112 protein-coding genes, 1 tRNA gene, 1 other RNA gene and 1 riboswitch (2 of these 115 running past the window's edge) are annotated in these 115,343 nt (G+C 31.3%); of the genes, 25 read left to right on the top strand and 89 right to left on the bottom strand.

The features are described 5' to 3' along the window. Positions 1-281: the 5' portion of an MFS transporter gene (locus JK634_RS18675; RefSeq protein WP_202769257.1), read on the bottom strand. Its footprint begins 889 nt before the window's first position; only the first 281 of its 1,170 coding nucleotides appear in the window; the start codon lies at positions 279-281; its stop codon lies off the left edge, out of view. Between the two features lie 429 nt (positions 282-710). Here JK634_RS18675 and JK634_RS18670 point away from each other — a divergent pair, with 429 nt between their 5' ends. Next, entirely contained in the window at positions 711-1,913 is a 1,203-nt protein-coding gene (locus JK634_RS18670) for a class I SAM-dependent methyltransferase (RefSeq protein ID WP_202769256.1), read from the top strand. Positions 1,914-1,949: 36 nt separating this feature from the next. Then, positions 1,950-2,609 (top strand): DUF4230 domain-containing protein, encoded by a 660-nt coding sequence (locus JK634_RS18665; RefSeq protein WP_202769255.1) that lies wholly within the window; start codon positions 1,950-1,952, stop codon positions 2,607-2,609. A gap of 37 nt (positions 2,610-2,646) precedes the next feature. On the opposite strand, the gene JK634_RS18660 is transcribed toward JK634_RS18665, so the two are convergent. After that, positions 2,647-3,402, bottom strand: a complete 756-nt coding sequence (locus JK634_RS18660) for a tRNA threonylcarbamoyladenosine dehydratase (RefSeq protein WP_202769254.1) — start codon at positions 3,400-3,402, stop codon at positions 2,647-2,649. 339 nt (positions 3,403-3,741) lie between these two features. On the opposite strand from JK634_RS18660, the gene JK634_RS18655 reads away from it, so the two are divergent. Continuing rightward, positions 3,742-4,434: a 5'-methylthioadenosine/adenosylhomocysteine nucleosidase gene (locus JK634_RS18655; RefSeq protein WP_202769253.1), complete on the top strand. Its 693-nt coding sequence runs from the start codon at positions 3,742-3,744 to the stop codon at positions 4,432-4,434. Positions 4,435-4,488: 54 nt separating this feature from the next. Here the strand turns inward: JK634_RS18655 and JK634_RS18650 are convergent, their stop codons facing one another. The 3 genes from JK634_RS18650 to JK634_RS18640 form a co-directional block, all read right to left on the bottom strand. After that, the gene (locus tag JK634_RS18650; protein WP_202769252.1) at positions 4,489-5,133 is read right to left on the bottom strand and encodes a pentapeptide repeat-containing protein; all 645 of its coding nucleotides are present in this window, start codon (positions 5,131-5,133) and stop codon (positions 4,489-4,491) included. A gap of 230 nt (positions 5,134-5,363) precedes the next feature. Next, positions 5,364-6,005 carry a glycosyltransferase gene (locus JK634_RS18645; RefSeq protein WP_202769251.1) on the bottom strand — a complete coding sequence of 214 codons (642 nt, stop codon included), beginning with the start codon at positions 6,003-6,005 and terminating at the stop codon, positions 5,364-5,366. A 36-nt stretch (positions 6,006-6,041) separates the two neighbouring features. Then, positions 6,042-6,875 (bottom strand): DUF421 domain-containing protein, encoded by an 834-nt coding sequence (locus JK634_RS18640; protein WP_243425650.1) that lies wholly within the window; start codon positions 6,873-6,875, stop codon positions 6,042-6,044. A 31-nt stretch (positions 6,876-6,906) separates the two neighbouring features. Between JK634_RS18640 and JK634_RS18635 the strand changes: the two genes are divergently transcribed. Then, positions 6,907-7,419: a L,D-transpeptidase gene (locus JK634_RS18635; protein ID WP_202769250.1), complete on the top strand. Its 513-nt coding sequence runs from the start codon at positions 6,907-6,909 to the stop codon at positions 7,417-7,419. 62 nt (positions 7,420-7,481) lie between these two features. Here JK634_RS18635 and rnfB read toward each other — a convergent pair whose 3' ends face one another. The 14 genes from rnfB to JK634_RS18565 all read right to left on the bottom strand — a co-directional run bounded on the left by rnfB (position 7,482) and on the right by JK634_RS18565 (position 21,449). Beyond that, a complete protein-coding gene (rnfB, locus tag JK634_RS18630) occupies positions 7,482-8,345 on the bottom strand; it encodes an RnfABCDGE type electron transport complex subunit B (RefSeq protein ID WP_202769268.1) in 864 nt (287 codons plus the stop codon). 15 nt (positions 8,346-8,360) lie between these two features. Then, entirely contained in the window at positions 8,361-8,942 is a 582-nt protein-coding gene (locus JK634_RS18625) for an RnfABCDGE type electron transport complex subunit A (protein WP_202769249.1), read from the bottom strand. Next, on the bottom strand, positions 8,939-9,565 hold the full coding sequence (gene rsxE, locus JK634_RS18620; protein ID WP_202769248.1) for an electron transport complex subunit RsxE: 627 nt from the start codon (positions 9,563-9,565) through the stop codon (positions 8,939-8,941). The genes JK634_RS18625 and rsxE overlap by 4 nt, the downstream gene beginning before the upstream one ends. 1 nt (position 9,566) lies before the next feature. Further along, positions 9,567-10,130, bottom strand: coding sequence for an RnfABCDGE type electron transport complex subunit G (locus JK634_RS18615; RefSeq protein ID WP_202769247.1), 564 nt, complete (start codon positions 10,128-10,130; stop codon positions 9,567-9,569). A gap of 5 nt (positions 10,131-10,135) precedes the next feature. Beyond that, complete coding sequence (locus JK634_RS18610; RefSeq protein WP_202769246.1) at positions 10,136-11,128, bottom strand: RnfABCDGE type electron transport complex subunit D; 993 nt, start codon at positions 11,126-11,128, stop codon at positions 10,136-10,138. 14 nt (positions 11,129-11,142) lie between these two features. Continuing rightward, positions 11,143-12,459: an electron transport complex subunit RsxC gene (gene rsxC, locus JK634_RS18605; protein WP_202769245.1), complete on the bottom strand. Its 1,317-nt coding sequence runs from the start codon at positions 12,457-12,459 to the stop codon at positions 11,143-11,145. A 57-nt stretch (positions 12,460-12,516) separates the two neighbouring features. After that, positions 12,517-12,936: a SoxR reducing system RseC family protein gene (locus tag JK634_RS18600; RefSeq protein ID WP_202769244.1), complete on the bottom strand. Its 420-nt coding sequence runs from the start codon at positions 12,934-12,936 to the stop codon at positions 12,517-12,519. A 554-nt stretch (positions 12,937-13,490) separates the two neighbouring features. After that, a complete protein-coding gene (gene thiE / locus JK634_RS18595) occupies positions 13,491-14,111 on the bottom strand; it encodes a thiamine phosphate synthase (RefSeq protein ID WP_202769243.1) in 621 nt (206 codons plus the stop codon). Then, positions 14,104-14,937 carry a hydroxyethylthiazole kinase gene (thiM, locus tag JK634_RS18590; protein ID WP_202769242.1) on the bottom strand — a complete coding sequence of 278 codons (834 nt, stop codon included), beginning with the start codon at positions 14,935-14,937 and terminating at the stop codon, positions 14,104-14,106. The genes thiE and thiM overlap by 8 nt, the downstream gene beginning before the upstream one ends. Next, on the bottom strand, positions 14,927-15,754 hold the full coding sequence (thiD, locus tag JK634_RS18585) for a bifunctional hydroxymethylpyrimidine kinase/phosphomethylpyrimidine kinase (RefSeq protein WP_202769241.1): 828 nt from the start codon (positions 15,752-15,754) through the stop codon (positions 14,927-14,929). The genes thiM and thiD overlap by 11 nt, the downstream gene beginning before the upstream one ends. 58 nt (positions 15,755-15,812) lie before the next feature. Then, complete coding sequence (gene thiW / locus JK634_RS18580) at positions 15,813-16,310, bottom strand: energy coupling factor transporter S component ThiW (RefSeq protein ID WP_202769240.1); 498 nt, start codon at positions 16,308-16,310, stop codon at positions 15,813-15,815. Between the two features lie 75 nt (positions 16,311-16,385). Continuing rightward, positions 16,386-16,498: riboswitch (TPP riboswitch) on the bottom strand. A 57-nt stretch (positions 16,499-16,555) separates the two neighbouring features. Beyond that, positions 16,556-18,556 carry a methyl-accepting chemotaxis protein gene (locus JK634_RS18575; protein WP_202769239.1) on the bottom strand — a complete coding sequence of 667 codons (2,001 nt, stop codon included), beginning with the start codon at positions 18,554-18,556 and terminating at the stop codon, positions 16,556-16,558. A gap of 256 nt (positions 18,557-18,812) precedes the next feature. Then, positions 18,813-20,813 carry a methyl-accepting chemotaxis protein gene (locus tag JK634_RS18570; RefSeq protein WP_202769238.1) on the bottom strand — a complete coding sequence of 667 codons (2,001 nt, stop codon included), beginning with the start codon at positions 20,811-20,813 and terminating at the stop codon, positions 18,813-18,815. Between the two features lie 159 nt (positions 20,814-20,972). Beyond that, positions 20,973-21,449, bottom strand: a complete 477-nt coding sequence (locus tag JK634_RS18565; RefSeq protein ID WP_420839051.1) for a MarR family winged helix-turn-helix transcriptional regulator — start codon at positions 21,447-21,449, stop codon at positions 20,973-20,975. Positions 21,450-21,566: 117 nt separating this feature from the next. Here JK634_RS18565 and JK634_RS18560 point away from each other — a divergent pair, with 117 nt between their 5' ends. From JK634_RS18560 to JK634_RS18550, 3 genes are all read left to right on the top strand, one after another. Next, positions 21,567-22,046 (top strand): glutathione peroxidase, encoded by a 480-nt coding sequence (locus JK634_RS18560; RefSeq protein WP_202769237.1) that lies wholly within the window; start codon positions 21,567-21,569, stop codon positions 22,044-22,046. 4 nt (positions 22,047-22,050) lie between these two features. After that, positions 22,051-22,596 carry a glutathione peroxidase gene (locus tag JK634_RS18555; protein ID WP_202769236.1) on the top strand — a complete coding sequence of 182 codons (546 nt, stop codon included), beginning with the start codon at positions 22,051-22,053 and terminating at the stop codon, positions 22,594-22,596. 199 nt (positions 22,597-22,795) lie between these two features. Then, the gene (locus JK634_RS18550) at positions 22,796-23,278 is read left to right on the top strand and encodes a CarD family transcriptional regulator (protein ID WP_202769235.1); all 483 of its coding nucleotides are present in this window, start codon (positions 22,796-22,798) and stop codon (positions 23,276-23,278) included. Between the two features lie 104 nt (positions 23,279-23,382). On the opposite strand, the gene JK634_RS18545 is transcribed toward JK634_RS18550, so the two are convergent. Together JK634_RS18545 and JK634_RS18540 are read right to left on the bottom strand one after the other, a co-directional pair. Continuing rightward, positions 23,383-24,420, bottom strand: coding sequence for a M42 family metallopeptidase (locus JK634_RS18545; RefSeq protein ID WP_202769234.1), 1,038 nt, complete (start codon positions 24,418-24,420; stop codon positions 23,383-23,385). 69 nt (positions 24,421-24,489) lie between these two features. Beyond that, a complete protein-coding gene (locus tag JK634_RS18540) occupies positions 24,490-26,391 on the bottom strand; it encodes an endonuclease MutS2 (RefSeq protein ID WP_202769233.1) in 1,902 nt (633 codons plus the stop codon). 472 nt (positions 26,392-26,863) lie between these two features. Between JK634_RS18540 and JK634_RS18535 the strand changes: the two genes are divergently transcribed. Together JK634_RS18535 and JK634_RS18530 are read left to right on the top strand one after the other, a co-directional pair. Continuing rightward, positions 26,864-27,700, top strand: a complete 837-nt coding sequence (locus JK634_RS18535) for a TPM domain-containing protein (protein WP_202769232.1) — start codon at positions 26,864-26,866, stop codon at positions 27,698-27,700. Between the two features lie 25 nt (positions 27,701-27,725). Further along, the gene (locus tag JK634_RS18530) at positions 27,726-28,295 is read left to right on the top strand and encodes a LemA family protein (RefSeq protein ID WP_202769231.1); all 570 of its coding nucleotides are present in this window, start codon (positions 27,726-27,728) and stop codon (positions 28,293-28,295) included. Positions 28,296-28,347: 52 nt separating this feature from the next. On the opposite strand, the gene asrC is transcribed toward JK634_RS18530, so the two are convergent. From asrC to JK634_RS18495, 7 genes are all read right to left on the bottom strand, one after another. Continuing rightward, positions 28,348-29,310 carry a sulfite reductase subunit C gene (asrC, locus tag JK634_RS18525; protein WP_202769230.1) on the bottom strand — a complete coding sequence of 321 codons (963 nt, stop codon included), beginning with the start codon at positions 29,308-29,310 and terminating at the stop codon, positions 28,348-28,350. An 11-nt stretch (positions 29,311-29,321) separates the two neighbouring features. Next, positions 29,322-30,113 (bottom strand): anaerobic sulfite reductase subunit AsrB, encoded by a 792-nt coding sequence (asrB, locus tag JK634_RS18520; protein WP_202769226.1) that lies wholly within the window; start codon positions 30,111-30,113, stop codon positions 29,322-29,324. Beyond that, a complete protein-coding gene (gene asrA / locus JK634_RS18515) occupies positions 30,106-31,122 on the bottom strand; it encodes an anaerobic sulfite reductase subunit AsrA (protein ID WP_202769220.1) in 1,017 nt (338 codons plus the stop codon). The genes asrB and asrA overlap by 8 nt, the downstream gene beginning before the upstream one ends. A 37-nt stretch (positions 31,123-31,159) precedes the next feature. Next, the gene (locus JK634_RS18510) at positions 31,160-31,927 is read right to left on the bottom strand and encodes a formate/nitrite transporter family protein (protein ID WP_202769214.1); all 768 of its coding nucleotides are present in this window, start codon (positions 31,925-31,927) and stop codon (positions 31,160-31,162) included. A 70-nt stretch (positions 31,928-31,997) separates the two neighbouring features. Continuing rightward, positions 31,998-32,687: a Crp/Fnr family transcriptional regulator gene (locus JK634_RS18505; protein ID WP_202769212.1), complete on the bottom strand. Its 690-nt coding sequence runs from the start codon at positions 32,685-32,687 to the stop codon at positions 31,998-32,000. 62 nt (positions 32,688-32,749) lie between these two features. Next, the gene (locus tag JK634_RS18500; RefSeq protein ID WP_202769211.1) at positions 32,750-34,192 is read right to left on the bottom strand and encodes a HAMP domain-containing sensor histidine kinase; all 1,443 of its coding nucleotides are present in this window, start codon (positions 34,190-34,192) and stop codon (positions 32,750-32,752) included. Positions 34,193-34,207: 15 nt separating this feature from the next. Continuing rightward, positions 34,208-34,900 carry a response regulator transcription factor gene (locus tag JK634_RS18495; RefSeq protein ID WP_202769210.1) on the bottom strand — a complete coding sequence of 231 codons (693 nt, stop codon included), beginning with the start codon at positions 34,898-34,900 and terminating at the stop codon, positions 34,208-34,210. Between the two features lie 192 nt (positions 34,901-35,092). Between JK634_RS18495 and JK634_RS18490 the strand changes: the two genes are divergently transcribed. Together JK634_RS18490 and JK634_RS18485 are read left to right on the top strand one after the other, a co-directional pair. Beyond that, positions 35,093-35,380, top strand: a complete 288-nt coding sequence (locus tag JK634_RS18490) for a hypothetical protein (protein WP_202769208.1) — start codon at positions 35,093-35,095, stop codon at positions 35,378-35,380. Between the two features lie 11 nt (positions 35,381-35,391). Beyond that, a complete protein-coding gene (locus tag JK634_RS18485; RefSeq protein ID WP_202769206.1) occupies positions 35,392-35,973 on the top strand; it encodes a hypothetical protein in 582 nt (193 codons plus the stop codon). A gap of 47 nt (positions 35,974-36,020) precedes the next feature. Here JK634_RS18485 and JK634_RS18480 read toward each other — a convergent pair whose 3' ends face one another. From JK634_RS18480 to JK634_RS18445, 8 genes are all read right to left on the bottom strand, one after another. Then, complete coding sequence (locus JK634_RS18480) at positions 36,021-37,202, bottom strand: DegT/DnrJ/EryC1/StrS family aminotransferase (RefSeq protein WP_202769204.1); 1,182 nt, start codon at positions 37,200-37,202, stop codon at positions 36,021-36,023. A 21-nt stretch (positions 37,203-37,223) separates the two neighbouring features. After that, positions 37,224-38,348: a DegT/DnrJ/EryC1/StrS family aminotransferase gene (locus JK634_RS18475; RefSeq protein WP_202769198.1), complete on the bottom strand. Its 1,125-nt coding sequence runs from the start codon at positions 38,346-38,348 to the stop codon at positions 37,224-37,226. Positions 38,349-38,374: 26 nt separating this feature from the next. Further along, positions 38,375-39,145, bottom strand: coding sequence for a DeoR/GlpR family DNA-binding transcription regulator (locus JK634_RS18470; protein ID WP_202769197.1), 771 nt, complete (start codon positions 39,143-39,145; stop codon positions 38,375-38,377). 157 nt (positions 39,146-39,302) lie between these two features. Continuing rightward, positions 39,303-40,475, bottom strand: coding sequence for an ABC transporter permease (locus JK634_RS18465; protein ID WP_202769196.1), 1,173 nt, complete (start codon positions 40,473-40,475; stop codon positions 39,303-39,305). Further along, positions 40,475-41,188, bottom strand: coding sequence for an ABC transporter ATP-binding protein (locus JK634_RS18460; protein ID WP_202769195.1), 714 nt, complete (start codon positions 41,186-41,188; stop codon positions 40,475-40,477). Before JK634_RS18460 ends, JK634_RS18465 begins: the two co-directional genes overlap by 1 nt. Before the next feature lie 78 nt (positions 41,189-41,266). Further along, positions 41,267-42,919 (bottom strand): efflux RND transporter periplasmic adaptor subunit, encoded by a 1,653-nt coding sequence (locus JK634_RS18455; RefSeq protein WP_202769194.1) that lies wholly within the window; start codon positions 42,917-42,919, stop codon positions 41,267-41,269. Between the two features lie 254 nt (positions 42,920-43,173). Next, positions 43,174-44,205, bottom strand: coding sequence for a low-specificity L-threonine aldolase (ltaE, locus tag JK634_RS18450; RefSeq protein WP_202769193.1), 1,032 nt, complete (start codon positions 44,203-44,205; stop codon positions 43,174-43,176). Between the two features lie 38 nt (positions 44,206-44,243). Continuing rightward, positions 44,244-45,584, bottom strand: coding sequence for an SH3 domain-containing protein (locus JK634_RS18445; RefSeq protein WP_202769192.1), 1,341 nt, complete (start codon positions 45,582-45,584; stop codon positions 44,244-44,246). Positions 45,585-45,999: 415 nt separating this feature from the next. Here JK634_RS18445 and JK634_RS20585 point away from each other — a divergent pair, with 415 nt between their 5' ends. Beyond that, entirely contained in the window at positions 46,000-46,134 is a 135-nt protein-coding gene (locus JK634_RS20585; protein ID WP_274229164.1) for a hypothetical protein, read from the top strand. Positions 46,135-46,169: 35 nt separating this feature from the next. On the opposite strand, the gene JK634_RS18440 is transcribed toward JK634_RS20585, so the two are convergent. Continuing rightward, positions 46,170-47,570, bottom strand: a complete 1,401-nt coding sequence (locus tag JK634_RS18440) for an MATE family efflux transporter (RefSeq protein ID WP_202769191.1) — start codon at positions 47,568-47,570, stop codon at positions 46,170-46,172. Positions 47,571-47,718: 148 nt separating this feature from the next. Between JK634_RS18440 and JK634_RS18435 the strand changes: the two genes are divergently transcribed. After that, complete coding sequence (locus JK634_RS18435; protein WP_202769190.1) at positions 47,719-48,150, top strand: MarR family winged helix-turn-helix transcriptional regulator; 432 nt, start codon at positions 47,719-47,721, stop codon at positions 48,148-48,150. Between the two features lie 36 nt (positions 48,151-48,186). Here JK634_RS18435 and JK634_RS18430 read toward each other — a convergent pair whose 3' ends face one another. The 10 genes from JK634_RS18430 to JK634_RS18385 all read right to left on the bottom strand — a co-directional run bounded on the left by JK634_RS18430 (position 48,187) and on the right by JK634_RS18385 (position 61,079). Next, positions 48,187-48,999 carry a MurR/RpiR family transcriptional regulator gene (locus JK634_RS18430; protein ID WP_202769189.1) on the bottom strand — a complete coding sequence of 271 codons (813 nt, stop codon included), beginning with the start codon at positions 48,997-48,999 and terminating at the stop codon, positions 48,187-48,189. A 152-nt stretch (positions 49,000-49,151) separates the two neighbouring features. Next, a complete protein-coding gene (locus JK634_RS18425) occupies positions 49,152-50,585 on the bottom strand; it encodes a 6-phospho-beta-glucosidase (RefSeq protein WP_202769188.1) in 1,434 nt (477 codons plus the stop codon). Positions 50,586-50,711: 126 nt separating this feature from the next. Then, on the bottom strand, positions 50,712-52,448 hold the full coding sequence (locus JK634_RS18420) for a methyl-accepting chemotaxis protein (RefSeq protein WP_202769187.1): 1,737 nt from the start codon (positions 52,446-52,448) through the stop codon (positions 50,712-50,714). A 62-nt stretch (positions 52,449-52,510) separates the two neighbouring features. Beyond that, complete coding sequence (locus JK634_RS18415) at positions 52,511-54,733, bottom strand: glycosyltransferase family 39 protein (protein WP_202769186.1); 2,223 nt, start codon at positions 54,731-54,733, stop codon at positions 52,511-52,513. Between the two features lie 26 nt (positions 54,734-54,759). Next, positions 54,760-55,740 carry a glycosyltransferase family 2 protein gene (locus JK634_RS18410; protein ID WP_202769185.1) on the bottom strand — a complete coding sequence of 327 codons (981 nt, stop codon included), beginning with the start codon at positions 55,738-55,740 and terminating at the stop codon, positions 54,760-54,762. A 139-nt stretch (positions 55,741-55,879) separates the two neighbouring features. Then, a complete protein-coding gene (locus tag JK634_RS18405; RefSeq protein ID WP_202769184.1) occupies positions 55,880-56,893 on the bottom strand; it encodes an NAD-dependent epimerase/dehydratase family protein in 1,014 nt (337 codons plus the stop codon). A gap of 31 nt (positions 56,894-56,924) precedes the next feature. Beyond that, complete coding sequence (locus tag JK634_RS18400; protein ID WP_202769183.1) at positions 56,925-57,353, bottom strand: N-acetyltransferase; 429 nt, start codon at positions 57,351-57,353, stop codon at positions 56,925-56,927. A 109-nt stretch (positions 57,354-57,462) separates the two neighbouring features. Beyond that, on the bottom strand, positions 57,463-58,860 hold the full coding sequence (locus JK634_RS18395) for a sensor histidine kinase (protein WP_202769182.1): 1,398 nt from the start codon (positions 58,858-58,860) through the stop codon (positions 57,463-57,465). Then, positions 58,857-59,537 carry a response regulator transcription factor gene (locus JK634_RS18390; protein WP_202769181.1) on the bottom strand — a complete coding sequence of 227 codons (681 nt, stop codon included), beginning with the start codon at positions 59,535-59,537 and terminating at the stop codon, positions 58,857-58,859. Before JK634_RS18390 ends, JK634_RS18395 begins: the two co-directional genes overlap by 4 nt. 159 nt (positions 59,538-59,696) lie before the next feature. Next, positions 59,697-61,079 (bottom strand): amino acid permease, encoded by a 1,383-nt coding sequence (locus JK634_RS18385; protein WP_202769180.1) that lies wholly within the window; start codon positions 61,077-61,079, stop codon positions 59,697-59,699. A 403-nt stretch (positions 61,080-61,482) separates the two neighbouring features. Between JK634_RS18385 and JK634_RS18380 the strand changes: the two genes are divergently transcribed. Continuing rightward, positions 61,483-61,863, top strand: a complete 381-nt coding sequence (locus JK634_RS18380) for a hypothetical protein (protein WP_202769179.1) — start codon at positions 61,483-61,485, stop codon at positions 61,861-61,863. Between the two features lie 53 nt (positions 61,864-61,916). On the opposite strand, the gene JK634_RS18375 is transcribed toward JK634_RS18380, so the two are convergent. The 10 genes from JK634_RS18375 to JK634_RS18330 form a co-directional block, all read right to left on the bottom strand. Continuing rightward, positions 61,917-63,269: a 6-phospho-beta-glucosidase gene (locus JK634_RS18375; RefSeq protein WP_202769178.1), complete on the bottom strand. Its 1,353-nt coding sequence runs from the start codon at positions 63,267-63,269 to the stop codon at positions 61,917-61,919. A gap of 126 nt (positions 63,270-63,395) precedes the next feature. Beyond that, positions 63,396-63,707 carry a PTS sugar transporter subunit IIB gene (locus JK634_RS18370; protein WP_202769177.1) on the bottom strand — a complete coding sequence of 104 codons (312 nt, stop codon included), beginning with the start codon at positions 63,705-63,707 and terminating at the stop codon, positions 63,396-63,398. Between the two features lie 18 nt (positions 63,708-63,725). After that, positions 63,726-65,168, bottom strand: a complete 1,443-nt coding sequence (locus JK634_RS18365) for a glycoside hydrolase family 1 protein (protein ID WP_202769176.1) — start codon at positions 65,166-65,168, stop codon at positions 63,726-63,728. A gap of 21 nt (positions 65,169-65,189) precedes the next feature. Continuing rightward, on the bottom strand, positions 65,190-66,233 hold the full coding sequence (gene uxuA, locus JK634_RS18360) for a mannonate dehydratase (protein WP_202769175.1): 1,044 nt from the start codon (positions 66,231-66,233) through the stop codon (positions 65,190-65,192). Positions 66,234-66,282: 49 nt separating this feature from the next. Beyond that, the gene (gene celB / locus JK634_RS18355) at positions 66,283-67,620 is read right to left on the bottom strand and encodes a PTS cellobiose transporter subunit IIC (protein ID WP_202769174.1); all 1,338 of its coding nucleotides are present in this window, start codon (positions 67,618-67,620) and stop codon (positions 66,283-66,285) included. A 28-nt stretch (positions 67,621-67,648) separates the two neighbouring features. Further along, positions 67,649-69,361 (bottom strand): dihydroxy-acid dehydratase, encoded by a 1,713-nt coding sequence (gene ilvD, locus JK634_RS18350; RefSeq protein WP_202769173.1) that lies wholly within the window; start codon positions 69,359-69,361, stop codon positions 67,649-67,651. A 13-nt stretch (positions 69,362-69,374) separates the two neighbouring features. Beyond that, a complete protein-coding gene (locus JK634_RS18345) occupies positions 69,375-70,376 on the bottom strand; it encodes a sugar kinase (RefSeq protein WP_202769172.1) in 1,002 nt (333 codons plus the stop codon). A gap of 31 nt (positions 70,377-70,407) precedes the next feature. Then, positions 70,408-71,028, bottom strand: a complete 621-nt coding sequence (gene eda / locus JK634_RS18340; protein WP_202769171.1) for a bifunctional 4-hydroxy-2-oxoglutarate aldolase/2-dehydro-3-deoxy-phosphogluconate aldolase — start codon at positions 71,026-71,028, stop codon at positions 70,408-70,410. A 54-nt stretch (positions 71,029-71,082) separates the two neighbouring features. Further along, positions 71,083-71,415, bottom strand: coding sequence for a PTS sugar transporter subunit IIA (locus tag JK634_RS18335; RefSeq protein WP_202769170.1), 333 nt, complete (start codon positions 71,413-71,415; stop codon positions 71,083-71,085). 136 nt (positions 71,416-71,551) lie between these two features. Next, entirely contained in the window at positions 71,552-74,215 is a 2,664-nt protein-coding gene (locus JK634_RS18330; protein ID WP_202769169.1) for a sigma-54-dependent transcriptional regulator, read from the bottom strand. 239 nt (positions 74,216-74,454) lie between these two features. Between JK634_RS18330 and JK634_RS18325 the strand changes: the two genes are divergently transcribed. After that, positions 74,455-76,965, top strand: a complete 2,511-nt coding sequence (locus JK634_RS18325) for a vitamin B12-dependent ribonucleotide reductase (RefSeq protein WP_202769168.1) — start codon at positions 74,455-74,457, stop codon at positions 76,963-76,965. Positions 76,966-77,024: 59 nt separating this feature from the next. Here JK634_RS18325 and JK634_RS18320 read toward each other — a convergent pair whose 3' ends face one another. After that, positions 77,025-77,630 (bottom strand): HAD family hydrolase, encoded by a 606-nt coding sequence (locus JK634_RS18320; protein ID WP_202769167.1) that lies wholly within the window; start codon positions 77,628-77,630, stop codon positions 77,025-77,027. 81 nt (positions 77,631-77,711) lie between these two features. Between JK634_RS18320 and JK634_RS18315 the strand changes: the two genes are divergently transcribed. Beyond that, the gene (locus tag JK634_RS18315; RefSeq protein ID WP_202769166.1) at positions 77,712-78,398 is read left to right on the top strand and encodes an HD domain-containing protein; all 687 of its coding nucleotides are present in this window, start codon (positions 77,712-77,714) and stop codon (positions 78,396-78,398) included. A gap of 50 nt (positions 78,399-78,448) precedes the next feature. Here JK634_RS18315 and JK634_RS18310 read toward each other — a convergent pair whose 3' ends face one another. Then, a complete protein-coding gene (locus JK634_RS18310; protein WP_202769165.1) occupies positions 78,449-78,886 on the bottom strand; it encodes a hypothetical protein in 438 nt (145 codons plus the stop codon). Between the two features lie 184 nt (positions 78,887-79,070). Between JK634_RS18310 and JK634_RS18305 the strand changes: the two genes are divergently transcribed. Genes JK634_RS18305 through JK634_RS18290 form a run of 4 tightly spaced genes read left to right on the top strand, consistent with a single transcriptional unit; the run spans position 79,071 to position 82,490 of the window. Next, on the top strand, positions 79,071-80,039 hold the full coding sequence (locus JK634_RS18305; protein WP_202769164.1) for a CobW family GTP-binding protein: 969 nt from the start codon (positions 79,071-79,073) through the stop codon (positions 80,037-80,039). A 2-nt stretch (positions 80,040-80,041) separates the two neighbouring features. Beyond that, positions 80,042-80,686, top strand: a complete 645-nt coding sequence (locus JK634_RS18300) for a GTP-binding protein (protein ID WP_202769163.1) — start codon at positions 80,042-80,044, stop codon at positions 80,684-80,686. Positions 80,687-80,711: 25 nt separating this feature from the next. Further along, entirely contained in the window at positions 80,712-81,749 is a 1,038-nt protein-coding gene (locus JK634_RS18295) for a permease (protein ID WP_243425649.1), read from the top strand. Continuing rightward, positions 81,750-82,490 (top strand): TIGR03943 family putative permease subunit, encoded by a 741-nt coding sequence (locus JK634_RS18290; protein ID WP_202769162.1) that lies wholly within the window; start codon positions 81,750-81,752, stop codon positions 82,488-82,490. Positions 82,491-82,606: 116 nt separating this feature from the next. Here JK634_RS18290 and JK634_RS18285 read toward each other — a convergent pair whose 3' ends face one another. Beyond that, positions 82,607-83,161, bottom strand: a complete 555-nt coding sequence (locus tag JK634_RS18285) for a rubrerythrin family protein (RefSeq protein ID WP_202769161.1) — start codon at positions 83,159-83,161, stop codon at positions 82,607-82,609. Between the two features lie 303 nt (positions 83,162-83,464). Here JK634_RS18285 and JK634_RS18280 point away from each other — a divergent pair, with 303 nt between their 5' ends. Continuing rightward, positions 83,465-84,580: a DUF4932 domain-containing protein gene (locus JK634_RS18280; protein ID WP_202769160.1), complete on the top strand. Its 1,116-nt coding sequence runs from the start codon at positions 83,465-83,467 to the stop codon at positions 84,578-84,580. Between the two features lie 9 nt (positions 84,581-84,589). On the opposite strand, the gene JK634_RS18275 is transcribed toward JK634_RS18280, so the two are convergent. From JK634_RS18275 to dnaX, 14 genes are all read right to left on the bottom strand, one after another. Further along, positions 84,590-85,657: a DMT family transporter gene (locus tag JK634_RS18275; RefSeq protein WP_202769159.1), complete on the bottom strand. Its 1,068-nt coding sequence runs from the start codon at positions 85,655-85,657 to the stop codon at positions 84,590-84,592. A gap of 73 nt (positions 85,658-85,730) precedes the next feature. Then, a complete protein-coding gene (locus tag JK634_RS18270) occupies positions 85,731-86,339 on the bottom strand; it encodes a methyltransferase family protein (RefSeq protein WP_202769158.1) in 609 nt (202 codons plus the stop codon). 166 nt (positions 86,340-86,505) lie between these two features. Then, the gene (locus JK634_RS18265; protein WP_202769157.1) at positions 86,506-87,744 is read right to left on the bottom strand and encodes a DUF1015 domain-containing protein; all 1,239 of its coding nucleotides are present in this window, start codon (positions 87,742-87,744) and stop codon (positions 86,506-86,508) included. Positions 87,745-87,802: 58 nt separating this feature from the next. Next, positions 87,803-88,966, bottom strand: coding sequence for a phosphoglycerate dehydrogenase (locus tag JK634_RS18260; RefSeq protein WP_202769156.1), 1,164 nt, complete (start codon positions 88,964-88,966; stop codon positions 87,803-87,805). A 20-nt stretch (positions 88,967-88,986) separates the two neighbouring features. After that, positions 88,987-90,069 (bottom strand): 3-phosphoserine/phosphohydroxythreonine transaminase, encoded by a 1,083-nt coding sequence (gene serC, locus JK634_RS18255; RefSeq protein WP_202769155.1) that lies wholly within the window; start codon positions 90,067-90,069, stop codon positions 88,987-88,989. Between the two features lie 372 nt (positions 90,070-90,441). Beyond that, a complete protein-coding gene (locus JK634_RS18250; protein ID WP_202769154.1) occupies positions 90,442-90,627 on the bottom strand; it encodes a hypothetical protein in 186 nt (61 codons plus the stop codon). A 255-nt stretch (positions 90,628-90,882) separates the two neighbouring features. Then, positions 90,883-92,394, bottom strand: coding sequence for a carboxypeptidase M32 (locus JK634_RS18245; protein WP_202769153.1), 1,512 nt, complete (start codon positions 92,392-92,394; stop codon positions 90,883-90,885). 3 nt (positions 92,395-92,397) lie between these two features. Next, on the bottom strand, positions 92,398-92,565 hold the full coding sequence (locus JK634_RS18240; protein WP_202769152.1) for a hypothetical protein: 168 nt from the start codon (positions 92,563-92,565) through the stop codon (positions 92,398-92,400). 592 nt (positions 92,566-93,157) lie between these two features. Beyond that, the gene (locus JK634_RS18235; RefSeq protein WP_202769151.1) at positions 93,158-94,171 is read right to left on the bottom strand and encodes a hypothetical protein; all 1,014 of its coding nucleotides are present in this window, start codon (positions 94,169-94,171) and stop codon (positions 93,158-93,160) included. A 299-nt stretch (positions 94,172-94,470) separates the two neighbouring features. Then, positions 94,471-94,731: a pro-sigmaK processing inhibitor BofA family protein gene (locus JK634_RS18230; protein ID WP_202769150.1), complete on the bottom strand. Its 261-nt coding sequence runs from the start codon at positions 94,729-94,731 to the stop codon at positions 94,471-94,473. Between the two features lie 19 nt (positions 94,732-94,750). Beyond that, complete coding sequence (locus tag JK634_RS18225; RefSeq protein WP_202769149.1) at positions 94,751-95,023, bottom strand: DUF2508 family protein; 273 nt, start codon at positions 95,021-95,023, stop codon at positions 94,751-94,753. 71 nt (positions 95,024-95,094) lie between these two features. Then, positions 95,095-95,691: a recombination mediator RecR gene (gene recR / locus JK634_RS18220; RefSeq protein WP_202769148.1), complete on the bottom strand. Its 597-nt coding sequence runs from the start codon at positions 95,689-95,691 to the stop codon at positions 95,095-95,097. 256 nt (positions 95,692-95,947) lie between these two features. Then, positions 95,948-96,289, bottom strand: a complete 342-nt coding sequence (locus tag JK634_RS18215; RefSeq protein ID WP_202769147.1) for a YbaB/EbfC family nucleoid-associated protein — start codon at positions 96,287-96,289, stop codon at positions 95,948-95,950. Positions 96,290-96,593: 304 nt separating this feature from the next. Next, a complete protein-coding gene (gene dnaX / locus JK634_RS18210) occupies positions 96,594-98,216 on the bottom strand; it encodes a DNA polymerase III subunit gamma/tau (RefSeq protein ID WP_202769146.1) in 1,623 nt (540 codons plus the stop codon). A 129-nt stretch (positions 98,217-98,345) separates the two neighbouring features. Here dnaX and JK634_RS18205 point away from each other — a divergent pair, with 129 nt between their 5' ends. Together JK634_RS18205 and JK634_RS18200 are read left to right on the top strand one after the other, a co-directional pair. After that, positions 98,346-99,188: a thymidylate synthase gene (locus tag JK634_RS18205; protein ID WP_202769145.1), complete on the top strand. Its 843-nt coding sequence runs from the start codon at positions 98,346-98,348 to the stop codon at positions 99,186-99,188. A 140-nt stretch (positions 99,189-99,328) separates the two neighbouring features. Next, positions 99,329-99,814: a dihydrofolate reductase gene (locus JK634_RS18200; RefSeq protein ID WP_202769144.1), complete on the top strand. Its 486-nt coding sequence runs from the start codon at positions 99,329-99,331 to the stop codon at positions 99,812-99,814. A 79-nt stretch (positions 99,815-99,893) separates the two neighbouring features. Here JK634_RS18200 and JK634_RS18195 read toward each other — a convergent pair whose 3' ends face one another. Further along, positions 99,894-100,493, bottom strand: a complete 600-nt coding sequence (locus JK634_RS18195) for a TetR/AcrR family transcriptional regulator (RefSeq protein WP_202769143.1) — start codon at positions 100,491-100,493, stop codon at positions 99,894-99,896. A gap of 192 nt (positions 100,494-100,685) precedes the next feature. On the opposite strand from JK634_RS18195, the gene JK634_RS18190 reads away from it, so the two are divergent. Both JK634_RS18190 and JK634_RS18185 read left to right on the top strand, forming a co-directional pair. Further along, positions 100,686-101,384 carry an ABC transporter ATP-binding protein gene (locus JK634_RS18190; protein ID WP_207753671.1) on the top strand — a complete coding sequence of 233 codons (699 nt, stop codon included), beginning with the start codon at positions 100,686-100,688 and terminating at the stop codon, positions 101,382-101,384. Between the two features lie 15 nt (positions 101,385-101,399). Beyond that, positions 101,400-102,479 carry an ABC transporter permease gene (locus tag JK634_RS18185; protein WP_202769142.1) on the top strand — a complete coding sequence of 360 codons (1,080 nt, stop codon included), beginning with the start codon at positions 101,400-101,402 and terminating at the stop codon, positions 102,477-102,479. 75 nt (positions 102,480-102,554) lie between these two features. On the opposite strand, the gene JK634_RS18180 is transcribed toward JK634_RS18185, so the two are convergent. The 14 genes from JK634_RS18180 to lgt form a co-directional block, all read right to left on the bottom strand. Then, positions 102,555-103,631 (bottom strand): DUF4179 domain-containing protein, encoded by a 1,077-nt coding sequence (locus JK634_RS18180; RefSeq protein WP_202769141.1) that lies wholly within the window; start codon positions 103,629-103,631, stop codon positions 102,555-102,557. Further along, a complete protein-coding gene (locus JK634_RS18175) occupies positions 103,621-104,157 on the bottom strand; it encodes a sigma-70 family RNA polymerase sigma factor (RefSeq protein ID WP_202769140.1) in 537 nt (178 codons plus the stop codon). The genes JK634_RS18180 and JK634_RS18175 overlap by 11 nt, the downstream gene beginning before the upstream one ends. A 282-nt stretch (positions 104,158-104,439) precedes the next feature. After that, the gene (locus JK634_RS18170) at positions 104,440-105,006 is read right to left on the bottom strand and encodes a glycerol-3-phosphate responsive antiterminator (protein WP_202769139.1); all 567 of its coding nucleotides are present in this window, start codon (positions 105,004-105,006) and stop codon (positions 104,440-104,442) included. A gap of 118 nt (positions 105,007-105,124) precedes the next feature. Continuing rightward, on the bottom strand, positions 105,125-106,621 hold the full coding sequence (gene glpK, locus JK634_RS18165; RefSeq protein WP_202769138.1) for a glycerol kinase GlpK: 1,497 nt from the start codon (positions 106,619-106,621) through the stop codon (positions 105,125-105,127). 63 nt (positions 106,622-106,684) lie between these two features. Beyond that, positions 106,685-107,389, bottom strand: a complete 705-nt coding sequence (locus tag JK634_RS18160; RefSeq protein WP_202769137.1) for an MIP/aquaporin family protein — start codon at positions 107,387-107,389, stop codon at positions 106,685-106,687. Between the two features lie 264 nt (positions 107,390-107,653). Continuing rightward, positions 107,654-108,025, bottom strand: coding sequence for a DUF1667 domain-containing protein (locus tag JK634_RS18155; RefSeq protein ID WP_202769136.1), 372 nt, complete (start codon positions 108,023-108,025; stop codon positions 107,654-107,656). Between the two features lie 5 nt (positions 108,026-108,030). Further along, on the bottom strand, positions 108,031-109,290 hold the full coding sequence (locus JK634_RS18150; protein ID WP_202769135.1) for an NAD(P)/FAD-dependent oxidoreductase: 1,260 nt from the start codon (positions 109,288-109,290) through the stop codon (positions 108,031-108,033). A 44-nt stretch (positions 109,291-109,334) separates the two neighbouring features. Further along, positions 109,335-110,768, bottom strand: coding sequence for an NAD(P)/FAD-dependent oxidoreductase (locus JK634_RS18145; protein ID WP_202769134.1), 1,434 nt, complete (start codon positions 110,766-110,768; stop codon positions 109,335-109,337). A 225-nt stretch (positions 110,769-110,993) separates the two neighbouring features. After that, positions 110,994-111,800, bottom strand: coding sequence for a YitT family protein (locus JK634_RS18140; RefSeq protein ID WP_202769264.1), 807 nt, complete (start codon positions 111,798-111,800; stop codon positions 110,994-110,996). A 187-nt stretch (positions 111,801-111,987) separates the two neighbouring features. Continuing rightward, complete coding sequence (locus JK634_RS18135) at positions 111,988-112,722, bottom strand: superoxide dismutase (protein WP_476727386.1); 735 nt, start codon at positions 112,720-112,722, stop codon at positions 111,988-111,990. 259 nt (positions 112,723-112,981) lie between these two features. After that, positions 112,982-113,246: signal recognition particle sRNA large type (gene ffs, locus JK634_RS18130), an RNA gene on the bottom strand. 3 nt (positions 113,247-113,249) lie between these two features. Beyond that, positions 113,250-113,339: transfer RNA gene (locus JK634_RS18125), tRNA-Ser, on the bottom strand. Positions 113,340-113,536: 197 nt separating this feature from the next. Then, the gene (locus JK634_RS18120; protein ID WP_202769133.1) at positions 113,537-114,574 is read right to left on the bottom strand and encodes a PocR ligand-binding domain-containing protein; all 1,038 of its coding nucleotides are present in this window, start codon (positions 114,572-114,574) and stop codon (positions 113,537-113,539) included. A 208-nt stretch (positions 114,575-114,782) separates the two neighbouring features. Next, positions 114,783-115,343, bottom strand: partial view of a prolipoprotein diacylglyceryl transferase gene (gene lgt / locus JK634_RS18115; RefSeq protein WP_202769132.1) — the 3' portion only. Its footprint extends 216 nt past the window's final position; 561 of the gene's 777 nt are visible here — the last part of the coding sequence; the start codon falls outside the window, past its right edge; it ends in the stop codon at positions 114,783-114,785.

Below are 115,343 nucleotides of genomic sequence, written 5' to 3'. Positions count from 1 at the left end.
GCTTTAGATAATGTAATTAAAGAAATAATTAATAAGATAATTCCTATAATAAAAACATTTTTTTGTCCAAATTTTTGACAGAGTGCGCCACCTAAAAAAGTTAAAACCATATATGCTCCTGATGTTATTATAAGCATATTTCCTATTTGAGTATCTCCAACAGAAAATTGTTCTTTAAATGTTGGTATAAAGATTCCTTTTGTATTTTCAACAAACGCAGCTAAAATCATTAGAATAAACATAAAAACCAAAGCTGTCCAATTATTTTTCCCCTTATCCAATGTCTCATCTCCTAAAACGAATTTATTAATTCAGAAACTAATTATATCATAAATTATATTATGAAATGTCTTTTATAAAAAAATCGTCAAGGCGATTATGAGCCGTCGATTTTTTTCTCGCATCTGCCTTTCCAAACGCATGTGAGGAAAATTTGGCAGGCGACTAATTCTATTTTTTATTCTTTAGGGTAGTCCATAGGGGTTTTCTTATAGGAAACTTAATTTAGTTGAACTTAAAACCCTATAGTAAATTCTTATATTATAATTCAAACTTATAATGTTATCCAAAACCTTAAAATATTATAAAATCTTAAAGAATAAAAATATATATTGATATTATGTAAGGTTAATTCTAATATTATTGGTAGATGTTTTAGAGTTTTAAGATAAAATTCATAATTAAAACTCTTTAGAAAGGTTAGTGATTTTATGAATAAGCAAAACATAGGCAAAATAAAACTATTTTTAATAGGACTAGAAAGTAGATTTAGTGATAATGCCTCTATATTTAAAGGAATTTATGTTTCTAACAAAGCAGGCCTTAAAACCTTTAAAGGAGTAGGTGATTACTTAGATGGCAATATATCATATAACTTTAATGGAGAAACAAAAGTTTATCCTATAAATTCTCTATTCGAAAGAATTTGTTCTGATAGTGAAAGCTACGATGAAGTTTCAATATTATATAGAGAAAGAGGGACAGATATATTAATAACAGCTGATAATAAGAATGTTAAAATGCAGAACAAAGAGGTTAAGGAAGAGGATGAATTAGTTACTGCTAAAAATAACACTTCTGCACCTCACCTAAATGAAACTTCAACTCTTCTAAACAGAGATTATTATATAAAAGTTGGAAAAGCAGATGCTCTTTTAAAAGAAATTGGAATAATGAGCAAAGAAGGAAAAGTCATAAATAATAAAATTAGAAAATATAATCAAATAGACCGTTATGTAGAATTACTAGAGGGAGCCCTTGATTCCCTTCCAAGAAATGAAGTCATAACTATATTAGATTGTGGTTGTGGAAAATCTTATCTTACTTTTGTACTAAACTATTACCTAACAGAAGTTAAGAAAAGAAAATGTCACTTTATTGGCTTAGATATATCTGAAGGTGTAATTAATTCCTCTAAAAAAATGGCATCTAACTTAGGATATAGAAATATGGAATTCCATGCAATAGATATAAAAAATTATATTCCAAAAAGAAAAATACATGTAGTTATTTCTCTTCACGCATGTGATACAGCAACGGATATGGCCTTAGCTTTAGGTATTAAAGTTGATGCTGATTGTATTATTGCAGTTCCTTGTTGTCATAGAGAAATGCTATCACAATACAGTTACGAGCCTTTTAATGGAATCATCAAACACGGCATATTAAAAGCTAGAATGGCTGATGTGCTTACAGATGGTATGAGAAGTATGCTTCTTGAAGCTAAAGGATACAATGTTTCAGTCGTTGAATATATTTCACCATTAGAAACTCCAAAAAACCTAATGATTAGAGCAATAAAAACCTCCGATGAAAGATATGAGCTTATGGATGAATACATGAGCTTAATGGGTGCATTAAATGTTTATCCAGCTCTATATCAATTTATAAATGAGGGCTGGTTATCTAACTAATAAACTTCATTTAATATTGGGGGTATTTGAAGAATTATGAGGAAGTTAAAAAGAAAAGTGTTTTCTATGTCTATACTTGCTATTTTGTTTGTTTCTTTAGGGTTTTACGCCTCTTATAGAATATTTATAAAACCGCAAAAACAGCAGTCAAAACAATTAAAGCCCTTAGATTCATCAAATACTACCAAGTTTATTTCTCAAGAGAGTATTGTTGACAAAATACATGAAACTCAAAAAATTATTCCATTAGAAACAGATTTAGAGGAACGTATTTTAATAGATGATAGCTGGGGAGACTGGGAAGTTTTTAAAAAGGTAAAAGAGATAGTTTTTTATGGCAAAGGAAGTTATTCTATAGATTTTGCTTCTATAGACAAAAATAATATTATAATAAATAATTCATCAAATCTCATTAATATTACATTACCCAAACCTCAAATCGAAGACATTGCGCTGTACGAAGATAAAACACTTTATGAGACCACAACAAATGGTTTACTTAGATTTGGCGAGATTAAACTCTCCCCTGAAGAAAATTCAACCATTTGTAAAGAGGTTAAAGATAAGATGAAAGAAAAAATGCTTCAGGATGATTTATATGCTATGGCAGAAAGCAAATCTCAAGAAGCGGTAAAAAATATTTTATCTCCATTACTTCCTAATAGTAAAACAGAAATTGTTATAAATTATCAATAAAAAAAGAGCCTTAGGCTCTTTTTTTAATTCACTTATTTTAAAGTCCAGTTAAATCTCTAACCACTTGAGATGCTATAATCATACCTGCAACTGGTGGAACAAAGCTTATACTTCCAGGTATTTGACGTCTAATAGTACACTTTTTAGTTCCTCCTGTACATACGCAACCTGTTTTGCAAGTTACAACATCCTCATCTTTAGGTTTCATAGGTATTTCTTCAGAATATACAACCTTAAGAGATTTTACCCCTCTTTTTCTTAACTCATATCTCATAACCTTAGCTAAAGGACATATTTTTGTTTTGTATATATCTGTTACCTTGAATTGCGTTGGGTCAAGCTTGTTTCCTGTCCCCATTGAACTCATTATTCTTATATTATTATTTTCGCAATAAACTGCTAAAGCAATTTTAGCTGATACAGTATCTATAGCGTCAACTACATAATCCGTATCTTCTGAAATAAAATCAGAAAGATTTTCTGGAGTTACAAAGGTTTCATGGGTAATAACATTACATTGTCTATTTATTGATAATACCCTTTCCTTCATAACTTCAACCTTTGACTTACTTATTGTGCTATAAGTTGCATGTACCTGTCTATTTAAATTAGTTAAACAAATTGTATCATCATCGATTAGAACTAAAGTCCCTACTCCAGATCTTGCAAGTGCCTCTACAGTAAAGCTTCCTACTCCACCTATACCAAAAACCACAACTTTTGAATTTTTTAATTTATCTAAACCATCTTTTCCTATTAAAAGCTCTGTTCTAGATAATGAATGCTGTAACATATTACATTCTCTCCTTTGTATAAAGCATTTTAAAATTATTAATCATTTCGTGTTATTTAATATGTAATAATTTTTATCTCTTCGTTAAATATAAATATTCTTATATCATTTTAGATTATATCCTTGAATAAAACAATAGGGTTTTATTTTCAATTTTAGAATATAGTTTTTTGTAGGAAACTTAATTTATTCTTACATAAATAAATTATTGGTTGAACTTAAAATCCTATAAGTTTCTATGGGAGAAAGTTAATTAACATAATAAAACATTTTTGATGCATTCTAGTTATGTGTTAATGTATAATGTTTTAAGGAATTAATATTTTAGGAGGATTCAATATGATAATTGGAATAATAGCTGCAATGTCAGAAGAATTAGCACTGCTTTTAGAAGATATGGATGTTACTTCAAAAGAGGATAAAGCTAAGATGACATTCCACAAAGGAAATCTATGGGGAAAAGAAGTAATAGCTGTAGTTTGTGGAGTTGGTAAAGTTAATGCTGCTGTATGTGCTCAGATATTAGCAAGTGAATATAAAGTTGATAAAGTTATTAATGTAGGTGTAGCAGGAGGAATTGGAAAAGATATTTATCCTGGAGATGTAGTTATCGCCAACAACCTTGTAGAACATGATATGGATACTACTGCATTTGGAGATCCTCATGGCCAAATACCAAGATTAGATACTTTTGATTTTAAATGTGATGAAGAACTTGTTACTTTAGCAGAAGAAGCATGCAATGAGACATCTGACATAAAAAGTTTTAAAGGTAGAATCGTAACAGGTGATCAATTCGTAGCTAGCATTGATAAAATTCAATGGTTATCAAGTGAGTTTGAAGCTTTTGCTTGCGAAATGGAAGGTGGAAGTATTGCTCATACATGTTACTTAAATAACATACCATTTGTAGTAATTCGTTCAATCTCTGATAATGCTAATAATGGTGCCCATATGGATTTTGAAAAGTTCACACCAATAGGAGTAAGAAATTCTACAACTATTTTAGAAAAAATGCTAAAGAAGATGTAATTAATAATTAAAAGCCAAAGGATAAGTTATTTCCTTTGGCTTTTATACTATATCTTATTTAATTATAACTCCTAGAAGTCTTGCTAATTCGACTGCTTGAATTGGTGATACTATAGCATCCTTTAGTTCTCTTCCAGTTAAAGCAATTTCCGAAATATCACTATCTCTAAAATCAACTTTTTTAAGGAGAGTATTGGTAAACTCAGAACTTGCTAAATTACACTCTTTAAATGCAACGCTATTAAAATTACATTCTAAAAATATTGCTCCTTGCATATTACACTCTTTAAAATTTATATCCTTCATTTTAGAATATCCAAAATTTGAATACCGTCCTAAAGACTCTTGAAATAATATATTTTGAAGATTTCCGCCACTAAAATTAGTGCCTATAAGCTTACAATCCTTAAATTCTACCCTGTGAATGCTTCCATCCGAAAAATCTACATTAGATAAATCACAATTTTCAAATACTACATCTAGTAGATCTACATTCCTTAAAGAACACTCGTTAAATATTACATTTACAAACTTACAACCATTTATCTCAACTTTTTCTTCATTTATATAATCCAAATTAATATTTTCAATTATAGTGTCTGAAATATAATTTTCATTTATTATTAAACTTTCAATATCATCATTTCTATTTAGTTCAGCTTCTAATTTAGGCTTTAATATTTTCTTAAGCTCACCCATATAATCTCCATTCCCCTCTTAATTTATTTAACTTAATAATACACTATATAAAGTAAACTTTCTAACATAAAATATATTAGTTTTTGCATAAAAAATGGCCTATTAAATCTTTAATAAGCCCTATATAGGGTTTTATAGGAAACTTAATTTATTCTTGTTTGAAAATATCGGTCTCTGGACATTTTCAGACACTAATAAATTATTAGTTGAACTTAAAACCCTATAATAATTTATTTGAATTTGTCAGGAAATTGCTTTATTATGCCTTTCGAAATAATATCTGCAAACATCAACATATGATTCTGCCCTTTATCATAAGAAATTATATCTAAGTTCCAGTCCTTATTTAATCTAGCTAAAACCTGATCAGTGACAAACCCCAAATGTTTATATAACATGTCTTTTATAAAATTTTCATCCCAGGTTGGATTAGCTTTGCTCATAAAACTTGAAATTTTATCTGCATTTTCGTACCATAGTTTATTATATTTTTCTAAATCATCTTTTTTTCCGTTCTTAGCAGCTTCTAATACCTGCCCTGCTAAACTAATATGTTCTTTTAAAAGTACCGCTAAAGAATTTCCTGCCTTCTCCCCATAATACGGTTTTATAGAATTCCCTATATCATCTTGATTTTTAAGTAACCTTTGTAACACTATTTCCTTATCATCTAAATTTGCCAATGCACTAACTATATAGCTTCTAGTCCACTGAACATGTTCTTCCCATAGCTTTCTTTGAACTTCTTGAGTTATGCACCCCTTTTCACTATAAGAATTTTCTATTTTCTTATCTACTCCATATACTTTTAACGGAGCTATTACCTGAATCAAAAATAGTACCAATAGAATCTTTGATAAGATTTTTTTCATTACGTTTATCCTCCTTATTTTTAAGCAAAATATGTATTACTCTATAACATCCAAAACTTTAGGATCTTTATTCTTTAGATCTATATATACTTCACCCTTCGAATCCATAGTTGCTAAAAATACTTCTTCAGGTGATTTAATAGACTTTTTTTCTAATTCTTTTAATAGCCAGTCTTTATCTTTATTCATAAGTTTTAAATGATCCTCAATTATTTTACCGTCAATAATTATATCCGCTATTATCCCTTCATAGGATGCCTGAATATTTAAATCTTTTCGTGTTACCATCTGCTCATGTGGCTTAAGTAGAACACTAACTTGCCCACTTGTTTCAAGTATTGCATACTCAACTGCAGAGATATTAAATGCCCCTTTTAATCTACACTCCTCTAATACATCATTTATTGTAAATTTGCTCTTTTTAAGATTTTTCTCAATAAATTTCCCATCTTGTATAAGAATTGTTGGCGAATCACCTAGTATTTTTCTGAGCTTTATTCCTTTTAATGATATGTATCCTATTGCTATGGGTATAACTGAATATACAACAATTCCTATGAGTCCATGAATATAACTAATATCTTCATTAATTGTAAATTCTCCAGCAATAGATCCTATAGATATTCCTGCAATATAATCAAAAAATGATAGTTGTGAAATTTGTTTTTTACCCATAAGTCTAGTAAAAATAAATAACATTACTATAGATACAATACTTCGTATAATAATGTCCGCATCAGATAATAATTCTTTAACATCCATAAGAATCACACTCTCACTAATCATAATCACTACCCATATAAATTCCCCATAATAGGAAATATTATTACTGCTTATTGTTGGAACATGATTTTTATCTAAAACTATCATAATAGTATATAGATTTTAATAAAGGTGACCTATGAAAATATCGTTTAATTATCCCATAAAAATACTTATAGCTTTTCTTAATCCTACATTAGATAAAACTGTTAATCTATTTAGAAAAGATCCTACCTACTCAAATAATGCTGAGAATATAGTAAATAACCTCTCAAGCACAACCTCCTTTCTTATTTGGGTAGATACTAAAAATTTTAAAACAAATATTTTTCAAGGTGCTAAAGACAATTGGAAACTCTTAAATAGTTACAGTTGTTCTATTGGTAAACCTTCAACCCCTACTCCTAAAGGCACTTTTAAAGTTGGTATTAAAGGTTTATCTTTCGGGGAAGAGAAAGGATATAAATGTAGATATTACACTCAAATAGTTGGAAATTACTTATTTCACTCAATAATCTATAATCTTAATGGAACCATACGTGACGGAAGATTGGGCAAACGTATTTCCGATGGTTGTGTAAGACTTGCTCTCTTAAATGCTAAATGGATTTATGATAATGTTCCAAAAGGCACAACTATATATATTTCCTAAATAAAAATAGTACTAGTAGTTATATAAACTAATAGTACTATTTTTAAGTTCAAATTCATTAACTAAATTGCTGGCTTATGCTCAACAGATTCCTCTTTTTTGATATCTTCTCTCAATCTAGGTAATATAATTTCTATTGCTTTTGTTGGGCATTTTTCTGTGCAAACTGCATTCGTACATTCATTTATACATATTTCCGAATTAACAATCGCTAGATTATTTTCAACTTTTATAGCCCCATGAGTACAACTTCTACTACAAATACCACAACCTAAACAAGAAACAGTACAAAGCTTTCGTGCTACTGCTCCCTTTTCTAAAGAATTGCAGTTTACCATAACAATAGAGTCTTTAGGAATCATTTCAATTACTTTTTTAGGACAGGATTCTTGGCACTTCTTACAACCTGTACATATTTCTCTATCCACAACAGGTATCCCATTATCCCCCATAGTCATAGCTCCAAAGGGGCAATTTTTTACGCAAGTACCAAACCCTAGACATCCATATTGACATCCTTTTGGGCCTCCAAGTAACAAACTTGCTGCCATGCAATCGTCAATTCCTTCATAGTTATAATTTAACACAGTCTTATCCTTTGAACCTAAACACCTTACATGGGCTACCATTGGTTCAATCTCTTCTGCAACTTTTCCAGTAAGTTCTCCTACCTTTTTAGCTATTTCTATCTTTCCAGGCACACATAAATTTGCTGGAACATTAGGATCTAAAACTACAGCTTCAGCATAAGCTTTACACCCTGCATATCCACAGCTTCCGCATTGTCCTTTTGGTAATATTTCATCAACCATTTCAATTAGTGGATTAACTTCCACTGCAAATTTTTTATTGGCTATAGCTAGTACTAATCCAAAAATAATCCCTACCACAGCCATAACAACTATAACGGCAATTGCTGTACTCAACATAATACTCCCTCCTTAAATTGATATCATGCCTGAGAAACCTAGAAAAGCTAATGCTAACATACCTGCTACAATAAATGCCACACCAGTTCCTTGCAACGATTCTGGAACATCTGCATACCTCAGTTTTTCTCTTAGACTAGCCATTAATGTAATTGCCAGCGCAAAACCCATTCCCGAACCCACTGCAAAAACTATACTCTTTAAGAATGTATAATTTGATTCAACATTTAATAAAGGTACTCCTAGCACAACGCAGTTAGTTGCTATTAATAGTAGGTATATTCCCCACATTCCATATAATGTGGGCAGATACTTTTTAATAATCATTTCTAGTAATTGTACAAAGCTGGCAATCAATAAAACAAATATCAGTGTAGTTAAAAATGTTACGTGAAAAGGAGCTAATACAAAATGATATACAACCCAAGATAATATAGAACTCAAGGTTATTACTGATGTTACTGCCATACCCATGCCAATTGATGCATCTAAATTCTTTGATACTCCAAAAAATATACATAATCCTAAAAATCTAGTTAATACAAAGTTATTAACTAATACAGCACTCATAAATAATATAAAGTAATCCTTCACCTTGCTTCACTTCCTTTTCTTGCTATTGCTGCTTTTCTTTTATCTAGTAGCTTCATTCCACCTATTAAATACCCAATAACCATAAATGCTCCTGGTGGTAGAATAAATATTAGTGCAGGATTATACCAACTTCCTAATATTGTTACTCCAAATATTGTTCCCATTCCAAAGAATTCTCTAATTACTCCAATTAACAACATAGCTAGTGTAAATCCACAACCCATTCCTAATCCATCTAGGAATGATGGGAAAATAGGATTCTTAGATGCAAATACTTCTGCTCGTGCTAGTATTATTGCAAAAACTACTACTAGAGCTAGATATATTCCAAGGTTTTTATATAAAACCGGAAAATATGCCTGTAAAATTAACTGAACCAACGTAACTATTGTAGCAATTGAGGTAATATATATTGGTACTCTAACCTTTGGATTAACTAACTTTCTAGTTAATGAAACTACTGTATTATTCGCTGTTATTACAAACATTACGCAAAGTCCCATAGTAAGTGCATTTGATGCAGTAGTTGTAACTGCTAAGGCTGGGCATAAGCTTAATGCCAATCTAAAAATCGGATTTTCATCAAAGAGCCCTTTATAAAAAATCTTCCAAAGTTCTCTCATGTTACTTTCCCTCCTTATATTCAATTACTAGTTCTACCGCCTCTTTTTCACCTTTAGTAACAGCTTTTGATGATATTGTCGCACCTGTCATAGCTTGGATATGTTCCTTGTCTGATGGATCCTTTACAACAGATAAACCATTTATATCTTTTCCGTTAAATTGCTTCCTGAATTTATCCTTGGAAGCATTATCCCCTAACCCTGGAGTTTCGTTATGGGATATTATGTTATAATCTATTATTTTTCCTTCTGGAGTTATGGCTGTAAGTAATTTTATAGTTCCCCCGTATCCTTTTGTTTCTGTTGGAACTACATAAGCTATAACCTTTCCTCCTTTTTCTGCGCTATACCAACCTGTCTTTCCATCTATAGCCTTAAAACTTTCAGCATCAGTAACCAAAGATTTCATGGATTGATTAAGAAGTTCTTCGCTCTTCTGCACTGCTGTTGCTGCAGTTTTATAATAGGTTAACGCAATTATTGCTCCTGAAATAAGACATGCTATGGCAAGATTAAAAGCAATTTGAAAAATACTATACTCTTTCTCTTTATGTTCTTCATTCATGTCCATTACCCCCTTACTCCAAACTTTTTAGGTTGAGTAAATCTGTCTATTAGTGGAGTAATACTATTCATTAGCAAAATTGCATAGCAAACCCCTTCAGGATACCCTCCCTTTAATCTTATGAGGGCGGTTAAGAAACCTGCTCCAATGGCAAAAATCACCTGACCTTTTATCGTAATGGGTATTGTAACCATGTCTGTAGCCATAAAGAAAGCCCCTATTATTAATCCCCCTGCTAGTATGTGGAATAATGGATCTCCTGTAAACATGCCATTTGGCCCAAATATCCATGTTATTGCTGCCACTGTACCTATCATTAGTACAGGTACAAACCAATTGATATATCCTTTATATATTAAATAAATTCCACCTAAAATTAATAAAACAGCACAGGTTTCACCTATACTACCATTCCTATTACCTAAAAACATTTCCTTGTACATTTCAGTTTTACTACCAAAGGTGGCTACAAGTTTATCGTAACCTTGTTGTTTTAAAATGTTTAAAGGGGTTGCTGTAGTAACTCCATCCACAGCCGAGTTCATACTTCTCCAAGTAGTCATAAACACTGGCCATGAAACCATAAGTGCCGCTCTCCCAATATGTGCTGGATTAAAGATGTTATATCCTAATCCTCCCATGGAATGTTTAGCAATTGCTATTGCTATAAAAGACCCTACTGCAGTCATATATATTGGCATATCTGGTGGTATACACATCGCCAATAACAACCCTGTTAAAAATGCACTTCCATCACTAATTGTGATTGGTTTTTTCATAAATTTCTCTACTAAATATTCTACTAATACTGCAGAAATACTTCCTGTTAATAAAGTTATTAAAGCTTTAATTCCAAAGTGATATACACTAAAAATACCCGCAGGAAGCAGAGCTAAATTAACTCTCCACATTATTTTACTTATAGACTGCTCAGAACGTATATGTGGAGATGCAGAAACCCTTAACAAATTTTTGTTAGATTCTATACTACTTTCCATAAAACTTCCTCCATCTATTTTGCTGCTTTTAATGCATTTTGTGACTTACTAAATTTAATGTATTGAACTATGTTTCGTTTTGCTGGACAAACGTAAGTACAGCATCCACACTCTATACAATCCAATAGGTTATAATCACTTTTTGCTTCTTCATAAAACTTTCGTTCTCCCAAAATACTTAACATACTTGGATTTAACCCCATAGGGCATGCTTCAATGCAACTACCACATCTTATGCAATTAGATTCCCTATTCATATTTATTTCAGATTTTGTAAGTGCAAGTATTCCTGAGGTCCCCTTTATTATTGGTATATTTGTTGAGTATTGTGCCATCCCCATCATTGGTCCACCCATAATTATTTTCTCTGGAACCTCTCTTAACCCTCCACAGATATCAATAGCTTCCTGGAAGGTTGTTCCTATTCTTAATAATAAATTTTTAGGTTCTTCTATAGCTCCTCCAGTGATAGTAGTTACTCTTTCAATTAAAGGTATACCTTGTACAACTGCATCACTTATCGCTTTTATCGTACCAGTATTTTGCACTACTACTCCAACATCTGCTGGCAATCCTCCTGATGGCACTTCAAGGCCTGTTACAGCCTTAATTAGCATCTTTTCTCCTCCTTGAGGATACCTTGTTGGCAATGCTATTACTTTAACTTCAGTTCCTTTGAAAATATCCTTCATAACTCTTATTGCTTCTGGTTTATTATCCTCTATAGCAACAAAAGCCTTTGAGACATTTAAAACCTTCATCGTTATCCTAGTACCTATTAATATATCTTCTGGATACTCAATCATCATTCTATAATCTGCTGTAAGATAAGGTTCACATTCTGCTCCATTTAAGATTAGTGTATCAACAACTTTATCCTTAGGAGGTGATAACTTAACATGTGTTGGGAAGGTAGCTCCCCCCATTCCAACTATTCCTGCTCCTCTTATAATACTTTTTATTTCTTCTACATCTAAACTTTCCCAATCTCTATTAATAGGAATACCCTCAGCCCATTCATCCTTTCCGTCGCTTTCAATTACTATTGATAAACACTTTCCAAAAACTCCATGAGGATAATCTGCAACTTCAATAACTCTTCCTGAGACAGTGGAATGAATAGGACTCGAAACAAATGCTTCACTATAAGCTATAACTTGCCCCTTTTTAACTTCCTCTCCACGTTCCACCATAACTGAACAAGGTGCACCAATATGCTGCCTCACAGGTATTACTACTCTATTAGGTATTGGCGCTTTTTCTATTGGCTTATCCTGTGAATAAATCTTATTATCCTTAGGATGAATTCCTCCTTTAAATAGTTTTAACATCTAAACACCTCAATTCTAGTCAGTAGTTTAAAAAGATTTGCATTCATAAGTCAACTACTATTTCTCTAATATTTTTGTAATTCTAGAAACCTTCTTTAAATCTTTCTTGGAATCCTTTTCAGCTCGTATGATAAGACCTATTGATATAACAAACCCTAGAATCCCCCCAATTACTTGTAAATAGCTATTGTCTAAATTTATTCCTTTTGATATTAACCACCCAATTACTGCTCCTAATGTCCCCAATATTAAAGGTAATGCGTATACAATAAATGTTGCCTTTACCATCCCCTCTTCCCTTAACTCGAATATAACCTTGTCTCCTTTTTTAGCTCCAAGAGTATTAATCACTTCAAGCACCAATGCTAAGTCTCCTGGGCATGCTCCACAGTTTTCACAGTCCCCATGTCTTGCTACTTTAACCTTTGCAGTATTTTCTTTAGTGTCAATTACTATACCTTGTTGCTCCTTACTCATCTCTCATCCCTCTCATGAAAGCAATTAATATATTTAATATAAAATTTATATTAAACTCGTTAAGTTGGATAAATAATTATCAATATTTTTAGTTTATTAATCGTATTTATGTCCGTATTATTTCTATTTTTTACTAACTATTCTTCATATATTTTATACCTCTATTTTTAAAATTCAATAGGTACTTTTACTCATATTTAACTTTAAAAATATATTTTCTTAATTTTCAAATAATTACAATTATATATAAATATTAGAGAACTCAATAAAATCGCCACTTGCTAGAATTAATATTTTCTTATTATTAAAAAGTTAATTTTTTGTAAACTTTTGTTTTTTTATATTTTTATTTGTATTGTAAACTTTTTTCATTTTTTACATTTGTTATATTATTCACAAACTTTCTCTCAAAAGTAAGTTTGTTTCTTATTTCAACATACTTTACTGATATTTTCTAATATAATTACTCACTAATTTTCTAAACTCATAATAATAAACAGAATAAAAAAGAAGAGGCAATTTATCCTCTTCTTCAACAAAATGTTCATAATTCCTTAAAATTTCTCTTTAATATCCCTAGCTGCTTGCTTTATATCCTCTTTTGCTAAAATGTCAGAAATAACTGCAACCCCGTCAACGTTACTTTCTTTTAGCTTATCAACATTCTTTGAATTAATTCCCCCTATAGCTACTATAGGAATATTAACAGTTTCCTTAATCTCCTTAAGCAATTCTAAAGACACATTTCTAGCATCATCCTTTGTAGTTGTAGAAAAAACTGCACCAACTCCTAGGTAATCAGCACCTTCTTTTTCAGCTTTTATCGCTTCATCAATTGTAGCAGTTGAAACTCCAAGTATCTTATCTGGGCCTATTAATTTTCTTGCTATACTGGCTGGCATATCACTTTGCCCTACATGCACTCCATCTGCATCTATTGCAAGTGCAATATCTATTCTATCATTTATTATAATTGGCACATTATTTTTACTCGTTATTTCTTTGATCTCACTAGCTACTTTATAAAATTCAGAAGTACTTATGTCTTTTTCTCTTACTTGCACCAGTGTAACCCCACCTAAAATAGCTTCCTCTACTGCTTCTACAATATTTCGATTCTTTAACATATCTCTATCTGTAACAAGATAAAGAGTATAATCCACTTCTTTACTCATATATTTTACCTCTACTTAATAAAGTTTCTTCATTTAGTTTATATATCTCATCAAGTATATAAACCTTTAAACTACCTGTTCCTAAATCTTCTGCTTCAACCTTCTCATTTGCTTTCTCTCCTGCTATCCCCATGGATACTACCCCTGATAAAGCAGCTAATAAATAATCTTCTCCAGCGCCTAGATATGAACCAATAAGTGAAGTACACATACAACCAGTACCTGTAACCTTCGACATTATCTTATGTCCATTTTCAATGGTATATAGCTTTTCTCCATCCGTTATTATATCTACGGCTCCAGTTATAGCTATAACTGTGTTTAGTTTTTTAGCAACAGCTTTAGCAAATTCTTTTTCTTCAGCAAGTTTATCACTATCTGCAGCAATGATTTCTGCCGCATCTACACCCTTTGTTATTGTATCTATACCATATAAAACTTTAATCTCAGAGATATTTCCTCTTACTACAGACAACTTTATATTTTCTAGAATTCTTTTTGCTACCTCCGTTCTATAAGGTGTAGCACCCGCTCCTACAGGATCTAATACTACAGGAATTCCTAGTTCATTTGCTTTTTTGCCTGCTTCAAGCATTGCCTCTACCGTTCTACTATTAAGTGTTCCAATATTTATAACTAATGCAGATGCCAATGACACCATATCCTTAACTTCATTTATGTCATCAGCCATAACAGGAGATGCTCCTATTGCTAAAGTTATATTTGCACAGTCATTTACTGTTACATAATTTGTTAAGTGATGCACTAGTGGTCCCTTTTCTCTTACTTTCTCTAATAATCCAGCTACTTCTTCATTAATCTTCATTTAGTAATCCTCCTTTTTTATAAAGTTCATAGAAATGATGTGTAGGTCCAACACCTTTTCCTATATCTAGTGAATGTTCTATTGCTAAGGTTATATATTTTTTAGCTTTATTAACAGCTTCTTTAATATCAAATCCAAGAGCTAAATTAGATGCAATTGCTGAAGACAAGGTGCATCCTGTTCCATGAGTGTTTTTTGTATTAATCCTCTCAGATTGGAAATGTATAATTTCCTTTCCGTCATATAATACATCAATAGCTTCTCCTTCAATATGGCCACCTTTTAACAATACATTTTTACATCCAAGTTTATATATCTCTTTTGCAGCTGCTTCCATATCATCAACAGTTTCTATTGTAACTACTGTTGAATTCACTGTTTTTAGAATTTCCTCTGCCTCAGGAACATTAGGCGTAATTATATAAGCTAGTGGTATCAATTCATCTATTAATACTCTCTCTGATTCAGGCTTCAATAAAGAATATCCACTTTTAGATATCATCACTGGATCTAGTACTAAGTTCTTAGGCTCATATAATTTCAGTTTTTCTGCTATCGCTTTTATAGTTGAGATTTGTGAAACCATTCCTATTTTAACAGCGTCTACTTCTATATCCGTAAATATTGCATCTATTTGCCCTTTGATTATTTTTGCATCCAAATCTTGCACATCAAAAACTCCTTGAGTGTTTTGCGCAGTTACTGCCGTTATAACACTCATACCATACACTCCATTAGCACTAAAAGTTTTAAGATCTGCTTGTATTCCTGCTCCTCCGCAGCTATCTGATCCTGCTATAGTTAATACCTTTTTCATAAAAACCTCCTTATATTTAGTTAAAATTTAATATACACTTGTTTCCACTTATATTTATTTATAAATCTTTATTATTTAATGATATTAGCTTTGTAGAGTTTAAAACTCTAACTAATAAGTATGCTATTAGACTACCCCCTACAGTACTTATTAAAAATGGAACTATATAAAACAGTGCACCTACTTCTTTTCCCATTATTAGCTTAGCTATAGGAAAAGATAGTAATGCTCCTAAGATTCCTGTACCAAATACTTCCCCTAAAACTGCAAGAAAACTTTTTTTAGTTTTAAGATATAGGTAACCTGCCAAGAAAGCCCCTATCATACTTCCAGGAAAAGCCAAAAGAGTTCCTGTTCCAAGAATATTTCTTAATAATGAAATGCAAAAAGCTACTGCAACTCCATATCCAGGACCTAACAATATTCCTGATAAGACATTAATCGTGCCTTGCATAGGAAAGCATTTTGATGCTCCTATTGGTATATAAATCAAATTCCCTGTTACTACTCCAATTGCTATAAATAAAGACGCTATAGTTAATTTTTTAGTTTTCATCATATTCCTCCTTTGTGTGTCACTTTAATAAAAAAAGCACAAATCCATAGGATTTGTGCTTAAAATTACCTTCTATAAAATAAAGAAAACAACTTCCTACGCTGGAATAACCCAGTTCAGGTTCATAGGGTTAAAAGAATAAGTTCTTTTTCTCAGTCGGTCAAATCCCAACACCCCTGTGTTTTTTATTATTAAATTGTCTCCTTCATAATAGCATAGTATTATATTTTCTTCAACTAAAGATATTAACCAATTTTAAACTTGCTAACACCTTCATTAAGAAGTTTAGCTAAGTCTTGAAGTTCCTCTGTAAATCTTGCAACTTCTTCCATTGTGGCATTTATCTCCTCGGCTGAAGCTGAAACTTCTTCTGATCCAGAAGCTGTCTCTTGAGATACAGCTGAAATATTATCAATCTGCATGATTACATTATTTTTCTTAGCTGCAATTACTGAAGTAGAACTAATAATTGTCTTTATTCCATCAGTTAATCCATTAATAGATTTTAATATTTCATTAAAGATCTTCTCTGTTTCAACCACTGCAACTTCTTGCTCAATTACAATAGCATTAGAGCTTTCAATTGCTTTAACTGCTGATTTTGACATATTCTTAACTGACTCGATAATTTTTTTAATTTCTTCAGTAGAATTCCTTGATTGCTCAGCTAACTGTCTTATTTCTTCTGCTACAACAGCAAATCCTTTACCAGCTTCCCCTGCTCTTGCTGCTTCTATACTAGCATTAAGTGCTAATAAATTAGTTTGATCCGTTATATCTACGATAGCATCTGAAATCATATTTATCTCTTCAGTATTTTTACTCATTTCCATAACAATTTCACTTACTTCTATAGAAGAACTCTTAGTTTTACTTGATTTAACTGCTAAATCAATAACCATGTCTATTCCTTTATTACCTAGTTCTAATGCATTACGAGATAGATTTTCTACATCTTTGGTTGTAGCTGATATTTCATCAATTCCTGTAGCTAATTCACTAATATCACTAGCTGCATCTTGCGAACTTTGTGCTTGTTGAGTTGCTCCTAAAGCAATCTCTTCAATAGCTTTTGATACTTGAGTTATAGATACAGTAGTCTCTCCAGCCATTGTAGAAAGTGTTTGTGAGTTTTCTGCTACAGTTTCTGATGATATTTTAACATCACTCATTAAACTCGCAATATTACTAATCATACTGTTAAAATCTTTACCTAAGTCTCCAAATTCATCTTTAGACTTAATGTCTACTTTTGCAGATAAATCTCCATTCGCCGCATCATTAAATGCTTTACTTAACTGTTTTGCATTCTTAGCAATTCCACCACTTAAATAAAGTGATACAAATATAGATATCACTATAACCGCTGCAATTACTATAAGCATAATATTTCTTATTGCATTTACATCATTATCTACTTCTGTAATACCCATGGCAGCCACTATCTTCCACCCACTAGTGTCATTGGTTATGTAACTTGAAAACTTGTCTGCACCATTATAATTATATTTTATAAAACCATTCTTACCATTCTTTATATCATTCCATATACTAAGCTTTGAAGCTTCTGGTGTTCCAATAAGTTCAGTTTTAGGGTGAGATATAATTACCCCATCGCTATCTGCTATATAGGCATATCCACTATCTCCAATTTTTGAATCTTTAAAAGTGTTAGCTAAGGCACTTAAATCTACATCAACTGATACTACACCTATTACTTTTCCATTACTAATTACTGCCTTCGCAACACTTACTAAAAATTGACCTGTTGCTGCACTTTTATATGCTTTTGTAATAACTGCTTTTCCTTCATTATCTAATGCAAGCTTATACCAATCCCTTACTCTTGGGTCATATCCCTCAGCCATTTTAGCTTCTGGATATCTGTAAAATCCCCCTTGTTCAGTTCCCATATATGCTGCAATTATATCTTTACTACTTCCTTGCATTCCTTGCAAGTGCTCATATAATATAGCACTTTTTTCTTGCGTTCCATCAAAACTTTCAAGACTATCCTCACTAGAAGCCATATTTACTAAGACTACTTTTGCATTTAAATAGTTATCTACAGCCTTATTAATTTCTGATATAGTTTGACTGCTAGTTGCTTCAAACTTTTTTGTTAAAGTTGTCTTTGATTGAAAATACGCAAAAGTTCCCAATACTATTAAAGGAATGATGCATATAGATAAAAAACCTGTAACTAATTTTGCACGTATTCCTCTTAGTCTAATATTTTGTTTCATTAGTTAATCCTCCTCTTATCCTTAGTTTAAGTTCAATTAATTATCGTCTCACATAGGCCTGAACATTATATGTTTTTTTAACATTCTGCTGTTCTCCTTAAATTACACTTCTATCCTTAATTACCCAACATAGAATTGCTTCTTATTCTTATTAAAATGTTTATTTGAAATGTAATTTTATAAAAAACAAAGCATAAATCCATAGGACTTATGCTTTGCATTTTATTCTCAAGTTGTTAACTTAATAATAGTATATCTATTCAATTTTAAACTTACTAACTCCAGCTTTAAGAAGAGTTGATAAATCTTGAAGCTCCTCTGTAAATCTTGCTACTTCTTCCATTGTGGCATTTATCTCCTCGGCTGAAGCTGAAACCTCTTCTGATCCAGAAGCTGTCTCTTGTGATACTGCTGAAATATTATCAATCTGCATAATTACATTATTTTTCTTAGCTGCAATCACTGATGTAGAGCTAATGATTGTCTTTATTCCATCAGTTAATCCATTAATAGATTTTAATATATCATTAAATATCTTCTCTGTTTCAACCACTGCAACTTCTTGCTCATTCACAATAGCATTAGAACTTTCAATTGCTTTGACTGCTGATTTTGACATACTCTTAACTGACTCAATAATCTTTCTAATCTCTTCAGTAGAATTCCTTGATTGTTCTGCTAATTGTCTTATTTCTTCTGCTACAACAGCAAATCCTTTACCAGCTTCCCCTGCTCTTGCTGCTTCTATGCTAGCATTAAGTGCTAATAAATTAGTTTGATCCGTTATATCTACGATAGCATCTGAAATCATATTTATCTCTTCAGTATTTTTACTCATTTCCATAACAATTTCACTTACTTCTATTGAAGAACTCTTAGTCTTACTTGATTTAGTAGCTAAATCATTAACCATATCTAATCCTTTGTTACCTAGTTCTAATGCATTACGAGATAGATTTTCTACATCTTTTGTTGTAGCTGATATTTCATCAATTCCTATGGCTAAATTACTAATATCCATCGCTGCATCTTGTGAACTTTGTGCTTGTTGAGTTGCTCCTAAAGCAATTTCTTCGATAGCTTTAGATACTTGAGTTATAGATACCGTAGTCTCTCCAGCCATTGTAGAAAGTATTTGTGAGTTTTCTGCCACGGTTTCTGATGACATCTTAACATCCTTCATTAATTTTGCTATGTTTGCCAACATACTATTAAAGTCTTTTCCCAAATCTCCAAATTCATCCTTAGACTTAATGTCTACTTTTGCAGATAAATCTCCATTTGCTGCATCATTAAATGCCTTACTTAACTGTTTTGCATTCTTAGCCATTCCACTACTTAAATAAAGTGATACAAATATAGCTATTACTATAACTGCTGCTATTACTATAAGCATTATATTTCTTATTGCATTAACATCATTATCTACTTCTGTAATACCCATGGCAGCAACTATCTTCCATCCACTAGTTTCATTAGTAATATAGCTTGAGTATTTATCAGCACCATTATATGTATATCTTATAAGTCCACTTTTACCATTCTTTATATCATTCCAGATACTAAGTTTTGTAGCTTCTGGTGTTCCAATTATTTTGCTATTTGGATGGGATAAAATTACACCTTCTGAATCAGAAATATATACATATCCACTGTCTCCAATCTTTGAGTCCTTAAACTTATCTGCCATAGCATTTAAATCTATATTTACTACAACAACGCCTATAACTTTTCCATTGTTAATTACAGCTTTTGCAACACTGGTCATAATTTGACCTGTTGCAGCATTTTTAGTTGCTTTCGTAATTACTGCTTTTCCTTCATTATCTAACGCAAGTTTATACCAATCTCTAGTTCTTGGATCATACCCAGCTTCCATTTGTGCTTCTGGATATCTGAAATACTTACCATCTTCTGTTCCCATACTTGCTGAAATTATATCTTTACTGCTTACCTGAATATCTTGCAAGTACCTATATACCAGTGTAGTTTTCTCTTGACTTCCATCAAATGATACAAAGCTGTCATTTCCTGAAGCCATATTTACCATAGTAACTTTTGAATTTAAATATGTATCTACAGCCTTATTAATTTCTGATACAGTTTGTCCGCTTGTCACTTCAAACTTTTTAGTTAATGTTGATTTTGATTGTAAATATGAGGAAATACCTAATACCAATAATGGTATAATGCAAATAGATAAAAAACCTGTAACTAATTTTGCACGTATTCCTCTTAGACTAACTTTTTTTCTCATTAGTTTATCCCCCTATATCTTTCAGTAAAATCCAATTAACATTATACTTGATTGTTATATATTTAACTATATATTTTTAATCTTTCATTAATATTTTGTTAAATCATATTAAATTATAGATTTAACATAATGAATTTAAGGAGGATTGTATTTCTATTATTATAAATTTTTAATACTATCTAGAAGTATATCTGTATCCTTTTTAAACTTAATCAACTGTTCTATATTCATATTAATTGATTTTAAAATACATTCTGGTATAGTTAGTGCCTGTTCTTTAAGCTCTTTTCCCTTTTCAGTAATATTCACGCAAAGTATTCTTTCATCTTCACTTGAACGCTGCCTTTTTAACAGCTCCATCGCCTCTAATCTTTTAAGTAATGGTGTCAGAGTTCCTGAATCTAGATATAATCTGTTGCTCAACTCCTTAAGAGTTATATTTTCCTTCTCCCATAGTACTAGCATTACTAAATATTGAGGATAAGTTATTCCTAACTTATCTAAAAAAGGTCTATATATCTTTGTTATCGCTCTTGATGTTGCATATATTGAAAAACATAGTTGATTTTCTAGCTTTAATCCATCTTCAAAATTCATCTTATACATCTCCTGTATTTCTAATTTATAATACTTCATATCTTATTATAAATTAAAAATATAATTTCACAAAGTATTATTTTATAAAATTTAATTGCACACAATTTAATTTGTGCTATAATATATTCAATAACACAATTAATAGGAGGATTTAATATGTCAATTTATGATTTTTCAGCCAAATCAATAACTGGTAAGGAGATTTCCTTAAGTGAATACAAAGGAAAGGTTCTTCTTATAGTAAACACTGCAAGCAAATGTGGTTTTACTCCTCAGTATAAGGACCTAGAAGCCATATATAAAAAATTAGGTAATGACAAATTTGAAATTCTTGGATTCCCTTGTAATCAATTTGCAAAACAAGAACCAGGAACTAGTGATGATATTAAAAATTTTTGTGAAATTAATTATGGAGTAACTTTTCCATTATTTGAAAAAGTAGATGTAAAAGGTCCAACAGCTCATGAAGTATTTAGATATTTAACTACTGAAAAGCCTGGTATACTAGGGGGCGAAATCAAATGGAATTTCACAAAATTTCTTATAGATAAAAATGGTAACGTAGTAGATAGATTTGCACCAACTACTTCACCATCAAAAATAGAAAAAGATATTATAAAATTAATGGAGGCTTAATATTATGTCAATTTATGATTTTTCAGCAAAGAATATAAATGGAGAAGATGTTTCTCTAAGAAAATATGAAGGCAAGGTTTTACTTATTGTAAATACTGCAAGCAAATGTGGTTTTACTCCTCAATATAAGGACTTAGAAGTTTTATATAAAAAACTAGGAAATGAGAGATTTGAGATTCTTGGATTCCCTTGCGATCAGTTTGCTAACCAAGAGCCTGGAACTAGTGAAGATATCAAAAACTTCTGTGAAATCAACTATGGTGTTACCTTCCCAATATTCGAAAAAATAGATGTGAACGGTGAGAATGCTCATGATTTATTTAAGTTCCTTAAGTCAGAAGCTCCCTTTAAAGGGATTGATGATAGTACTACTACAGGAAAATTTCTAAGAGCATTTCTTTCAGAAAAATATCCTGAAACACTTTTGGGAGACTCAATAAAGTGGAATTTCACAAAATTTTTAGTTAATAAGGCCGGTGAAGTTGTTAACCGCTTTGAATCTACTATCGAACCTTCTGATATTGAGCCATATATAACTTCTCTTTTATAATTTAACTTATACTAAATAAATTACTTAAGATGCTTATTCAAAGGCTAAAAGCATTTTAAGTAATTTTTATTATCTAATTAATTTTTTATAATAATACGTTGACAAGCATTACCATGCCATGATATTATTATATATTTGCTTGAAACATATTAAAGTGATATAATTAATATATTAATTGGTTATATTGGAGGTGAATTATATGTTTCAAATCGGTGATAGAGTTATCTACCCAATGCAGGGGGCTGGTATAATTCAAGGCATAGAAGATAAAGAAGTTTCTGGTACCCCAGAGAAGTATTTCATAATAAACATACTTAGTAATAAAATGCAGGTAATGGTGCCATTAAGCAAAGCGCCAAATACCGGTATACGACTTGTTAGTGATGAAAATATGCTAAAAGATGTCTTGATTAACTTTAAAACAAAAAAGTTATTTACTAGTCAAGAGCTTAGCTATAGAGAAAGATATCACATTAATATGGCCAAGGTTAAAACAGGGAAAATAATGGAGGGATCTGAAGTTGTCCATGACTTAATGCTGCTAGGAGAAAATAAACCATTAAACAGTAGCGAAAAACAACTTCTCCTCACTGCAAAGAAAATATTGATAAGTGAAATCTCCATAATCAAAGGCATATCCGAATCAAACGCAGAAGATTTGTTATCATCTAACTTTTCTTAGTTAATTAATTTAAGGTAACCAAAAAGATTAATTTCTTATATACATATTTATATAAGTGTTAATCGCTTAGTTACCTTTTTTTATATCTTTAAATCTATTTTCTCTTATTTTGTTAAGTACAAGTATAACAATTTTATTGTATTTTCAAAAGCATCGTAGTGTGTTCTCTCCATTCCGTGAGATGCGTGTACTCCCGGTCCTATAAGTGCTCCTCTTATGTCGTTCCCACCTTTAAGCGCAGCTCCAACGTCTGATCCATACATAGGATAAATGTCTACCGCATACTCTACTTTATTAGTTTTTGCTAAATTTATTAAGTCTGTTACCATATTATAATCATATGGTCCACCTGAGTCCTTAGCGCATATTGATACCTGATATTCAGTACAACTTAAATCTTCTCCTATACACCCCATATCAACAGCTATCATTTCAGTTATATCACTAGGTATATAGGATGATCCATGCCCTACCTCTTCATATGTTGAAATAAATATTTTTGTTGTATATGTTGGAATAATCTTTTCTCTACTAAAAAACTCCAACAATCCTATTAAACAGGAAACGCTACCTTTATCATCAATAAATCTTGATTTTACAAATCCACTATTAGTTATTGTTGTTTTAGGATCTATAAAAACGAAGTCCCCAGCACATATGCCCAATTTCTGAACATCCTCTTTATTGGTTACCCTTTCATCTAATCTTATTTCCATGTTTTCATCATCACGTTTCTTAGTTGAACTATCCTTATAAACATGTGCTGCTGGACTAGTACTTAAAAATGTCCCCGTATAGATCTTTCCTTCTCTAGTCCTAACTTTACAATACTCACTATCAAGTGTTGGAACTATAGGTCCACCAACCAAAGTAAATTTAAGTGTCCCATTCGATGTAATAGACCTAACCATCGCACCTAATGTATCTACATGTGCTGATAATCCCACTACTTTATCACTAGATTTACCTGGAATAGTGATTATTCCACATCCTTTATTTGTAGTCTCAAAAGAATAATTGAATTCTTTCGCATATTCTTCTATTTTCTTCATAATTTCAAAGCAAAAACCACTAGGACTATCAAATTCTAATATTTCTTTTGCAGTTTTTAATAGAAACTCTTTATTTATTTTTATATCCATCTTTACCTCCTGAAACTTTCTCAATATAATAGCCATTACATATAATTATACTGCAATGGCTATTAATTTTTATTTATTTTTTCTAATTTCTTTTTGTATTTTCTTTAATGCTTTCTTGGAACCTCTTTCTATATCCCGTTCTAACTTTCTCTCTTTATAGCACCTAAATAAACTATCCATATCGTAATCTTCAGGGTACAGCTCCTTAGCTTTAAGTTCTAGTTTTATTCTCTTATCATTTACCTCAATAAAGCTGCCTTTGTATAGAACCACTAAGTTATTTAGTTTATCTGCCGTCTTATATACTATTCCATAATCATTTTTTTCAAGCAGTAAAACCTTATCCCCTACTTCATAAGTTTCCTGCTTAATCTCTGATGGTTCTTCAACCATAGTGTACTTCTTAACTTTGCTATCTCTCACTAAGCTATAGTTATAATTCTTATTTTCTATATAGCTTTGTGCTCTTTCAATTACAGAATCACTTATTCCCATCTTTCTAGATATCCAGAATGCATTGCTATCACCTGATTTACCTATAACTAGCTTATATAAAGGTTCTAATGTTTCATTTTCAAATTGCATAGCTGCATTTTCAAAATCTTGATGGCCCTCTGAGAAGTTTTTTATTTCTCCATAGTGAGTAGTTGCTAGTGTTATACATCCGCTATGGTAAAACTCTTCTAAAACAGCAATGGCTATTGCTGCTCCTTCATTCGGCTCTGTTCCACTCCCTATCTCATCGCAAATTATTAACGTAGATCTATTACAACCATTTATCATTGACGCTAGATTCTTAATATGAGAAGAGAAGGTACTTAGTGAGTTCTCTATACTTTGATTATCACCAATATCAACAAAGATTTTTTCAAACACTGCTATTTCTGTTCCTTCTTCAGCCGGAATATGAAATCCAGCTTGAGTTGCAAGAGTTAATAACCCTAAGTTTTTTAGAACTACTGTCTTGCCTCCAGCATTTGGACCTGTAATAATAAGTGTTCTATAATCTTTACCAACACTTATATCAAGTGGTACTACCCTTCCCTCAAGTAATGGATGTTTACCTTTAATAATATTTATATATCCATAATCATTTAGTTTTGGTTTTATGCCACATATTGCTCTACTATACTTAGCTTTCGCAAATATCATGTCATATTCAGAAATAACCTCAATATTTATTTTAATTTGTTTTAAACTTTCAAATATCATTCCAGTTATAGTTGCCAAAACCTTATATTCTTCTATGGATTCTTGAGCCTTTAATTCCATTAATTCAGATGTATTTTTAGAAACAGAACTAGGCTCTATAAATACTGTTGATCCTTTTGATGAAACTTCTATTATAGTCCCATCTACATGGTTTTTATATGCTGCCTTTATAGGTATGGTAAACCTATCATTCCTTTTGCTTATAAAAAAGTCTTGTATATAATTCTTATAAGCACTATTTTTTAAAAACTTATTTAGAGTTTCTTGTATTCTTCCTTCAACAATATCAATAGACTTCCTTATTTTTTTCAGCTCTTTAGTTGCATTTGAATCCACTCTATTTCCTTTAATTGAATATTCTATTTCTTCTTCTATATATCTTAATTCAGTGATATTATCTCCATAAGAACTTAATGTAGGGGCATAAAATTCTTTACCCTTCATATATTCTTTTATTTTTCTACATCCTCTTAAAAAATTGCAAAAAACCCCTAAGTCTTCTGGCTCTAATACAGCTCCTTTTTCAATGGCTGTTATTAAATTATCTATATTGAATATACCATCTAAAGGTACATAATTACTTGAACCTAATAATTCTCTGCCTTCACTTGTTTCACTTAACCTTTTTTCAACTACCTTTATATTCGTGCTAGGCATAAGCTTATCAATTAGTTTTTTCCCAAGTCCACTAACGCAGTAGGATTTTACAATCTCCTTTAATTCCTCAAATTGAAGTTTTTCCAATGTATTATTATTCATTCATCTCTCTCCTTACATAGAATATATCATTCTATGAAGACACAACGAAAAAAAGATTTCATTAGTAAATTCCGAAAGTTATCATAACCCTCTATTATTAAATAAAAAAAGCTATGGATACACCATAGCTAAAAATATGCAAACTTATTAAATGATAGACTTTTCCTATCATATTAAATGAGTACTTATGGCTCTGTATCTTCATAGATTCTCTAAATAAACCCATAGCAAATAAAGGTATACTATACCATCATTTAAAAATTTATTTAGAAATATAAAATTAATCTATTTAGATACTACCCCGCTCACAAAAGCACCTCTTTCCTTGGTTCTAATGAAATCTACAATGTTAATATATAATACTCGTTCTTTATTGTCAATTATCAAAATCTTTAATTAACTTATAAACTTAGTATATTTTACACAAACTATCATTGATACGGTTTATAAGTCTTTATTTTGGGAGGTAATCATGAATAGAAAGAATCTACAACTTTTCTTTGGATTTTTTGTTATTATATCAATGTTATTTATAAGCTGCACTAATAAAAAATCAGAAATTCCTACCAAACCTACTTCTAATATTTATTTTCAAGATTATGCAAAAATGTTTTCTTCAGATACTAAGGATTATATATTAAGGACTTCTGAAGAAATTAAAAATAAAACTACAGCTGAAATTGCAGTGGTAACAATTAATTCATTAGCCAATACCACAATAGAGGACTACGCTAATTCTCTTTTTAGACAATGGGGAATAGGAAATAAAGAAAAAAATAATGGTGTCTTAATATTAATCTCAAAAAATGATCGGAAGTTTAGGGTTGAAGTGGGTTATGGATTGGAAGGAATCTTACCAGATGCAAAAACAGGTACATATTTGAGAGAATTATCAAGCTTTTTTAAAGCTGGAGAATACGATAAAGGCATAATAACTCTATATAACAGAATACTTACGAACATTGGACAGGAGTACAACATAGATGTAAGTAACTATACCAATAATAATCCACTACCAAGCTCTAACGCTGATGTAGATACTTCCACAAATATTCAAAATACATCCTCTTTATTTAGAGGAATCCTTCCCTTATTCTCAATTATATTATTTATAATTGTTATTCGTTTGTTTGGCGGTGGAGGTCCTAGAGGAAGAAATGGTGGAAGATATTATGGTGGTTTTTGGGGTGGCTATTATGGAGGTGGTGGTCCATTCGGAGGTTCTGGAGGTTCTGGAGGTTCTGGAGGTTCTTCCGGAGGCTTCGGCGGCGGTTCCTCTGGTGGAGGAGGTTCCTCTGGTGGCTGGTAAGAATATAAACTTAAGGAGGTAAAAAATGAAAAAGATCTCTTCATTATTAATACCCATAATAATTATTATAGCTGTAATCGCCATATTAGGTGGAACATATATAACTAGCTATAATAAGTTAATATCAAAGGATCAAAAAGTGGCTTCAAACTTTAGCCAAGTAGATAATCAGCTTCAAAGAAGAAATGATTTAATTCCAAATCTTGTAGAAACAGTGAAGGGTTATACAAGTCATGAAGAAAAGGTATTTACTGATATTGCTAATGCCAGAATGAAAATTGCTGGAACTTCCTCTCCTGCAATGAAGGCTCAAGGAGATGCTGAGTTAACTACTGCTCTAAGAAGTCTTAATGTTATAGTAGAAAATTATCCTGTTTTAAAAGCAAATGAAAACTTTATGAGACTTCAAGATGAGTTAGCTGGCACTGAAAATAGAATAGCTGTTGCAAGAAAAGATTATAACGATTCTGTCCAGGATTTTAACAGCTATAAAAAAAGATTTTTTGTTAATATGTTTTTCGGATCAAAATATCCAGACAAAGAATATTTCAAGGCTACCCAAGGGGCAACTGAAGTTCCTAAGGTTACATTTTAAAAAAAGTCCCCAAAATGTATAAGACATTTTGGGGACTTTTTTATATATCTTGTTAATATCTAATTCCACTCCAGTATATATTATCTTTAACAATAGCCTTTTCTCCAAGTTCAACATCTTTAAATGCCCACTTTTTGTATTCTTCAAAGCCAGTTCTATCAATAATATATCCTATATGCTCTTTTCCACCAGGAGCTTCCTTATCAATATACTCAGTAACATAGTCATAAGTATTTAAAATAATTTTTCTTATGCTAGATTCATCTGCCCAGATAATAAAATCTTCTGCTAATCTAGGATTTTTCTTACCTGATCTTCCCATGATAGCTAATCTATAATACTTTTCTTCACTTCTAGTCCAAGCACCTGTTGGGCATTTTCCTACGCATTCCCCACAGCCTATACATTTATCGTGATCTCTAACAACTTTAAAGTTTTCAAATTTTAATGCACCAGTTGCTCTTTTTTTGCAGTTATTTACACAAGCTTGACAACCTATGCATCTATAAGCATCATACTGTGGCTCTGTCATGCCTATAATACCAAAATCATGCATCCTTACCTTCATGCAATCATTAGGACAACCTGTTAAAGCTATCTTAAAGTGTAAGTCATTAGGGAAAATATCTTTTTCTATTCTTTGAGCAAATCCAGATGTATCATAATTAGCAAAAGGGCACACTCTATTACCTATGCATGCAGATACATTTCTAGTTCCCGCTGCAGTATATCCTTCTCCTGGTACTTCTTGATTAATTTCTAGTCCTTCTATAATAGGTTGAAGCAATCTATTAACTTCAGGTATATCCTTCATATCTATGTCTGGTACTTCAAAACCTTGTCTAGTAGTTAAATGTACTGTCCCATTACCATACTTATCAGCAATTTCTTGAATTAGACTTAAATATTCTGCTTTTAAATGTCCTCCAGGAACTCTTATTCTTGAGGCTGTCATTCCTCTTTTCTTTGTAACTCTAAAAGCATTTTTTTTGAGAGCCTTAGTATTTATATCCACTTCTATTCCCCCTAATCCCTTAATAGCTTTCCTTTTGTATAATTGAACACAGGCCCATCTATACATACATAAGTATCATCTATTTTGCAGTGTCCGCATTTTCCAACGCCACAACACATCTTTCTTTCTTGTGAAATCCATATATTTTCTTCTTTTAACCCTAATTTCAAAAATTCTGCTACTGCAAATTTCATCATAATAGGAGGACCAACAACGATAACTTGAAGTGAATTCATATCTTCAACTTTAACTTCTGGTATATACTTTGTAACAAGTCCTACATTCCCTTTATAATCTTCATCCGCTCCATCTACAGTTAATACTATATCTATTGTTTTTTCCCACACACTTAAATCTTCTTTAAATAGAATATCTTTTGGAGATTTAAATCCAGTAATTAAAGTTACCTTTTTTATTTCTTCTCTATTCTTTGCAAAATGATCTATAACCCCTCTAACTGGAGATAAACCTGTTCCACCTGCTACTACGATAAGTTCTTTTCCCTTATAAATTTCTGTATCAAAACCGTTCCCATAAGGTCCTCTCATAAATAAGTTTTGACCTACATGGTAGTTGAATATCTCATTAGTTACAACTCCAACCCTTCTTATAGTTAGTTCTACATAACCCTCCCCAATTCCTGAAACAGAGATAGGCGCTTCCCCGTATTTAGGAAGAGATAATTCAAAAAACTGCCCTGGTTTAACTTCACCTTGGAAAGATAATCTAAAAGTATATTCAATATCAGTATGTTGCTTTATATCTAATATTTCAGTTCTAAATGGCATATATACATTACTCATTTTTATTCACCTCGTCCATTGCAGTTTCTAATTTATTTACACAGTTTGAGAAGGAAATATATTCTGGACAGATATCATCACATCTACCACAACCTACACACATATGATATCCCCATCTCTTTTTATAATCATATACTTTGTGTAGAACTTTAAATCTCATTCTTTGTCCTTTGTCTAATCTAAAGCTATGTCCTCCAGCCATATTTGTATATCCATCTACATGACAAGAAGCCCAAACTCTTCTTCTTTCTCCTGCTTTTGCATTATCCTTATAGAAAATATCCTGTGTGGTAAAGCATGTACAAGTAGGACAAACAAAATTACATCTTCCACAAGCTATGCATCTAGCTGAATACTCTTTCCATACTTCTGAATCCATAACCTTAATATCTAAGTTATCAGGAATATTCACAGATACTTCGTTTTTGTCCACAAAATCAGGTGATATATCCACAGTTTCTCTCTCTAAATCACCTATATACGCTTCTAATTGTGAATCCTTTACATCAAAGTAAACCATATTTCCATCTAGTTTTACATAAGCATCTTGTTCGTCTGTTTTATTTGTTCCCATGCTTACACAAAAACAATTATCAAAGCTACTTTCACATCCAATAAGTATAAACTTTGCTTTTTCTCTTAACTTCTTATAGTATGGATCTTCTACTCCATTTTTCAAATATATATCATCTATCCTCTTAACAGAGTGAATATCACAACTTCTTAAGAAAATTAGTGCTCCTTTTTCCTCTTCCTTTGGCTCAATCCACTGATCCTCAGTAAAATAGAACAAAGTTTGAGTTATAGGTAGTAGTGTTTCCTTATAAGAAAATGCTGACTTTTGATTGAATTCTACTTCCTCAATATCTGATATTTCTCCATATCTAACTATGTCTGTATCCGAAAAGGTTCCTTTTCCTGTTAGAATTTTTGGAGCAAATATCTTATAATCCTTAGAATATCTCTCTAATAACAAATTAAAGTTTTCAACAGTTAATTTAAACCCCATGACTTACACCTCTTAATATTTTTTTATGCAGAATATCTTATTTATCTTTTGAAATAAGGTAATATGGTATTGCTAAAAATAAAGCGCCTCCAATAAAATTACCTAATGTTACAAATCCTATATTATATATAAAACCACCTATACTAACTGCAGCAGTATGAGGTATAAATAAACTAATAGATAGTAATGTCATATTTGCGATACTGTGCTCAAATCCAGAAGTTATAAATGCAAAAAGACACCAAAAAATCATAATAAGCTTACCAGTTTCTTCTTTCATTCTGTAAGTACACCAAACTGCAAGGCAAACTAATATGTTACAAAATATCCCTCTAGTTATTAGTTCATGAATAGGTAGTCCCATCTTTGTCGCTGCAGTCTTAACAATAAATTCTCCTACTGCTGCTTTACCTAACCCTGTAGCATAATAAAGATATCCTCCTAATACTGAACCAATTAGATTTCCAACAAAACTAAAAATCCAAATTTTAATTGCATCTAAAACTGAAGTTTTTCCTTTTAATATTCCAACAGTCATTACAAAATTGTTTCCTGTAAACAGTTCTGAGCCAGCAAAAATTACTAAGCTAAGTGCTACACCAAAACCTAATCCCATAACAATCTTAGTTGCTGGAGAATTTCCAGATGATAATAATCCTCCGATTGTAAATATAAGCATTATTCCTAATCCTACATACAACCCAGCAAACATTGCCGACAGCAAGTATCCAAACTTATTCTTGTTTAGTAAGCCTATCTTTGCTTTTGCAGCTTCACTTACTTTGTTAATTTCTTCACTAAACATGACAACAACTCCTCCTCTTTTCTATAAATTTATTATAAAATAACCCTAAAACAAAGGACTGTGATAATAATCACAGTCCTTTAAAATATTTCAAAAGCTTTTCTTTATTAATAATGAATATCTTCTTATCTCTCATTTCTATTAAACTCAATTCTTCTAGTTGTTTTAAAGCTCTCGATATAGTTTCTCTCTGACTTCCGAACATATCTGCTAGATATGTTACAGTTATCCTCATATCTATAAGAGACCCTTCATCATAATCTACTCCGTAGTCCTTACATAGTTTCCATAGCTTTGCAGCCACTCTTTTTTCAATTTTTAGAGGTGTTGTATTCTTTAATTGCCTATATAATCTTCTGACTTTTATTGTCAAAGAATTAACTATTATTTTAGTTAATTCAAAATCTCTACTCATAATATCAAGTAGTTCTGATTTTTTTATAGCTATAAGCTCTCCTGCTTCAAAAGCCTCACAATTAATAGATGCTGCAAGATTATCTAGAATAACATCATTTAATATTTTCCCAGTACCTAATATATATATTATTTTCTTATTAGAGTTTTCTCCAAGCTTATATAAAGAAAACTTTCCACTTAAAACTATGTATACTGTATCAACTTTTTCTTTATCTCTAAAAACATGGGAATTCTTTTCAACGCTTGTTACAACTATATTCTTTACTAAAGCATCTAATGTTTCTTTTTTTAGAGTTTTAAAAACTTCTTGTGCTTTTAACTCATCTATAGTAATTTTCCTCATATTGTATCTCCAATTATTTTATTTTACATAATAATTTTACCACAAAATAAAGTTATTGAAATTTATAAGTTATCTTTTAAATTAATAATGTAGCAAGCTCCTTCATTAACATTATTCTTAGCAACTATAGTTCCCCCATGTCTTAAAATGATACTTTTAGTTATTGCTAACCCTAATCCATAGTTTCCACCTTTACCTTTATAGAATCTGTCAAATATATTATCTATGTCCTTACTGTCAAATCCAGGACCATCATCTTTAACTAAAATCTCAATATTCGACTCATTCTTGTTCAATTGAACATATATATTCTTCTTAGCATACCTAAGACAATTGCCAAATATGTTTAACATTGCTCGTGTAAGTTTATCCTCATCTGCCATAATCATTACATTGCCCAAATTTGAAGAAAGACTAATTGTTTTACCCTCTTTAACTGCAATCCCATTTATTCTATCTATACAAGTTCTAATTATTTCTTCAATATTTACTGCTTCAAACTTGAATTCCTCCTGCATAGCATCAATTTTTGATAGGTATAGTAAATTTTCAACTAATTCTGATAATCTTTTGCTTTCATCTATAATTATTTCAATCGCCTTATCTTGCTCATCTACTACACCATATTTTATTCCCTCAGCGTACCCTTGTATTGACATAAGCGGAGTTCTAAGCTCATGTGATGCGTTTTGCATAAAAGTTTTCATGGTGTCATCGTAAGCTGCTAATTTTTTTGTCATAAGCTCCATACTATCTACTAGCTTACCAATCTCATCATCATTTTGCTTTTTAAATTTAACATTATATTCTCTATCTCCAATTTTTTTTGCATAATTCACTAATTCATATATTGGTTTTGATATCTTTTCTGAAACATTACTAGAAATAACTGATGCAATTACTGCCGCAGCAAGTAATATTAAAAACAACATAATATTAACAACCATAGTAAGACTTCTACTTTTAGCTAAATCTGAATATACAATAAGATATCCACCTTTATTTCCCTTCAAGTTTAAGTTAAATGCTCCTAAAATATATCTATTTCCTGATATTTTGAAATTAATTGTAGTGTTATTATTAAGACCGGATAATGTAATTCTTCTATTTACAACTTTCATTAAATTTTTTTCTATAAAATTATATTCTTGTTTATTTTCATTTGGCGGATATATAATATCTTCATTTTTTCCTAATAACACATAGTTTATATCTAAAAGTGCTTGGGATTGTTTTATTGTTTTATTCATTTGAATTAAACTCTTATTAAATTCATTAGAATTTTTATATTTTTCAGTTACATCTATTCCGCTTTTATTTTCTTCTTCTATCGTCTTAGCAAGCATTTGTCCTGATGTAATAATTTGTGATTTAATTTCTCTCCTTACGTATAAACTAAGGCAGACATCAAAAATTATCATTGTGAGTAAAAGTGCAACCCCTACAATAATAATATGGGATAAAAATATTCTTTTCTGTATTGATGTTTTATATTTTCTCTTCATATCATTTCCTTCTTGTTACTTATTAGCTATTATAAAACCAAATCCCCAAAGTGTATCTATCTTTAAGTCTGATCCTACATTTAATAGTTTTTTTCTTATTCTTTTTATCATATCATCTGTCGCCCTTGTATCTACTTCACTATCAAAGCCCCATATCTTATTTAGTAATTCTTCTCTGCTTACGCCCTTATTTATATTTTTAGATAAATATAATAGTAAATTAAATTCCATTGAGGTTAGTTTTAAATCTTGACCCTTACAAAGAGCATATCTACCCTCTGTAAATATCTCAACATCAGAAATATTTATTATTGACTTGCTTTCTTTATTAGTTCTCTCCAGTTCCATTCTCCTAAAAATACTCTTAACTCTTAATACTAATTCTACTGGACTAAATGGTTTAGTCATATAATCATCACTTCCAAGCATTAGTCCTGCTATTTTATCTGATTCACTATCCTTTGCAGAAATAATAATTATAGGGACTGTACTCTCTTTTCTTATTTCAGAGCATAGAGCAAGGCCATCAATACCAGGCATCATTACATCAATTATAAGCATATCTGCTTGATTTTGTTTAAATTGATCTAAAAGACTTTTTCCATCAGAGAAGGTCTCAACATCATAACCTTCTTTTTTTAAAAACATTCTTATTATCTCTTGTATCTTAACTTCATCATCAGCGATATATATTAGTCTATTATCCATAAATTTACCACCTTATATTTTAGTTTGATTATAGCATACCAACTTTTTTATTCACATATCCACGCTAATTCTGCCTTAATTTTGCCACAATTTTTCGGAGATTCAGCCTAAGGTTACTTGGTAAACTATATTTGTAAGCAATAAATTAAATAACTTTTAATCAATATTTATGTTTAAATAGGAGGTTACACCTTGAAAAAATTTATTACTATAGTTGTTTCTATATTTTTTACTTTTACTATCCTTGCTGGCTGCGGAAGGAGACAAGATGCTTCTAATAAACAAGTAAATAATAGTTCTGAAGCATCATCCAAATCTGTTCCTAGTACTAAAAATTCTAATACCGATAACTCAAAAGCAGCAAATACATCAATTAATAATGTAGATAGCAGCTTAGATAACTTAAATAATGCCTTAGACAGTCTAGATGATAGCACTGATGTAAATGAAACTGATACATTAATAAATAATTTAAAATAGGAGATGTTATTATGAAAAATTTAAAGTTAAAAGTTCTTGCTTCAATGGTGGCTATTACTTGCTTAGTTCCAGCAATTTCTGCAAGTGCTGCTGAAACTAGTACTAGTGCAACAAAACAATTTGGCTCAGGGTTAATTAAACAACAACAAAATATTGAGACTAAAAGTGAATGGCAACAATACAAACCTGCTGCTACACAAAAGAAAGATACTATTAAACAAAATCACGCGACTAATCAAGCTCTTAGAAACGATATTAAAGGGAAAAGAACAACTGCAAAAAATCTCATAAAGGATATAAAACAGAGTGGCAAAAAACTAACTTCTGATGACTTATCTAAAATTGATGCTCAATTGCAAACAATAAATAGTGACGTTTCTTCTTTAGCTGCAACTAAAGACTCTACTAAAACAGCCTTTACTACTGTAAAAACTGATGTTAAGAATAAGAATTTTCAAGACGCTTTAACTCAACTAGATAATGTTATAAATATTCAAAACACTAGAACAGATGGACTAAAAAAATTAAGTGCTGATATGGATACACTTATAAACATTCTTCAATCAGCTACAGCTAATTCAACAACTATGTAATAAAATAAGCTGTTTCAAATTTTGAAACAGCTTATTTAAACTTATATCTATTTAAATTCTTTTTCTATTGATTCTATTAATTCCTTTACTACATATTCAGCATCTTCTAATGATAAAGTTGAATACAAAGGCAAAGTTATCTCATTTTCATATTGAGCATATGCGTTAGGGTAATCCTTAATATCATATCCTAAGTTTTTATATAAAGTAAGCATAGGAAGTGGTATAAAATGAACATTTGTAGCTATATCTTTCTCTCCCATATCCTGAATTACTCTATCTCTTTGTTCTTCTTTAAATCCCTTTATTCTTAATGTATATATATGATAGCAGCTTTCCGAAATATCATCATTTGCTACCGGTATAATAGCCCATTCCTTTTCACTCAATATATTATTATACACATTAAATAAAGCTTTTCTCTTTTCTGTCATTTCATCATATCTCTTTAGCTGAGCCAAACCTATTGCAGCCATAATATCAGTCATATTGCATTTTAACCCATCTGTTAATATATCATATTTCCATGCTCCAGCCTGCATTTTTGATAAAGCATCCTTTGTTTGACCTTGAAGTGCGGTATACTTAAACTCTCTAAACAAATCTGGTTTTCCATGAAAATTGTTGTCATTATAGGTTATTGATCCACCCTCAGCTGTAGTAAGATTTTTTACAGCATGATAGGAGAAAACATGAAAATCCATTTGCCCTCCAACTCTTTTTCCTTTGTACTTTGCCCCAAAAGAATGAGCTGAATCTGAAATAAGTACTATGTCTTCACGATTTTTAGCCTTTATTACTTCTCTAACTGAATCATAGTCTACTGGCATTCCTCCAATATCAACAGTCATTATTGCTTTTGTATTTGGAGTTATTGCATCATATATTTTGTCTATATCTATTAAGAAACTATCCTTTTTAACATCTACAAATACAGGTTTTATTCCTCTATGAATTAAAACATTGGAAGTTGCTGCATAAGTATATGGAGTTGTTATTACTTCATCTCCTGCACCTAGATTTAAAACCTTTAGAATTAATTCTAAACCTGCTGTTGCACTATTTAATGCAACAGAATAATTTGCATCAGAATAATTTGCTACTTCCTGCTCAAATTTCTGCACCTTAGGTCCTGATGTAATCCATCCACTCTTTAATACTTCTACAACAGCTTGAATTTCTAAATCTGTTATATCTGGAGGGGAAAAAGGTATTTTCTTATTTATCATATTCTTATCCTTCTTTCACAATTATTTATTCTTGTAGAAATTTATAATAGTATCACAAACATATTCAATTTCTTCATTTGTTATTTCAGGATATATTGGTAACGCTAATATTTCACCACAAATTCTTTCTGCCACAGGGAAATCTCCTTTTTTGTATCCTAAATATTTAAAGGATTCTTGAAGATGTAGTGGTATTGGGTAGTAGATACTATATCCAATTTCATTTTTCTTTAAATATTCTGCAAGGCCATCTCTATCTTCAGCTAATATATTAAATACATAATATACTTGCTTTTGATCTCCCTTTGCAATTGGAAGTCTAACATTCTTACAATCTTTTAGTTTTTCCATATAAAGCTCTGCAATTTCTTTTCTTCTTTTTATTGCATCATCTATATATTTTAATTTAACTGATAGTATAGAGGCCTGAAGGGTGTCTAATCTTGAATTATAACCTATAAAATCATAATGATATTTTTTTGAAGCTCCATGTACCCTATAACACTTAGCAAGGTTAGCAAGCTCATCATTATTTGTTATAATCATTCCTCCATCTCCATAACCGCCAAGGGTTTTTGTTGGGAAGAAGGAAAATACTCCAAAGTCTCCTATAGCTCCTGAGTGCTTATATTCTTCTCCATTTCCTTTCCATCTCATACCAAATGCTTCCGCAGCATCTTCTAGAACTTTAAGATTATGCTTCTCTGCTACATCCATTATTTTATCCATGTCAGGCATTTGATCAAAAAGATGTATTGGTAATATACCTACTGTATTTTCATTAATCTTTTCTTCAATTTTATTTACATCTATACCAAAGGTCTCTTCATCTATATCAACAAAAACTGGCTTTCCTCCGTGCTTTGTTATACATGACGCAGATGCTAAAAACGTAAATGGTGATGTAATGATTTCTTTTCCATCTTTAAATCCTAAAATGTCAGCTGCAATAACCAATGCATCTGTACCTGATGCAACTCCGATAGCATGCTTAGCTCCTGTATACTCCTCGATTGCCTTTTCAAATTCTCTTACTTCTTCTCCAAGTATAAAGTTTCCCTTTTCAATAATCTTTTGTATTGCCTTATCAAACTCCTCTTTTTTTTGGTCATACTCTCTTTTAGATGTATAAAAATCTACTTTCATCTTTTTCTCCTTTCATTTTTCAATAATTATATTTCTTTAGCTATTATAACCTTAACTTCTTGTTGCTTTAATTTCTCTATTTCTTCATCTGGCGCTTCCCAGTCAGTAATTATTATGTCTAAGTCATTTATATCAAGAGTTTTTGAAAAGAATTCAGTACCTACTTTATCAAAATTAGCTAGACATATCTTCCTTCTAGACACTCCCGCTACAGCTTTATGAAAGATTGCACCTTCTGGAGTCGAGCTGCTTAATCCATGTTTTGCAGAAATACCTCCTCCAGTTAAAAAAGCTTTATCTATCCTTAAGTTTCTTACAAATTCAGTGGCTAATGCATCTACTATTCCTTCTTCACTTTTTATCTTTCCACATACTATATATGATTCTATATTATTAAAATCCTTAAGACGTTCTGCCACTCTAAGTGAATTAGTGATTACAGTAAATGTCTTATCTCTAGGAAGATATTTAAGCATAATAAAATGAATACTTGCATTTCCAATAAAGACTGTATCCTCTTCCTCAATATAACTGGCTGCTATTTTTGCTACAGCATTTTGATGCTCTGTTCCATCACTATATCTAATCTTATCATCCATTGGTAGCCTTCTAACCTTTGATAAAGTTACAGCACCCCCATGAGTCCTCTTAAGAAGTCCTTTTTCCTCCATATAGGTAAGATCTCTTCTTATTGTATCAATAGATACTTCAAGTTCCTCTGATAAATCTTTTGCAAGAACCCTTCCTGTTTTTTTAATTTTCAAGAGTATTTGTTCTCTACGTTCCTCTGCAAACATAATTCTTAATCCCTTTCCAAAATCATTTTACAACAGTTCCATTATGATATTAGCATTTTTGTGCAGTTTTGTAAATGGTTTTGTGCAGTTTTTTGCAGTTTTGCATATAAAAAAGGAATAGCAATCGCTATTCCTTTTTAAACAAATATCTATATTTTTATTCAAACCTTAAGGCATCAATTGGATTTAACTTAGACGCTTTATTAGCTGGATACATTCCAAATACTATTCCAACTAAAACAGAGAATACGAATGCTCCAATTACTACATTTCCTGAAATATAAACATTCATTTTAAATAAATTTTGTGCTCCATATCCGCCTAAGTAGCCAAGTAATACACCAATTATTCCTCCAAGACTACTAATACTTGCAGATTCAATTAAAAATTGCAGTAAAATACTACTTCTTTTAGCTCCTATGGCTTTCCTTATTCCTATTTCTCTAGTTCTTTCTATAACCGAAACAAGCATTATGTTCATAATTCCTATACCTCCTACTAAAAGGGATATAGCTGCAATTCCTCCTAGCATAGCAGTTAAGCTTGCAGTTGTAGTACTAGCTGTTTGAAGTAATGATGTCTGGTCGAATACTCTATAACTCTTAGTGTCATTATTATACTTCTTATTTAAAAATAATTGTAAATAAGACATAGCTTCACTAACACTATCTTTATCTTTGGCCTCTACATAAAAACTTCTTATTTTAGTAGTTTGAAGTAATCTTTCTGCAGTAGATAATGGAAGTATTATTCTGTCGTCACTAGAGCCTGCTGAAGTACTTCCCTGTGGTGTAAGTACCCCTACAATATTAAACTCTATTCCATTTACATACATTGTCTTCCCCACTACGTCTGTTGTACCAAATATATTATCTGCTGTTTCACTACCAATAACTAACACCTTATATCTTTGTTCTAAATCAATATCATTTATAAATCTACCCGCACTTACGCTTATTTTTCTAATTTCCTCATAGGAAGGAGTAGATGCTTCTAAGCTAGTAGTTGCTGATTTTGTTCCTGCCTTTACATTAACACTTCCTGATGTTAATGCAGGAGCTATTTCTTTTATTCCAGGCTTTGTTTTTAAATCTGCTAACTCTTGGTCTGTTATGGTTGCAGTTCTATTTCCAGTAATACTTACAGTAATTAAGTTTGTACCCAAACTTTCTATTTGTTCTGTAACCTGCTTATTAGTTCCCTGTCCAATTCCTACTAATACAATTACAGAAGATATACCTATAATTATCCCTAACATTGTTAAGAATGACCTCATCTTATTGCTCCAAACAGAAGATAAAGCCATTTTAAATAACTTAGTTACTTTCATTAGCTAACTTCACCTTCTTTCATGCTATCTGAGGTAATTCTACCATCTTTAACAGTAATAATTCTATGAGCTTCTTGGGCAATTTCCATATCATGCGTAATCATAACTATCGTATTTCCTTCTGCGTTAAGTTCCTTTATCATCTGAAGAACTTCTTTACCTGTTTTACTGTCTAGAGCTCCAGTAGGCTCGTCAGCTAAGATTATTTGAGGTTCTGTAACTAAAGCCCTTGCGATTGCAACTCTTTGTTTCTGTCCTCCTGATAATTCTGTTGGTTTATGCTTAAGATGAGATTCTAATCCAACCTTTTTCAGCGCCACTAAAGATTTTTCTTTTATTTTACTATTTGAGAGTCCTAAGTATACAAGTGGTAATTCAACATTCTCTAAAACACTTAACTTTGGTAACAAATTATAGTTTTGAAATATAAACCCGATTTTTTTATTTCTTATCTCTGCAAGCTTAGAATCACTACATCTAGTATCTAGCCCATCAAGAAAATAATCCCCTTTTGTAGCAGTATCTAGGCAACCTATTATATTCATCAAGGTTGATTTACCCGCACCAGATGGTCCTACTATTGCCACATATTCACCTTTATTTATTGTTAGGTTAACATCATCTAATGCTATAAATTCACTACTTCCCATTGGATAGGTTTTATTTATATTTGTCATTTTAATTACTTCAGTTTGGTTTATTTCATTTGCCATATAATATCTTCCTCCAGTAAGGCATTTTTAAAAGATAGACATCCTCAAAAATGACACATTATAATTTATATTATCTGGTTAGTTTCCTTTGCTTGTGCCATTAGTACTTCCACTCTTACTACCATTGCCATTACTACTATTGCCTGCATTTCCACCACCTGTTTGTCTATTGGCTCCGCCTCCTATACTGCCGCCAAAGCCTCCCATGCCACCAAAACCACTTCTATTTCCTGTTGTATTAGTAGTTGTAGTTTTCGGCAAAGTAACTAAAACTTTTTCTCCTTCAGTTAGTCCATCTAAAATCTCTACATAGTTTTCATTTTGTATTCCTGTCTTAACCTGAACAAGTTTTCCTGCACCTGAATATGTGCCTCCCATTCTTCCACCTGCTCGTCCATTTCCACTTCCTGAATATGAACCTTTTTGATTATTACTTGAACTATTATTTGAATTGGCATTTGAACTATTACTTGATGCCGGTGCACCTTCTACCATTACATATTTAGTTCCGTTCCTATCTACTAAAGCTTCTGTAGGTATTGCTAAAACATCATCCTTACTTTCAACTGATATATTTACATTTGCATTCATTCCTATTTTAATATCTGTTGGGTTTGCTACTGAAACTACAACATCATATGTAGTTACATTATTACTTGAAGTTCCTGTTAGTGCTATTGATTCTACTGAGCCATCAAAAGTTTTATCACTAATTGCATCGAACTTAATCTGAGCTTTTTGTCCAACCTTAACCTTGTTTATATCCATTTCATCTATAGCAACCTTAACCTTTATTGATGATGGATCTACCACAGTTAATACTGATTTACCAGACTGTATATCATCACCATTGGCATTATTTTCTTGTGTAACTATTCCATCAATTGGTGATGTTACTGTCATTTTAGTCACTTGCTCTGAAGCAGAATTATATTGACTTTGAGCATCACTAACACCTGACGTATCTGAACTTGAGCTTGATTGTCTTTGAGCTGATGATAAAGATGCTTTTGCTTTACTTAAATCATCTTGTGCTTTTGAAACCGCATCTCTCAAATCCTGATTGTCTGTAGTAAATAATCTTTGACCCGAAGCAACTTTACTTCCAACTCCTACACTTAATCCTTGTATTGTTCCACTATTATTTGAAGTAACTTGTACTACTTTGCCATTATCATCAGTGATTGATAAAATTGGTTTTCTAGAATCAACATAATCTCCGTTACTATTATTTACTGCAGTTACAGTTCCACTTACTGGTGCACTTGATGTCATTGAATTTACTTTATTTGTTGCTTGGCTAAGTTCATTTTCTGCTTGAGTTACTGCAGCTTGAGCATCTGCAACTTGGCTATTTGTATTACTAGCTGATGCCTGAGAATTTGCCTTATCTAAGTTACTTTTTGCTTTATCTAAGTTTTGCTTTACATCTTGGCTGTCAGAAACAAACAAAGTATCCCCTGCTTTAACAGTATCCCCTACCTTTACATTAAGTCCAGTTAGTGTACCATTATTACTTGCAGATATATCTTTAGATGTTCCTGCAAATGCAGATCCTGTACCCTGTACATTTACTGTAATATTTGTTTTTGTAGCAGATACAGTCATGTATTGAGCACTTGTAGCCGTAGCCTTGCTGGCAAAAATCTTATTGTATCCTACATATCCTCCTGTAGCTACTGCAATTACAACTACTGCTGCAACAATGTATTTCACTAGCTTTCTTTTCATAATAATTCCCCCTACATTGATTAATTATCATTTTTAAAATATCCAACTATAATTTAACAATATCTTTAATATATCTAGTATATTGTTCGAAAGTGTCAATTTAATGACAATACTCCTAATTATTTTTTATAAAACACTACTATTTTAAAATTTAACCTTTCTTTAATATTTCTAAAGTTTTATATATAAAAAGGGCAAAAAATAAGATTCAGAAATTTTTTGTTTGAAAAATCTCTGAATCTTATTAATCATTACTATATTAATTCCTTCATCACGTTAACAACATAATCAATATCTTCTTTATTAACCCAATAGTGTGTCACAAATCTCATCTTTCCTGCTTCTGGTGGATTTGTTTTTATTCCTTTGCTTAAAAATGCGTCACATAGCTCATTAGAGCTCTTATTGCAATTTTCAATTTTGAAGAAAACCATATTGATATCAAGGTTATCTTTATCAACAGTTATACCTGAAATCTCCTCTAGTCTACTTGCTAGGTATCTTGCATTATGATGATCTTCACTTAATCTGCCAGTCATCTCTTTAAGTGAAATAAGTCCTGCAGCTGCTAAAAAGCCACCTTGTCTTAATCCACCGCCCATTAGCTTTCTTTTCTTTCTAGCTTTTTCTATAAATTCCTTGCTTCCTGCTAATATAGATCCTATTGGAGAGCATAGCCCCTTAGATAAACAAAACATTACTGAATCACAATATTTAACAATATCTTTTGCATCAACTTGTAAATACGTTGCTGCATTAAATAATCTTGCTCCATCTAAGTGTACCTTTAAATTCCTTTTTTCTGCTATGTTATAAATTGATTTCATGTATTCCAGGTCTACTACTGATCCATTTGAATATGCATTCTCTAAACAAATCAAAGATGTACCTGGAAAATGAATATCTTCCTGTTCTGATCTTATTATAGATGTAACCTTTGAGACATCCATCTTTCCTCTTTTTGTTTCTAACGCTCTAAGTTGAACACCTGCAATTACAGCTGCTGCACCGACTTCATGCGCAACTATATGACAATCTTCACCTAGTATTACTTCGTCTCCTCTTTTACAATGGGTAAATATAGCTAGTTGATTTCCAAAAGTTCCACTAGGGACAAATATTGCTGCCTCTTTTCCAACCATGGTTGCTGCATATTTTTCTAATTCTTTTATAGTAGGGTCATCCTCATACACGTCATCCCCTACTGTAGCCTTAAACATAGCTTCTCTCATTTTTTCAGTTGGCTCTGTTACTGTATCACTTCTTAAATCTATAATCTTACTCATAGTTTCCTCCAATTGTACCTATGCCTTAAATAATTCTACTAATTTAGGATTCTTCTAACTCGGCCTATTTTACTCCAATTTACATTTACAATCTTCACATAATCCTTAGAGTTTGGTGACTCTATCCATTGCCCATTTCCTATGTACATGCCTACATGACTAATATCACTATAGAATAAAAGATCTCCCGGTTTTGCATCCGAAACAGATACTTCCACTCCATTATTAATTTGATCCCAAGTAGTTCTTCCGATAGTTATTCCTGCTTGCTTATATCCCCATTGAACAAAACCTGAACAATCAAATGCTCTATATCCCTTATCTACATATTTTGCAGCCAAGTCATAAACTCCTCTTGATGCCTCAACTGAAAAAGTTTGTTTTATAGTATTTAAGTACGCTGTTGTTAATAATTCTCCTGCCCCACCATAAACATATGGAGATCCAATTTGTGCTTTTAATGCACTTAAAATCTTATTATAGGCTGAAGAATTACTTGGAGTGTTGGTATTATCAGCACCACTGCTATTATTAGAACTAGTCCCATCTACTAACTTAACATAGTCCTTAAGTAGGTATCCTATGTTCCCATTATAATTAACATTATACCAATCCCCATACGTTCCTAAGACATCAAAAGTTGCTCCAGGTAATAAATATGCTAATACTTTACTATCTGATCCAGTACTTGGCTTACTTCTTAGTCTTAGATTAGAGCTAACATTATAAACTACCCCTCTCTTACTTCCATTATCTTGTGATGGAGTTTGAGTCGGATTCTGAATTGGTGTCGAAGGACTAGTAGTTCCTTCTGATGTACCAATCTCTTTAACATAATCTTTATGTACATATCCACTTATTCCATTTGCTTGTATATAGAACCAATATCCTGACTTACCCTTTATATCAAATGTTTGTCCATTAGTAAAATATCCAACGATTGATGAACTAGTGCTGGCAGATGATCTTATTCTTAAACTACTACTTATATTAACAACTTCTCCTTTAGATGAAGAAGAAACTATATTATTCGTAGGTGTAGTCACAATACCACCTGACGAGACGTCCTTAACATAATCCTTACTTACATATCCACTTCTGCCATCATACTGTATATTGTACCAATCGCCTTCTGAACCTAATATACTAAAAGTTTGTCCATTTACTAAGTATCCAATTATTGAGTAATTAGATCCTGCACCTGATCTTACTCTAAGATTAGTGCTAACATTAATAACTTGTCCTTTTTTGGTGAATTGCTGAATATTTGCTACTGAAGTTGTATTTGTTGCTGCATATGCCGCATGATTTGAAATAATAACACCTGTTGATGTTGCTGCAGTAGTCATGAGTAATTGAACTATTTTCTTTTTATCCACTTATATCCCCCCTTAAGTTCCTATAAAAAGCTATATATTAACATAAGTTTTATACACTTTATTCCTCACATAGAATTTTCGACTGATTTTGGATTCTCATTACTAATTATTATACTACTTTCCATAATAAATTTATAAATTTTTTAAAAACATTTATTTACGATCTAAAAATGCACTTAAAATATACCGATTTTTATGCATCTAAAATTTATCAAAGCTTTTTGATATTTATTGATAATCTATCAATAAACTCTGTCCTTATATAGTTTTCATTTATTAATTTATTAAAAAAAATCACAGTTTTTGGGCATGTTTTTAATTGACTATCATCATAGAATATATTATAAAGAAGATGTAGAGACAATTAATATTTCTAGAATTTATTAACGGATTAAATTCTAAGGAGATGATATAAATGATGAAAATACAGAACTTATTCAAGAAATTTATACAAGAAATGCACATTATAGACGAAGAACCACATCCAAGAAAATATAGTGATCTAGCACAAGAAACAAAATATAAATACGGTAGAATGCCATTAATGTAAAATAAAAGAGCCCTTTGGGCTCTTTTATTTTACATTTACATATCTGCTACTTTAACTTCTAAATCACCTTTAGGAAACTCTTCTTTATCCTTTTGTTCTTCCCTTGTAAGAATCTTCATTTCCCTATAAACAAACACACCTGTAACAACAGTTGTAATAAAGTCGGCTATAGGTTGAGCCATCCAAATACCATCTAATTTAAAGTAATTAGGTAGTATGATTATCAATGGTATTAAAAACAATACTTGTCTAAGTAGTCCTAGTATCATAGAAAGTTTTGCTTTCGCTATAGCTTGGAAATAATTAGTTCCAACTATAGTGAAGCCTACAATTGGTAACATTAATAAAAATATAGTAAGTCCTCTTGATCCCATATCTACTAGCCCAACATCATCACTGTTAAATATCTTTATTATTTGAACTGGGAATAGTTCTACCATTATAAATCCGAACACTGTAATTGCTGTAGCTCCCATAACGGCATACTTAAGTGCCTTTTTAACTCTCTTGTAATTTTTTGCACCGTAATTGTATCCAATAATAGGCTGAACCCCTTGATTTATTCCGAATATAGGCATTAATATAAGCATATTAATGCTTGTCACTAGTGCCATAGCTCCTATAGCAATAGAACCACCGTAATTTTCTAAACTCTTGTTAAATGTAATGGTAACTACACTTGCTGCTAATTGCATTACGAAAGGAGACATACCAATTGCTATTATTTGCCTAATAATATGAGAATCTAACTTCAGGTTTTCTCTCTTAAGCTTCAATAGTCCCTTACCTTTTAGGAAGAACCAAAGTGTCCAAGTGGCAGTTATCATTTGTGAAATAACAGTTGATAAAGCTGACCCTCTTACTCCCAATTTAAATACAAATATAAATAAAGGATTAGCTATAAAATTTATAAAAGCTCCTAACAACATTGTAACCATTGCCGTTTTAGGATCACCTTGTGACCTAATAACTGAATTTAATCCAAAAGCAATATTTTGAAAAATAACACCAAGGAAAATAATAAAAGAAAATTCTTTTGCATAAAGCATTATATCTTCGTTTGCCCCTAGTATCCTAAGTATAGGCTCAAGGAAAAGTATTCCTACGACAGTAATAAATACAGAGAATATAACAAGTAAAACGAATGCATTTCCTAAAATATGTTCTGCTTCTTCTTTTTTATTCTGACCTAGTTTTATAGAAATAACTGCACCTGCACCTATTCCTGCAAGCATACCAAACGCCATAATGACATTTGTTATTGGGAATGTTACTGCTACACCTGAAAGCGGTAGAGATCCCACCCCTCTTCCAACAAATATTCTATCTACAATACTATAGAGTACATTCACTAACATACCAATAATTGCTGGAATAGAAAATTTCAAAAGAAGTTTCCCTACACTTTCAGTGCCTAATTCATTTGTTGTATTCATAATTAAAACCTCCTTTAAAATTTAATATATGATTTTTATAATATATGTATTATAATAATAGTTGCACTGGCAACTATTATTATATTTCAAATAAGTTGCAAATGCAACTATATATTGAACTATAAATTATGCTATGGGGGAAATAGCTTTGGAAAGTAGTGAATCCTTAGGTAAATGGATATCTATATTAAATAGGTATAATCAAAATTATATTAGCAAGCATTTAAAAGAATATAATATAGGCAGTGGTCAATACATATTCATCTTAAATTTATATTGTAATGATGGAATAAGCCAAGATAAGCTTTCTGATCTACTTGCAATAGATAAGGGAACAACCGCAAAGGCTATAAAAAAACTTGAAGAAGCTGGTTATGTTAGACGAGACGTTGATGAAACAGATCGTAGGGCCTATAAGCTTTATGTTACCCAAAAAGCCCTTGATATAAAACCAATAATTACTAGGGTTCTTAATGAGTCCAGTTCATTTCTATCCTTTGATTTTACAGAGGAAGAAAAACTTCTAGCCTTAAAATTATTAAAGAAAATGTCTGACAATGCTATAAAATACTTAGAATAGCATAACTGAGGATTTTCTATCTTGAAAATCCTCAGTTTAATTATTTCTATGGTTATATAATTGTCCATATCTATAATACAAAATATCCATGATACTTAATAATGTATATCTACCTAAGACTATTGATTCAACACTTTTAATGTCTGGATTTCCAAAATTAATAACTAAATCAGCCTCTTTAAAACGTTCTACATCAGGATCCTGAGTTATAACTGCTAACTTAACTTTCTTTCTTTTAATCTTTTTAATTATATCTGTCTTCGCTACTCTTCCAGCTACAGATAACATTATAACAAGCGAGTTTTCATCTAATTCTTCAATGTGCTTAAGTTGCTCCTGAAAATCCACAAAAGCAGTGGCAAGTTTACCTAATGCTATGAACTTAGCTTGTATTTCCATAGCTATGTACTGAGAGAATTGCATCCCGAAGAAAGAAATCTTGTTATGAGTATAAATAAGTTCTAAAAGTTTATCTAAACTCCTCATATTAATATTCTTACGGCTTTGTTCTAAGTTATCTATTAACAAATCATAAAATTCATTTTCTATTGTACTTGGCTTAATACTTTTATTATCAATTAATTTTAGATTAAAAGATAGCTGATCATTATAATATTTAATAGTATGCTCAAGTTTATTTTTAAAATCTCCAAAACTCTCGAAATCTAATTTTTTAATAAACCTACTAATAGTAGCTGGAGACGTGTAACACATGTCTGCTAATTGATTTATATTATATTTAGGAACCTGGTTTATATTTTCAAGCATTGTCCAAGCTATAGTGTAATAAACATCTTTTTCCCTGCTAGAATTTACAAAAAACAATAAACGATAAATAACTTCTTCCATATTTCATCTCCTCTATCTGAGATTTAAAATAGTAATTCATAATTCTCTATTACATTATATTATATTAGTTTTAATTCCTCAAATTAATAAAGGTGATTCTTGAAAATATTGCTTTCAAGAATCACCTTTTTTATTTTATTAAATTTAACCTTCTAAAGTTCTTGTCCATTAGTCTCTATAACTTTTTTATACCAATTAAAACTCTTCTTTCTAAGTCTTCTAAGCGTTCCATTTCCTTCGTTATCTCTATCTACATAAATAAACCCATATCTCTTTTTCATTTCTCCAGTTCCTGCACTTACTAAGTCTATTGGTCCCCATGTAGTGTATCCTAATAGTTCAACACCATCTTCAATAGCTTCTCTCATTTCATAAATGTGATCTCTTAGATAATTAATCCTATAGTCATCATTTATTACATCCCCATCTTCTACTACATCAACTGCCCCTAGTCCATTTTCTACTACAAAAAGTGGTTTTTGATAGCGATCATAATAATAATTCAAAATATATCTAAAGCCCTTAGGATCTATTTGCCAACCCCAATCTGAAGCTTTTAAATATGGATTTCTAACTCCACTCATGAAGTTTCCTTCAGTTTTATCCTTATCTTCTGGAGCTGTACTTACTACACCACTCATGTAGTAACTGAAAGCTACATAATCTACAGTATTATTTCTAAGTATTTCTTCATCTCCATCTTCCATTTTAATAACAACATTATTTTCTCTAAAGAAACGTTTAATATAGCTTGGATAATATCCTCTTGCTTGAACATCTCCAAAGAAGAAGGACTCTCTATCCTTTTGCATTGCTTCAAACACATCATCTGGTTTGCATGTATACGGGTAGTTAATTGAACCGGCCAACATACAACCAATCTTTGCTTCAGGATCTATTTCATGACAAGCTTTAACTGCTAAAGCACTAGCCATAAACTGATGATGAGCTGCTTGATAAATAGCTTGTTTTGCATTTTCTCCTTCTTTTATAATTACCCCAGCCCCTACAAAAGGTGCATGAGCAGTTATATTTATTTCATTAAAGGTCATCCAATATTTAACCTTATCCTTATATCTATTAAATAAGGTCTTTGCATATCTAACATAGCACTCAATTACTTCTCTACTTCTCCATCCGCCATATTTTTTTACTAGTCCTAATGGCATTTCATAGTGAGAAATAGTTATTACTGGTTGAATATTATATTTTAATAGTTCATCAAATAATTCATCATAAAATTTAAGTCCTTCTTCATTTGGAGTTTCTTCATCCCCCTCTGGAAAGATTCTTGTCCAGTTTATTGAAGTACGGAAACACTTAAATCCCATCTCACCAAGTAATGCAACATCTTCTTTATATCTGTGATAGAAATCTATTGCTAAATGTGAAGGACGATATCCCTCCATATTATCAATGAATTCCTGAGGATTTAGTATTGCTCTAAATCTTGCTTCCCCACCAGCTGGTAATACATCAGAGGTAGACAGACCTTTTCCATTCTCTAAGTATGCACCTTCTGCTTGATTTGCTGCTATTGCGCCACCCCATAAAAAATTATCGGGAAACTTTTTAAAATTATCCATTCAAATCTCTCCTCCTTAAACTCTTATGTAACCCTTTACTTAAAATATATCATTTAAAGAAGATATTAATTTTCAAAATATGAAAATAACCTAACATTAAATTAATGCTAGGTTATCTAAATAATTTTATACAGTAAACTCCGAAGTTATATTAGTTAATTTTTTTGCCATCTCAGAAAGATTTGATGTTGTTCTTTCTATTTCATTCATTGTACTTAATTGCTCTTGTATGCTTGCACTTATATTTTCTGTTCCCTGTGCTAAATCATTGGAGGTTAACGATATACTTCCTATTGCTTTTTCAATTTCTTTAGTACTCTCAGCCTGCTGCTCATTTGCTTCATCAATATGTTCTACTTCTATAGTCATATCTTGAATGTTTTCAATTATGTTTTGTATACTTATTCCAACTTCAGATGCTTTTTCAACTCCATCTGATACCTTTCTCTCAACTTCACTTACAGATTCAACTGCTGATGCTGCCTTTAATTGATTTTCTTTTATTAATTCTGATATTTGTCTTGCTGCATTGTTACTTTCATCAGCTAATTTTCTAATTTCATCAGCTACCACATTAAAACCTCTACCCGCTTCTCCCGCTCTTGCTGCTTCTATTGCTGCATTTAGTGCTAATAAATTTGTTTGCTCTGAAATAGAACTTATGATTTCTATTATGTCTCCAATCTTCTTTGATGAGTCATCTAAATCATTAATCATATAAGATACATCTTTTGAAGAGTTTGCTATATCTTTTATAGATTCAACTATTTCTGATATCTTACTTGCACCATCTTCTGCTTCTTTTCTAGCCTTCTTACTCTTTGCTGAAGTATTCTTGCTTGCGTTTGCTGTATTTTCTGAAAATGCAGATGCTTCATTAAGACTTGCCATTGTTTCTTCAGAAGCTGCTGCTGCATCTGCTGTAGCCGAAGCCATTCCCAAAACTGTATTTGAAATATCTTCTAAAAAAGTTGTACTTGCTGTAGTAGATTTGTTTAACTCTTCACTTGAGGATGATATTGTTTTAGCTGAAACTGATACTTCTTTAATTATTGAATGAAGCTTATCCATAAATAAATCAAAGCTTTGACTTAGTTCCCCTATCTCATCCTTACTCTTATAATCTATTCTTTGTGTTAAATCTCCACCATTCTCTGATATTTCTTTAAGCTTTGTAGTAACTCTTTTCACAGGGGTAATAATTGACCTTGCTATTACAACTGACAATATAACAGTTATTGCCGCACAAACTGTAAGTAATCCTCCTAATATAGCTAGAGTACTATTATAAAGTAGCTTACTACTATCATATGTATTTTGTGCTTCCTTAACATGCCTACTTATAATTTCATTAAGTGACTCAACTAATGTTGCTTTAGTCTTATCAAAGTTAACCATATCTGTTGGAGGTCCTTGGGTTGCTCCATCCATTTGTCCTTGGGCTCCACTAGTTTGTTGCTGATTTCTTTGATCTGCTGCCTTTAAAAATGCATCTTTTGCCGCAACATAATTATTATAGTTTTCCATAACTGCTTTAAAATCACTATCACTTTTATATTTCTCTAAAGCTGTCTCTATTTCTTTTACTTCTGTAGCCATGCTATCTTCTACAGATTTTTTAGTAGCATCATCTGTAGCATCCATATATGAATTACCTAGAGTTCTCAATTCCTCTACGTTAGTTTTTATTTCACCAAGTTCTATAATAGGTGTCATTCTTTCATTGTTTAATTCACTTATTTTAGAATTTACATCTGAAATTTGAACTAGTGCAGTTCCACCTATAATTACAATGAAAATAAGAAAACTAACTGAAAGTGCCATTATTTTTTTTGTCAATTTTATATCTCTAAATTTTATCATTCCGTTCCCCCGCCTTATACACTTAAGTTAAAAGATTTTTCATTTGCTATATGATTTAAAGGCTATTTAGCCTTTAAATCATATAATTCATTTGACATCCCATTTCTACTATTCTTTACATTCCCATCATCTGTGTTTGAAGTGCTAGTTTCACTATTTTGCGATTGCGAATTGCTCCATTCACTTTGTGGAATTAATGTACCATTTTCTTTTACCCAATTCATGATTTCATTATTTCCGCCACCGCCTTGACCACCAGTTAGTACATATCTTATTTGTCCTTCATCCACTAAATTCTTAAATTCATCAAGTGTTAGAATTTTATCTGATCCGCTAAATCCTCCTAAGGTCATTACTGAACCTCCAGTTTGAATTATTATGCTTGTTGCTGTTCCATTAGAGGATTGTACTGCTACCAAATATTTTTCAGTTGTTGTATTAGCTTTTAAATAATCTACAAGTTTTTGTGTACTGCTATCACTTCCTGAATTTGATCCAAAATTGCCTCCCATACCTCTTCCATCCATTCCACCACTGCCTGTCATTAAACTTAATCCTGCAGATGGAAATGTTCCAGACATTTTGTAAAACATTGTTGTTCCTGACCAAATTGTAGGTGCAATTAGAAGTCCAATTAATGCAGTTGTTATTAAACCTTTTGTTATCTTAGATGTTTTATCATCCATATCATCTTTCTTCTTTATTAAGTTAAATATTCCTAGCGCAATTGAAGAAGCTATGCTTAGTATAGTTATTCCTATCATTATAAATTTAGGTATACTTGATGAATTATAGTAATAAGATAAGATTAATAATTGAACTCCTGCATTTACAATAAATGATGCTGGTAACAACCATGATTTCCATCCGCCTTGTTTATATAGCTCCCACATTGAAGTTATTCCTATACCTACTAGTGCAGCAATTGGCGGCGCTAACATTGTTAAATAATATGGGTGAAATAACCCAGTTGTAAAGCTAAAATACATAAATACTGGTACTAACCAAGCTGCCCATAATACGATCCCTATCTGCTTCTTACTCTTAAGAGATAATCTTAATTTTTCTTTTATAGCTGCTGCTATAAACCCTATTACTGCAAGTGGCAATAGCCAAATTATTTGATCTGATAAACTATTATTTGAAAATAATCTTGTTATCCCTGCTCCTTCAGATCCTCCCATATTTCCTGTTTGCCCGTTTGCATTTTGCCCCATTTTTCCACCGAAGTTACCTCCTGGTCCCATTCCTCCTGATGGAGGATTTCCTTGCATGCCTGATGGAGCTCCCGAAGGTGTATTTCCACCATCTTGAGAGTTTCCTTGAGCATTATTTTGAGCTTGTGTTGCACCTGAATTTGCATCTGGTTCTCCTTGTGAAGGCTGTCCATTATTAGTATTTTGACCATTCACATTACTTGTGTTTCCGTCTGTTCCTTGTCTATTCCCTTGACCCATTCCCCCACCAAAGTTTCCGCCACCTCTGTTTGAAGAGCTACTAAGTCCAAGTCTTTCCAATCCATTATGTCCTATTATAAGTTCCATAACTGTATTATTAGTACTACTTCCTACAAAAGGTCTATCAGAAGCTGGAAATAATCCTACTATAAAAGCCCAAGATAGAGATGTTATTAATAATACAACTGTTCCTAATGCAAGATGTGCAATTCTTTTCTTAACAGATACTGCAGATGATAATAAATATGTTATATATAGTGCAGGTGCAATCATATATGCTTGAAGCATCTTTATGTTAAATCCTATACCTACAAAAACTAAGCTTAAAATTAAGTATTTTAGTTTTCCTTTTTCTGCTGCTTTTGAAAGCGCTAGGCATGCTAATAATAATGCTACTATTAATAGATTATCTATTGTATTATTTCTACTATCTGCCACAAATATAGGTGTCACAGCAAGACATAATGCTGAAATTAGACCGGCCATACTTCCAAAAGACCTCTTAACTATGTGATATATTAATCCAACTGAAATTACTCCTGCTAAAGCTTCAGGTAAAAGTATACTAAATCCACTAAACCCAAATATCTTAGCTGATATAGCTTGAATCATAAACCCTAATGGCGGTTTATCAATACTTACAAATCCAGCCGGATCAAAAGATACAAAGAAGAAATTCTTAAGACTCATAGTCATACTTTTAACGCCAGCTGTATAATATTCATTAGCATAGCCTTCTATATTTAAATTTGTAAAATTGAGTATTGCTGAGATAATTAAAATAATCGTTAGTGCTATATTTTCTTTGGTCAGCTTTAATTTTTTCATCATTTTCCCTCCATATATATTTCCTATTATTGATTGCTTATCTTTCTCAATTCATTGTTTTCTTGTTCTTCTCTGTATGATGTGATGCTTTCAACTATATATATAGGTCTTCCCTTACTTTCATCAAAAATTCTTCCTATATACTGTCCCAGCATTCCTAATACACAAAAAATCAGTCCAAACATTATGAGATTCATTGAAAACATTGTTTCTATATTTATCACAGATAAATTATTTACTATTGCTTTTACAATATTTATAATTAGTGAAATTCCCCCAAGGGTTAAAGTTATTCCCCCAAGATATCCTGCTAAAGCTAAAGGTTTATATGATAATGAGGTAATTCCGTCTACTGCAAGCTTAATCATCTTCTTTAGCGGATATTTTGTTTCACCTGCAAATCTCTCTTGTCTTACGAACTCTACGAAGGTTTGCTTATAACCTACCCAACTTACAAGACCTCTTACATATCTATTCTTTTCTGGAAGTGATTTTAGAGAATCACAAACCTTTCTATCTATTAGCCTGAAATCTCCTGTATCCACTGGAATATCAACGCTAGACATACTTTTTAAAATCCTATAAAACATTTTTGCACTGAACTTCTTAAAAAATGTTTCTCCTTCTCTTTTTGCTCTCTTTCCGTAAACAACTTCATATCCTTCTTTCCACTTTTCAATCATTTTAAGCATTACTTCCGGTGGATCTTGAAGGTCTGCATCTATAACTATAATGGCATCTCCTAATGCTATATCCATCCCAGCTGTTATGGCTGCTTGATGTCCAAAGTTTCTAGAAAAATTAATTAGTTTTATATTTTTATCTTTTTTGCAAATTACATCTGCTTTTAACTTAGTTCTATCTTTACTTCCATCATTTATAAATATAATTTCATACTTTTCATTTGTTGAATCCATAACTGCTTTTAATCTTCTGTAACTCTCATCAATAACCAATTCCTCATTATATAGAGGGACAATAACTGAGTGAATAATTCCTTGAGACATTTAGCGCACTCCCTTTTTACTAGTTTCTTTGTTTAAATTATAGATAGGAAATGTAGTAGTAATATCAAATAATTATGTGAAATTCATGTGATAAAACACAAAAAGCAGAAATCTATGTGATTTCTGCTTTGAAATATTATTATAACTTATATGAACTTATGATTTTTTCTTGAAGTTCAATTACCTTGTCACAAAAACTGTCAAACTCCTCATCCTCAACTTGTAACTCGGAATTCGCTAGTAAGTATTCTATACTAATCTTAACCCCCTCATAGAACCTAGTAGCTGCTATGAAGTCTGGTACTAATCTCTTAATTTTACTATTATCAAAAATTAGACTATTAGCCTTATCCCCTATTAAATCTCCTTCTAGTTCTGGCTTTAATGCTACTAAAAGATCACTTGCTACATGTACCTTTTTCACTTCTACATTAAGTATATTCCCAATGCAATCATAAACTTCATTCCAAGTTATAGCTTCATCTGAGGTAATATGCACTGCTTCACCTATGGCCGAACGATTTCCCATTAATCCTATAAATGCTTTTGCAAAATCAGTATTATGAGTCAATGTCCAGAATGATGTTCCATCACCATGAATTATAACTGGCTTACCATTAATAATTCTATTAATAACTGACCAAGCCCCTTTACCACTCTTAACTGCTAGCGGAATTTTTTCAATTCCGTATGTATGACTAGGCCTTACGATAGTAACTGGAAACTTACTTTCCCTAAACTCCTCAATCAATAGCTCTTCACACTTAATCTTATCTCTAGAATACTTCCAGTATGGATTATATAACGGAGTACTTTCAGTAATCATATGATATGCTGATGGCTTTTGGTAAACAGATGCTGTACTTATAAAAATGAATTGTTTTGTTTTCTTAGTGAACAATCTTATATCTCTTTCAATTTGTTCTGGTTTAAATGCAATAAAATCAGCTACTACATCAAATTTCATATTCTTAATAAGTTTTGAAACCTCTTCTTCATTATTTATATCAGCTATTATAGCCTTAGCCCCTTCAGGAATTTTATCTAATCTATTTCCACGGTTTAAAAGATATAAATCCCACCCTTTTTCTATTACTAGTTTTGATATTTCTCCACTTATATTTCCGGTACCACCAATAAATAAAACCTTCACTTGTATTCCCCCCTGCTATAATATTATATGTTTACTTTTCCCATTTCATAATGTATTCAATATATCCTGAGTCTTCATTAATCTGTTCCTTTATTATCTCAAAACCACAACTTTTATAAAAACTTATAGCTTTTACATTATCCGAATATACTCCTAGTTCTAAACTTGAGTATATTCCCTTACAATGATTTATTAGCTTCTTTCCTGTTCCACATCCTTGGCAATTTCCCAAAACAAATAATGCCCCTATAAATGCCTTGTCTAGAACACTAATGAAACCTTTAATTATATTATCTTCTTTAAAAACAAATGTTGTAGCTGCTGGTATATATCTTTTCTTAACAACCTCATAATTATTAATCCAATATTGTTTAGGTATAAAATCATGTGCTGTAATATTAACATCTAACCATATATCCATAATTTCATCGACTTCAAAGTTTTCTAATTCTTTAATCATTCTTTATCCCTTTCAATAATTAACCTATTTTAAAAATCTTTTTAGAATAAAAGTAGAGGATAAATAGTAATTAACTATTTATCCTCTACTCATTATACTATATTTATTTTTATTTATCCTTAAGTGGATACTTGATTATAAAACTTACTCCATTGTCTCTATTTACTGCTTTAATCTCACCATTATAGAAGTCAATAATCTTTTTAGTTATTGCTAATCCTAATCCAAAATTACCAGTCTTATCTTTATATAAATTTTCAAATATATGATTTATACTTTTTTCTGGTATATTAGGTCCATCATTATATATTTCAAGTATTGCTGATTCATTTTCCTTTTTAAGCTTTACTTTAATTGTACTTTCTGCATATCTAAGTCCGTTTTCTAATATGTTCTCAATTGCAACTTTTATTTTATCTTTATTTCCGTTTATGCTGATTTTATCTAAATCTAAATCCCACTCTATTTTACTATTAACAACTTCTAATCTACTTATAATATGTATAAGTAATTCATTTAAATTAAACTCAGAATCTTCATTGCCATTTCCTAAAACATAATCTAGAGTATTTAGATATAATAATTGTTTTATCTTCTTCTCTAAGCTTATTGCTTCTTCTTTTATTATCTCAGCTGTTTTCTCAACAGAATCTATATATACCCCGTCAATTATAGCCTCTGCATGACTCATAATTACCATTACTGGGGTTTTTAAATCATGTGAGATACTTTGGAGAAACATTTTTTCCTCTTGATCAGCTATCTTCAACTCTTTTTGCATCCTATTCATAGCTTCAGCTAATCTTCCTATTTCATCTTCATTTTTAATTATAATTGGTTCTTTCCAGTCTTTATGTGCAATTCTTACAGTATGATCTTCTAGTTCTTTAAGAGGTTTTGATATATAGTTTGCTACCAACTTAGCTGTTAAGAATCCTATGGCTATAAATACTAGTCCAATTATAATTACTGTATATAAGATGGTGTTGTCTTGTATATTAGGAATAAAAGTAATTAAATATGCTTTATCTCCATTCTGAGATTCCATAGAGCTTATGATAAATGTAAACTTCATATTCCCATAAGATGCTTTATGTACCTCCTCATAAATGTTATTACCACTTATGTAGCTTGCCATCCATTCTTTAAGATCCGTTCCATTTATATTTGGAGGCAAATGGCCATTATCTCCCCCTGGTGGAGGGTTGCCATTCCTTGCCTTAATCATGTCCTGTATATCGGTAGTATTACTACTACCCTTTCTTACTATGAAATTCTCACTACCTTTAAGATTCTTAAATTCATCAAACCTATTAGGTGCATTAGAATTGTCTCCTTTTAGTATCATATCATGTACAACTTTCAAATCTTGAATCTTTGCATTATCATTATAGCTTCTAACTGCAACCAGATATAAGAAAGAAATACTACATATTATTATAAGTATTATAAAAGTAAAAGTAGTCCAGATTCTCATAGTTAATGACTTAAACTTAAAAAACTTCATGATTTATGTACCAACTTATATCCGTAGCCATATAAAGTTTCAATATTCAACTGATCTACCTTTTTACGAAGCCTTCTGATTGTATCATCTACTACTCTATCTGAACCAAAATAGTCTTCTCCCCAAACCCTTGTTAGGATCTGTTCCCTAGATATTACATTATTTTTATTTTCAGCTAAATAATTTAATAATTCAAATTCCATCTTAGTCAATTGGATCTCTGTGTCTCCTAAAAATACTGTTCTTTGTTTATTACTAATTCTATATTCACCGATATTAATAGTTTCACTATCTGTATCCTCTTTTTCATTACCATAAAGTCTTTCCATAAGCTTGTTTGTTCTAATAATAAGTTCTCTAGGTAGAAAAGGTTTTGATAAATAGTCATCACTTCCTAATTCTAAGCCTACAACTCTATCTAATTCTTCATTTCTAGCTGACATAAAGATAACTGGTGTATTTTTGTTATTCTCTTTCACAGCTTTAATTATTGAATACCCATCAACCCCAGGGAGCATTATATCTAATATCCAAAGATCCGGTTCATCTGATATTCTTTCTAATGCAGAAAGTCCATCTGAAAAGGTGGTTACATCATAACCCTCTCTTTGAAGATATTTTTCTAATAAAATATTTAAACTTTTTTCATCCTCTACAAGATATACACGTTTTGGCAAATTAATCACCTCAAATTTATTTTAGTTCTTTATTTTCTCTTATTTTAACATATAAATTTGTAAATATTTTAGATTAATTGTGTGATTTTTATGTGTTTCAGCCCCTTTATTGATAAAAAAAGTGCCTCAAATATATTGAGACACTTTGCTATTCATATATTACTTATCTTCATTTTGTAGTACACTATGCTTTCTTCCATATGTGAAGTAAACAATCATACCAATAATAAGCCATATTATAAATCCAATCCATGTTTTTAAGTGCAATCTTGATAGTAGATATATACAACAAATTATTGTTATAACTGGAGTAAATGGTACTCCTGGACATCTAAATATTCTTTCAAAATTAGGCATCTTTATTCTAAGTGTTATTACTGCTAATGATACAACTATAAAACTTAATAACGTACCTATACTTAAAAATTGAACTATCAAATCAAGTGGTAAGAAACCTGCAATAATCGCAGCTACAGTACCAGTTATTATTGTTGAGATATATGGTGTCTTATGTGTCTTATGAACCTTTGAGAACATCTTAGGTAAAAGACCATCTCTTGACATTACCATAAATACTCTTACTTGGCCGTATAATACTGCTAATATAGTTGATATCATACCAATTATAGCTCCAGTTCCTACTAAAGCTGAACCCCAATTAATCCCTACTCTTGCTAGAGCACCTGGAACTGCATTTTCAGAAATAATTTCTTTAAATGGAACCATTCCTGTTAATACAAAGGCTACTGAAATGTATAAAAAGCTTACAACTACTAGGCACATAATTAAACCTAAAGGTATATCTCTCTTTGGGTTTTCAGCTTCTTCTGCTGCTGTTGATATAGCATCAAAACCTATATAAGAGAAGAATATTGTTGCGGTTCCTGCAAATACACCCTTCCATCCAAATGGGATAAATGGTTTGTAGTTAGCTACATTTATATGTGAAGATCCTAAAATAACAAATAAAAGAATTATGCAAATTTTGATTCCTACCATTATATTATTTACTCTTGCACTTTCCTTCATTCCATAACATAGCATTATAGTTATAACTGCTATTATAAGAATTGCTGGAAGATCTACAATACCGCCTTTACTTGGAGATGCTGTTAATGCTGTTGGTAATGTTATACCAAGGTTGCTTAATATTCCAAGGAAAGTTCCTGACCATCCTGATGCAACTGCACTACATGCAACTAGATATTCAGCAGTAAGACACCACCCAATTATCATAGCTATTATTTCCCCAAATGTTATATATGCATAGGAATATGTACTTCCTGCAACTGGGAACATTGTTGAAAGTTCTGTATAAGAAAGTCCACATAAACATGCTACAATAGCTGCAATTATGAAAGATACTATAACTGCCGGTCCTGCTGCATGTGCTCCCTCTCCTGTTGCTACGAATATACCAACTCCTACTACTGCCCCAATACCTAATGCTGCTATATCTCTAGCTTTTAAGTTTTTCTTTAGACCAGTTTTATTTGCACCCTCAAGTATTTGTTCGAGGGTTTTTTTCTTAAATATGTTCATTACGTCCTCCTCATAGGATCAAGATTAATTAAATTATCAATAATAAATTAATATATATGAAAATTTATCAGTACGGTTCACTATTATATACTAATTTATAATTTTTTCATAGATATTTCCCTATAATTACTCATATTTCTCTTTTATTTGGTTTATTTTTTTCAATTTATTAATTATTTATTTAATTTTTTAGTCAAAATATTAATTTATTAATTATGAATATACTATTTAAGTAAATTTTACCTTCTGAACCCTTTTATTTATTAAATAAAACATCAATAATATTTAAGCTGTCCTCGTTAAACTACTTGTAAACAATTCTTAATTAGTAATTAACTTGAAAATAAAATATAATTTAAATATCATATTATGTACGACTATTTTGAAAAATAGGAGGTGTCAATTGAAGAAAATAACATTACTTATTATTTCATCAGTTATAGCTTTAGTACTATTGGCTGGTTGCTCATCAACCAAAAATCCTTCAAATATAATTAATGAAACTCGAGCTAATACAGCCACAAAGAGTCAAGACATTAGGGAAACTGCATATAATCAGCTACCTTCCAGGGATAAAGAAAAAATCGACGGAACTTGGAAAGATAGCAGACTAGACAAAATTACTTTAAAAGAAGGAATGGGCATTATTTCAGACAAGTCTTACATTGGAAAAGAAGTCTATCTTGTAGATTTCCCAATAAAAACCAAAGCAATACCTAATAATATGATTGTGTATCTGAGTACAGATACTAATGAATTCTTAGGTTATGGATTAGTTGAATAATAAAAAAGTGCGAAGTTTTTTCTCCGCACTTTTTATTTAAAATAAGATATTTTTTATCTATTTTCTATTTCTTTAATTTTCTCTGCAAATTGAGGTAAATGTTTTTTATGAGCAATAAGCATTTCATCTAATAATTCTTTTGCTATTTTTCCACTTGGAACTAATGGATTAATTGTAAATGCATGAAGTGCTTTATTATAATCTCCTGTTATAGCAGCCTCTATAGTAAGCTCCTCCATAGCCTTCATAATTTGTACCATTCCTCTTGCTCCTGGTTCAAACTTACCCCAATTTAAAGGAATTGGGCCACTTGCTGTTATTGTACTAGTAACTTCTACTATTGAATCGTATGGAAGATCATCAATAGCTCCATTATTTTTAGTACTTACAACCATATTGGTTTTCTTATCATTATATATTGATGCTATAAGCTCGCACGCTGCATCACTATAATGAGTTCCACCTCTCTTAGTTAATTGTTCTGGCTTATAATCTAACTTTGGATCTTTATAAAGTTCAAATAATTCAGCTTCAGTCTTTTTAACAACCTCAGCTCTAGTTTCTCCCTTACTGAAATCTTCAAGAGAATGGTTTAACATATCATCAGAAATATAATAATATCTATGATATGCACATGGTATTATTCCTAAGTCTAAAAGTTGTTCATAATTAAATGGAGTTTTCTTTATATTTTTAACTTCGTCTACTTCTATAGTAGAGTTTGGATCATATACCTTCTGTAATACTTCTTTAGTTCTTTCATTTCCTTCATTATCCCACACTCTATGCCAATGGAAATGATTTAGTCCTGCAAACTTGAATGTTAGCTCTTTTTCAGTAGCTTCTAAAACTTGCTCAGCAGTTCTCATTGCACCTATTGGAACATTACATAGCCCTACAGTTCTGTCCCAACCTCCATGTTTTATAGCTGCTTCTGTAACCATTCCTGATGGGTTTGTAAAATTAACGAGCCAAGCATTAGGGCATAACTCTTTCATATCTTTAATTATATCTAAAATTACAGGAATTGTTCTAAAAGCTTTAAACATTCCTCCTGCTCCATTAGTTTCTTGTCCTAATATTCCATGGCTTAAAGGAATTCTTTCATCCTTGATTCTAGCATCAAGAAGTCCTACTCTAAATTGAGTTGATACAAAATCTGCATCCTTTAAGGCTTCTCTTCTGTCTAAAGTTAAATATACTTTCCAGTCAAGTCCTGCTGCCTTAACCATTCTTTGAGCCATTGCACCAACAATCTCTAGTTTTTCTCTTCCATCCTCAATATCTACTAGCCAAATTTCTTTTATTGGAAGCTCGTCCTTTCTTTTGATATATCCTTCAATAAGTTCTGGAGTATAACTTGAGCCTCCTCCAATTGTCACTATTTTTAATTCTTTCTTTTTCATACCCTTCACCTCTTCTTCTAATTTGTTTTTATTGCACAAAACAATTATAAACCTTTACATTGCTAACCAGTTTTCTAAATTTGAAAATTAAAGGCTACCATTTTTGGTAGCCTTTATGAATTAATATTATTTGTTTTCTTCTATCATTTTCATAGCCTTAGCTAAAACCTTAGGACCATTACACATACCATAATCTACAGAATCAATTACATCTACTGGAACGCCAATCTTTGATCCTTTTTCTTTTAGAACTTTTAATTGGAATCTTATTTGTGGTCCAATTAATGCTACATCAGCTTTTGGAAGGTTTCTATCTACTGCATCAGTAGATACAGCCCAAATTTCTGCTTCTATTCCTTTTTCCTCTGCTGCTTTTTTCATTTTAGTTACTAATAGACTTGTTGACATACCTGCTGAACAAATTAATAATATATTCATATCAATCACCTCATATTTTTATTTATATTCAAAATTAAAATCATCAAATTCAAATTTTCTTTCTTCACTAAGTTTTTTATACCATTCACCAGATTTTTTGATCTTTCTATTTCTGTTATCTTCTAAGTTTATCTCTACTAATCCATATCTATTTTTGAATGCATTTTGTGGAGATACATTATCAGTAAATGCCCAAAGCATATATCCTGTACAGTTTGACCCTTCTTCAATACCTTTTAGAAGCCATCTTAAGTGATCAGAAATAAATTCTATTCTATAATCATCTTGGATTACTCCTTCTTGGTTCTTATACTTATATTCGTTTTCTACTCCCATTCCATTTTCTGCAATAAACCATTCGATATTTCCATACTCTTCTTTCATTCTAATTGCAAAATCATACATTACCTTAGGATATATCTCCCATCCTCTAAATGGATTCATCTTTCTTCCTTGAAGTTCATGTTTATCAAAGAAATATGATGGATGGAATGGAACATTAGGATTCCATGCTTCATTTCTTGCTTTAACTCTTGTAGGAGCGTATATATTTACTCCTAATACATCAATAGTATTGTTCTTGATTATTTCAAGTTCTTCTTCTGTATACTCAAAGCAACAGTTATGTTCCTTTAATATTGAAATTAACTCTGCTGGAACTTCTCCTTTAATTGAAGGATCTAAGAAAATTCTATTAAAGAATAAATCAAACTTATCAGCAGCTTCTACGTCATGCTTTGCTGAAGATCTAGGATAGCATACATCAGGATTTAAGATAACACCTATCTTTCCTCCATCCTTATTGTATCCACCTTCTTTAAAAACATTAATAACTTTTGCTGTAGCTAGTATTTTATTGTAGTTCCATTGCATAGCAGTTTGAGTATCTTGTTTAAATGGATATCTAATACTATCTAAGAATATTCTTGTTTGAACTACAATTGGTTCGTTAAAAGTAAACCATTTTTTAACCTTATGACTATATCTCTTAAACACTTCTTCTGCATACTTTACATATAATTCAACAACGTGCTTTGATCCCCAACCACCGTGATTTAAAAACAATTGTGCTGGTAATTCATAATGCTCTAAGCAAATCATCGGTTCAATTCCATTTGCAATTAATTCATCAATTAGATTATCATAATACTGAGCTGCTTCCTCGTTTACCTCAACAGTTTCATAATTAATTATAAACCTAGACCAATCTATAGATGTTCTAAAACTTTGTAAGCCAACCTTTTTCATTAATTGAACATCTTCTTTATATCTATTATAAAAATCTGTTGCGATTGTTGGACCATATCCATCATGCCATAACTCAGGTGTTGATTTATACCAAAGATCCATGTATGAATCTTGTCCATCTTTTTTTCCTGACCAGCCTTCTGTTTGCCAAGCTGATACTGCAGCTCCTACAAAGAAATCCTTTGGCAATTCATATACTTTTTTATTACTCATATTCTTCCTCCTTATAAATTACTATTTCTGCTTCTTTATTGCTTCCCATATTCCTGTCAAATACATTGCTCCTAAAGCTCTGTCATATAGTCCATATCCTGCCTTGCCTGTTTCGCCCCATATCATTCTTCCGTGGTCTGGTCTAATATATCCAGTAAAACCTCCTTCATAAAGAGCTTTTAATATCTCTGTCATATCCATTGACCCACAATTTGATAAATGAGCTGATTCTTCGAAACTTCCATCTTCTAATAGTTTAACATTTCTTGCATGTACAAAATGTACTTTTCCTAAAGGTGTAAACTTCTCAATTATCTTAACTACATTATTATCTTTTGATGCTCCCAAGGATCCTGTGCATATGGTTAATCCATTACTAGGACTATCATATATCTTCACAAGTCTCTCTAGTGCTTTTTCGCCAGTTATTATCCTAGGCAATCCAAATATTGGCCAAGGTGGGTCATCTGGATGTATTGCCATCTTTATATCATTTTGTTCTGCAACTGGTACTATTTGTTTTAAGAAATACTCAAGATTTTCCCATAACTTTTCTTCTGTAATATGTGAATACTTCTCAAACAAGTCTTGTAATTCATCCAGTTTATATGAGGAATCCCACCCTGGTAGTGATAAGCTCCCATCTAAAGGGTTCATATCTTTAATTTGCTCTTTATAGTAAACAAGGGTTGTAGATTCATCATCCAAAACTTTATCTAATTGACTTCTAGTCCAATCAAACACCGGCATAAAATTATAACAAATAACTTTAATACCCATTTTAGATAAATTCCTTATTGTTTCCTTATAGTTCTCTATATACGTATCTCTAGTTGGTAATCCTAATTTAATATCCTCATGAACTGGCACACTTTCTATTACTTCAAAACCCAAGCCTTTACTTTCTACTCTTCTCTTAAGCTCTTCAATTTTACTCAGTGGCCAGTTCTCTCCTACCTGTACGTTATATAGTGCACTCACAATTCCAGAGATACAAGGAACTTGTTTGATGTACTTTAGGGTTACAGGATCATCTTCACCGTACCATCTAAATACCATCTTCATCTTACTCACCTCTTCTACTATATACACTTTCTACTTATATCTTTACTTCTTATACTGCTTCAGCTTCAGCTTCATCTATCATATTTTCTTCATGAACCTTTTGTCTATCCCAAACTTTTACGAATGGTAGGTATATTACTACTGATAATGCTATTGCTAATAATTGAAGAATTATTGCTCTCCAGTCACCATTTGTTGCTAGGAATCCAGATATTGGTGCTGGAATTGTCCAAGGAATAGCTATACCTGCTGGTCTGCTTACAAGGTTTAATGCCATTGCTACATATGTTAATATTGCAATTGAAAGGTTTGATAATATAAATGGAATCATCATAATTGGGTTCATAACTATTGGAACACCAAATATTATTGGTTCAGATATATTAAATATTGCTGGTGCAAGTGCTAATTTACTTAATGTCTTTAACTGCTTAGATCTTCCAACTATTAGTATCGCTATAACTAAACCTATAGCTGCTCCACATCCACCGATATTAACAAAGTTATCATAGAATTGCTTTGTAATAATGTTTGGAAGATGTTGTCCTGCTTCTAATGCTGCTCTGTTTTGATCCATTGCTGGTAATAAAACTGAATCCATAACTCCGAAAACAACACGAGTACCATGTATACCTAATGACCAGAAGAACATATATAAGAATACTGTAACTATCATTCCTCCGAAGGATAATCCTACTTTTGATAATGGAGCTCCAACGAATTGAGTTATAAATGAGAATACTGTTGTGAACTTAGTAGCTTCAAATCCTAAACGAATTAAGAAGAATAATGTTATTATTATTAATCCTGGTGTAATTGCTGCGAAAGATTTTGCTACTGCTGGTGGAACTGATTCTGGCATTTTAACTACCCAGTTCTTTTTAATTACAAATACAAATATTTCTGTAGCTATAATAGCTGTGAATATTGCAACTAGTAAGCCGCCGGCTCCCATGTTAGCTGTTTGCCATGTTTTACCTAAGTTTAAAGCTGTACCATCACTTAATTTTGCATTAATATTTTGTACTGGAATTAGTAATAAAAATGCTGCAAGTGAAACTGCTCCAGCTGAAAGACCATCTACATCCTGATCTTTTGCTATCTGATAAGATACAGAGAATACAGCAAGCATACCAACTATATCGAAAGTTACACGTGTAGGATATAGTAACTTAGCAGTAAACCCACTTCCGAATATACCGTTAATAAAATCATTGAATGCAGGTACTGGTACGTTACCTAAAATCATGAATATTGATCCTATGATGATAAGTGGCATCGTTATTGCCAAACCATCACGCAATGCTCTAATATGTCTTTGGTTAGCTATTACAGCTGCTACTGGCATTACTTTCTCTTCTAAAAAGTTAATAAATTTATTTCCCATTAATATTTCCCTCCTAATATTTCACTTATTAATAAATCGTTCCGCCTTCAATTCCTGATGTGGCATTTGATGTATATAAGCCTAAAACTCCATCTTTAAATTTTTGTTCATGTTTTCTTAAGTTTTTCATTCTGTCATTAAATATTTCTACTACCTCTTCTTTAGATAGTATCTTCCCTTTAATACCAACAACATTTATTTTTCTTTCATCTATATTTATATCGACTATATCTCCATCTTCAACTACTGCTATTGGACCTCTGCTTGCTGCTTCTGGAGACACATGCCCTATTGCTGGCCCTCTTGTTGCCCCTGAAAATCTTCCATCAGTTATGAGAGCAACTGTTGAATTAAGCTTTTCGTCGGAGGCGATTGCTTCTGTTGTATAAAACATTTCTGGCATACCACTTCCACGAGGTCCTTCATATCTAATGAATACTGCATCTCCTGGCTTAATACGTTTTTCTATTACAGCATTAAATGCATCTTCTTCACTGTCAAATACTCTAGCAGTTAATTGTACTTTCCACATAGTCTTTGGTAATGCTGAATGTTTTATTACACAACCTTCTGGTGCTATATTCCCCCTTAACACTGACACAGAGCCACTTTCATTAATTGGTGTGTCTACGTTTAAGATAACTTCATCTTCTTTAACGTTCTTGTTCATTGAAGTAAATACTTGATAACTTTTTTCTGCATTAAATTCCTCTAGATTTTCACCTAAGGTTTTTCCTGTAACCGTTATAACATCAAGGTTTAGATGTTTCTTTATCTTGTTCATAATGGCAGGTATTCCTCCACTATGATAAATATAATCTGCTGGCCAGTGTCCACTTGGTCTTACATTAAGTAAATAAGGTACTTCTCTGTGTATTCTATCAAAATCATCTGCTGTTATTTCAATGCCTAATTGCTTTGCAATCGCTGGAATATGAAGCATCGCATTGGTTGATCCTCCAATTGCGGCATGAACAACTATTGCATTTTCAAAGGCCTCTTTTGTTAATATTTCCTTTGAGGTTATTCCTTTATCAATTAATGTCATCAATGCTTCTGAAGATCTTACTGCATACTCTTCAATAACCTTTGATCTTGCTGGAAGCAATGCTGACCCCGGTAAAGCGAGACCTAATGCTTCAGTCAACGTTTGCATTGTAGCTGCTGTTCCCATAAATGAACATGCACCACAGCCCGGACATGCATTTTCCTTATAAAAGTTATATTTTTCTTCAGTAATTTCTCCTCTTTTAAACATTGCACTGTAGGTTCCAATTTGATTTAGAGTTAGAAGTTCTGGCCCTGATCCCATTATTCCGCCTGGCATTACTATCGCTGGAATTTTAAGTCTTGCGATTGCAACTAAATGTGCAGGTAGACCTTTGTCACAACTTGATATGAATAATCCACCATCAAAAGGAGTTGCTTTATAATGTATCTCAATTAAGTTGGCTATTATTTCTCTAGACACTAACGAATAATTCATTCCATCATGTCCTTGAGCCTGACCATCGCATATATCTGTTCCATAATAATCATAGGGTTCAACATCTAATTTATTAAAATTGTTTTTTGCTACTTCAACTAATTTATTAAGGTGTACGCTTCCTGGATGACTTTTCCCGAAGGTACTTTCTATTAGCACTTGAGGTTTAGAAAGATCTCTTTTATTTATCCCCATTCCAATTCTTAATGAATCCATTTCTGGAGCTATTGATCTAACTTCTTGTGAATTCAACATTACCTAATCACCTCTATCTATTAATCGCTATCTTCATATTGCCTATCTCTTTTATGCTGCTTTCCGAAACAATCATGTGATCTCCCTTGATAGTACATTTAAGAGTTGCACTTGCTACCCCAAAATCTATTGTTTCTTTAAGTGAGTAATTATTAATTAATCCATAGATTATTCCTGATACAAATGCATCTCCACTTCCAACTCTCTCTATCATGTTAGTTTTAAGTGTTTTTGATTCATAAAGTTTATCCGAATATGCATAAGCTTTATATGAATTGCTATTTTCCGAGTCATTTTTTCTTTCTGTATGGAAAATATATTTGAATTTATATCTGTCTTTTAATAATTTCATTCTATCTTCGATATCCTGTGCACTTGCTTCATCTCTATTAAATAAATCATAATCATCATCTGATCCCTTTATTGGTTCTATTCCAAAACAAATATCTACATATGGGGCTATTTCACTTAAGAAATCCTTAGCTTCTTTAATTTCCCACATTTTGGACCTATAATTTAAATCCATAGAGATAGTAATCTTATTATCTTTTGCCTTAAGTACTAATTTCTTTAGTATTTCTCTTACGCCTTCACTTACTGCTGCAGTTATTCCGCTGAAATGAAACCAGGTAATATCTTTTAGGACTTCTTGAGGATCTATCTCTTCTACTGTAAGTTTTGAGAAGGCTGAGTTTTTTCTGTCATATATAACAGAGTCCCCTCTTACCCCTGTGCCTCTTTCTGTAAAGTAGAAGCCCATCTTTTCTCCACTTCGTAGTATATATTTAGTATTAACACCTAATCCTTTAAAATGTCTAACTATATCATCACACATATTGTTCTTTGGAATAGCTGATAATATTGATGTTTCAACTCCAAGTCCTGAAAGTGTTGCTGCAATATTTGCTTCAGAACCCCCATAAAAGTATTCCACTAGATTTCCATTTGAATATATGTTGTTATCTTTATTGGTATATCTTATTAATACTTCTCCGAAAGCTAAGAATCTCTCCATTTCTTCACCTCATTTAAAACACATTGATTAATTATTTAATCTTGTTACAGAAAGCTTTTGCTTTGTTTACTATGTTGTGGTATTCGAGATTCGTATTTTCAGTTAAAACACTTCCTATACCCAAGGCATCTGCTCCAGCCTTTATCCACTCTTCCATATTTTCTAAGTTTACTCCACCTGTAACCATGTATTTAACATTTGGAATAGGAGTTTTAATTGCTTTTATAAATTTGGGTCCTACCAAATCTCCCGGGAATATTTTAACCATGCCGCACTTATATTTTTGTGCATTAATTATTTCACTAGGAGTTATACACCCTGGAATATATACTACCTTTTTATTATTACAGTATTCTGCTATTTCTTCATCGAAGTTTGGACCTACTATAAATGTTGCTCCACTTTCTATTGCTTCTTTTGCTATCTTAATATTAGTCACAGTTCCTGCCCCGACACACAAATCCTCATCATTAATAAAATGTTTAATAAGTTCGGATGCGTCTTTATTGGTATAAGTAATTTCAATTGATGTTATTCCTGCGTCCTTTGAGGCTGTGATAATATTTTTTCCTTCTTCTAAATTTTCACCTCTAACAACAGCTACAAGTTTTTTATTTAGAATTGAATTTAAAACTTCTTCTTGGGTTTTCACATACTCACCTCCTTTATGATGTGTGTTGTTTATTTCAAAGACTGTGTTGTTATGCTAACACACATTTATTTTTTCTTTTAGTTCTAACACAACTTCATACACATCAATAATCTCTTGAGCTAAGTCTCTTACTGTCATTGCATTCATAAAGTGATCTTGTGCATGTACCATAAGAAGAGTAACTTCTTTAGAATTTCCTGCTGCCTCATCCTGTATTAGGCTTGTTTGAATATTGTGTGCTTTCTCTAACGCCTCACCACAACTCTCCAAATGTTTTTTTGCTTCATCAATTTGTCCTTCTTTTGCTGCTCTTATGGCACTCATTGCATAGCTTTTTGCATCTCCGCCACTAACTATAATTTGAAATACTATATCTTGATAGTCCATTTGCTTCACCCTTCCCTAAAACAATCTGTTTCGTGTTATTTGTTTTCTCGATATTAATATAAGCAACTATCGTGCCAACACACATTTATTTATAAAAAAAATTCCTATTTGATTAATTCAAATAGGAATTTTATTTCTATAGTTCATAGAAGAAACTCATTATACGGCATATATCATCATCTGAGATTTTAATAGAATACTTTGTGTTAAGCATTGCACTGTTACTTTTAATAGTCCTAAATACATCTTCTTTCCCTTTAATATATTTTTCTTTCTCCTTAAAAGGCTCAATTGCTCCACCTTCTTTTAATCTATCTATCATGCATGCCACATGAAAAGTTTCCCCAATCAATATGTTTGTTGATATTTTTAGGTTTAAGGATTCAATAATTGTGTTATTAAAATTCTTTATGCTTTCCAGCACTTCTATTCCTCTAACATTCTTTAATTGTTTCTCCAAAGTTTGACCCATTTTTATATAGGTGGTCTCTACATCAATTTCTCTCTGAATAATTTCAGTGTCTTCGAGCTTCAACACACTTTCTAAACCGAACTGCATTATTTCAGTATTAATTTTAAATGGGCTTATAATACAAATTATCTTATATTCTTTTGAAAGTTCCTTAACCTTCCTTTCAATTTCTTTATTGTTGCTATACATTATAGGTAATATCTCTACTAACTTCTTATCAAAATGCAGATTCTCTGATAATATATTTTTAATTGTGACAGCTCCACCTTCCCCAGTTGTGCAAACTGTAATGATAGCAAGCCTTTCATTCTTATTACCTATATCTTTTAACTTAACTGGCTCATCCTCTAATAATGTATTAACTTTCAAGGTCTCCTCATATACTTCCTCAAGTGAATATCCAAGCATAGCTCTTCTTGTAGCCTCAATTACGTGTAATGTACTTACAAGTGGAAGCGTCTTAGTTCTTATTCCAAGCTCCTCCTGTAATTCACCTCCAAAAGTTGTTAGTGAACCCATATCCACTAAAAATAGAATATCCGATTCAATTTTAGATTGAATAATAAAGGTTTTAAGCCTATTAATAACTTTTTGAGGCTTTTCTTCTATAGGTGCATTTATTCCAATTGCATAGTTTGCTCCCAAAAGCTTATTAGTAGCATCTGCCATAGATGTTGCAGTAGATGCTCCATGAGCTACAACTATTACTTTTACCTCATTATCTTGCTTCTCAACATTTCTATCATCATAAACTAAAAACATAGCTAAGAATGCAGCTTCATCTATAGGCATAGATATATCCATTACTCTGTCAATTAGCTTCAAACAATTTAATGCTATATTGAATTCCTTTTTATATTCTGTTCTTACTGTGTTTAGTTGAGGATTTACAATTTTTTGATTTTTTCTAATTCTCTCAATAGAATTTGCAATATGAACTGCCATTCCATAATAGATTTTTTCGCTTAAAGTTCTATTTAAACCCTCTTCACAATATGACACGATTTGTTGAACTATATTAATTACTTCTTTATCAATAACGCTCTCAAGATTTGATATATCCCTTTTCTTATTAACACTATAAATATAGTTATTGAAGTACTCTTCTATATCTCTTCCCATCTCTTTTTCAAGTTCTTCGCTGTCTACTCCTCTGCTTTTTAGTTCATGAACTCTTAAGTCAATCATATCGTATATACTTACTTCACCTTGCTCCTCTTGGAAAAGCACCTGTTCACTATCATTATCAAATATACAATATCTATTATTAATACCTATTAACTTATTCCAAAGTTGTCTATGCTCAACTGCAGAATACAAACCTTGCCTTATATATACAGGAAGTTCCATAGTATTTATCTTCATCTCTTTTTTCTTTCTAGAAACATAATCAGCATATGCTTTTGCACAAGCTAACTGCACATCTGTTTTAAGTTGACCTATGTTGTTAGGACAATTATAACTAGATAGTGCTTTCATAGAATTTACTGATACCATTATAGTTTTATCAAGTCTAAAGGATTCTTCTCTAAGAAACTCACAGATTAAATTAAATCTTTCCTCAAGACTTCTCTCATTTAAACTAGGAATTCTTATTATCATAGGTATTCTTCTAGTAAAGGTCTTAAGTAAAGTTGATTCCGGATTCTCAGTTGTAGCTGAAATTATTAAAACATTAGCGCTTCTTTCAGTTTCTGTTTCACCTAGTCTTCTAAATGTTCCTTTATCCATAAAAGTAAAGAACATCTCCTGTCCTTCTGGTGGAAGTCTATGTACTTCATCTAGAAATAATATTCCGCCATTAGCCTTTTCAATTAACCCTACTCTATCTGAGTCTGCTCCAGTATATGCTCCCTTTTTACTTCCAAATATTTGTCCTATAAGAAGTTGAGGGTTATTAGCATAATCTGCGCAGTTAAAGGTTATAAAGGGAGAATCCTTGCCCATACTTTCCATTTCTATTGCATACTTATGAATAAGTCCTGCAAACATGGATTTACCTACACCGGTATCTCCTAAAATTAAAATATTCATTCCTTTAGGCGGATATAGAATTGCTGCCTTTGCTTGTTCAACCGCTGAAAAAAGGCTACCATTTTTGCTTGCAAACTTATCAAGACTACTCTCTTCTTCATTTGCTTCCTGAGGTGTAAAAAGTACTGGCTTTCCTTTAATTTTTATTATTTTACCTTCTTCACTTAATTTATTTAAATCACTACTTACATTGGCCCTATCAAGTCCTAGTGCAGAGGATATGTCACTAGCACTAACGCCTTCCCCATTATATAGTTCTATTAACTTTTCATAAATCAAATCTATTCTTCTCAACTTTTCATCACCTCTATAAATGTTAACCTTATCATAGACCTATTATATATTGTTAAATAACTTAAATCAAATTAAATGATTTATAATTTGAAAAACTTTAAATTAATTAGAAAACAGTAAGATTATCTATTCTAGCTTAGGTTATTTTACCCATATATAGTATTTATATTATTGCATACCACAATATATTGTGTTTAGAATATACTTATAGGCTTATTGTTTTTAAAGGAGAGATTAAAATGAATCACTTATACAATCTTATATCACGTTATTTTACTAAAGATTTAGAGGGGACTAACAAAACAGTATATGATTTATTCAATTGGAAAACTGTTAAAGTTGAAATATTGGATTACAAAACAAATAAATTAATTTTTTCTCGAGATAACTTAGAATTTCCTGATTTCTATTCTCAAAATGCCTGCAACATCATAGCTAGTAAATACTTTAGACAAAGTGGTGTTCCTAATGGTAATGGATACGAAAGAAGTATGAAAGAAATAACCCATAGATTAGTTAACTTTTGGACTACATATGCTTTAGAACAAGGTTTAATAACTAAAGATAATTCTCAAATATTTTATGATGAGCTAGCTTACGGAATATTAAGCCAAAGGTGGGCTCCTAATTCTCCTCAGTGGTTTAATACTGGGTTAAAGCTATCTTATGGAATAGATAAAGATTCAGAAGGACACTTTTATTATGATGAAAAACTAGACAAAGTTATGCCATCTACTGATGCCTTTACTAGAACTCAAGGATCTGCTTGCTTTATTAATGGCATAGATGATACATTATTAGGACCACGCTCTATAACTGATTTAATTACTACTGAAACTAGACTCTTTAAGCAAGGTTCTGGTACAGGTACTAATTTTTCAAACATCAGAGCAATAGATGAACCTCTATCAGGAGGTGGAAAATCTTCTGGATTAATGTCCTTCCTAAAAGTTCTTGATAGAAATGCAGGAGCTATAAAATCTGGTGGAACCACAAGGCGTGCTGCCAAAATGGTATGTTTAGATTACGACCATCCTGAAATAATGGAGTTTATAACTTGGAAAGCTAGAGAAGAACAAAAAGTAAGAGATTTAGGTAAAATGGGATATGATATTAGTTTTGAAGGGGAAGCTTATGAAACTGTTTCTGGCCAAAATGCAAATAACTCAGTAAGGTTTTCTGACAAATTCATGAGAAAAGTTATTTCTAAGAATGATGATACTATTTACCTTAAAGGAAGAAAAAGTGAGAGTGTAAATAAAGAGATTTCAGTTAATGAACTATGGAATACCTTTAATGAAAGTTCTTGGAATTGTGCAGATCCAGCTCCTCAATTTGATGATATTATAAACGCATGGCACACTTGTCCTGCTGGAGAAGATGGGTTATATGGTGCAAAACACAACAGAATAAATGCCTCAAACCCATGCTCAGAGTATCATTTTCTTGATGATACAGCATGTAACTTAGCAAGTATAAATATACGAAAATTCTATGATGAACACACAAAGACTTTTGACTTAGAAGGATTAACACACTTAACAGCTTTAATTCAAATTGTACTTGATACCACCATATATCAAGGTCAATTCCCAACTGCTGAAATTGCTAGAAAATCCTTTATGTTTAGAACCACAGGTCTTGGTATTGCAAACACAGGCTCTACCCTTATGGCAATGGCCATTCCTTATGATAGTGAAGAAGGAAGAAATGTATCAGCTGCTATTATGGGGATAGTAACTGGATATTCATATTATGTTTCTTCTCTTATGGCAGAAAAGGCTGGAGCTTTTCCAAAGTTTAAAATAAATAAAGAATATATGTTAAGAGTTATAAGAAATCATTCTAGAGCAGCAGGTGCTATGCTGGATGACTTTGAAGGATTAGATTATTCACCTATAAAAGTAGATCATGACCTTCTAGATAAACTTTCTTTAAAGGATTTATCTGAAACCCTAAAAAGCTCTTGGGAACTTGCATACTCACATGGAAAAGAAGTTGGGTATAGGAATGCTCAAGTAACTGTAATCGCGCCTACTGGAACAATTGCACTAGCAATGGATTGCGATACTACTTCTATCGAACCATTCTTCTCTCATATAGTGTGGAAGAACTTGAGTGGTGGTGGCTATATGAAGTTAGTTAATACTACTATAAGAACTGCTTTAGAAACTTTGGGATACAATAAAGAAGAGATGGATTCTATTATATCCTATATAGATGGTAATGGCAGAATTGAAGATGCTCCATTCTTAAAGGAAGCTCATTATCCAATATTTGATACAGCCAACAAATCTCATGGAGGATACAGATTTATTTCTCCATTAGGTCATGTTAAGATGGTTGCTGCTTTAACTCCATTTGTTTCTGGAGCTATTTCTAAGACTGTAAACTTGCCAAATGATGCTACAGTTGAAGATTTTAAAGCTGTTCATGAAGAATCTTGGAAGCTAGGAGTAAAATGTATTGCCCTATATAGAGATGGTTCAAAGGTATCTCAACCTTTAAATGTTTCTTTAGATTCTGGAGAGAAGAAACTTGAATCCATGACTTATCAAGAATTAATTGATTATGCGAAATCCTTAGAAAATAAACTGAAAAATATTCCTGAAGAAGCTGCTATTTCTGAAGAAGTCATTCCAGAGGGACACCATAAAGTTAAATGTGGTAATTGTGGAAGTGAGCAAATAGTTCCTAATGGAACCTGCTCCTTATGCTTGACTTGTGGATCTACTAGCGGATGTAGCTAATTATAAAAAAGAAGAAGTCACCTGTGTACTGACTTCTTCTTTTTCTCTTCATAAATATATTAAATGCTTACTCCATATTTTGATAGCTCGTCTCTTAAATCTTCTGCACCTTTAAACACTATTCCATTAATTCCAAGCTTATTGGCTGCTTCAATATTAATTGCAGTATCATCTATAAATATGGTTTCCTCTGCTTTCATATTATATCTATCAAGTACTAGCTTATAAATTTCTTCCTCTGGCTTAAGAAGCTTTTCTTTAAAAGAAAATACTCCTCCATCAAAATGTTCAAAAAAGTTATGTTTCTTAGTAACATTTTCATGTGCTACTAGGTGAAAATTTGATAGTATATATGTTTTATATCCTGCATCCTTAACTGATTTTAATATTTCTACCGAATCTTCTATTGGCGTAAGAATCTCATACCAATTATCCATAGCTAGTCTTATTAAATCCTCGTTTTCTTTACTTCTTTTACATAATACATCAATTGCTTCTTCTTCAGTGATTGTTCCTCTATCAAGCATTGACCATTCTTCACTTAGAAATACTTGATTAATCAATTCCTTAACCTTATTCTTTTCTATTCCCTTATTCATTAAATATTCTACTGGATTATAATCTAATAAAACATTTCCTAAGTCAAATATTATGTTTTTAATCATGCTATTTACCTCATCCTTTCACATAGATATATCTTAATTTATATTATATACTATAGATAGATTTAACGGGAGGATTTAATAATGCATACACTTAAGGATTTAAATCTGCATCTATCAACTGAAGATATTGCTATAATTGAGTCTTCAGTACCAGAAACTCTAATAAATTATTTATTTAATGAAGTTCTAAATAATTACCTATCTTTTGACAAAGGACATGGAATTAATCACATTATGACTGTGATAAAGTCTTCGTTAAAGCTCTCAAGTTATTATTCAGTAAAAATTCCAATGGTTTTAACTGTTGCTATATATCATGATCTTGGTCTTAAGTTTGATAGAGCTAAGCATCATATACACTCAAAAGAACTCCTTCTTCAAGACAAAAAACTTGAAACTTGGTTCTCACCTGAAGAAATATTTATAATGGGTGATGCTTGTGAAGATCATAGGGCTTCGAATAGCTACAAACCTAGAAATATATATGGACTTATTATATCTGATGCTGATAGAACCACAGATATTGATGATATGATTACACGTTGCTATAACTATTCAAAAAAGCACTTTCCTGACTTAGATGAAGAAGAAACATACAATAGAGTTAAATCTCACTTAAGAGAAAAATATGGTGACGGTGGTTATGCTAAATTATACTTGCCAGAAAGTGAGAAAATAATTATGGATCCCATATATAGCGCTAGAAAAATACTATCTAATGATGATGATTTTTATAAAGTATACCACAAGAAAATCTTTGGTGAATAATAAAGCAAAGCTTGCAATAGGATTACCCTTTGCAAGCTTTTATTTATTTATTATTTTGTTGTAACATTACTTTCTAAACTTTTTACTATTTCATCTGACTGAGCTTGATTAATTACTCCTTTTTCCACTAGTTCTTTGAAAAAATCTCCTCTAGTTTTATGATGTTCTTTCAGATAAGACTCTCTTTGCTCTTTACTCATATCCTTTAGTTTTTCTCTCTCTTCCTTTCTAGCTGCCTTTTTTTCTTTTGCATATGCTAGAATCTTATCCTCTTGATCTTGTGTAATCTTTGATTCCTTAACCAATTTATCAAGATTTTCTTTTAACTTACCATGATGTTTTTTATTTAACACTGTTATAGTCCTAGTTTTAGTGCTTTTATCTTGTGTTGAAGCAGTTGATGCATATGCTTTAGTTCCTATTGATAGGCTTATTGTAGCTGCTGCTACCCCCAATAGAACTTTTCTTTTGATACTTACTTTGTTCATTTGTTCACTCTCCTTAGAAAATAAATACAACCATATTTTTACCTAAAATAGAAAATTTATTTATATTTTTTAAAATCATATTTGAACTTATTGTTAATTAACCTCAAATGCGAATTATTTGCATTGATTCACATTTCCCATTAGTTTAAAATGAACAATATAATATTTTTGCGAGGTATTAATTATGAGTATTAAAATAGATGTTTTCTCAGGATTCTTAGGTGCTGGTAAAACTAAGCTTATAAAAAAGCTTATAGAAGAATCTCTTAATAAAGAAAAGATAGCAATAATAGAAAATGAGTTCGGAGAAATAGGTATAGATGGTTCCTTTCTTAGAAATTCCAAAATAGAAATTACAGAAATAAGTGCAGGTTGTATTTGTTGTAGCGTTTATGGCGATTTTAAAAAAGGAATACTTGAAGTTATAGATAAATATTCACCTGAGCGAATAATAATAGAGCCTTCTGGAGTCGCTAAACTTTCCGAAATACTTTCAGTCTTTAAAGAACCAGATATAAAAGAAAAAGTTTCATTAAATATGCTTATAACGGTTCTTGATGTAACTAAGTATGATTTATATATAAATAATTTTGCTGACTTTTATAAGGACCAAATAGTAAATGCTAAAACTATCATATTAAGTAGAACTCAAAACATTTCTAAAGATGATGTTTTATCACTTACTGAAAAAATTAAAAAGTTAAACTCACATGCCAGCATAGTTACAACTCCTTGGAGTGATGTATCTGCTTCTTCAATTATTGAAATAGCTGAAAGTACTGAGGAAGTTCCTTTACTAAATAAAATAAATATATTAAAAAAGGATTTGGGAAAGGGCATCTTAAAGACTTCCACTGTAGCTGGAACCAAAGAAGCTTTTGAAACAATTGGAATAGAAACCCCAGAAGTTTACTCAAGGACAAGGATTGAGTCTATACTAAGTAGCTTAACTGACAGCTCAAAATATGGACTAGTTCTAAGGGCTAAAGGAATTATAGAGACAGAGGAAAATAACTGGTTAGAATTTGACTATGTTCCAGGAGAATATGAAATTAGAACTTCCAGTGCAGATTATTCTGGAAGAATATGCGTAATAGGAAATCATCTTAATATAAATGAAGTTAAAAATCTATTTACCTATAAGGAAATATAACTATGAAATTTAAAACTGATATTGAAATAGTAACAGGTTTTATAGGATCTGGGAAAACCTATTTTATAAATTCACTTGTTAAAAACACATTACTAAAAGTAGAAAAAATATTAATAATTCAATGTGAAGAAGGCAATAGCAAAATAAAAGAGGATTTAGTTAACTTCAAAAACATTACTATTTTAAACTATGATCCTCAAAAACCTTTAGATAAAGATACCCTCAAGGAAATCATATTAATGTATCAAGTTCACAGAATATTAATCGAGTATAACGGCACAAGAAATTTGGCTGATTTATTAGAGATTCTTAATGAAAGAGAGCTAAAGAAAATATCTAATGTTACTTCTATTTTCTTTATAGCAGATTGTACTACCTATAAAATGTTTTTAAATAATATGCCTACACTGATACTACCGAACTTGTATCACTGTAATCTGGTTGTCTTTAATAATAGTTCCAAAATACCTAAAGATGAATTTAAGTCCATTGAAAAACATATCTTGTCACTTAATAGAGATACGTTTATATTAAGTTCAACTTCGAAGGATAGTTTAGAAAAAGACTTAAACGAAGAAGATTTCTTAGATGGAGGAATGCTTAAGTTATCTAGAATACTTACCAAGACCCTCCTATCTAAATTTTAGTGTACATTAAAAGGGAGATAAAAAATTGGAATATAACTATAGTAATAATAAAAACGTCCTAGCAACATTATCTAAATTAGCCATAATTCCTCTAATGATTTTAATAATTATATTAATGATAGAATTTAAGATAACTTTAAACACAAGAACCCTAGCAAACTTTTCTGCAATATTTATAAGTATTGTATTAGAAGCCATGCCCTTTATCTTTATAGGTTCTCTAATATCATCACTTATTCAGATTTTTGTTTCTGAACAAACTATTGCTAGAATACTTCCTAGAAATCCTTTTTTAGCACTACTATGTGCTTCCTTACTAGGCATTTTCTTGCCTATATGTGAATGTGGTATTATTCCAATCGCTAAAAAATTAATTAAAAAAGGAGTTCCTGTAGGGGTTGCTACAACCTTTATGATTTCTACTCCAATTATTAATCCAATAGTTCTTTTATCAACCTACTATGCTTTTGGTGGCAACTTGAAAATACTATCTGCAAGAGCTATTTTAGGTGTTATTGCTTCTATTATAATTGGTTCATTAATCACAGTAATAAATAAATCAAAAACAGATGTACTAAAAGAAACAGATTTTAATGATGATGATCTTTGTGGATGTGGAGTTTCTCATAACACCAACAAAAAAAATCAATCAAAAATATCTTTGCTATTAGATACAATAATCTCTGAATTTTTAGATATAAGTAAGTATCTTATCTTTGGGGCTATGTTATCAGCAACCTTTCAAGTTCTTGTATCTAGGAGTAGCTTAAATTATCTTGCAAGTAACCTATTCTTATCTGTAATTGCAATGATATTTTTAGCTTTTATACTTTCTGTATGTTCGGAGGCTGATGCTTTTATTGCAGCAAGTTTTATTGGTCAATTTACCACAGGCTCTATATTAGCATTTTTAATATTCGGCCCTATGTTAGATATAAAAAACACACTAATGTTAATTGGAGGATATAAGAAAACTTATGTGATTCCTTTAATACTATGCATAATAATAATTTGCGCTTCAATAGGGTTTGGACTAAATTTAATAGGATTTAAGGTGATATAGATGAAGAGATTTAACACTAATGAGTTTTTTAAATTTTTAATATTTTTATTTCTATCCTTATTCCTTTTTAATCTAACCTCTACAGGTAGGATAAAGCTTTTTATAGCACCTAGAATAATAGTGTACCTAAATATCTTTCAGGTATTCTTAAGCTTGCTTACTGTATATCAGTTTGGAAAGATATTCACAACAATAAGCAACAGACCTTCAAGCAAAGTTATAATTTTATTTATTTTCACTATACTCATAGGTTTTGGAGCTTCTCATGCTGGTATTGATACCACCATCGTAGACACTAAAGGTGTTAAAGCTGTAAATAAACTAGCCAATATTGCCGGACAAATGACGCCTGAAGAAAGAAAACGAAAATTACCATTAAATATAAATGATAATAATTTTGTAAATACGCTCTCTGATGTCTTCCAACACATAAATGATTATAATGGCAGAGCTATAACCCTAAGTGGTTTTGTTCACAAACAAGATGGACTTAATAACAATGAATTCATTATTTCAAGGTTATATATGAGCTGTTGCGCTGCTGATGCCCAGATTATTGGTCCTATAGGAAGGCTTAGAGATTCTACTGAACTAAAAGAGGGGCAATGGGTAACGGTACAAGGAAAACTTTCTGCAAAAAGCCAAGCTACTGATGGGCAATTAACTACAACGCCAGTTGTAATCATAGACTCTGTAAAGACTATTCCCAAACCTAATAGTCCTTATGTATATAATAATTAACTAATATTCTCAACATGAATACTTATTCAAATGTAAAAAACCTATTCTGCTATAAAGAATAGGTTTTTGAATTATTTGTATCTATATGTTTTTTATAGGAAACTTAAAACCCTATATTAAAAAGCTTGAAATTTATCTTTACTTACTCCACAAACTGGGCATTTCTCAACATTATCACCTAATTCAGTAAATCCACAAACTGGACAAACATAGATAGTTTCACTACCTATATCTTTTCCTGACTTAGCTGAATCTTGAGCATCTTGAAATAACTTAGCATGAATTTTTTCTGCTTCTAATGCATAATGGAAAGATCTTTGAGCATCTTTTTCATTTTGAAATTTTGCAGTTTCAAGATAAACAGGATACATCTGATTAATTTCATGTAATTCACCATTAATTGCACCTTGTAGATTCTCAACTATATTGGTATGCCCAAATACTGCCCCGGCAGCAACTGTATTATCTCCAACTTGATCTTTTAATACAGTAAAATGATTTTTTGCATGACATAACTCTGCATAAGCAACCCCTTTAAATAGTCTACCTATATTAGGATATCCATCTTTCTCTGCAGCCTCTCCCCATATAAGATATCTCATATGAGCCATACTTTCCCCACCATATGCTGAACGTAAAAAATCAGCAGTCATTGCATTGTTTAATGACATTAACTACACATCCTCTCAAAAATATTTACATGTATATATAATGCATTAAAGAATTTACATGTCACTTACATGAGATGTAATATGATTTTTGCATTATATGTATATTATTGATAATTAACAATAATTTCATTCATTACTTTTCTCTGTAAGAATGGTGACAATTTAATTTTATGATAATATCTCAAAACTATGCATTTGTAATAAGCCTAATTAATCCTTCTCAATTGTTGTGATTACATGTATTTATATGGTATAATTCCATTATTATTCCAATTCATTTATTTTTAAAGGCGGGTGAGAACTATGAAGAAAGTCATAATATCTTTAATTTCTTTATTCTTTATTTTCAATCTTATTTCTTGCGATAAGAAAGATAGCCAAGCTACTGTTACAACCACTGATTCTACAGCTTATTCTATTAAGGAAAGTAGCACCTGCAATGTTAGCATTGAACCTAAAATAGAACTTCTTTCTATAGTTCAATACTTAGCTGATGATCCTACTATTATAAAAGAAAACTTAAGTAGTGATAATGACAAATATAGCAAAGATATTGCGAGCTACTTCTCAAAGTATATTGATGATCCTGTAGTAACTTTATATAAAAAAATGCTTAAAACTGGATTTTCCTATAGTACTCCACCACAAGCTATGCTATATGTTGATGATAATCTCAAACTTTTAACTAACCTTACTTTACCTAGTGACGTAATTTCTGCTGCTGGAAATAAAAAAACACTGATTAAGTTTTTTGACTTACTATCGGATTTTAGAAAGAAATCTAGTTTTGATGATTTTTATTTAAGTCATATTGATTTATACAAAAAATTAGTTTCAACAGTAAAAGAAAAAGTTGATAAGCTAGGTTGCATTGATAAACTTATTGATTATTATGGATATAAACAAAATAGCTATAATTTTATTATAGAACCTTTATCTATTGGGGGATATGCTGCTCGAATCCCTTCAAAAAATGATAAGTTTGATTTATATGATTTTATGGTAATACCAAATGATGATGCTGAATTCTTTCAAATGGTAATTCATGAGTTCGGACATTCCTATGTTAATCCATTAACTGAAAAGAATATAGATGAAGTAAATAAATATAGTAACCTATTTACTCCTATAAAAGATGCTATGACTAAAGAGCAGTATGGTTCTTGGGATTTTTGCGTAAATGAGCATATAGTTAGAGCCGTGGCCTATAGAAATTTAGATACCAATTTTAGTTCAGGCGTAAATAGACGTTACATTGATATGGATACTAATCGTAAATTTATTTATCTTGATGCACTATCTGAAAAACTAAAGGAGTATGAGAATAATCGTAATAAATACAAAACTTTTAATGACTTTTACCCTAAGCTATTAGAGACTCTTAAGGAATTTTCTGATTCAAGTTCAACTAAAAAGTAATTATAAAAACTAATGTGAATGTCTGTGATGTATATCTGGAGTATGAGAGTGTTCATGCTCCATTTCTTTATGCTCATGAACATGAGAATGGTAACCATCCATCGGAATTTCACCTAGTACATGACTATGTTCATGATGGCTGTCTGAATGACTATGTCTATGTTCATGAACAATATGTTCGTGTTTGTGCTTGTGTGCATGATCTTCCTTAAACAAAAGAAGTGTTCCTATAATCATAATAGGCAAAGAAACAAAAAACATAATACCAGGTGCTTCCCTAAATAAAACAAATGATAGAATCGCTCCAATGAAAGGTGCAGTTCCAAAGAATGTACTAGTTCTTGCACTTCCTAAACTCCTCATTGCTAACACAAACAATACTAAGCTTACCCCATAACTAAAGCAACCTAATATCATAGCCTTTATTATAGTAATTATATCTGGAAAAGGACTATGTATAAAATATCCTATTAGTAAAGAAAATGAACCTGCCCCTAACCCTTTAATTATAACAATAGTAAATGGATTTTTAGCTGATATGTTCCTTGTAAAATTATTATCTATACCCCAACAAACACATGCACCAAGTATACCCAATGCTCCAAGTGATATTCCCCATTGATTACTAAAATCCCATGACAATAGTATACTTGCACTAGTTATGCATAGTATTGCTATCCACATCCTTTTAGTAATTCCTTCTTTAAAAAACATAACCGCAATTAAAGTAGTTGCAATTCCTTCAAAATTTAATAATAACGATGCTGTAGACGCAGGTGTAACCTTCAGGCTTGTCATTGAAATTATTGGTGCCATAACGCCTCCAAAAACAACTGCTCCTATAAGCCATAAAATGTCCTTTTGTGATAATGGAGCTTCTTTCAAATCTTCATTTTTCCCTCTAAACATAATTGTTTGATATATAAACAAACCTATTCCACTGCCTAAGTATAGAAATGCTGCAAGTGGTACTGGTGCTACATCCCCTAATAGTATCTTTGCAAAAGGTGAACTCGCTCCAAATAATAATGCTGCTAGCAAAGCTTGAATTATTGGATATTTTTTCACTTTGTCCATTGCTTAACTCCTTTATCTATTCTTTATATGAAATATTATATCAATATTATTAATTCTCTTAGGATATAAATTTTTACCACAATAAATATCTTGGGGTTTTATCCTTATACTTAATATATTCTTCACCAAACATTTCTTCAAGATGCTTCTCTTCTTCAATAACTAATCTATTCATGATATATATATTTAATATCATAACAATTAGGGTTATTATATCTAAGTATACAAAGAAAAGCCCAATAAACATTAAATAAAAGCCTACAAATGCAGGATTCCTACTATATTTATATATTCCTTCAGTTATAAGTTCTGATTTAGTAGATTTATCTATTCCCACTCTCCAAGAATTTTTCATTGTTATGGCTGCAACACAAAAAAATATTATACCCGCCGTGATTACTAATAACCCTACAATGCTTACTAAATTGTTGTTCCATAATTTAAGTAAATCATTTATTCTTAGCTGATTTGATATTACTTCTCCAAACCAAACTACTATCCATACTAATGTTGAAAGTTGTAGCATTCTCTCTACTAACTGCGTTTTTTTACTTTTGTTTCTGTTAGCTAAGACATTCGCCTTTAAATTATATCTTTTGCTTAAAGCATAAAGCTTCAATAAGTATGCTATTCCAAAAGCAAATAATAATAAGATGGATATAAGATTTATACAATTATTCATAGAACCCCTCCAAATCATCATGTGAATATCTGTTCATATATTCAATTGTATATTATAATACATATCTTTACAATAAGAATATCATGTTTTTATATATAAAAAGGGGACTATATAACTACTACTGTAATTATATAGTCCTATCTCCAGTACATATCAATCCTAGTATTTAACTTAATTCATGAATAAATAGTCCACTTCTAAGCTTTGGTTCAAACCAAGTAGACTTAGGAGGCATTAACATCTCTGCATCAGATACTGCAAAAAGCTCAGTTATTGATGTTGGATACATTGAAAAAGCTACTTTCATATCACTGTTTACTCTCTTCTCCAATTCCTTAAGTCCCCTTATTCCGCCTACAAAGTCAATTCTCTTATCTGTTCTTATATCCTTTATGTTTAATATAGGATTTAATAAATTATTCTCAAGTATAGCCACATCTAATCCCATTACTGGATCTTTTGAAAGCAATTCTTCTTTTGCCGCAAGCTTATACCACTCATTTTCAAGATACATACCAAAGGTTCCTTTTACAGACGGCTTAAAAGGCTCAGCTCCTATTTTCTCAACAGTAAAAACCTTTGAAATTTCATCTAAGAATTCATCTTTGGTATAACCATTTAAATCTTTCACTACACGGTTATAGTCTAAGATCATTAATTGGTCATGTGGGAATAACACTGAAAGGAAGAAATTAAATTCCTCATCTCCAGTATATCCTGGATTCTCTTCTCTTCTTTTTAATCCAACCTTAACTGCTGAAGCAGTTCTATGATGACCATCTGCTATATATATACTATCTATTTTCCCAAAAGCTTCAGAAATAATCTTTATATCTGCTTCTCCATCAATCTTCCAAACCGCATGTCTAATACCATCTGGTGAAACAAAGTCATAAATAGCTTTTTCTTGTTTTATCTTATTTACAACATTATTTATTTCTTCTTGAGAACGGTACGCTAAAAATATAGGACCTGTTTGTGCATTACATATATCTACATGATTTATTCTATCTAGTTCTTTATCTTCTCTAGTCTTTTCATGCTTTTTTATTGTGTTATCTAAATAATCATCAATTGATGCACATCCTACTAGACCTGTCTGCGCACGACCATTCATAGTAAGCTCATAAACATAGTAGCAGTTTTCTCCTTCTTCTACGAAGGTTCCATCTTCCTTCATTTCCTTAAGTATATCTCTTGCTTTCTCATATACTTTCTTATCATATGGATTAAAATCCTTATCAAACTGTGTTTCTGCTCTATCAATTTTTAAGAAAGACAAGGGTTCTCGTAATACTTCTTCTAACGCCTCTTCACGATTATAAACATCATAAGGAAGTGCTGCTACCTTATCTGCAACATCTTCTCTAGGTCTTATACAATTAAATGGTTTAATAGTTGCCATCTTAATTCCTCCCAATTACTCAAGGGGATCAAAGTTACTTGTCCCCTTAGAATATAAGCTATTTAATAATTCTTACCTTAACTACTCCGCCAATTTCTTCAATCTTCTTAGCTATTTCTACTGTAGCAGGTGATTCAATATCAAGCATAGTATATGCCCATTGACCTCTACTCTTATTAATCATATCTGAAATATTGATATTTTCATTTGCTAAAGTTGATGTAAATTGACTTAACATGTTCGGAATATTTTTATGATTTATTGCAATACGACCTGCTTGAGTGCAAACTCCCATATCGCAATTTGGATAGTTAACTGAATTCTTGATATTTCCGTTTTCAAGATATTCCATTAATTCTTTAACCGCCATAACTGCACAGTTATCCTCTGACTCATTTGTAGATGCTCCTAAGTGAGGAATTGCAATTACTCCCTGAGTTCCCGCAACCTTTGGATTTGGGAAATCTGTTACATATCTATTCACTTTACCTGAATTTAATGCTTCAATCATATCATCATCATTTACTAGAGAATCTCTTGAGAAGTTTAATATCTTTACTCCATCCTTCATAATTTCAAAAACTTCTTTATTAAACATTCCCTTAGTAGTATCTGTTAATGGAACATGTACTGTTATATAATCACATTCCCTGTATATTTCTTCTAAGGATTTACTATGCTTAATATCTCTTGAAAGATTCCAAGCTGCATCTACAGAAATAAATGGATCATAACCATATACTTCCATGCCTAATCTATTCGCAGCGTTTGCAACTAATACACCTATAGCTCCAAGTCCTATTACCCCAAGCTTTTTACCTTGAATCTCTACTCCAGCAAATTTAGATTTATTCTTTTCTACTAATTTTGCTACTTCTGGCTCTTCTTTTACTGATCCAACCCAGTTTACTCCTCCAACTATGTCTCTAGATGCTAGAAGAAGTCCTGCTATAACAAGTTCCTTTACTCCATTTGCATTAGCTCCAGGAGTATTAAATACTACAACTCCCTTTTCAGCACATTTATCTAGAGGAATATTATTAACTCCTGCCCCAGCTCTAGCAATTGCTTCTAAGGATTCAGGTATATCTAAATCGTGCATGCTTGCACTTCTAACTAAAACAGCATTTGCCTCATTATAGTTATCAACCTGTTCATATTTATCTGAAAATATATCCAAACCAATATTAGCTATTGGATTTAAACAATTAATTTTAAACATTATAGCACCCCTTAATTCTTTTACTTATTTTCTTCTTCAAATTTCTTCATGAATTCTACCAATGCCTTAACACCTTCTATTGGCATAGCATTATATATGCTTGCTCTCATTCCGCCAACAGTTCTATGTCCTTTTAAGTTCTCAAAACCTGCAGCCTTAGCTTCTTTTACAAACTTAGCATCTAATTCATCTGAACCTGTTACAAAAGGAACATTCATTAATGAACGATCTTTCTTCACAACTGTTCCCTTAAACATACTGCTTGAATCAAGGTAGTCATATAATATTGCAGCCTTTTCTTCATTAATTTTCTTCATTGCGTCTAGGCCGCCTTTATTTTTAATCCATTGAAATACCTTTCCACATATATATATTCCATATGCTGGTGGAGTATTATAAAGTGAATTGTTATCTGCATGAATTTTGTATTTTAACATTGTTGGAGTTCCTGGTAATACATCATCTGTAATTAAATCTTCTCTAATTATTACAACAACAACTCCTGCTGGTCCTATATTTTTTTGAGCCCCAGCAAATATAAGCCCATACTTACTTACATCTACAGGCTCAGATAAAATATCTGATGACATATCCGCAACTAATATCTTATCTCCTGTATCTGGTAAATCATTATATTTAGTTCCATAGATTGTATTGTTATGGCATATATACACATAATCTGCATCATCAGAAATCTTTAAATCTTTTAAATCTGGTATATATGTGAATGTCTTATCTTCAGAAGATGCTAGCACATTAATTTTTCCATATAACTTTCCTTCGGATATAGCTTTTTTAGCCCATTGTCCTGTGTTAATATGATCTGCAACTCTATTTTTCATTAGATTCATTGGAATCATTGCAAATTGTTGTGATGCACCACCTTGAAGGAATAGTACCTTGTAATTATCAGGAATATTCATTAGTTCTCTTAATGTTTTTTCAGCATCCCCAATAATACCTTCAAACGCTTTCGAACGATGGCTCATTTCCATTACTGACATACCGGTTCCTTTGTAGTCTAACATCTCCTCAGCTGCTTCTTTAAGCACTTCTTCTGGTAATACAGCTGGACCCGCAGAAAAATTATATACTCTTGACATTTATAAAAGCCCCCTTTTATTTTTTACATTTTGCTTAGCAGTAAACCCATCTATTTTTCATAATATTTTAAGGTTTTGTCCGTGCATAAACACAAATGTTGTTTTGAAAATTTAATATTTTATTTGTAATTCTACTACTTTTTATGCTTTAAAACAATGCTTTTATTATTAAATTTATCTTAAATCACTCAATTTAGTGATATTTTATAAATTATGATTTTGCATTTCTAATTGCCATAAATAGCCATGATTTTTTGTAAATTTCACAATAAAAATAGTGATTTAAAGGCTTATTATTTAATATTCCTTCAAATCACTATTAAACTAATAAAATCTTGAATTAACCTATAAGGATTTTAATATAAATAAAACTTAACTTTTATCTTGACTCATATCCTTATCACAACAATCCCTACTACACTGACTACTTTCATAACTTTGACAATTTAAACAACTTAATCTTGAACTACAATAAGATACTGGCCCTAATTCTACTGGAGAATAATCATGACAGCCTCTAGCTACAGAGCTTAAGTCTTGAAATAACTCATAATTCATACTATCTTCTCCCTTCTAATTCCTATTAATAATAGTAATATAGGAGTAAGCATCCTTAAGGCAACTACCCTTTTCATATTCAATACAATTTTTACAAGTTGAATAAACTTCCCTCATGCTAATAGACGGCAAAATTGTATTCGGAAAAAAGTCAGGACATAACTCTCCACTTATTGAGGATAAATGAGATTTATTCATATCATCTCTCCTTACAAATTTATATTACCTCTATTATTTTGTGCAGTATTTTAACCTTTATACCTGATACAATTTGGTATATTTTTCTTCTAAATAATCAATAAAGTATTTAGGATTCAGCTTTTCACCTGTTACCTTTAAAAGTAATTCCATTGGCGAATATACCGCTCCATGAGTATGAATCTTTTCCTTTAACCATTTTGTTATTGGTTTAATATCTCCGTTTCCTAATAGTTCTTTATAATTAGGAATATCTTTTTTCATTGTGTTTAAAAATTGAGCTCCATATAAGTTTCCTAATGCATAGCTTGGAAAATATCCAAAAGATCCATCTGACCAATGCATATCTTGAAGAATTCCTTCTGAATCATTTGTCGGCTCTATACCTAAATATTCTTTATATTTTTCATTCCATAGTCTAGGTAAATCACTTGTAGCTACCTCGCCATTAAAAATAGCTTTTTCTATTTCATATCTTATAATCACATGTAATGAATAGGTTAACTCATCTGCTTCAGTTCTTATTAATGAAGGTTCAACCTTATTTACACATTTATAAAATGTTTCAAAGTCTAGATTCTCTAGGTTAACAAAAGATTTCTTTATTTTATTTTCAAATAAAAAACTTAAAAATTCTTCACTTCTTCCTACAATATTTTCATAAAATCTTGACTGAGACTCGTGTACTCCCATTGATGCTCCTTGCGCTAACCAAGTTCCATTAAGTTCGTCACTTATACCTTGTTCGTATATTCCATGCCCACCTTCATGTATTGTTGAAAATAATGCTGATAGAAGCTCGTCTTCATAATAATGAGTGGTTAATCTAACATCCTTATTTGAAAAATTAGTTGTAAAAGGATGTACGCTTTCGTCTAATCTTCCTGCATTCATATCAAATCCAATTAAATCAAGCGAAAAAAGACTTAAATCCTTTTGTAGTTCTCTTGGATAATAAGCTTTAATTACACTTGAATCTATCTTAAGATTACTCTTTTTAATCTTTTTAAGTAAGCCTACTAGCGCATCTCTAAGCTCTCCAAAAACTCCATCCAACACTTCCACGGTAATTCCTTTTTCATACTTATCTAAAAGTGTATTATATTTATGGTGTTTAAAACCCCAATAACCTATAAACTCTTTTTGAAATTCAATTATTTTTTCTAAATATGGTTTAAATATTAAGAAATCATTTTTCTCCTTAGCTTCCTCCCAAGCAACTTCAGACTTGGATGCAAGAATTACAAATTCCTTATATCTACTTACTGGAATTTTCTTAGTTTCTTCATATTCCTTTTTCAATGTTTCAACCATACTTTTATTAACCTTATCTAATTCTTCAAAGTTAGCTTCAAAATAATCTATAAATTCTTTAAGCTTTGGTGATGTTTGAAGATTAAATAACTGTTCTGAAAGATGAGCAATTACTTCTGATCTTCCTTCTACTGCTTTCTTTGGCATCATGACCATCTTATCCCAATAAATTAAATCTAATGCTTGTTTAGTATTCTCCATTACTTTTATATAATCTTTTAGTTCTAATAACTTAATTTCAATACCCTTTTCCATACCTTACTCCTCTATAGTCAATATTGACTCTGTTTCTCTACAATACTTCACGCATAAACACTGTCCTAAATTTCTTGGACATTCATAGCATAAACATGTTGTATCTCCACTACATGCGCCTTTTTTAAACTCTGGACAATGTTCACAATTAAATCCGCTTCCTCTAGTCACAGAACCATTCCTTTCTCTTGTAGATTTATAACCTAATTATATCACTTAAAACCTACTTAAAAAACTTTACATAAATAAAAATAGATACAGCATAATATGATTTTTTTATTACATATGCCCTATCTATTTCTATAATTACCCTATAATTTAACTTTTAGTCTAGACCATAAAAGTTATGTCAGCTATATTTACCTCACACATATATATAGCACTAAAATCGTACAATCGTTTAAAAATAATTAGTATCAAATTTATACTCAATACCTCTTATAAAATTCTCAATTTAAATTTAACCAAAAAACTTTTTTAATTATTTATCACAAGGTTGCCATGGCTTAACCAAGTGTACTTTATTCCTTTGGGGGCAGAATAAGTATATAATTTTTTCTGGATCCTTGTTATTTTCCTCGAGGTAAACAAGAAAGAAAAAAGCGCTTAATAGAGTTATTGCTCTATCAAACGCCTTCGTTCAATCTGTTATACTTTTATTATATTGCCATAATAAAATAAATCAATCCTTTTTTTCATAATTATGTTTTTCAAAATTTAGTCTGTATTTTTTTATTATCTTGTTAAAAATATCCACCTTTTTTTATTCTTTGTCTTTTAGATAACACCTTTTAAGTTGCAATCTATAAAATACTACTGAAGTAATAATTACAACAATATTTAGTAGTAAATTCATATTATTAAAGCTATGTGGTGAGAGTACTAGAACTAATAAATCGAGAATTACTAATAAAGAAAATGAACCAATAAAAGCCATCATCAAGAAAACTATCTTTACAGTCCAAGAAAAATAAAAAAGGTTTTTTATCTTTTCAGACTTTAGCTTTCCAAATATTAAATAATCTACCCAAAACAGAAGTATACCTGCTATAAAAAGTAAAAATGCCGAAATTATTTGATTGCTGAAAGGTTGAAGTTCTATCCTCCAATCAAATGTTAGGGATAGTGCAAAATAATCAACCATTATACTTCCTATCATATCTAGTACCCATTTTAATGGCCATAGGTAATTACTCAATAACATTTTAAAAAGACCAAAAAATAAAAATAAACAGTATTCAATGCATGGAACGAAAATTATTGCTAAAATCTTGTTTTTAACAAGCACAAAGGATAAAAAAATCCCTCCGCAAGATACTATGGAAATTGCTAGTGTTAATAGAAAGAATATAAATATATTGTAACCATTAATACCTAATGACTGAAAGTCCTGTCTTTTCGCCATATAAACTATTAACTTAAATAGAAATACAATTATTATACTTGTACTAGTAATACCTATCAAGGTACTTACCTTAGTGAAAAAGACTTCTTTCAAATTATACTTTTCTTCTTCTATGCTTGAGACTAAAATGTCCATATCTCTTAATATAAAACATGTTAAAAACCCATAAGTTAAATAAAGAATACAACTTTTAAAAGGTGCTAATGAAAAATATTGTTTTATTACCTCCTCTGAATTAGTACCATAATTTTTGTATTGAATCATTTGATACATATTGGTTAAAAAAAGAAATACTATTGTCATCAAAATAACACCCCAGAGTATTATCTTTTTATCCTGATTCAATATCTTCTGGTTTATTAAGTTTTTCATTAAATTCCTTCCGTGAATAATTGCTTCTATATATTGTATTATCATAATTAAATTTTTATTTATTTTTTGTAACACATTATTTGCATGCACATATACTAATGTTATATAGGAATACTCTTTAATTCCTTACTTTACACCTCTAATATTTTTTGTTTTGAATACCTCAAGACTCCCATCTATAACATAAGGCGCATAAAAAATCGCAAAGATTTTTTTATGCGTCTTTGTTGGATTTGAAAGAATCAAAAAAAGGTGAAATATCTCTCTAACAAGTTGAGATATTTCACCTTTTTATTAACTTAAAAGAATAGTTTAAATACTACCATAACTATTACCCCTGGAATACCAAAGAAGCCTGCTATTAATGCTGTAACAATGTTAACTCCAATATTGATTCCAAATGGTCCTCCTATAAAATTAACTACTGCTAGAAGTAAAACTCCTAATATGCCATTAATTATTAACTTTCCAAGCATCTTAATAGGCCATGCAAATACCTTAAATAATATTACTAATATTAGCAAGCTTATTATTCCATAAAAAATTTCTACTGGAAACATATCCCATACCCCCATTTATTTATTCAGCTAACCCTGAACTTTTCTCCACAACATAGGTATTATCTACTTTTGAATTGTTATCCTTTGCTTCTCTCAATAAGAAATCTAGTCTTTTTCTGGCAACTTCTTCAGAATAAATTGCAATTTCTATAAGTTTAGGATCACTTACACTTTCAAACATACTTTCTGCAACCTTAATATCCTTTACTGCTTGTTCAATATCTTTAATCAAAGAAACTTCATTGGTTACCTTCTTTTTCAATAACGATTCTAGAATAAACTTCCTATTCATATAACCCCTCCAATAATTTATATTCAAATTATTGACTGAATTTATATGAGATATTCATTTAAAATGAAAATTTAGATTTCTTTTCTTCCCTCTAGTGCCTTAGATAAGGTTACCTCATCAGCATAATCTAAATCTCCACCTACTGGGATACCTGCAGCTATTCTTGTTACTTTAACATCCAATGGTTTAAGTATCTTGGATATGTACATTGCTGTAGCTTCACCTTCTATATTAGGATTTGTAGCAACTATAACTTCTTTTACATCGGAATTCATTCTTGCAACTAGTTCCCTAATTCTAATATCCTGTGGTCCTCTTCCTTGCATTGGAGATATATTTCCATGTAGAACATGATATACTCCATTAAACTCTTTAACCTTTTCCATAGTCATAATATCTTTTGGTTGCTCAACCACACATATAACTTGTTTCTCTCTGTTAGGATTTGAACATATGGCGCAAGGATCTTTGTCTGTGAAATTACCACAAATAGAACAATATTTAATAGTTCCTCTTGCCTGCACTAATGCTCTAGCAAATTCTTTTACTTCCTCTTCAGGTAAGTTAAGTATATGTAACGTTAACCTTTGCGCAGTTTTTTGTCCCACACTAGGCAACTTTGCAAACTCTTCAATAAGCTTTTCTATAGCAACTGGATAGAAATCCATAATTTCATAACTTCCTTTCTGTATTATTATAATCTAATATTTTAAATTAATTCTTTCTATAAAAACTTTTTATTATTATAAAACGCTATAAATTCCTAATGAGTAAAATATTTATAATCCAAAAGTTCTATCCATCTTTCATATTAAAGAATCTTGTGGTCGCACCAATATAGCTGAGCTTCTTTAATATTCATAATGGAGAACTTTAAAGGATTATAAAATAGGCATACAGATACACCTGTATGCCTATAGTTAATTAAAATAATCCTGGCATATTCATGCCGCCAGTTAATTTTCCCATTTTACTACTTGTTTCTTCATCAGCTTTTTTCATCGCTTGATTTACAGCACTAAGTACTAAGTCTTGAAGCATTTCTACATCATCTGGATCTACTACTTCTGGTTTTATCTCTATGTGAGTTACTTCCTTTTTACCATTAACTTTAACTAGAACGGCTCCTCCTCCAACTGTTGCTTCGAATTCAGCTACTTCTAATTCTTTTTGCATTTCTTCCATTTGTTGTTGAAGTTTTTGAGCTTGCTTCATTAAATTATTCATATTTCCAAGTCCGCCGCCTGGAAAACCACCTTTTGCCATGTGATACCCTCCTTAAATTTTATCTATTCATTATTATATATTATATTATTTGATTTTGCTATATATATATAATCTAGAGGTTTTTTTAATAAAACTTAATTTATACATATTAGAAAATCGTGGTTTCTAACGATTTAACGATGTGTATAAATTATTAGTTGAATTTAAAAACCTTAAAATTTCCTAATTGTCTGCTTTAAAACATCTCTGCTTAATTGGTTCGACCCTAAGATGTTTTGAAGGAGGAGAATTAGCTGAAATCTTTAGGTTATATATAATCTAGAGGTTTTTTTAATAAAACTCTTTATTCATCCAAAATCTCTAAAGCTTCTTCCCCTATGGTTTCTCTAAGTATATCTTCAGTATTCTTTTCTGTACTTTCCTTACTAATTATTGTGTAAACTACCTTAACTCCATCCTTTAGTATCTCACTAAACACTTCATTTACTATTTTAGAATTTTCAAGCTGTTCTAGTCTTTTCTTGTTGAAGGCATATTCATCATCATATAGAATTTCAACCACACCATTTTTACAAGCTACAGGTTTTCCTGTTGATAATGATGCATATATGACCATTGCCCTTCTAGCTTTAAATCTCTCTAGAATATCTCTCCAATATCTCTTTACATCGTCTAAAGTAACCTTTGAATCTTCATTAAAGCTGTGTGTGATAGTTGCTTCTCTTTGAACTTCTTGCTTCCTTATAGTTTTAGGATTCTTCTCTGGTTCTATCCCCTGAGAATCTCCCTGTGGTTTAGCAGCTACTGTAACCTTTCCAGATCTTAATGCTTCTTCTAATCTATTTATTCTCGCTAATAAAGTTTCCTTTGACATATCAAATTCTATTTTGCACATTTTTATGGTTGCTAATTCTAGGTATATTCTAGCTTGCTTACTAGCTTTAGAATTTTCCTCTGCTTCTTGAAGAATTCTGACATTCCTCATAATTTCTTCATATCGTAGTCTTTCCCCTTGTGCCTTTAACAAATCTATATTTTCTTCTGACATATCTAATATTTCTTCAGGATTATTTGTAACCTTAGTCATTAGAAGGTTTCTAAAATGGCTAGTTAAGTCCTTTATAAAAAGTCCAATATCCTTACCTGAAAGAACTATTTCTTCAATAGTCTTCATAGATTTCTCTATATCTTTTTCAATTATAGAACTGGTAATTTTAAATAAATACTCATTAGTTACAAGACCAAGCATTGATACTAGCTGCTCATAATCAACCTTACCATCTCCCATAGAGATAGCTTGATCTAATATACTTAAAGAATCTCTCATTGCTCCATCTGAAACTCTAGTAATAAGACTTAAGCTCTTATCATCTGCAAAAACTCCTTGCTCTTTGACAATCTTTCTAAGCCTAGCAATCATATGCTCATTAGAAATTCTCTTAAAATCAAATCTTTGACACCTAGAAAGAATTGTTATAGGTAATTTCTGAGGATCTGTAGTTGCCAAAATAAATATTACATTACTTGGCGGCTCCTCTAGTGTTTTTAAAAATGCATTTACAGCTCCTGTCGTTAACATGTGAGCTTCATCCATTATGTATATCTTATATTTAGCTTCTTGTGGTGGATATTGAACTTCATCAATAATATCTCTAATATTCTCTACCTTATTTCTTGATGCAGCATCCATTTCATTTATATCTATAGCTAAACCTGCATTTATTTTCTTACACATTTCACATTCATTGCAAGGCTCACCATCCACAAGGTTTAAACAATTTAAAGCCTTTGAAAATACCTTAGCAGTTGAAGTCTTACCTGTTCCTCTTGTCCCGCAAAATAAGTAAGCATGCGCTATTCTATTTGTTAATATCTGATTTTTTAGGGTAGTAGTTATATGCTCCTGCCCAACAACATCCTCAAATTTTTGTGGTCTCCACTCTCTATATAAAGCTCTATAAGCCAAGGAACTCACCTCATCTTCTATTTAAACTACTTAATATTATATCATTTTTAGCTATTAAAATAACTATTTATTATAACTAAATATTTAACTATGTTATAATATTATTAAATCTAATTTAGAGGTGAATTTATGACGACACATTTTATATCTAAAACAGATAAATTATTTAAAGATACACTAAATGATATTCTTACTGATGGAATAAGTACTCAAGGTCATAAAATAAGACCACAATATAAAGATGGTACACCAGCTCACACAATATACATAAACCAAGTTGTAGAAAAATATGATATATCTAAAGGGAATTTCCCTATCACCACACTTAGACCAATCGCTTGGAAATCTAGCATCAAAGAGATTTTATGGATATATCAAAAGGCTTCAAATGAACTTTCCGTATTAGAGGAAATGGGCATTACCTGGTGGGCAGATTGGGAAATTAATGGTACCAGAACTATTGGACAAAGGTATGGTGCTACTGTAAAAAAATATGACTTAATGAATAAGCTTTTGAATGGATTAAAAAATGAACCTTATACTAGAAGACATATTATAGATTTATATCAATATGCAGATTTTGAAGAAACTGCTGGCTTGTATCCTTGTGCATTCCTTACAGTTTGGTCTGTTAGAGGAGAGTATCTTGATGTAACTCTTCATCAAAGAAGTTCAGATTATTGCACTGCTGGCCATATAAATAAAATTCAATATGTTGCATTAATGATGATGGTAGCAAGGCATGTTGGTTTAAAACCTGGTGTGTTTATGCACGTTGTTGATAATCTACATATTTATGACAGACACATAGATCAGGCAAAAGAATTAATAGCTAGAACACCTAGTAATAAACAACCTAAACTAATACTTAAAGAAGGTAAAACAAACTTCTATGACTTTACTATAGATGATTTTGAAATGCTTGATTACGAACCAGTTAAACCACAATTAAAGTTTGAATTAGGGATATAGAAATTAACATAATAAACTACAAATTAAGATTAAGTGTATGCTAAGTTTCTTTAACAAAGGAATATTTATATAAACTTTAAAATATAAGAATACTAAGAAACTTAAGAATTTATTGAACCAATAGAAGGAGGTTTTATATCATGCTTTCAATAATAGTAGCAGTAGCTGAAAATAATGCTATTGGTAAAAATAATGACTTACTTTGGAGATTACCGAGTGACTTAAGGAGATTTAAGGAGATTACTTCTGGTAAAACTATCATTATGGGTAGAAAAACTTTTGAATCATTGCCTAAAGTTTTACCTAATAGACATCACGTAATTTTAACTAGAGATACTGATTTTTCTGTAGATGACCCTCAGGTAGAGGTTGTTAATTCCTTAGATGCTGTAGTTGAAAAATTTCACCACTCAGAAGAAGAAGCTTTTATAATTGGTGGAGGAGAAATTTACTCTGCATTCTTACCTTATTCAAACAAGCTGTATCTTACAAAGGTATTTAAAGATTTCGGTGCAGATACTTATTTCCCAAACATAAATGAGAATGAGTGGATGCCTGTGTTAGAAAGTAAAGTTTTCGAAGAAAATAACTTAACATATCAATTTACTGACTTAGTTAGAAAATAAAAACTAGGAGGCGGGTGATGTTATCATCCGTCTCCTATTGTTATTAATCCTATTTAACCTTGAAAATTTAATTTAATAACTATTTTATATCAACATTTGCCTTTAACACTCCATTATATATGGTATATACAACATCACTTACAAATACCGCTAATTCTTCTGGGCTTTCTTCCATACCAGTTCTAAGCCATTTTTGAATAATACCTAATTGCGCTGATGCTGCAACTGCACCCATATATTTTAATTTTATTTCTCCCACAAATTCTACTTCTACATTTTTTATTAACATACTTTCAATGAAGTTTTTAAGCTTCATTTGAAAATTCAAATCCCCATTAGCTCCTAATAAAACTTTCATAAAGTCAGAATTTTGCTTTATGTAAGTATATACAAAATTGAAAACTTGCAGCAAATTTTCTTTCTTTGAAAGTAACTTAAAATCCCTAGGATATTTTTCAGATATACTTTCTGCTAATTTAGCGAATTCCTTTAGAAATTCATCTTCTTTTTGTTCTAATAAGTCATACTTATCTTTATAATGCAGATAGAATGTCCCCCTATTAATGTCTGCTTCTTCAGTTAAATCTTTTATACTTATCTTATCAAAGCCTTTTTCTATCATTAGTTTTATTAAGGCATCTTCTAGTAATTTTTTAGTTTTACCACTTCTTCTATCCATATAACTTCTCCTTAAAAGTAAGATAATGAACACATACATATTATTTGTCTATTAATGAACACTAGTAACTATGGTGATTATTGTTCTTTACCATAGCTTAATTATAATAGAAGTATGAGAAACTAATCAACACATTGTTAATTTATAGCGTTTGGGATTCCTTATATGGAACCCTATAATAGGAGGATAAAAATGGATGTTGTAAGAATTTCAAATTTAGTTAAAAAATATTCTAATATTACTGTTCTAAACAATATAAATCTTACCCTTAATGAGGGTGAAATCATTGGTTTCATTGGCCCATCTGGCTCCGGAAAAACTACCCTTGTAAAATCCATAATAGGTATGGAAAAAGTAGACAATGGGGGTATTGAACTATTAGGTAAAAAGATTCCTAACTTAAAGGTTCTAAATGATATTGGCTATATGGCACAATCAGATGCTTTGTATGAAGAATTAACGGGAAAAGAAAACTTAGAATTCTTCTGTAAATTATACAGGCTATCTAAAAACCAAATTAAATCCCGAATAGAATATACTTCAAAGCTCGTTAATCTTGAAAATGAATTATCTAAAAAGGTAAGTAATTATTCAGGAGGTATGAAAAGAAGGCTCTCTCTAGCAATTTCTTTAATACAAGACCCTAAACTTCTTATATTAGATGAACCTACTGTAGGAATTGATCCCAAGTTAAGATTTAGTATATGGGAAGAATTAAAGTCTTTAAAAGCTGATGGCAAGACAATAATATTAACAACTCACGTTATAGATGAGGCAGAAAAATGTGATAAATTAGTTTTAATACGAGAAGGTAATATTATTGCAACTGGAAGCGTGGACGAACTAAAGCAACAATTTAAAGTAAATACAGTAGAAGAAATATTTCTATAAAAGGAGGAGCCCAATATGATAATACCAGCATTAATAAAAAGAATTATAATACAAACCATCAGAGATAAAAGAACCTTAGCCCTTATGATGATTGCTCCTTTAATACTCTTAACCTTAGTAAACTTTTTATTTAATTCAAACAATAAATCCACACTGAATGTTGGAGTATATAATACTAGCGAGAGTTTTAATAAAGACCTAGAAGCAAATGATATAAACATAATAAAATATGATGATACTGAAAATATAAAAGATAAAATAACTTCTGATAGCTTAAAAGCCTTTATAAGCAAAGATAACGATAAGTTAAATATAACCTACGAAAATAGTACTCCCTCTGATAGCACACAAATTAAAGCTAAAGTTCAAGGCACTCTTGCAAAGGAGCAACTAGATCTTTTATCCTCTAAAGTATCCCAAGTAAGTGGTAAGGCAGCCATGCAACAAAAGCCTATTTCAATAGAAAATAGTTACGTATATGGAGATGAAAATTTGTCTTTCTTTGACACACTTAGTCCTATATTAATAGGTTTCTTTGTATTCTTCTTTGTATTTTTAATATCTGGGATATCTTTATTAAAAGAAAGAACCTCAAAAACTTTAGAAAAGTTGTTATCAACGCCAATTAAAAGAAGTGATATAGTATTTGGCTATTTATTAGGCTATGGAATATTTGCAATAATTCAGACCGTTATAGTAGTACTCTTTTCTATATATGTACTAAACATAAGAATGGAAGGTAATATTTTTCTAGTACTGCTTACTAATATCATTATAGCCTTTGTTGCTTTATCTTTAGGAATATTGCTATCAACCTTCGCTAATTCAGAATTTCAGATGATGCAATTTATTCCTGTTGTGGTTATTCCTCAAATATTTTTTACTGGACTAATACCTATAGAAACCATGTCAAATTGGCTTCAATATTTTGCACACATTATGCCCTTATATTATGGAGCACAAGCTTTGCAGGGAATAATGGTTAAAGCATATACTTTTAGTGATTTACAATTTTATTTATCAATTTTACTTTTGTTTGCTGTGGTATTCTCCCTTCTAAACATTTTAGGCTTGAAGCGATATAGGAAGATTTAACTCTATGCTATTTATGGTAGTTCAGAAAAGTTTAGGGATAGGGGCTGACCATGCCCTTATCCCTAAAATAATATATTATTTTTCTCTTTCTAAATCTACAACAATCTCTTTTTTAGTCTTTTTATCTGTATCATCACAATTAATATATAGCTTAAGATTATTTACATTATCAAACTTTGTTATACTATAGTTTGTACTCGCTATAGTGTACCCATCTTCATAACCTTCACTCAAGTCTCTGTCTATATGATAGACATGTCCTTTATCATCTTTAATATACGAAAAAGCTATATTTTCATCTATTCTTCCAGGCACCTTAAATTTAATATTCAATGATGTTGTACCAGCTTCCGCCTTAAGTATTTCAACATCATTTACCTTTTTACTTACATTATATCTAACAGTTTTTACATCCCAGAACTTATCATCAATTTTAACATTTAGCTTCCAATCACCAGCTATATTATTTACAACTTTATTATCTTTGAATACTACTATATTTTTTATTTCAAACTTTAATGCTGATGTTTTAGTAATCATGCCTTCTGGTGATATTAGTAAAGTCTTTGCACTATATTTATCCCCCTCTTTATTAAAACTTCCTTCTTCTTGGCTGCTTCCTATAATGGTCGTATAGTCATTAGGTACTTCTTGATTATCACTTAATGAATTATCTATTACTTTTCCTTCTGCATTTTTTATTATCCCTTGAAAATATATCCTATCTCCATCTTTAAGCATACTTTTATCCTTAAATTCAGCTGAGACTCCATATGCCAATTTACTGTTATCAATAACAAGATTATCTATAGAAATCTTTATATTTTTGTATTCTACAACGCTTGAATTGTTTTGGACATAGTTATTATCTACAGCTCTTTCAATTCCTCTGTCATTGATATTGAAAATGGCTTTTACTGCTGCAACAACAGGTCTGCAAAAACTTAATCCTACTAGTATAGTAATTGTAGCTGCTGCAACCAATGGTCTTCTCCAAGATTTTTTTATTGTTCTCTCCTGCTTTATTTCAGTATCTTTCATTTCTCTTATTTCATTAAATGCTAACTCCATTTTATCTAAAACACTTCTAGGTACATTATCTTCATAAAGCTTATTTAAATTATTTTTTATCCCAATATTGCTATCCTTCATAGCATAACCCCCCTTTAGATTCTTCTAGTAAGCTTTTAAGTCGACCCCTTCCCCTACTGAGCCAAGATTTAACTGTTCCCTCTGAAACTTTGAGCGATACAGCTATATCCTTAACTGACATATCTTCTAAGTAAAATAACACCAACGTAACTCTATAATTTTCTGGTAGCCTACTTAACATATCCCTAGCATCAACATTATCATATCCCTCTTCATAAATGCCCTTATCCATTATCTTTAATGAACTATCTAGTAATACAGTCTTGTTTTTAGCACCAATTATATCTTTACACTTATTTATTAAAATTCTTATAATCCAAGTTTTAAAATACTTGGGTTCTTTAAGCTTGTTTAAAGATTTAAACGCTTGAAGAATAGTTTCTTGTATAGCATCTCCTACTTCCTCATCATCCTTTAACATGGCTTTTGCTATTTTGTATAAATTACTATCAAGTTTTTTAATACAATTTATAAAAGCTTCTCTATCCCCATTTATGGCCTTTTCTATTTCACTTTCACTACTCATACTTCACCTCAAAATACTCCACGTGGATTGTTTCTTTCATATATTTGACGGTTATAGATAATAAAAAGGTTGCACAGATATAAAAAAAAATATCATCTTAAAAAGATTATATCTTTTTAAGATGATATTATATACGAACTTTATCTATTTTAACTTATTATAATTTTCACTTTGCTTAACTTATATAGGGTTTTAAGTTCAACTATTAACTTATTCATGCCTGAAAATGTCCTGAAGCCGACATTTTCAAACAAGTATAAGTTAAGTTTCTTATAAGAAACCCTATATATACCAAATATCTTCCTTGCTAGTAGAAATAGCAACAGCTCCTGACTTAAGGCTTTGTATAACATCTTCTTTATCCATTATAAGACCACCAGTTATAATGGGAACATTAGTTGTATTACTAAACACTTTCGTAACCTTTGGCATTATTCCTGGTAATATTTCTATTGCATTAGGCCTTATAGCTTCAACAGAATGTACTCCAGTCTCTAAGGATAGATGATCTATTATAAAAAATCTTTGTATTACAAACATGTTAAGACTCTTTGCCGCTTTTACCAAATTTGTTTTTGTGGTAATTATCCCATCTGGATTAATATTTTCGTTAATGTACTTTAAAGCTAATGTATCTTTTGACAGCCCATCTATTAAATCCACATGTACATATACAACTTTTCCTGAGCTTCTAACTCTATCTACAATTGACTTAACGTTAAATATATCTGACTTCAAAACAAATATAACTTCACAAGGAGATTTAATTGCTCTCTCTAACTGCTCACTTGTTTTTATAGCTGCTATTATAGGGTTCTCCTGTAGTCTATTATAAAATTCATTTTTCATGCACTCTCCACCCGTCTTAAGTAATTGTAATACCATTCTATCATAAATACGACCAAAATATTACATAGTAATGAACCCCTATAGATTTCCATAGAAGTTCATTACTATATTTAATTTATTATTTTTCCCAATCTCTAGATCTTCCAACGGCCTTATGCCACTTACTTACAATCTCTTCTCTATTTTGTGATTCCATATTTGGAACAAAAGTTCTTGGTGCTTTAATATTTGTACATATATCATCTAAGTCTTTCCAGTATCCTACTGCAAGACCTGCTAGATAAGCTGCTCCTAAAGCTGTAGTTTCTATAACTTCTGGTCTTTCAACTGGTGTATCTAAGATATCTGCTTGGAATTGCATTAAGAAATTATTCGCACATGCTCCTCCGTCTACCTTTAATGCTTGTAACTTTATTCCTGAATCTTGTTCCATAGCTTTTAAAACATCATGAGTTTGATATGCCATAGATTCCACTGCTGCTCTTACAAAATGTTCTTTCTTAGTTCCTCTTGTAAGACCAACTATTGTTCCTCTTGCATATGGATCCCAATATGGTGCTCCTAGTCCAACAAATGCTGGAACTAGATATACTCCATTTGTATCATCAACTTCAGTAGCATATTTCTCAGAGTCAGCTGCATTGTTTAACATTCTAAGTTCATCACGTAACCACTGAATAACAGCCCCTCCTATAAAAATACTTCCTTCAAGTGCATATTCAGGTTTTCCATTATAACATGCCGCCATAGTTGTAAGTAAACCATTCTTAGATTCTACAGGCTTATTTCCAGTATTCATTAATAGGAAACATCCAGTTCCATACGTATTTTTAGCTGTACCTTCCTCACAACAAACTTGTCCAAATAATGCAGCTTGTTGATCTCCTGCATCCCCTGCTATTGGAATAGGTGAACCAAAGATAAGCTCATCAGTTTCTCCATAAACTTCACTTGAAGCTTTTACTTCTGGAAGCATTGATTTTGGAATGCCTAATTCTTCTAGAAGTTCATCATCCCATTTTAATTCATGAATATTATATAGCATTGTTCTTGATGCATTTGTGTAATCAGTCACGTGTACTCTTCCCTTAGTTAAGTTCCACATTAGCCAAGTATCTATATTTCCAAAAAGCAATTCGCCTTTTTCAGCTTTTTCTCTAGCTCCAGGAACATTATCAAGTATCCATCTTACTTTTGTTCCTGAGAAATATGCGTCTAAAATTAGTCCTGTTTTTTCTTTTACTTTTTTATCAAAACCTTTAGCTCTTAACTCATCGCAATATTCAGCAGTTCTTCTACATTGCCATACAATTGCATTATATACAGGAATACCTGTCCTCTTATTCCATACTACTGTAGTTTCTCTTTGATTTGTTATTCCTATAGCTGCCACATCTGTTGCATCAAGACCAGCTTTTGCTAAAGCTTCTCCTGCAACTCCTATTTGAGTTCCCCAAATTTCCATAGCGTTATGCTCAACCCAGCCACCCTTTGGATAAATTTGTTCAAATTCTTTTTGTGAAACAGCAACCATTTCACCATGTTTATTAAAGATTATACATCTTGAACTTGTTGTACCTTGATCTAGAGCCATTATATACTTTTCTTTTTCCATTTTGCTTCTCCCCCTACATCTCCGAAATTTAAAGGTTTACATTTACTTAAAATATATTGTTATTTAAAAAACCATACTAAATACAAGTGCGCCAAGTACTCCACCTATTATAGGTGCTACTACTGGTATCCATGCATATCCCCAATCAGAATCTCCCTTTCCTGCTATTGGAAGTATTGCATGTGCTATACGTGGTCCTAAGTCTCTTGCTGGATTTATAGCATATCCTGTTGGTGCTCCTAAAGAAAGACCTATTACTAAGATTAATAATCCTACTGCAAGTGTTCCAAGTCCGTCTGTCATTTTAACTTGTCCAAGTCCTAGTATACCAAATACTAATATAAAAGTTCCTATTATTTCTGTTATTACATTACCTACAGTATTTCTAATAGCTGGTGCTGTACAAAATACTCCAAGTTTTGTAGCTTTATCTTCTGTCTCTTTCCAATGTGGTAAGTATGCTAACCATACTAAAGTAGCTCCTGCCATAGCACCTAAAAATTGACAAGCTATATATCCTGGAACTAAAGACCAAGAAAACTTACCTATAACTGCTAATGCTATTGTAAGTGCTGGATTGAAATGTGCTCCACTTGTTGCTCCAAATATCCATGCTGGTATTGCTACTGCTGTAGCCCATGCTGCTGTTACAACCATCCACCCTCCATTTTGTGCCTTACTCTTATTAAGAGCTACGCCTGCCACAACGCCATCCCCTAATAAAATCAAGATCATTGTGCCTAAAAATTCTGATAAATAAACGGACATAATAAATCCTCCCTATATAAATTAATACTTAATATATTTTAAATATATGTTGTGTTACATATATTTAATATCAATAATGTTAATAAGAGTCTTGTCCTTTTCAGAAATCGTTTTCCAAGTGTTCGGTGAAAAAAAATCCATCATTTATAAAAGGGATTTTGTCCCTTTTACAAATGATGGCTCTCATCTCTCCGCCAAATATTCACTCTAAATCTTTATGCTTAACTATATCTAATTATTACTCATAATATAATTGTATATCGACTAATTACCTTTTGCAATACCCTTTGTAGCTATTATATTTACTTTAGTTCCTGCTATATTTTTAACAATTATATCTCCTATATTTATAGGTGCTTCTACAACTATTCCTTTAAGCTCTTCTATGCATTCCATAATTTTATCCTTAGGAATATCAGCATCAGTTTTTACAGAAACTGCACCTACTTCTCCATTTCTAACCTTCACTGAGGATGTTACAATTCTTGTAGGATTAGTACATTCTTTTTCCGCATAAACCTTTCCTCTCATGCAGGTATTGCCTTTGACGTCAACCACTTTATTCTCTTCTAAGCTTACCTCAAGCATACAACCCATAGGACATCCTATACAAGTTAATTCTCTCTTTTCCTTCATTACTATTACTCCCCTTCCACCTTAACAGTTATCTTCTTACAGTTAGGATGTTTTTCAAATAAAGCTTTTGTAAGCTTAACTGTTTCCATTTCTCCTGGAGAAAGTATTCTTTTCTTTATATGCATTTCTCTTATATCATCAAAATAAACAGAAATATAGCTTTCTTTATAAACATCTCCCACTCTAAACCTTACATCTAAAACTTTTTCTACATTTTTAGGATTAATGAATTTTGGAACTGTATATCTTACACCACTTGTTGCAACTAATTCTATTCCCTTTTCATTAAAGGTTTGTCCGTTAATATATTTTGCAGCATTTTTTCCTGCATTTACACTCTCTTCTGTAACAAAATCAACTAAATCATGAACATGTAGTACATTACCACAAGCAAATATTCCCTCTACATTAGTTTGAAGGCTTTCATTTACTATTGGTCCTCCTGTAACTTTTGATAATTCTACATTCGCCTTTGTAGATAGCTCATTTTCAGGAACAAGCCCTACTGATAAAAGCAATGTATCACAAGGAATATATTCCTCTGTTCCTTTTATAGGCTTTCTATTATCATCAACTTTTGCTATTGTAACCCCTTCAAGTCTGTCCTTCCCTTTTATATCAGTTATAGTATGTGAAAGCTTTAATGGGATTCCAAAATCATCTAAGCATTGTACAATATTTCTTTTTAATCCACCCGAATATGGCATAAGCTCTATGACAGCCTTAACAGTTGCCCCCTCTAATGTCATTCTTCTTGCCATTATAAGTCCTATATCACCAGATCCAAGAATAACTACTTCTTTTCCTGGCATATATCCATCTATATTTACAAATTTTTGTGCAGTTCCTGCCGAATATATTCCTGCACATCTGCTGCCAGGTATATTAATAGCTCCTCTTGGCCTTTCGCGACAGCCCATGGCTAAAATAATTGCCTTAGCTTTAATCTCCAAAACACCATCATTCTCATTAACTGCTGTAATCTTCTTATCTTCGCTTATATCTATAACCATTGTGTTTAATTTGTATGGTATATTCATTTGATTAACCTTTTCTACGAACCTACCTGCATACTCTGGCCCTGTAAGTTCTTCTTTAAAGGTATGAAGTCCAAAGCCATTGTGAATACATTGGTTTAATATACCTCCAATGCAGTTATCTCTCTCTATTATTAAAATGTCCTCGATACCTTCTTCTCTTGCTCCTATTGCAGCTGCAAGACCAGCAGGTCCTCCACCAATTATTACTATATCATGCTCTATCATCTTTTAATCCTCCAAACCTAGATATATTGTTTTCAGTAAAGATATTAAATTTCCTTATTTTCACCTATTAAAAGTTTAGATTTTCCACCAAACTTAGTAATTTCATACTCAGGCACATTTAATTCTGTCGCTAGTATCTTAACTATCTTTGTTGAACAGAAACCAGCTTGACATCTTCCCATTCCTGCCCTTGTCCTTCTCTTAACTGAATCTAAATCTCTTGCTCCAAGAGGTCTTCTTATTGCATTTAGAATTTCACCTTCTGTAACGGTTTCGCATCTACAAACAATTCGTCCATAAGTTGAATCCTTTGCTATAAGTTCATTTCTCTCCTTATTATTCATCTCTCTAAACTTAGGTACTCCATGTCTTATGGGATTAAATTTATCATTTCTTGCTGGTGATAACTTATTAACCACTATTTTTTCAACCATTTCTGCTATAGCTGGTGTACTTGAAAGTCCAGGTGATTCTACTCCAGCTACATTTATAAAGTTTTCAACATCCTTTGCTTCTCCTATTATAAAATCATCAGCTGCACTATGAGATCTAAGCCCTGAGAAAGAAGTAATAACTTGTCTCATAGGAATTTCTTTGAAGGTTATTTTTGCTCTTTCTAAAATATCATCTAATCCGTCTTGTGTTGTATCCATATTAGTTTTATCATTTAAATCTACTGCATTTGGTCCTATAAGCAAGTTACCATCTACAGTTGGTGTTACAAGTACACCCTTACCCATCTTGGTTGGCAATTGGAAAAGTGTTCTAGTTGCCATTGCCCCTGCTTCCTTATCAAATAAACAATATTCACCTTTTCTCGCTATTATCTCTATTTTATTACTACTTATCATATTATTTATATCATCAGAGAATAATCCAGCAGCATTTATTACTACTCTACCTTCAATATTCCCCTCATTTGTCTCTAAAATGAACTTATCTTCTACTTTTTTTATGTTTTCAACTTTAGTATTAAATTTGAACTCAACTCCATTTGTGTATGCATTTTCTGCATATGCTATAGTCATTTCATAAGGGCAAACAATTCCACCAGTTGGTGCATATAATGCCGCTACTACATCTTCTTTTAAATTAGGTTCTAATTCTAATAAACGTTCTTTTCTTAATACTTGTAGATTAGGTACTCCATTATTTTCTCCTTGTTCTTTAAGTTCCTCTAATGTATGTATTTCATTTTCATCAAAACACAAAACTAGCGAACCATTTCTTTTAAATGGGAAATCTAATTCTTTTGACAACTTATCAAACATGGCATTCCCTTTTGCATTTAATTTCCCTTTAATAGTATTTGGCTTAGCATCAAAACCAGCGTGAACTATTCCGCTATTTGCTTTAGATGTTCCTGTTGCAACATCTGAACTCTTTTCTAACACACAAGTTTTCAAATCGTATTTGGATAATTCCCTTGCAATGCTACTTCCAACAACTCCTGCTCCTACAATAATCACATCAAACATATTACCCCTCCATTCAAAACAAAAGGCCATGACCTCAAAAGATAAGGTATTTAAATACACATATCTTTTAAAATCATGGCTCTCTATACTCCGCCTTTTTTATTGCATTTTATGTCTTGATTATAGCACCATAAAAATTCATCGTCAACAACTTATTTAAACCTTTTCATTTCTTTCATATATAAAAGAATGCCCAAAGTATTTTCTAGGCATTCCATATATATTCTAATGTATAGCTTTCTTTTTGTACCTTTTTCCTGCAACTTCCACACTTCCTATAGTTATAAGTGCATCTTCATCAAAGCCCAATACTATTGTCTTAACTTTTGCTATCTCTAGTCTGGATACAATAACATATACAACGCTTGTTTCTATTCCTTTATATGCACCTTTTCCATCTAGCAAGGTTACACCTCTACCCAGCCTGTCCATTATTGCTTCAGCAATATCTTGATACTTATCTGAAATAATAGTTACCGCCTTTGATTCATCAAATCCTTCTACTACTATGTCAATTACTTTAAACGCTATAAAATAAGCTATAAGAGAATACATTGCTTTATCAAATCCAAATAGGAATCCTGATGCTCCTAGTATAAACAAATTGAAAAACATAACAATTTCTCCTATGGAAAAGCTTATTCTTTTGTCCAATATAATAGCCGCTATCTCAGTTCCATCTAAAGAACCACCATTTCTTATTATAAGTCCAACACCAGCTCCCATAATTATTCCACCAAAAACAGTACCTAATAAAACATCATGAGTTATACCCGGAACAGGATGGAGAACACTAACCCCTATTGATAAACAAATAACTGAAAATATGGTTGATAAGGTAAAGGTTTTTCCGATGTGTTTATAACCTAATATAAAGAATGGAATGTTTAATATGAACGTGAATGCTCCAAGGGGAAGATTAGTTAAGTGGCTAGCCATAATTGATATTCCAACTACCCCGCCATCTATTAAGTTATTGGGTAATAAGAATATCTCTAACCCGATTGAAACTAATACACATCCTATCATCATAGAAATAAATTTTGTTATTAGATTTAATTTCTTGTTTTTAGCCAATAATCCTCCTCCTAACTGATTTCTTTTTTCACTATATTATAATAATATATTATTTTATCAATAACCGTCAAGTAAACCAGCTTTTTGTTAACAAAATTAAAGTTGGTAGCCTGTTTTTTTAACAAACTTCCAACTTTAATTTTTAACTATTTGCTAATGTTTCTGCTCTATCCCAGTCAACTACATTCCACCAATTATCAATGTATTCTGCTCTCTTATTTTGATATTTTAGATAATATGCATGTTCCCATACATCTATTGCTATTATTGGTTTAACTCCTAATGCTAGTGGAGTATCCTGATTGGCTGTAGATATAATCTTCAAGTTCCCTTGCTGATCTTTAACTAGCCAAGCCCAACCTGAACCAAATCTTTCTAATGCAGCCTTTTTAAATTGCTCCTTAAATTTATCAAAAGAACCATAGGTTTTATCAATTTTATTCTTTAACTCACCCTTGGCTTCTCCCCCTTTGTTAGGAGCCATGACCTGCCAAAAAAAGCTGTGATTAAAATGTCCTCCCCCATTATTTCTTATAGCTTCTCTTACCTCTTGAGGAATCTTTTCTATATTTGAAAGTAGCTCTTTTAATGTTTTTGCTTGAAGTTCAGGGTATTTTTCTAAAGCTTTATTTAGATTATCTACATATGCTTTATGATGTTTATCATGGTGAAGCATCATTGTCGCTTCATCTATATAAGGTTCTAATGCATTATATTTATACTTTAGTGCTGGCACTTCATACGGGTACTTTAAGTTATATAATTCTGATAAGAGTTCATAGGACATATCTTCTTTAAAGGCTTCAGTTGCACTAACATTTATAGTTGAACTCATAATTAAAATAAATCCTAAAAAAATTAATACTAATTTTTTCATAAAAAAACCTCCTTTTATAGAAAATATTATCTTCTATAAAAGGAGGTTTTATTAATGTAATGTTTGCCAATAACTTATTAACCTCTATATATAAAATTCTTTAAAGTTATCCACATTTTTATATTTTTCCCCATGATATTGTGTGTATTATCAACATTATGCACAATATATTGTTGATAACTTTTTTCAATTAAATTCTCCATTTTTTGCGCAAAAAAAACTCAGCTTTCGCTGAGTTTTATTTTTAGAAATAAATAAACCGTGCACCTGGCATCGATAGTAGCTTATAGGCGTTACCTAAGCAGTAAGCTCAGACCAGATTGATCCACGGCACATGCAAGACACCGCTTATCGCTGCTTCCTTCCGGACCTGACGAGATTCACGGGCTTACATTGCGTGGGACCCAGCCCTCAACACCACTTACTTAGGGCAGACCCTACAGGCTAAAACCTAAACCAGGACTTCGACCCTGCTATAGCGGATTGCAGGTTACAGGGCACCGCTGACTCCCCATCTAGCACGGCGTTGGCGGAGAGAGGGGGATTCGAACCCCCGGTAGAGTTTCCCCTACACCCGCTTTCCAGGCGAGCTCCTTCGACCACTCAGACATCTCTCCATACAATGTATCCACACTTTATATAAGCTTGTATTTAAAACTTCAACAGTTACTCACTTAGTAAAGTGTCACGAACTTTATTATATATGTTTAATGATACTTAGTCAATACGGAAAATCAATCCTTAATTATTAAAAAATTCTTTTAATAAAGTGTAGCTCGCTTAATAGAGCTACACTTTTTTTCATATGTACTATTTATTTGCCATGATTTCTTAAATCTTCTGCTAAAGATGTTGCTTCTTGTAAGCTTGCTGCCACTTCTTCAATTGCAGCTGTTTGCTGTTCAGTTGTTTCTAATGTTTCATTGGATGCTTCAATTGTCTTGGATACGGATTCTTGTATAAGTCCTGTTAATTGCATAACCTTTATAGCTGTTTCCTTTGAATTATTAGATAGCGTTCTTATTTCACTTGCAACAACACCAAAACCTCTGCCCACTTCCCCAGCTCTAGCTGCCTCTATGGCTGCATTTAAACCAAGCATTCTTGTTTGATCAGCTATACTCTTTATTGAATCTAATATAGAGTTTATTTCTACAGATATTTGTTGAATATTTGCTATTTCTGCATTTAAATTATGTTGATTATTGCTGACATTCACTGCTGAAGCACTAAGTTCTTCCATGCTTGCTGATATTTGGCCAAAATTATCTGCCAAAACTTCGGACATATTGTTTAATCTTAGTTGTTCATAACCAGAATTAGAAAGTGCATTTGCAACAATGAATAAAACTTCTGCTGCTGCTTTTACATTTTTTTCATTCATTCTGTAAACATTTCTAGCAGCTTCTGCATAATCTTCTTCATCTACGCCTATTTCATTTGCTGTTTTCTTAAATTTTAATTCTTGTGGATCTTCTGTTAGCACTTGTCCTCCAAGAATTGTTCCTATAAGATGTCCATCAACTAATATCGGAGCAGCAAAATCTATTAAACCTGCATGACATGTATATATGTATGGTCTTCCTAGTCTTACAGCCTCTTGTCCACCTTTTCTATGGGATTCCGCGCATCTTCCTTCTCCAGTCTTTGTAGATTGCGTTAATCCTTTACAAAATCTTGTATAAGAACTTGGATTAGTTACTGGCGTTCCATCCTTATCAACAGTTACACTTGCAATGTTCATTCCAATAGCAAAATTATCTTGGAAAGTTTGAAGCAACTTAATATCAATTAAGTCTTTTATTTCAAGAGCTTCTAGGTCTAATTCTCCATTTTGTAGCTTCCTTATCATATTAACTCCTCCATATTTTGAATACTTTAAAATAATCTTAATAACAACACATACTCTATTATTCGTAACTATCTATTTATCCTTTATATACTTTTTTTATGTCAATACCTTGTTTTTATTTTCTACATGAAGCTTCTTCATTTCACAGGTAAAATAGTATCTTAGTTTAAGCTTCCAACATATAAAACAAAGGAGGGTTACCCCTCCTTTAAAATGCATTCTTTTTATCTCTATATGTTACTATTGCAATATATATAATTCCGCCAATTATTCCAATTAAACTCACTACTTGAGCTATTCTTAAACCCATAAAATAAAGGCTATCAGTTCTCATTCCTTCAATGAAGAATCTACCGATTGAGTATAAAATCACATATGCAAAAAATAACCTTCCTTTTAGATCCCTATTATAATTTCTGTATATCCATACTAGTATTATACATACAAGGATGTTCCAAATAGATTCATATAAAAATGTAGGCTGATAATAACTTCCATCTATGAACATACCTTTTTGTATAAATGCAGGAAACTTACTTATAAACTCTTTAGAAACTATGTCTCCGTGTGCCTCTCCATTAAAGAAATTTCCCCATCTTCCAAAACCTTGTGCTAGGATTATTGATGGAGCTACTAAATCTGCATATTCCATCATGCGTATTTTTTTCCATCTAGTATATATGAATGCTCCTAGCATAGCCCCTAGTATTCCTCCGTGGATAGCTAGCCCACCCTGTCTAATATTAATTATCTCATTTGTATGCTGACT

Origin of the sequence: Clostridium paridis (assembly GCF_016765615.1) — a bacterium.
In the GTDB taxonomy this organism is placed as follows: Bacteria; Bacillota; Clostridia; order Clostridiales; family Clostridiaceae; genus Clostridium_T; species Clostridium_T paridis.
The sequence above is the reverse complement of the archived record's forward strand: the minus strand, read 5'-3'. Positions and strand labels throughout refer to the sequence as shown.

What these genes read in the sequence shown, in the direction of transcription:
- JK634_RS18670 (WP_202769256.1), top strand. Translation starts at nt 711, where the DNA reads ATGAATAAGCAAAACATAGGCAAAATAAAACTATTTTTAATAGGACTA.
- JK634_RS18665 (WP_202769255.1), top strand. Translation starts at nt 1,950, where the DNA reads ATGAGGAAGTTAAAAAGAAAAGTGTTTTCTATGTCTATACTTGCTATT.
- JK634_RS18660 (WP_202769254.1), bottom strand. Translation starts at nt 3,402, where the DNA reads ATGTTACAGCATTCATTATCTAGAACAGAGCTTTTAATAGGAAAAGAT.
- JK634_RS18655 (WP_202769253.1), top strand. Translation starts at nt 3,742, where the DNA reads ATGATAATTGGAATAATAGCTGCAATGTCAGAAGAATTAGCACTGCTT.
- JK634_RS18650 (WP_202769252.1), bottom strand. Translation starts at nt 5,133, where the DNA reads ATGGGTGAGCTTAAGAAAATATTAAAGCCTAAATTAGAAGCTGAACTA.
- JK634_RS18645 (WP_202769251.1), bottom strand. Translation starts at nt 6,005, where the DNA reads ATGAAAAAAATCTTATCAAAGATTCTATTGGTACTATTTTTGATTCAG.
- JK634_RS18640 (WP_243425650.1), bottom strand. Translation starts at nt 6,875, where the DNA reads ATGATAGTTTTAGATAAAAATCATGTTCCAACAATAAGCAGTAATAAT.
- JK634_RS18635 (WP_202769250.1), top strand. Translation starts at nt 6,907, where the DNA reads ATGAAAATATCGTTTAATTATCCCATAAAAATACTTATAGCTTTTCTT.
- rsxE (WP_202769248.1), bottom strand. Translation starts at nt 9,565, where the DNA reads ATGAGAGAACTTTGGAAGATTTTTTATAAAGGGCTCTTTGATGAAAAT.
- JK634_RS18615 (WP_202769247.1), bottom strand. Translation starts at nt 10,130, where the DNA reads ATGAATGAAGAACATAAAGAGAAAGAGTATAGTATTTTTCAAATTGCT.
- JK634_RS18610 (WP_202769246.1), bottom strand. Translation starts at nt 11,128, where the DNA reads ATGGAAAGTAGTATAGAATCTAACAAAAATTTGTTAAGGGTTTCTGCA.
- rsxC (WP_202769245.1), bottom strand. Translation starts at nt 12,459, where the DNA reads ATGTTAAAACTATTTAAAGGAGGAATTCATCCTAAGGATAATAAGATT.
- JK634_RS18600 (WP_202769244.1), bottom strand. Translation starts at nt 12,936, where the DNA reads ATGAGTAAGGAGCAACAAGGTATAGTAATTGACACTAAAGAAAATACT.
- thiE (WP_202769243.1), bottom strand. Translation starts at nt 14,111, where the DNA reads ATGAGTAAAGAAGTGGATTATACTCTTTATCTTGTTACAGATAGAGAT.
- thiM (WP_202769242.1), bottom strand. Translation starts at nt 14,937, where the DNA reads ATGAAGATTAATGAAGAAGTAGCTGGATTATTAGAGAAAGTAAGAGAA.
- thiD (WP_202769241.1), bottom strand. Translation starts at nt 15,754, where the DNA reads ATGAAAAAGGTATTAACTATAGCAGGATCAGATAGCTGCGGAGGAGCA.
- thiW (WP_202769240.1), bottom strand. Translation starts at nt 16,310, where the DNA reads ATGAAAACTAAAAAATTAACTATAGCGTCTTTATTTATAGCAATTGGA.
- JK634_RS18575 (WP_202769239.1), bottom strand. Translation starts at nt 18,556, where the DNA reads ATGAAACAAAATATTAGACTAAGAGGAATACGTGCAAAATTAGTTACA.
- JK634_RS18570 (WP_202769238.1), bottom strand. Translation starts at nt 20,813, where the DNA reads ATGAGAAAAAAAGTTAGTCTAAGAGGAATACGTGCAAAATTAGTTACA.
- JK634_RS18565 (WP_420839051.1), bottom strand. Translation starts at nt 21,449, where the DNA reads ATGAAGTATTATAAATTAGAAATACAGGAGATGTATAAGATGAATTTT.
- JK634_RS18560 (WP_202769237.1), top strand. Translation starts at nt 21,567, where the DNA reads ATGTCAATTTATGATTTTTCAGCCAAATCAATAACTGGTAAGGAGATT.
- JK634_RS18555 (WP_202769236.1), top strand. Translation starts at nt 22,051, where the DNA reads ATGTCAATTTATGATTTTTCAGCAAAGAATATAAATGGAGAAGATGTT.
- JK634_RS18550 (WP_202769235.1), top strand. Translation starts at nt 22,796, where the DNA reads ATGTTTCAAATCGGTGATAGAGTTATCTACCCAATGCAGGGGGCTGGT.
- JK634_RS18545 (WP_202769234.1), bottom strand. Translation starts at nt 24,420, where the DNA reads ATGGATATAAAAATAAATAAAGAGTTTCTATTAAAAACTGCAAAAGAA.
- JK634_RS18540 (WP_202769233.1), bottom strand. Translation starts at nt 26,391, where the DNA reads ATGAATAATAATACATTGGAAAAACTTCAATTTGAGGAATTAAAGGAG.
- JK634_RS18535 (WP_202769232.1), top strand. Translation starts at nt 26,864, where the DNA reads ATGAATAGAAAGAATCTACAACTTTTCTTTGGATTTTTTGTTATTATA.
- JK634_RS18530 (WP_202769231.1), top strand. Translation starts at nt 27,726, where the DNA reads ATGAAAAAGATCTCTTCATTATTAATACCCATAATAATTATTATAGCT.
- asrB (WP_202769226.1), bottom strand. Translation starts at nt 30,113, where the DNA reads ATGAGTAATGTATATATGCCATTTAGAACTGAAATATTAGATATAAAG.
- asrA (WP_202769220.1), bottom strand. Translation starts at nt 31,122, where the DNA reads ATGGGGTTTAAATTAACTGTTGAAAACTTTAATTTGTTATTAGAGAGA.
- JK634_RS18510 (WP_202769214.1), bottom strand. Translation starts at nt 31,927, where the DNA reads ATGTTTAGTGAAGAAATTAACAAAGTAAGTGAAGCTGCAAAAGCAAAG.
- JK634_RS18505 (WP_202769212.1), bottom strand. Translation starts at nt 32,687, where the DNA reads ATGAGGAAAATTACTATAGATGAGTTAAAAGCACAAGAAGTTTTTAAA.
- JK634_RS18500 (WP_202769211.1), bottom strand. Translation starts at nt 34,192, where the DNA reads ATGAAGAGAAAATATAAAACATCAATACAGAAAAGAATATTTTTATCC.
- JK634_RS18495 (WP_202769210.1), bottom strand. Translation starts at nt 34,900, where the DNA reads ATGGATAATAGACTAATATATATCGCTGATGATGAAGTTAAGATACAA.
- JK634_RS18485 (WP_202769206.1), top strand. Translation starts at nt 35,392, where the DNA reads ATGAAAAATTTAAAGTTAAAAGTTCTTGCTTCAATGGTGGCTATTACT.
- JK634_RS18480 (WP_202769204.1), bottom strand. Translation starts at nt 37,202, where the DNA reads ATGATAAATAAGAAAATACCTTTTTCCCCTCCAGATATAACAGATTTA.
- JK634_RS18475 (WP_202769198.1), bottom strand. Translation starts at nt 38,348, where the DNA reads ATGAAAGTAGATTTTTATACATCTAAAAGAGAGTATGACCAAAAAAAA.
- JK634_RS18470 (WP_202769197.1), bottom strand. Translation starts at nt 39,145, where the DNA reads ATGTTTGCAGAGGAACGTAGAGAACAAATACTCTTGAAAATTAAAAAA.
- JK634_RS18465 (WP_202769196.1), bottom strand. Translation starts at nt 40,475, where the DNA reads ATGAAAGTAACTAAGTTATTTAAAATGGCTTTATCTTCTGTTTGGAGC.
- JK634_RS18460 (WP_202769195.1), bottom strand. Translation starts at nt 41,188, where the DNA reads ATGGCAAATGAAATAAACCAAACTGAAGTAATTAAAATGACAAATATA.
- JK634_RS18455 (WP_202769194.1), bottom strand. Translation starts at nt 42,919, where the DNA reads ATGAAAAGAAAGCTAGTGAAATACATTGTTGCAGCAGTAGTTGTAATT.
- ltaE (WP_202769193.1), bottom strand. Translation starts at nt 44,205, where the DNA reads ATGAGTAAGATTATAGATTTAAGAAGTGATACAGTAACAGAGCCAACT.
- JK634_RS20585 (WP_274229164.1), top strand. Translation starts at nt 46,000, where the DNA reads ATGATGAAAATACAGAACTTATTCAAGAAATTTATACAAGAAATGCAC.
- JK634_RS18440 (WP_202769191.1), bottom strand. Translation starts at nt 47,570, where the DNA reads ATGAATACAACAAATGAATTAGGCACTGAAAGTGTAGGGAAACTTCTT.
- JK634_RS18430 (WP_202769189.1), bottom strand. Translation starts at nt 48,999, where the DNA reads ATGGAAGAAGTTATTTATCGTTTATTGTTTTTTGTAAATTCTAGCAGG.
- JK634_RS18425 (WP_202769188.1), bottom strand. Translation starts at nt 50,585, where the DNA reads ATGGATAATTTTAAAAAGTTTCCCGATAATTTTTTATGGGGTGGCGCA.
- JK634_RS18420 (WP_202769187.1), bottom strand. Translation starts at nt 52,448, where the DNA reads ATGATAAAATTTAGAGATATAAAATTGACAAAAAAAATAATGGCACTT.
- JK634_RS18415 (WP_202769186.1), bottom strand. Translation starts at nt 54,733, where the DNA reads ATGAAAAAATTAAAGCTGACCAAAGAAAATATAGCACTAACGATTATT.
- JK634_RS18410 (WP_202769185.1), bottom strand. Translation starts at nt 55,740, where the DNA reads ATGTCTCAAGGAATTATTCACTCAGTTATTGTCCCTCTATATAATGAG.
- JK634_RS18400 (WP_202769183.1), bottom strand. Translation starts at nt 57,353, where the DNA reads ATGATTAAAGAATTAGAAAACTTTGAAGTCGATGAAATTATGGATATA.
- JK634_RS18395 (WP_202769182.1), bottom strand. Translation starts at nt 58,860, where the DNA reads ATGAAGTTTTTTAAGTTTAAGTCATTAACTATGAGAATCTGGACTACT.
- JK634_RS18385 (WP_202769180.1), bottom strand. Translation starts at nt 61,079, where the DNA reads ATGAACATATTTAAGAAAAAAACCCTCGAACAAATACTTGAGGGTGCA.
- JK634_RS18375 (WP_202769178.1), bottom strand. Translation starts at nt 63,269, where the DNA reads ATGAAAAAGAAAGAATTAAAAATAGTGACAATTGGAGGAGGCTCAAGT.
- JK634_RS18370 (WP_202769177.1), bottom strand. Translation starts at nt 63,707, where the DNA reads ATGAATATATTATTAATTTGTTCAGCAGGTATGTCAACAAGTCTATTA.
- JK634_RS18365 (WP_202769176.1), bottom strand. Translation starts at nt 65,168, where the DNA reads ATGAGTAATAAAAAAGTATATGAATTGCCAAAGGATTTCTTTGTAGGA.
- uxuA (WP_202769175.1), bottom strand. Translation starts at nt 66,233, where the DNA reads ATGAAGATGGTATTTAGATGGTACGGTGAAGATGATCCTGTAACCCTA.
- celB (WP_202769174.1), bottom strand. Translation starts at nt 67,620, where the DNA reads ATGGGAAATAAATTTATTAACTTTTTAGAAGAGAAAGTAATGCCAGTA.
- ilvD (WP_202769173.1), bottom strand. Translation starts at nt 69,361, where the DNA reads ATGTTGAATTCACAAGAAGTTAGATCAATAGCTCCAGAAATGGATTCA.
- JK634_RS18345 (WP_202769172.1), bottom strand. Translation starts at nt 70,376, where the DNA reads ATGGAGAGATTCTTAGCTTTCGGAGAAGTATTAATAAGATATACCAAT.
- JK634_RS18335 (WP_202769170.1), bottom strand. Translation starts at nt 71,415, where the DNA reads ATGGACTATCAAGATATAGTATTTCAAATTATAGTTAGTGGCGGAGAT.
- JK634_RS18325 (WP_202769168.1), top strand. Translation starts at nt 74,455, where the DNA reads ATGAATCACTTATACAATCTTATATCACGTTATTTTACTAAAGATTTA.
- JK634_RS18320 (WP_202769167.1), bottom strand. Translation starts at nt 77,630, where the DNA reads ATGATTAAAAACATAATATTTGACTTAGGAAATGTTTTATTAGATTAT.
- JK634_RS18315 (WP_202769166.1), top strand. Translation starts at nt 77,712, where the DNA reads ATGCATACACTTAAGGATTTAAATCTGCATCTATCAACTGAAGATATT.
- JK634_RS18310 (WP_202769165.1), bottom strand. Translation starts at nt 78,886, where the DNA reads ATGAACAAAGTAAGTATCAAAAGAAAAGTTCTATTGGGGGTAGCAGCA.
- JK634_RS18305 (WP_202769164.1), top strand. Translation starts at nt 79,071, where the DNA reads ATGAGTATTAAAATAGATGTTTTCTCAGGATTCTTAGGTGCTGGTAAA.
- JK634_RS18300 (WP_202769163.1), top strand. Translation starts at nt 80,042, where the DNA reads ATGAAATTTAAAACTGATATTGAAATAGTAACAGGTTTTATAGGATCT.
- JK634_RS18290 (WP_202769162.1), top strand. Translation starts at nt 81,750, where the DNA reads ATGAAGAGATTTAACACTAATGAGTTTTTTAAATTTTTAATATTTTTA.
- JK634_RS18285 (WP_202769161.1), bottom strand. Translation starts at nt 83,161, where the DNA reads ATGTCATTAAACAATGCAATGACTGCTGATTTTTTACGTTCAGCATAT.
- JK634_RS18280 (WP_202769160.1), top strand. Translation starts at nt 83,465, where the DNA reads ATGAAGAAAGTCATAATATCTTTAATTTCTTTATTCTTTATTTTCAAT.
- JK634_RS18275 (WP_202769159.1), bottom strand. Translation starts at nt 85,657, where the DNA reads ATGGACAAAGTGAAAAAATATCCAATAATTCAAGCTTTGCTAGCAGCA.
- JK634_RS18270 (WP_202769158.1), bottom strand. Translation starts at nt 86,339, where the DNA reads ATGAATAATTGTATAAATCTTATATCCATCTTATTATTATTTGCTTTT.
- JK634_RS18265 (WP_202769157.1), bottom strand. Translation starts at nt 87,744, where the DNA reads ATGGCAACTATTAAACCATTTAATTGTATAAGACCTAGAGAAGATGTT.
- JK634_RS18260 (WP_202769156.1), bottom strand. Translation starts at nt 88,966, where the DNA reads ATGTTTAAAATTAATTGTTTAAATCCAATAGCTAATATTGGTTTGGAT.
- serC (WP_202769155.1), bottom strand. Translation starts at nt 90,069, where the DNA reads ATGTCAAGAGTATATAATTTTTCTGCGGGTCCAGCTGTATTACCAGAA.
- JK634_RS18250 (WP_202769154.1), bottom strand. Translation starts at nt 90,627, where the DNA reads ATGAATTATGAGTTATTTCAAGACTTAAGCTCTGTAGCTAGAGGCTGT.
- JK634_RS18245 (WP_202769153.1), bottom strand. Translation starts at nt 92,394, where the DNA reads ATGGAAAAGGGTATTGAAATTAAGTTATTAGAACTAAAAGATTATATA.
- JK634_RS18235 (WP_202769151.1), bottom strand. Translation starts at nt 94,171, where the DNA reads ATGAAAAACTTAATAAACCAGAAGATATTGAATCAGGATAAAAAGATA.
- JK634_RS18230 (WP_202769150.1), bottom strand. Translation starts at nt 94,731, where the DNA reads ATGTTTCCAGTAGAAATTTTTTATGGAATAATAAGCTTGCTAATATTA.
- JK634_RS18225 (WP_202769149.1), bottom strand. Translation starts at nt 95,023, where the DNA reads ATGAATAGGAAGTTTATTCTAGAATCGTTATTGAAAAAGAAGGTAACC.
- recR (WP_202769148.1), bottom strand. Translation starts at nt 95,691, where the DNA reads ATGGATTTCTATCCAGTTGCTATAGAAAAGCTTATTGAAGAGTTTGCA.
- JK634_RS18215 (WP_202769147.1), bottom strand. Translation starts at nt 96,289, where the DNA reads ATGGCAAAAGGTGGTTTTCCAGGCGGCGGACTTGGAAATATGAATAAT.
- JK634_RS18205 (WP_202769145.1), top strand. Translation starts at nt 98,346, where the DNA reads ATGACGACACATTTTATATCTAAAACAGATAAATTATTTAAAGATACA.
- JK634_RS18200 (WP_202769144.1), top strand. Translation starts at nt 99,329, where the DNA reads ATGCTTTCAATAATAGTAGCAGTAGCTGAAAATAATGCTATTGGTAAA.
- JK634_RS18195 (WP_202769143.1), bottom strand. Translation starts at nt 100,493, where the DNA reads ATGGATAGAAGAAGTGGTAAAACTAAAAAATTACTAGAAGATGCCTTA.
- JK634_RS18190 (WP_207753671.1), top strand. Translation starts at nt 100,686, where the DNA reads ATGGATGTTGTAAGAATTTCAAATTTAGTTAAAAAATATTCTAATATT.
- JK634_RS18185 (WP_202769142.1), top strand. Translation starts at nt 101,400, where the DNA reads ATGATAATACCAGCATTAATAAAAAGAATTATAATACAAACCATCAGA.
- JK634_RS18180 (WP_202769141.1), bottom strand. Translation starts at nt 103,631, where the DNA reads ATGAAGGATAGCAATATTGGGATAAAAAATAATTTAAATAAGCTTTAT.
- JK634_RS18175 (WP_202769140.1), bottom strand. Translation starts at nt 104,157, where the DNA reads ATGAGTAGTGAAAGTGAAATAGAAAAGGCCATAAATGGGGATAGAGAA.
- JK634_RS18170 (WP_202769139.1), bottom strand. Translation starts at nt 105,006, where the DNA reads ATGAAAAATGAATTTTATAATAGACTACAGGAGAACCCTATAATAGCA.
- glpK (WP_202769138.1), bottom strand. Translation starts at nt 106,621, where the DNA reads ATGGAAAAAGAAAAGTATATAATGGCTCTAGATCAAGGTACAACAAGT.
- JK634_RS18160 (WP_202769137.1), bottom strand. Translation starts at nt 107,389, where the DNA reads ATGTCCGTTTATTTATCAGAATTTTTAGGCACAATGATCTTGATTTTA.
- JK634_RS18155 (WP_202769136.1), bottom strand. Translation starts at nt 108,025, where the DNA reads ATGAAGGAAAAGAGAGAATTAACTTGTATAGGATGTCCTATGGGTTGT.
- JK634_RS18150 (WP_202769135.1), bottom strand. Translation starts at nt 109,290, where the DNA reads ATGATAGAGCATGATATAGTAATAATTGGTGGAGGACCTGCTGGTCTT.
- JK634_RS18145 (WP_202769134.1), bottom strand. Translation starts at nt 110,768, where the DNA reads ATGTTTGATGTGATTATTGTAGGAGCAGGAGTTGTTGGAAGTAGCATT.
- JK634_RS18140 (WP_202769264.1), bottom strand. Translation starts at nt 111,800, where the DNA reads ATGATGATAGGATGTGTATTAGTTTCAATCGGGTTAGAGATATTCTTA.
- JK634_RS18135 (WP_476727386.1), bottom strand. Translation starts at nt 112,722, where the DNA reads ATGAAAAAATTAGTATTAATTTTTTTAGGATTTATTTTAATTATGAGT.
- JK634_RS18120 (WP_202769133.1), bottom strand. Translation starts at nt 114,574, where the DNA reads ATGATAAGGAAGCTACAAAATGGAGAATTAGACCTAGAAGCTCTTGAA.